The 115,343-nt window shown below is 62.7% G+C and carries 96 protein-coding genes (2 of these 96 cut by a window edge); 35 read left to right on the top strand and 61 right to left on the bottom strand.

The features are described 5' to 3' along the window. From tssK to FNA46_RS05110, 5 genes are all read left to right on the top strand, one after another. Nucleotides 1-553, top strand: partial view of a type VI secretion system baseplate subunit TssK gene (tssK, locus tag FNA46_RS05130; protein WP_142881261.1) — the 3' end only. It extends 788 nt beyond the left edge of the window; only the last 553 of its 1,341 coding nucleotides appear in the window; its start codon lies beyond the left edge, outside the window; its stop codon occupies nucleotides 551-553. Then, nucleotides 550-2,094, top strand: coding sequence for a type VI secretion system protein TssL, long form (gene tssL / locus FNA46_RS05125; RefSeq protein WP_142881260.1), 1,545 nt, complete (start codon nucleotides 550-552; stop codon nucleotides 2,092-2,094). Before tssK ends, tssL begins: the two co-directional genes overlap by 4 nt. After that, nucleotides 2,091-5,588: a type VI secretion system membrane subunit TssM gene (tssM, locus tag FNA46_RS05120; RefSeq protein WP_142881259.1), complete on the top strand. Its 3,498-nt coding sequence runs from the start codon at nucleotides 2,091-2,093 to the stop codon at nucleotides 5,586-5,588. The genes tssL and tssM overlap by 4 nt, the downstream gene beginning before the upstream one ends. Beyond that, nucleotides 5,588-6,985, top strand: coding sequence for a type VI secretion system-associated protein TagF (tagF, locus tag FNA46_RS05115; protein ID WP_185969735.1), 1,398 nt, complete (start codon nucleotides 5,588-5,590; stop codon nucleotides 6,983-6,985). The genes tssM and tagF overlap by 1 nt, the downstream gene beginning before the upstream one ends. A gap of 103 nt (nucleotides 6,986-7,088) precedes the next feature. After that, on the top strand, nucleotides 7,089-7,892 hold the full coding sequence (locus tag FNA46_RS05110) for a protein kinase domain-containing protein (protein ID WP_185969734.1): 804 nt from the start codon (nucleotides 7,089-7,091) through the stop codon (nucleotides 7,890-7,892). On the opposite strand, the gene FNA46_RS05105 is transcribed toward FNA46_RS05110, so the two are convergent. The 5 genes from FNA46_RS05105 to FNA46_RS05085 form a co-directional block, all read right to left on the bottom strand. After that, nucleotides 7,893-9,035 (bottom strand): polysaccharide biosynthesis/export family protein, encoded by a 1,143-nt coding sequence (locus FNA46_RS05105; RefSeq protein WP_142881256.1) that lies wholly within the window; start codon nucleotides 9,033-9,035, stop codon nucleotides 7,893-7,895. 219 nt (nucleotides 9,036-9,254) lie between these two features. After that, complete coding sequence (locus FNA46_RS05100; RefSeq protein WP_142881255.1) at nucleotides 9,255-10,016, bottom strand: sulfotransferase domain-containing protein; 762 nt, start codon at nucleotides 10,014-10,016, stop codon at nucleotides 9,255-9,257. A 265-nt stretch (nucleotides 10,017-10,281) separates the two neighbouring features. Next, on the bottom strand, nucleotides 10,282-12,741 hold the full coding sequence (locus FNA46_RS05095) for a TylF/MycF/NovP-related O-methyltransferase (RefSeq protein ID WP_142881254.1): 2,460 nt from the start codon (nucleotides 12,739-12,741) through the stop codon (nucleotides 10,282-10,284). 8 nt (nucleotides 12,742-12,749) lie between these two features. Beyond that, on the bottom strand, nucleotides 12,750-14,768 hold the full coding sequence (locus FNA46_RS05090; protein WP_142881253.1) for a hypothetical protein: 2,019 nt from the start codon (nucleotides 14,766-14,768) through the stop codon (nucleotides 12,750-12,752). A 74-nt stretch (nucleotides 14,769-14,842) separates the two neighbouring features. Next, a complete protein-coding gene (locus FNA46_RS05085) occupies nucleotides 14,843-15,787 on the bottom strand; it encodes a class I SAM-dependent methyltransferase (protein WP_142881252.1) in 945 nt (314 codons plus the stop codon). Between the two features lie 448 nt (nucleotides 15,788-16,235). Between FNA46_RS05085 and FNA46_RS05080 the strand changes: the two genes are divergently transcribed. From FNA46_RS05080 to FNA46_RS05040, 9 genes are all read left to right on the top strand, one after another. Further along, nucleotides 16,236-17,876, top strand: coding sequence for an ABC transporter ATP-binding protein (locus FNA46_RS05080; protein ID WP_142881251.1), 1,641 nt, complete (start codon nucleotides 16,236-16,238; stop codon nucleotides 17,874-17,876). A 294-nt stretch (nucleotides 17,877-18,170) separates the two neighbouring features. Next, nucleotides 18,171-18,656, top strand: a complete 486-nt coding sequence (locus tag FNA46_RS05075; RefSeq protein ID WP_142881250.1) for a MarR family winged helix-turn-helix transcriptional regulator — start codon at nucleotides 18,171-18,173, stop codon at nucleotides 18,654-18,656. Next, nucleotides 18,653-19,366 (top strand): SDR family NAD(P)-dependent oxidoreductase, encoded by a 714-nt coding sequence (locus FNA46_RS05070; protein ID WP_142881249.1) that lies wholly within the window; start codon nucleotides 18,653-18,655, stop codon nucleotides 19,364-19,366. The genes FNA46_RS05075 and FNA46_RS05070 overlap by 4 nt, the downstream gene beginning before the upstream one ends. Before the next feature lies 1 nt (nucleotide 19,367). Continuing rightward, nucleotides 19,368-20,699, top strand: coding sequence for an NAD(P)/FAD-dependent oxidoreductase (locus FNA46_RS05065; RefSeq protein ID WP_142881248.1), 1,332 nt, complete (start codon nucleotides 19,368-19,370; stop codon nucleotides 20,697-20,699). 141 nt (nucleotides 20,700-20,840) lie between these two features. Continuing rightward, on the top strand, nucleotides 20,841-22,505 hold the full coding sequence (locus tag FNA46_RS05060; protein WP_142881247.1) for a peptide ABC transporter substrate-binding protein: 1,665 nt from the start codon (nucleotides 20,841-20,843) through the stop codon (nucleotides 22,503-22,505). Between the two features lie 175 nt (nucleotides 22,506-22,680). Beyond that, entirely contained in the window at nucleotides 22,681-23,631 is a 951-nt protein-coding gene (locus tag FNA46_RS05055; RefSeq protein WP_142881246.1) for an ABC transporter permease, read from the top strand. A 41-nt stretch (nucleotides 23,632-23,672) separates the two neighbouring features. Beyond that, on the top strand, nucleotides 23,673-24,560 hold the full coding sequence (locus FNA46_RS05050) for an ABC transporter permease (protein ID WP_142881245.1): 888 nt from the start codon (nucleotides 23,673-23,675) through the stop codon (nucleotides 24,558-24,560). A gap of 12 nt (nucleotides 24,561-24,572) precedes the next feature. Continuing rightward, nucleotides 24,573-25,898 (top strand): NAD(P)/FAD-dependent oxidoreductase, encoded by a 1,326-nt coding sequence (locus tag FNA46_RS05045; RefSeq protein WP_142881244.1) that lies wholly within the window; start codon nucleotides 24,573-24,575, stop codon nucleotides 25,896-25,898. Between the two features lie 59 nt (nucleotides 25,899-25,957). After that, complete coding sequence (locus tag FNA46_RS05040) at nucleotides 25,958-26,305, top strand: cupin domain-containing protein (protein WP_142881243.1); 348 nt, start codon at nucleotides 25,958-25,960, stop codon at nucleotides 26,303-26,305. Between the two features lie 74 nt (nucleotides 26,306-26,379). Here the strand turns inward: FNA46_RS05040 and FNA46_RS05035 are convergent, their stop codons facing one another. Further along, on the bottom strand, nucleotides 26,380-27,033 hold the full coding sequence (locus FNA46_RS05035; protein WP_142881242.1) for a GntR family transcriptional regulator: 654 nt from the start codon (nucleotides 27,031-27,033) through the stop codon (nucleotides 26,380-26,382). Between the two features lie 267 nt (nucleotides 27,034-27,300). Between FNA46_RS05035 and FNA46_RS05030 the strand changes: the two genes are divergently transcribed. From FNA46_RS05030 to FNA46_RS05015, 5 genes are all read left to right on the top strand, one after another. Then, a complete protein-coding gene (locus tag FNA46_RS05030; RefSeq protein ID WP_142881241.1) occupies nucleotides 27,301-28,551 on the top strand; it encodes an NRAMP family divalent metal transporter in 1,251 nt (416 codons plus the stop codon). Nucleotides 28,552-28,724: 173 nt separating this feature from the next. Further along, complete coding sequence (locus FNA46_RS05025) at nucleotides 28,725-29,492, top strand: LamB/YcsF family protein (protein ID WP_142881240.1); 768 nt, start codon at nucleotides 28,725-28,727, stop codon at nucleotides 29,490-29,492. Between the two features lie 4 nt (nucleotides 29,493-29,496). Beyond that, a complete protein-coding gene (locus FNA46_RS25935; RefSeq protein WP_185969740.1) occupies nucleotides 29,497-29,670 on the top strand; it encodes a hypothetical protein in 174 nt (57 codons plus the stop codon). Nucleotides 29,671-29,677: 7 nt separating this feature from the next. Then, nucleotides 29,678-31,282: a 5-oxoprolinase subunit B/C family protein gene (locus FNA46_RS05020; RefSeq protein WP_142881239.1), complete on the top strand. Its 1,605-nt coding sequence runs from the start codon at nucleotides 29,678-29,680 to the stop codon at nucleotides 31,280-31,282. Nucleotides 31,283-31,293: 11 nt separating this feature from the next. Then, nucleotides 31,294-33,021 (top strand): acetyl/propionyl/methylcrotonyl-CoA carboxylase subunit alpha, encoded by a 1,728-nt coding sequence (locus tag FNA46_RS05015; protein WP_142881238.1) that lies wholly within the window; start codon nucleotides 31,294-31,296, stop codon nucleotides 33,019-33,021. A 144-nt stretch (nucleotides 33,022-33,165) separates the two neighbouring features. Here the strand turns inward: FNA46_RS05015 and FNA46_RS05010 are convergent, their stop codons facing one another. From FNA46_RS05010 to FNA46_RS04905, 22 genes are all read right to left on the bottom strand, one after another. Then, nucleotides 33,166-33,936 (bottom strand): iron ABC transporter ATP-binding protein, encoded by a 771-nt coding sequence (locus tag FNA46_RS05010; protein WP_142881237.1) that lies wholly within the window; start codon nucleotides 33,934-33,936, stop codon nucleotides 33,166-33,168. Continuing rightward, nucleotides 33,933-34,877 carry an iron chelate uptake ABC transporter family permease subunit gene (locus tag FNA46_RS05005; protein WP_142881236.1) on the bottom strand — a complete coding sequence of 315 codons (945 nt, stop codon included), beginning with the start codon at nucleotides 34,875-34,877 and terminating at the stop codon, nucleotides 33,933-33,935. The genes FNA46_RS05010 and FNA46_RS05005 overlap by 4 nt, the downstream gene beginning before the upstream one ends. Beyond that, nucleotides 34,870-35,808, bottom strand: coding sequence for an ABC transporter permease (locus FNA46_RS05000; RefSeq protein ID WP_246102862.1), 939 nt, complete (start codon nucleotides 35,806-35,808; stop codon nucleotides 34,870-34,872). Before FNA46_RS05000 ends, FNA46_RS05005 begins: the two co-directional genes overlap by 8 nt. A 38-nt stretch (nucleotides 35,809-35,846) precedes the next feature. Next, complete coding sequence (locus FNA46_RS04995; RefSeq protein WP_142881234.1) at nucleotides 35,847-36,758, bottom strand: siderophore ABC transporter substrate-binding protein; 912 nt, start codon at nucleotides 36,756-36,758, stop codon at nucleotides 35,847-35,849. A 32-nt stretch (nucleotides 36,759-36,790) separates the two neighbouring features. Continuing rightward, nucleotides 36,791-38,104, bottom strand: coding sequence for a DUF6005 family protein (locus FNA46_RS04990; RefSeq protein ID WP_142881233.1), 1,314 nt, complete (start codon nucleotides 38,102-38,104; stop codon nucleotides 36,791-36,793). Beyond that, on the bottom strand, nucleotides 38,101-39,369 hold the full coding sequence (locus FNA46_RS04985) for an AMP-binding protein (RefSeq protein WP_142881232.1): 1,269 nt from the start codon (nucleotides 39,367-39,369) through the stop codon (nucleotides 38,101-38,103). Before FNA46_RS04985 ends, FNA46_RS04990 begins: the two co-directional genes overlap by 4 nt. Continuing rightward, nucleotides 39,366-41,090 carry an IucA/IucC family protein gene (locus tag FNA46_RS04980; RefSeq protein ID WP_185969733.1) on the bottom strand — a complete coding sequence of 575 codons (1,725 nt, stop codon included), beginning with the start codon at nucleotides 41,088-41,090 and terminating at the stop codon, nucleotides 39,366-39,368. The genes FNA46_RS04985 and FNA46_RS04980 overlap by 4 nt, the downstream gene beginning before the upstream one ends. Beyond that, the gene (locus FNA46_RS04975) at nucleotides 41,074-42,870 is read right to left on the bottom strand and encodes an IucA/IucC family protein (RefSeq protein ID WP_185969732.1); all 1,797 of its coding nucleotides are present in this window, start codon (nucleotides 42,868-42,870) and stop codon (nucleotides 41,074-41,076) included. The genes FNA46_RS04980 and FNA46_RS04975 overlap by 17 nt, the downstream gene beginning before the upstream one ends. Before the next feature lie 147 nt (nucleotides 42,871-43,017). After that, complete coding sequence (locus FNA46_RS04970) at nucleotides 43,018-45,312, bottom strand: TonB-dependent receptor (RefSeq protein WP_142881229.1); 2,295 nt, start codon at nucleotides 45,310-45,312, stop codon at nucleotides 43,018-43,020. A 135-nt stretch (nucleotides 45,313-45,447) separates the two neighbouring features. Then, nucleotides 45,448-46,401 carry a FecR family protein gene (locus FNA46_RS04965; protein WP_281288918.1) on the bottom strand — a complete coding sequence of 318 codons (954 nt, stop codon included), beginning with the start codon at nucleotides 46,399-46,401 and terminating at the stop codon, nucleotides 45,448-45,450. 165 nt (nucleotides 46,402-46,566) lie between these two features. Further along, the gene (locus FNA46_RS04960; RefSeq protein WP_142881227.1) at nucleotides 46,567-47,082 is read right to left on the bottom strand and encodes a sigma-70 family RNA polymerase sigma factor; all 516 of its coding nucleotides are present in this window, start codon (nucleotides 47,080-47,082) and stop codon (nucleotides 46,567-46,569) included. Between the two features lie 434 nt (nucleotides 47,083-47,516). Then, entirely contained in the window at nucleotides 47,517-48,245 is a 729-nt protein-coding gene (locus FNA46_RS04955) for an ABC transporter ATP-binding protein (RefSeq protein WP_142881226.1), read from the bottom strand. 2 nt (nucleotides 48,246-48,247) lie between these two features. Next, entirely contained in the window at nucleotides 48,248-48,994 is a 747-nt protein-coding gene (locus FNA46_RS04950) for an ABC transporter ATP-binding protein (protein WP_142881225.1), read from the bottom strand. Then, entirely contained in the window at nucleotides 48,991-49,974 is a 984-nt protein-coding gene (locus FNA46_RS04945; RefSeq protein WP_142881224.1) for a branched-chain amino acid ABC transporter permease, read from the bottom strand. Before FNA46_RS04945 ends, FNA46_RS04950 begins: the two co-directional genes overlap by 4 nt. Then, nucleotides 49,971-50,849: a branched-chain amino acid ABC transporter permease gene (locus tag FNA46_RS04940; protein WP_142881223.1), complete on the bottom strand. Its 879-nt coding sequence runs from the start codon at nucleotides 50,847-50,849 to the stop codon at nucleotides 49,971-49,973. The genes FNA46_RS04945 and FNA46_RS04940 overlap by 4 nt, the downstream gene beginning before the upstream one ends. Before the next feature lie 64 nt (nucleotides 50,850-50,913). Continuing rightward, the gene (locus FNA46_RS04935) at nucleotides 50,914-52,050 is read right to left on the bottom strand and encodes an ABC transporter substrate-binding protein (protein WP_142881222.1); all 1,137 of its coding nucleotides are present in this window, start codon (nucleotides 52,048-52,050) and stop codon (nucleotides 50,914-50,916) included. Nucleotides 52,051-52,124: 74 nt separating this feature from the next. Then, nucleotides 52,125-53,168, bottom strand: a complete 1,044-nt coding sequence (locus FNA46_RS04930) for a shikimate dehydrogenase family protein (protein WP_246102851.1) — start codon at nucleotides 53,166-53,168, stop codon at nucleotides 52,125-52,127. Continuing rightward, a complete protein-coding gene (locus FNA46_RS04925) occupies nucleotides 53,087-54,025 on the bottom strand; it encodes a LysR family transcriptional regulator (RefSeq protein WP_142881221.1) in 939 nt (312 codons plus the stop codon). Before FNA46_RS04925 ends, FNA46_RS04930 begins: the two co-directional genes overlap by 82 nt. Nucleotides 54,026-54,580: 555 nt before the next feature. Further along, nucleotides 54,581-55,312, bottom strand: coding sequence for an amino acid ABC transporter ATP-binding protein (locus tag FNA46_RS04920; protein WP_142881220.1), 732 nt, complete (start codon nucleotides 55,310-55,312; stop codon nucleotides 54,581-54,583). Next, the gene (locus FNA46_RS04915) at nucleotides 55,293-55,952 is read right to left on the bottom strand and encodes an amino acid ABC transporter permease (RefSeq protein ID WP_142881219.1); all 660 of its coding nucleotides are present in this window, start codon (nucleotides 55,950-55,952) and stop codon (nucleotides 55,293-55,295) included. Before FNA46_RS04915 ends, FNA46_RS04920 begins: the two co-directional genes overlap by 20 nt. Then, nucleotides 55,949-56,653: an amino acid ABC transporter permease gene (locus tag FNA46_RS04910; RefSeq protein WP_142881218.1), complete on the bottom strand. Its 705-nt coding sequence runs from the start codon at nucleotides 56,651-56,653 to the stop codon at nucleotides 55,949-55,951. The genes FNA46_RS04915 and FNA46_RS04910 overlap by 4 nt, the downstream gene beginning before the upstream one ends. A 75-nt stretch (nucleotides 56,654-56,728) precedes the next feature. Then, the gene (locus FNA46_RS04905) at nucleotides 56,729-57,514 is read right to left on the bottom strand and encodes a transporter substrate-binding domain-containing protein (RefSeq protein ID WP_425468670.1); all 786 of its coding nucleotides are present in this window, start codon (nucleotides 57,512-57,514) and stop codon (nucleotides 56,729-56,731) included. 271 nt (nucleotides 57,515-57,785) lie between these two features. On the opposite strand from FNA46_RS04905, the gene FNA46_RS04900 reads away from it, so the two are divergent. After that, a complete protein-coding gene (locus FNA46_RS04900; protein WP_142881216.1) occupies nucleotides 57,786-58,814 on the top strand; it encodes a LacI family DNA-binding transcriptional regulator in 1,029 nt (342 codons plus the stop codon). Nucleotides 58,815-58,988: 174 nt separating this feature from the next. Here FNA46_RS04900 and FNA46_RS04895 read toward each other — a convergent pair whose 3' ends face one another. After that, nucleotides 58,989-60,734 carry a C2 family cysteine protease gene (locus FNA46_RS04895; RefSeq protein WP_142881215.1) on the bottom strand — a complete coding sequence of 582 codons (1,746 nt, stop codon included), beginning with the start codon at nucleotides 60,732-60,734 and terminating at the stop codon, nucleotides 58,989-58,991. A 311-nt stretch (nucleotides 60,735-61,045) separates the two neighbouring features. On the opposite strand from FNA46_RS04895, the gene FNA46_RS04890 reads away from it, so the two are divergent. Together FNA46_RS04890 and FNA46_RS04885 are read left to right on the top strand one after the other, a co-directional pair. Further along, nucleotides 61,046-63,163 (top strand): type I secretion system permease/ATPase, encoded by a 2,118-nt coding sequence (locus FNA46_RS04890; RefSeq protein WP_142881214.1) that lies wholly within the window; start codon nucleotides 61,046-61,048, stop codon nucleotides 63,161-63,163. Between the two features lie 15 nt (nucleotides 63,164-63,178). Next, nucleotides 63,179-64,573, top strand: a complete 1,395-nt coding sequence (locus FNA46_RS04885; protein WP_142881213.1) for an HlyD family type I secretion periplasmic adaptor subunit — start codon at nucleotides 63,179-63,181, stop codon at nucleotides 64,571-64,573. Between the two features lie 171 nt (nucleotides 64,574-64,744). On the opposite strand, the gene lldD is transcribed toward FNA46_RS04885, so the two are convergent. The 4 genes from lldD to FNA46_RS04865 form a co-directional block, all read right to left on the bottom strand. After that, nucleotides 64,745-65,884 carry an FMN-dependent L-lactate dehydrogenase LldD gene (lldD, locus tag FNA46_RS04880; RefSeq protein WP_142881212.1) on the bottom strand — a complete coding sequence of 380 codons (1,140 nt, stop codon included), beginning with the start codon at nucleotides 65,882-65,884 and terminating at the stop codon, nucleotides 64,745-64,747. Continuing rightward, entirely contained in the window at nucleotides 65,881-66,633 is a 753-nt protein-coding gene (locus FNA46_RS04875) for an FCD domain-containing protein (protein WP_142881211.1), read from the bottom strand. Before FNA46_RS04875 ends, lldD begins: the two co-directional genes overlap by 4 nt. A gap of 354 nt (nucleotides 66,634-66,987) precedes the next feature. Then, nucleotides 66,988-69,087: a two-component system sensor histidine kinase NtrB gene (locus FNA46_RS04870; protein WP_142881210.1), complete on the bottom strand. Its 2,100-nt coding sequence runs from the start codon at nucleotides 69,085-69,087 to the stop codon at nucleotides 66,988-66,990. Then, nucleotides 69,084-69,830: a response regulator transcription factor gene (locus tag FNA46_RS04865; protein WP_142881209.1), complete on the bottom strand. Its 747-nt coding sequence runs from the start codon at nucleotides 69,828-69,830 to the stop codon at nucleotides 69,084-69,086. Before FNA46_RS04865 ends, FNA46_RS04870 begins: the two co-directional genes overlap by 4 nt. A 248-nt stretch (nucleotides 69,831-70,078) precedes the next feature. On the opposite strand from FNA46_RS04865, the gene FNA46_RS04860 reads away from it, so the two are divergent. The 5 genes from FNA46_RS04860 to FNA46_RS04840 all read left to right on the top strand — a co-directional run bounded on the left by FNA46_RS04860 (nucleotide 70,079) and on the right by FNA46_RS04840 (nucleotide 76,420). Next, entirely contained in the window at nucleotides 70,079-71,074 is a 996-nt protein-coding gene (locus FNA46_RS04860; protein ID WP_185969739.1) for an ABC transporter substrate-binding protein, read from the top strand. 112 nt (nucleotides 71,075-71,186) lie between these two features. Continuing rightward, complete coding sequence (locus tag FNA46_RS04855; protein ID WP_142881207.1) at nucleotides 71,187-72,212, top strand: ABC transporter substrate-binding protein; 1,026 nt, start codon at nucleotides 71,187-71,189, stop codon at nucleotides 72,210-72,212. A 73-nt stretch (nucleotides 72,213-72,285) separates the two neighbouring features. Continuing rightward, entirely contained in the window at nucleotides 72,286-74,517 is a 2,232-nt protein-coding gene (locus FNA46_RS04850) for an ABC transporter permease (protein ID WP_142881206.1), read from the top strand. Beyond that, nucleotides 74,514-75,575, top strand: coding sequence for an ABC transporter ATP-binding protein (locus tag FNA46_RS04845; RefSeq protein WP_142881205.1), 1,062 nt, complete (start codon nucleotides 74,514-74,516; stop codon nucleotides 75,573-75,575). Before FNA46_RS04850 ends, FNA46_RS04845 begins: the two co-directional genes overlap by 4 nt. 32 nt (nucleotides 75,576-75,607) lie before the next feature. Next, on the top strand, nucleotides 75,608-76,420 hold the full coding sequence (locus tag FNA46_RS04840; protein WP_142881204.1) for an inositol monophosphatase family protein: 813 nt from the start codon (nucleotides 75,608-75,610) through the stop codon (nucleotides 76,418-76,420). Between the two features lie 68 nt (nucleotides 76,421-76,488). Here FNA46_RS04840 and FNA46_RS04835 read toward each other — a convergent pair whose 3' ends face one another. The 8 genes from FNA46_RS04835 to FNA46_RS04800 form a co-directional block, all read right to left on the bottom strand. After that, nucleotides 76,489-77,931 carry a M20 family metallopeptidase gene (locus FNA46_RS04835; protein WP_142881203.1) on the bottom strand — a complete coding sequence of 481 codons (1,443 nt, stop codon included), beginning with the start codon at nucleotides 77,929-77,931 and terminating at the stop codon, nucleotides 76,489-76,491. Between the two features lie 114 nt (nucleotides 77,932-78,045). Beyond that, entirely contained in the window at nucleotides 78,046-79,590 is a 1,545-nt protein-coding gene (locus FNA46_RS04830) for an ABC transporter substrate-binding protein (RefSeq protein ID WP_142881202.1), read from the bottom strand. Between the two features lie 38 nt (nucleotides 79,591-79,628). Beyond that, nucleotides 79,629-80,498 (bottom strand): serine hydrolase, encoded by an 870-nt coding sequence (locus tag FNA46_RS04825; RefSeq protein ID WP_142881201.1) that lies wholly within the window; start codon nucleotides 80,496-80,498, stop codon nucleotides 79,629-79,631. 2 nt (nucleotides 80,499-80,500) lie between these two features. After that, nucleotides 80,501-82,129 carry an ABC transporter ATP-binding protein gene (locus FNA46_RS04820; protein ID WP_142881200.1) on the bottom strand — a complete coding sequence of 543 codons (1,629 nt, stop codon included), beginning with the start codon at nucleotides 82,127-82,129 and terminating at the stop codon, nucleotides 80,501-80,503. Beyond that, nucleotides 82,126-82,944 (bottom strand): ABC transporter permease, encoded by an 819-nt coding sequence (locus tag FNA46_RS04815; protein ID WP_142881199.1) that lies wholly within the window; start codon nucleotides 82,942-82,944, stop codon nucleotides 82,126-82,128. The genes FNA46_RS04820 and FNA46_RS04815 overlap by 4 nt, the downstream gene beginning before the upstream one ends. Then, the gene (locus FNA46_RS04810; protein WP_142881198.1) at nucleotides 82,941-83,885 is read right to left on the bottom strand and encodes an ABC transporter permease; all 945 of its coding nucleotides are present in this window, start codon (nucleotides 83,883-83,885) and stop codon (nucleotides 82,941-82,943) included. The genes FNA46_RS04815 and FNA46_RS04810 overlap by 4 nt, the downstream gene beginning before the upstream one ends. Nucleotides 83,886-84,057: 172 nt before the next feature. Beyond that, a complete protein-coding gene (locus tag FNA46_RS04805) occupies nucleotides 84,058-84,972 on the bottom strand; it encodes a LysR family transcriptional regulator (protein WP_143124059.1) in 915 nt (304 codons plus the stop codon). 49 nt (nucleotides 84,973-85,021) lie between these two features. Continuing rightward, nucleotides 85,022-85,927 carry a LysR family transcriptional regulator gene (locus FNA46_RS04800; protein ID WP_425468666.1) on the bottom strand — a complete coding sequence of 302 codons (906 nt, stop codon included), beginning with the start codon at nucleotides 85,925-85,927 and terminating at the stop codon, nucleotides 85,022-85,024. A gap of 112 nt (nucleotides 85,928-86,039) precedes the next feature. On the opposite strand from FNA46_RS04800, the gene FNA46_RS04795 reads away from it, so the two are divergent. Next, nucleotides 86,040-87,389: an MmgE/PrpD family protein gene (locus tag FNA46_RS04795; RefSeq protein WP_142881196.1), complete on the top strand. Its 1,350-nt coding sequence runs from the start codon at nucleotides 86,040-86,042 to the stop codon at nucleotides 87,387-87,389. Between the two features lie 125 nt (nucleotides 87,390-87,514). On the opposite strand, the gene FNA46_RS04790 is transcribed toward FNA46_RS04795, so the two are convergent. From FNA46_RS04790 to FNA46_RS04760, 7 genes are read right to left on the bottom strand one after another with little or no spacing between them, the layout of a single operon-like run. Then, nucleotides 87,515-88,087: a hypothetical protein gene (locus FNA46_RS04790; protein ID WP_142881195.1), complete on the bottom strand. Its 573-nt coding sequence runs from the start codon at nucleotides 88,085-88,087 to the stop codon at nucleotides 87,515-87,517. Further along, nucleotides 88,080-88,790 (bottom strand): hypothetical protein, encoded by a 711-nt coding sequence (locus FNA46_RS04785; protein WP_142881194.1) that lies wholly within the window; start codon nucleotides 88,788-88,790, stop codon nucleotides 88,080-88,082. Before FNA46_RS04785 ends, FNA46_RS04790 begins: the two co-directional genes overlap by 8 nt. A gap of 28 nt (nucleotides 88,791-88,818) precedes the next feature. Next, nucleotides 88,819-89,808: a carbohydrate kinase family protein gene (locus FNA46_RS04780; protein ID WP_142881193.1), complete on the bottom strand. Its 990-nt coding sequence runs from the start codon at nucleotides 89,806-89,808 to the stop codon at nucleotides 88,819-88,821. Then, nucleotides 89,805-90,851 (bottom strand): ABC transporter ATP-binding protein, encoded by a 1,047-nt coding sequence (locus tag FNA46_RS04775; RefSeq protein ID WP_142881192.1) that lies wholly within the window; start codon nucleotides 90,849-90,851, stop codon nucleotides 89,805-89,807. Before FNA46_RS04775 ends, FNA46_RS04780 begins: the two co-directional genes overlap by 4 nt. Before the next feature lie 3 nt (nucleotides 90,852-90,854). Continuing rightward, nucleotides 90,855-91,697 (bottom strand): carbohydrate ABC transporter permease, encoded by an 843-nt coding sequence (locus tag FNA46_RS04770; RefSeq protein ID WP_142881191.1) that lies wholly within the window; start codon nucleotides 91,695-91,697, stop codon nucleotides 90,855-90,857. 1 nt (nucleotide 91,698) lies between these two features. Next, a complete protein-coding gene (locus tag FNA46_RS04765) occupies nucleotides 91,699-92,640 on the bottom strand; it encodes a carbohydrate ABC transporter permease (protein ID WP_142881190.1) in 942 nt (313 codons plus the stop codon). Nucleotides 92,641-92,644: 4 nt separating this feature from the next. Beyond that, nucleotides 92,645-94,198, bottom strand: a complete 1,554-nt coding sequence (locus tag FNA46_RS04760; protein ID WP_142881189.1) for an ABC transporter substrate-binding protein — start codon at nucleotides 94,196-94,198, stop codon at nucleotides 92,645-92,647. A gap of 219 nt (nucleotides 94,199-94,417) precedes the next feature. Between FNA46_RS04760 and FNA46_RS04755 the strand changes: the two genes are divergently transcribed. Genes FNA46_RS04755 through FNA46_RS04735 form a run of 5 tightly spaced genes read left to right on the top strand, consistent with a single transcriptional unit; the run spans nucleotide 94,418 to nucleotide 100,088 of the window. Next, nucleotides 94,418-95,743, top strand: a complete 1,326-nt coding sequence (locus FNA46_RS04755) for an NAD(P)H-dependent oxidoreductase (protein WP_142881188.1) — start codon at nucleotides 94,418-94,420, stop codon at nucleotides 95,741-95,743. Further along, the gene (locus FNA46_RS04750) at nucleotides 95,740-96,738 is read left to right on the top strand and encodes a thiamine pyrophosphate-dependent dehydrogenase E1 component subunit alpha (RefSeq protein WP_142881187.1); all 999 of its coding nucleotides are present in this window, start codon (nucleotides 95,740-95,742) and stop codon (nucleotides 96,736-96,738) included. Before FNA46_RS04755 ends, FNA46_RS04750 begins: the two co-directional genes overlap by 4 nt. A 1-nt stretch (nucleotide 96,739) precedes the next feature. Continuing rightward, nucleotides 96,740-97,753 carry an alpha-ketoacid dehydrogenase subunit beta gene (locus FNA46_RS04745; protein ID WP_142881186.1) on the top strand — a complete coding sequence of 338 codons (1,014 nt, stop codon included), beginning with the start codon at nucleotides 96,740-96,742 and terminating at the stop codon, nucleotides 97,751-97,753. Nucleotide 97,754: 1 nt separating this feature from the next. Further along, the gene (locus FNA46_RS04740) at nucleotides 97,755-99,104 is read left to right on the top strand and encodes an acetoin dehydrogenase dihydrolipoyllysine-residue acetyltransferase subunit (protein ID WP_142881185.1); all 1,350 of its coding nucleotides are present in this window, start codon (nucleotides 97,755-97,757) and stop codon (nucleotides 99,102-99,104) included. 24 nt (nucleotides 99,105-99,128) lie between these two features. After that, nucleotides 99,129-100,088, top strand: coding sequence for a sugar-binding transcriptional regulator (locus FNA46_RS04735; RefSeq protein WP_142881184.1), 960 nt, complete (start codon nucleotides 99,129-99,131; stop codon nucleotides 100,086-100,088). A 106-nt stretch (nucleotides 100,089-100,194) separates the two neighbouring features. On the opposite strand, the gene ptsP is transcribed toward FNA46_RS04735, so the two are convergent. From ptsP to FNA46_RS04715, 4 genes are read right to left on the bottom strand one after another with little or no spacing between them, the layout of a single operon-like run. Next, the gene (gene ptsP, locus FNA46_RS04730; protein WP_142881183.1) at nucleotides 100,195-102,159 is read right to left on the bottom strand and encodes a phosphoenolpyruvate--protein phosphotransferase; all 1,965 of its coding nucleotides are present in this window, start codon (nucleotides 102,157-102,159) and stop codon (nucleotides 100,195-100,197) included. A 15-nt stretch (nucleotides 102,160-102,174) separates the two neighbouring features. After that, complete coding sequence (locus tag FNA46_RS04725; protein WP_142881182.1) at nucleotides 102,175-102,459, bottom strand: PTS sugar transporter subunit IIB; 285 nt, start codon at nucleotides 102,457-102,459, stop codon at nucleotides 102,175-102,177. A gap of 7 nt (nucleotides 102,460-102,466) precedes the next feature. Further along, on the bottom strand, nucleotides 102,467-102,955 hold the full coding sequence (locus FNA46_RS04720) for a PTS sugar transporter subunit IIA (RefSeq protein ID WP_246102849.1): 489 nt from the start codon (nucleotides 102,953-102,955) through the stop codon (nucleotides 102,467-102,469). Beyond that, complete coding sequence (locus FNA46_RS04715) at nucleotides 102,952-104,376, bottom strand: PTS galactitol transporter subunit IIC (RefSeq protein WP_142881181.1); 1,425 nt, start codon at nucleotides 104,374-104,376, stop codon at nucleotides 102,952-102,954. The genes FNA46_RS04720 and FNA46_RS04715 overlap by 4 nt, the downstream gene beginning before the upstream one ends. Before the next feature lie 196 nt (nucleotides 104,377-104,572). Between FNA46_RS04715 and FNA46_RS04710 the strand changes: the two genes are divergently transcribed. Continuing rightward, entirely contained in the window at nucleotides 104,573-105,574 is a 1,002-nt protein-coding gene (locus FNA46_RS04710; protein ID WP_142881180.1) for a sugar-binding transcriptional regulator, read from the top strand. Nucleotides 105,575-106,007: 433 nt separating this feature from the next. Continuing rightward, complete coding sequence (locus FNA46_RS04705) at nucleotides 106,008-106,403, top strand: (R)-mandelonitrile lyase (RefSeq protein WP_142881179.1); 396 nt, start codon at nucleotides 106,008-106,010, stop codon at nucleotides 106,401-106,403. A gap of 31 nt (nucleotides 106,404-106,434) precedes the next feature. On the opposite strand, the gene FNA46_RS04700 is transcribed toward FNA46_RS04705, so the two are convergent. The 9 genes from FNA46_RS04700 to FNA46_RS04660 form a co-directional block, all read right to left on the bottom strand. Further along, entirely contained in the window at nucleotides 106,435-107,328 is an 894-nt protein-coding gene (locus FNA46_RS04700) for a LysR family transcriptional regulator (protein WP_142881178.1), read from the bottom strand. A gap of 418 nt (nucleotides 107,329-107,746) precedes the next feature. Then, complete coding sequence (locus FNA46_RS04695) at nucleotides 107,747-108,853, bottom strand: autoinducer 2 ABC transporter substrate-binding protein (protein ID WP_142881177.1); 1,107 nt, start codon at nucleotides 108,851-108,853, stop codon at nucleotides 107,747-107,749. 38 nt (nucleotides 108,854-108,891) lie between these two features. Beyond that, the gene (locus tag FNA46_RS04690; protein WP_425468669.1) at nucleotides 108,892-109,827 is read right to left on the bottom strand and encodes an ABC transporter permease; all 936 of its coding nucleotides are present in this window, start codon (nucleotides 109,825-109,827) and stop codon (nucleotides 108,892-108,894) included. A gap of 16 nt (nucleotides 109,828-109,843) precedes the next feature. Then, nucleotides 109,844-110,845 (bottom strand): ABC transporter permease, encoded by a 1,002-nt coding sequence (locus FNA46_RS04685; protein ID WP_142881175.1) that lies wholly within the window; start codon nucleotides 110,843-110,845, stop codon nucleotides 109,844-109,846. Beyond that, entirely contained in the window at nucleotides 110,845-112,386 is a 1,542-nt protein-coding gene (locus FNA46_RS04680; RefSeq protein WP_246102847.1) for a sugar ABC transporter ATP-binding protein, read from the bottom strand. Before FNA46_RS04680 ends, FNA46_RS04685 begins: the two co-directional genes overlap by 1 nt. A 42-nt stretch (nucleotides 112,387-112,428) precedes the next feature. After that, nucleotides 112,429-113,253: an amidohydrolase family protein gene (locus FNA46_RS04675; protein WP_142881173.1), complete on the bottom strand. Its 825-nt coding sequence runs from the start codon at nucleotides 113,251-113,253 to the stop codon at nucleotides 112,429-112,431. A gap of 24 nt (nucleotides 113,254-113,277) precedes the next feature. Further along, nucleotides 113,278-113,703 (bottom strand): RbsD/FucU family protein, encoded by a 426-nt coding sequence (locus FNA46_RS04670; protein WP_142881172.1) that lies wholly within the window; start codon nucleotides 113,701-113,703, stop codon nucleotides 113,278-113,280. A gap of 24 nt (nucleotides 113,704-113,727) precedes the next feature. Continuing rightward, complete coding sequence (locus FNA46_RS04665) at nucleotides 113,728-114,759, bottom strand: aldo/keto reductase (RefSeq protein WP_142881171.1); 1,032 nt, start codon at nucleotides 114,757-114,759, stop codon at nucleotides 113,728-113,730. A gap of 40 nt (nucleotides 114,760-114,799) precedes the next feature. Next, nucleotides 114,800-115,343, bottom strand: partial view of an iron-containing alcohol dehydrogenase gene (locus tag FNA46_RS04660; RefSeq protein ID WP_142881170.1) — the 3' portion only. Its footprint extends 569 nt past the window's final position; 544 of the gene's 1,113 nt are visible here — the last part of the coding sequence; the start codon falls outside the window, past its right edge; its stop codon occupies nucleotides 114,800-114,802.

The raw sequence follows: 115,343 nt of genomic DNA, 5'->3' as shown, positions 1-115,343 counted from the left end.
CTTTTATGAACTCTGCATCCAGCTGGCCGGTGAACTGGCGACCTTCACGACATCGCGAAAGCGAGCCACGGATTTTCCGCCTTATCGCCATGACGACCTGAAGGCGACCTTCGCGGCGGTCTTCGATGATCTGCGCACGTCCCTGTCAGCGGTTCTTGAACAATCCGCCGTTGCCATTGAGCTTGCGGAGCGTCGTCACGGCGTACGTGTCGGCACCATCCACGACCGCAGCCTGCTCAAAGATGCCGGTTTCGTGCTGGCCATCCGTGCCGACATGCCGGCCGAAGAGATCCGGCGCAAGCTTCCCGCACAGATCAAGGTCGGGCCGGTGGAGCGCATCGCCGAACTTGTCAACGTGGCGCTGCCCGGTATTCCCGTGCGCCCCCTGCCGGTTCTGCCGCGCCAGCTGCCATACCGGTCCGGTACGATCTATTTCGAACTCGATACACGCAACCCCCTGTGGAGACAGCTCGAGACCTCCGGTGCCATCGCCCTTCACCTGTCCGGCGATTTCCAGGGTCTTGAAATGGAATTGTGGGCCTTGAGAGAATGAGCAACGACAGCGGTTCATCCTGGCAAAATCTTCCGACCATCGTGGAGCTGAACGAAAAGGGCGTCAACAGGCGCCAGTCTTCAGCCAGGATGGCTGATTTCCTTGACGATATCATCGGCGCTCCCGCAGCCGGCGACACGAGACCCGTGCAACCGTCCGAGGCCGGCGGCTGGTCCACGGAGCGACTGGTGGCGGATTTCACGCTGGGCGGCGAGGAGGTGCCGACGCTCGTTCGGTCTGCCGCCCCGCTGCTGAACCTGTCGCACACCATCCGTCATACGAACGAACAGCCTGATATCGCGGAGCTTCGGCGTGTGGCCGTCGATGCTGTCAATCGCTATGAACGCGATCTGGCCGGCGCGCGCATTGCGCCGGACCGAGCCCGGGCTGCGCATTACATTGTCTGTGCCACGCTGGATGATGTGGTGCTCAGCAAGCCTTGGGGGGTGGCGGCGGGCTGGGCACGGTCCGGTCTCGTATCCACATTCCATATGGATGTGACAGGCGGGGAGCGGGTATTCGACCTGCTGGATCATTTCCATCAGTCGCCCGGTGCATCCAGGGATATCCTTCTTCTCATTTACCTCTGTCTTTCGCTCGCATTCGAAGGCCGGATGCGGGTTTCTCCACGCGGCAATCTGGAATTGGGTCGCGTCCGCGACAGTCTCTACAAGACATTGCTTGGCCAGTATGGGATCTTCGAGCGCGAGCTTTCACCCCACTGGAAAGGCGTCTCGGCTCGTCACAGGCCACTGAAGACGGTCACCGCGCTGTGGACGCTCCTTTCCATCCTCGCGCTGCTGTTCGGCCTGGGCTACCTCTTCTTCACGTTCTCCCTCAATTCCGTCTCGGACGGAACCCTTGGCCGGCTGGCATCCCTGCCGCCGACGGGTGCAGTCAGCGTTGCGATGACGACGCCACCGGCACCACGGCCTGTCCCCGAAAAGCCTGCCGAACCCGCTCCGCAGGTGGCTGTTGCGCCCATTGCGCCGAAGGTCGAGGCGCCGCCAAAACCAACACCACTGGAGAACTTCCGGGCGTTCCTTCAGCCGGAGGTCGAGAAGAATCTCGTGACGCTTGCCGATGTCAACGGCCGCCTGCGGATTCGGATCAACAACTCGGGCTTGTTCGAAGTCGGCAGCGCTGAGGTGAGCGATAACTTCCGGGGTCTGCTCGAGCGCATCGGCGGCGCACTTTCTGCCGAACAGTTTCGTGCGGTCGTCGTCGGCTACACCGACAACACCCCCATCCGCACGGTGCAGTTCCCGTCCAACTGGCACCTGTCGGAGGCACGGGCGAAGGCTGTCGGCGAAATCCTTGCGGCCTATACCGGACCGGAGGCCATCCTGACCGAAGGGCGTGCAGACAGCGATCCGATTGCGCCGAATACCACGGCTGAAGGCAGGGAAGTAAACCGAAGAACCGAGATCCTGGTTCTGACCAACCCGCAGCAGCGCCTGAACGAGGCCGGCCTCACGGCTCCTGCCGTCAGAACCCAGACCGAACCTGCCTCTCAGCAAAGACCGGGTGATGCGCAATGAACCCGTTGAGCATTTTCTATACGATCCGATCCTATGTCGATTCCTATGCCGGATTGATCGGCCGACGTTTTATCTCGGTCATCTGGCTTGTGGCGCTGTGCGTCATCATCTGGTTCTACGGTTCGCTGCTGGCGTTCGGGCAATGGAAGCCGCTCGTCAGCATCAATGCCCGGCTTGTTGTGATTGCCACGCTGGTCCTCGCCTGGGTTGTCTATATTGCCGTCACCATCATCCGAAGCCGCCGGCGTGATGCCGCTCTTGTCGATGGCATCGAGCAAAGCGCTGCGGCGGAGGCAGAGGCCAGCCAGCGCGCCGAGGTGGGCGAAATTCATCAGCGGCTGAAGGAGGCTCTGACGCTGCTGCGCCGCGTGACCCGCAAGCGCTTCGGCTACATCTACGAACTGCCCTGGTATGTGATTTTCGGCGCACCCGGGTCCGGCAAGACGACGGCGCTCACCCAGTCCGGCCTGAATTTCCCGCTCGGCGATGCCCTGGGCAGCAACTCGGTCCAGGGGATTGGCGGCACGCGGAACTGTAACTGGTGGTTTACGGACGAGGCCATCCTGATCGATACGGCCGGGCGCTATACGACGCAGGATGATCTGAACGGCACGGCCAAGGCCGGATGGGAGGGCTTTCTCGGCCTCTTGCGCCGGTATCGGCGGTCTCAACCCATCAATGGTGCCCTTGTCACGCTATCGGTCGGAGATCTGCTGGAACGCGATCCGCAGGCCCAGAAGGAGGAAATCCGTATCATTCGCCAGCGTCTCGCGGAGCTGGACGAACAGTTGCAGGTCCGGGTTCCCGTCTACATCGTCCTGACCAAGGCCGACCTTCTGACGGGCTTTGTCGAGTTCTTCGATGGCTTCGGCAAGTCGGACCGCGAACAGGTCTGGGGCATGACCTTCGCTCTGGATACGAGCGACAAGGCGAGCGAGTTGGCAAAGGCGTTCGGTGCCGAATTTGCGCTGTTGCAGGAGCGTGTCAGCGCGCTCCTTCTGGAGCGGCTGCAACAGGAGCCGAACGCGGAAATCCGCGGCCGTATCTTCCGTTTTCCGGCACAGCTCGCCTTGCTGCGCGAGAGACTGGACGACGTCATGACCGAACTTGCGGCCACCTCGAAGCTGATGGAGCCGCCTTTGATCCGTGGCATCTATCTGGCTTCCGGCACGCAGAACAGTCCGGAATCTGTCGATCTGGCACCGGTGCGGCCACGCCGGAGCTACTTCCTGAAGCGTCTCTTCCACGACGTGATCTTTGAGGAAGCAGCCCTCGTGGCACGCGACAGGCGCCTGAGCCGCCGGCAGCTCATCATCCGGCGTTCGATCTATGCGATGGCGACCGCCTTCGTTCTCGTCGTGCTGGCAAGCTGGATCGCGACCTACTGGCAAAACAGCGTGGCTCTTGCCGATGCGGATCGGCATCTCGATACCTATGAGCAATTGGCCAAGGGTATCCCGGTGGAGAACGTGAAGGATACCGATTTCCTGCGGATATTGCCGCCGCTCGACAGCCTTGCGGCTATTCCCGACAGCTTCGAACAGAGCCGGACCTGGCCGATGAGTTTCGGCCTGGATCAACAGGAAAAGGTCGAGAAACGTCACCGCGATGCCTATCAGAGAGCCTTGAACGCGCTTCTGTTGCCCCGTCTGATGGTTCAGTTGCAGCGGGATATGCTAAACGAAAAAGATCCGCAGAAGGTCTTCAACGCCCTGAAGCTGTATGGGATGCTGGGTGGTGTCGGCACCATGGACGGCGATTTCGCCACCCTGCAGATGCAGGACATGTTCCGCGCCCTGTTGCCTGGAGATGCAAGGGCGGCGGCACGCGCCGCCCTCTCGCGGCACTCGCATGCGCTGGTTCAGGGCGTGATTCCGCTCATCGAACTCGATAATCGTCTCATCGCGGAGGCGCGCGGGAAGATACGCGACATCAGCATTGCCTCTCGCGCCTACGAGATCCTGCGGAACGTCGAAGATGCACGGCGTTTGCCCGCCTGGACGCCGGCTGCTGCTCTTGGACCTCTGGGCGAGCAGGCCTTCGAAAGAGGATCCGGTGCCAGTCTGCGACAGGGTCTGCCCGGGCTTCTGACGGCACGTGGCTTCCAGTCGGTCGTTGGTCCTCGGCTGGATGAGGCAGCCCGTGATGCCATTGGTGAGGAGTGGGTGCGGGGAAGCTCCAATCCGCCGGATACGTCGGTTGACCAGATCGCCCAGGCCGTTTTTCAGCTTTATGTCTCGGATTTCGAGCTTCAGTGGCGAACGCTGCTCGGTGATCTCCGGGTCAAGACGCCGCAAACATTGGCGGATGCAGCCGAAGTCACCCGGCTGCTTTCCTCCGAGCCGAGTCCGATCGAGGCTCTCGTCCGATCGATCGCTGCTGCGACCGATCTCCGTTCGCCCGATGCTCTGGTCACCGGCTCGATCGGCGAGAGCGACCCTGGAAATGGCGCGAACGTTGTCGCCATCTCTTCTCTACCCGATCCCTATGCCGGGCTTCGCGATCTGCTCGGCGCTCCTGATACGAACAAGGCGACAGGCGAGGCGACGGGACTTTCCGATCAGAAGCAGCTTCCGCCTCTCAGACAACTGGTTTCAACGATACAGAAACTGCGCGAGCAGTTATCCCGGGCCTCCACTTCGACAGAGACACTTGCCAAGGTTTTCGATGTCGATGGGCAGCTGACGGCAGCCAATCAGGATCTTCTGCAACAGGCGCGGCAGATGCCTGCGCCGCTGGATGCGTGGATGGCCGGAATGGCGGCAGATATCGGTTCGCTTGCCGTGCGGTCCGCCCGCGCCCGCATTGCAGACATGTGGGCGAGCGAAGCGGCAAACTATTGTTCCAGCGCCATTGCCAACCGCTACCCATTCGATCGAAACGCAGTCTCCGATGTTGCCATGAGCGACTTCATCCGTCTCTTCGCACCCGACGGCTTGCTGAAGACCTTCTTCAAGCAAAATCTCGAGCCCTTCGTGGACACGAGTGCATCTCCCTGGGGCTGGAAGGGGACCTTCGGGTCAGCGAGCATTCCCAGCGAAGCGATTGCCGCATTCGATAAAGCCGACCAGATTACCCGCGCCTTCTTCCCGAACGGCAGCAAGCAACCGTCGATCACCATCAATGTCACCCCTGTTTCACTCAGCGATGCGGCCAATGCCGTCATGCTGGATGTGGCGGGAGAGAAGGTGGTCTACTTCCATGGACCGATCCTGTCGAAATCGATCACCTGGCCCGGGGGGCAGGCCGCCAACAGTTCCCGTCTGGCGTTTCAGCCGGGTGGCTGGCAAGAAGCGCTGACGGTAACGGGTGACTGGTCCGCCTTCCGCCTGTTCGACCGGGCGAAACTGAGCCAGGGGAGCCAGCCGAACCTGTTCCGGGCCGTCTTCCAGAAGGGAGAGCAGACGGCGCAGTTCGACGTCCAGTTCGGTTCCGTCCTGAACCCGTTCCGCCTGCCGGCACTCGATACGTTTTCATGTCCGGGGCGTTTCTGATGGCCATGCAGGACCGCTCAACCCGAGCCATACCCACGCGCGAGGCGGACCGGATTGGATTTTTCGGCAAGTTGCCAACGCATGGCGATTTCGTCGGGTGGGGGGTTCCGGTCGAGTTGCAGCGCCTGCTTCAGGACTGGCTTCAGCAAGGGCTTCAACTGCTTCACGACAGACTGGGTGACGCGTGGTCCAGTGCCTTCAAGGCGACCCCGCCATGGCGATTCATCGTGGAGGAGGGGCTTTGGAGCGACCCCGCACTGGCCGGTGTTTTCCTGCCGAGCACGGATCGCGTGGGGCGTGCCTTTCCCCTCGTCATCATCAGCCAGATCCATGCGGCGACGGATCATCCCTTCCAGCTTTACAAGGATGAAAGCTGGTTTACCGCAGTCGAGGCCATCGGCGAGAGTTCCCTGCGCCGCGATTTTCAGCTTGAGGACTTTACCGCCGCCCTGCAAAAGTTGAGGCGTCTGCGTCCCTTCGATCCGCCGGAGGAAGCCCTGAACGCGTCTCGGGGTCGAACCAGAGAAACACTCTGGTGGAGCGTGGCGACGGCGTCCGGCATAGCGGAGGGCTTTCGCCGCTCCGGTCCGCCCCAGGCGGAAGACGTTCTTCGGCTGGTTCCTCCCCACCATATGCCTGCGCAAGGCGCCGTGGCGCGGCGCCTGGAGCCGAAAGTGCACCACGACCCGACGAACGCCCCCTTGGAGACGAAGAAGGAGCGGCCGCTGGTGCAGTGGCGACATGCGTTCCATACCCATCCCGGCACGCGTCAGCGGCGCAATTGCGATGCCCTGCTTACCTCGGACACAGCCGGCTTGTTTGCTGTGGCCGATGGTCTCGGAGATACGGCTGGCGCGGCGGAGGCTGCGAGGCTTGCGCTTCACCTTGCCGGTCAGACCGTGCTGAACGGACCGGTCGAAGCCCGGCTCCAGGAGGTCAAGGGCAAGCTTGGGCAGGCGAATTCGCTGCTTCGTTCCCGCAAGGCGCCATCGTCCGAAACCTCGGCCGATGCGGCAAGTCTGGTTGCTCTTGTCGTCGACCAACATTCCTTTGCCGTCCTGTGGTCCGGCGACAGCCGCTGTTATCTTCTGCGGGACGGAATGCTGCGCTGTCTTACCCGCGATCACATCCAGATCGGAATGAAGAGAAGTCTGTCGCGCGCGGTCGGGTTACACCCCACATTCCACTGCGAAACCGCGATGGAGGACCTGCGGGAGAAGGATTGCTTTCTGCTGTGCAGCGCGCCCCTCAGCCGTGTCCTGCCGGAGCGGTTCATCGCTGGAATCATGGAGACGGAGACCCTGTCGGAAGTGCCGCGAAGCCTGATCGAGAACGCCCTGGTCGCTGGGTGTCCGGACAATCTGTCGAGCCTGGTCGTGCATGTCGAACCCTGCTGACGCCGATCATTGCAGGGAAAAGGAGATCGCCGCGCGCTTTCGCGCGCTTTGGGACGTGCTTCGGCCGACAGGGGAGGGGACGGTTGACGAATTTCGATCCCTGATGCGCGATCGGATCCGTGATGCACTGGATCGTGGAGCGGGTAAGGTGATCGACGGGCAGGAGGTCGAGTTCATCGCCAACACTTTCGTCATCGACCACCTGATTGCGGAGAATACCGCGACACAGGTCCACGCGGTCCGGCATCGCGACACCGGCAAGATCCATGCCCTGAAATGTGCAAAGCCGGAATGTCATTCTGACCCGATCATCCGGGATTTTCTGCTCAGGGAGGCCGAGATCGGCCTGACGCTTTGCCATCCCCACATCATCCGTACGCACATGCTTCTGCGGCTTCAGGATGGCCGGCCCGCGATCCTCATGGAGAAGGGTGGTTTGTCACTTTCGGCGCGAGCAGGGCAGGGGCTCCTGTCTGCCCGCATGATCCCGGAGGTTGTGCGTGGCGTTCTGCTGGCTCTTGATCACCTCAGCCGCGTCGATCGCGTGCACGCGGATATCAGCCCGGGCAATATCCTTGTCGCTGCAGAGGATCCGTCCATCTGGAAACTCTGCGATTTCGGCCTGTGTCGCCGGCAGGGCGAGAGGCTTCCGCTTGATGATCTGGCGCGGGCCGGAACAGATGCCTTCCAGGCGCCGGAACAGGCCTCCGGCGTCGGCCCGGACCAACGATCGGATCTCTACTCGCTGGGGCGAGTCTTGCAGTGGATGCTGGATAAGCATACGCAAGGCGAGCCGGTAGACGATGGTCTGCGCAGGCTTGCCGCTCACCTGACCATGGCCCGTCCCGATGATCGACCGGAGCATGCCCAAGCCTGCCTGGAACGCTATGGACTGTCGCCTCTCTGATCAGCGACTGGGTGCTACCGGCGGAGATGCCGCAGGCAGGTTCGGGCTTTTCTGGTAAACGTTGAAAAGCTTTGCGAAATCGACCAGTCCCGAGTTGCCGGCATAGAGAATGTCGCCGTTGGCCATCTGGAACTGTTGCATCAAGGCCAGAGTGGCGATGTCCTTCATGTCCGCGCGATAGATGACGGGCTTGTTGGTGACGGTCGTCGTTGCCGGCAAGAGTTTCCCGTTGCTGGAAGCCACCGGTGCATAGGTGACCTGATTGCGCAGAAGATAGACCTGGCTCGCGTCCGCCCTGTCGTCGAGCAGACCGCCGGCGCGTCCGATAGCCTGCGCCAAGGTCAGTTGTCCGGGCTCGAACTTGAACTCCCCGGTGCTTTTGAAGGCGCCCATGACCGTGAAGCTCGGAGCGCTGTCCTGAACAAAGATCTGGTCGTCCGGCAGGAGGTTCACGTTCTGCGGAGCCTCGGCCAGCACGCGCGACAAAGGTGCGCTCGCCTTGCGCGACCCGCGCATGAGCGTGACGATGGTGCTTGCCGGTGCCGAAAGCGCACCGCCTGCCATGGCAATCGCATCGGATACCCGCTCCTTGCGCGCCGAGAGCGGAACGCGGCCGGGGTTATGAACGCTGCCACCGACGGTAACAGCGTAGCCGGGGCGATCCACGACGTTCACAACGGCCTGGGGATTGACGGCGGAGCCTTTCAGGCCGCTGACGATGCGGCTCTGCAACGCTTCCGGCGACGAATTCAGAACCCTCTGCTTGCCCACGAAGGGAAGCACCACATTGCCCGTGGCATCGACGGTGAAGCGTCCCAGCGGCAGTGTCCTGCTGTTGGCGGACGAGAAAAGGCCCTCCTCGCCCGTGTCGATGATAGTGACTTCAATCACATCGCCCTGTCTAAGGCGTGTGTCATTGGCTCCGCTCGAACGGAAAATCGATAGACCGGGATCGGCTGGATTGTACGTGACCTGACCGGGGGCCGCTGACGAAAGGTTGGCCTGGGACAAGCGTACAACCGGAATGTCCCTGCCCGTTGCGGGGTCTTTTGCATCATAGAAGCTCGATGCGGAGGGGCCATCCGAGGGGCGCGCGCAAGCCACCAATATCAGGCAAAACAAGGCCGTGCCGATCTTACGCATCTGATTCCCCGATAAAATTCTGCAATGTCAGCGGAACCTAGCATTCAGATGTGCTGATACAATATCACCTTCACGGCCGTATCATACATTCTCCGCAAATGACCTAATTTGTGGCGAAATTATCACGTGTTTGCCCGGTCCTCATCGGGGATGATCGCGTGGGGTCGAAGTGGCGCGCGCGCATGCACGTTCCTCTGCGTCGCATTTTTTGGCCGCGGCCTACCGCGACCAGTCCAGCGAGCGTCCGGCAAGCGCATCTACACGCGCTGTAAGGTCACCAAAATGTCGTTCCATGGTGATGTCGCAGCCGTGATCGAAAGCCGCATAGGCAGGAGCGACATTCGCGACGGGAATCGCTCGATCAAAGCCTGCCGCGTCGAGATCAAGAAACCTGGCGATCTCTGCAATCGTTGCGGCAGGCTGGCGCTGCAGTTCGGCAAGTGTGATGATCATGAAATGATCACGCGGAAACAATGCCAGATATCGTGAAAGCTGTACATCGTAACAGGAAGAACGCATGTACATGAAATTCCAGAAATACTGGCGGCAGTGCGTTGCAAAGTCCGACGAGATGAAGCGTTCGTCTTCAGCGGCGAGCGCCTCGGAAAAGCTTTCGATCAGTTCCAGTGGTCGGCCATCGCTGTGCAATGCACGCCGCATGTGCTGGTAGAGAGAGTGGGCCCGCGCCTTTGGATGGCGCAGTATCAGCAAAAACCGGGCCTGCGGGAACAGATCACGCAAGAGGACGGCTGTCTCGGGATTCGAGAAGTAAACATGGGAAGCGTCGACCCGATATCTTCGGTTGGAACGGAACAGCTTGAAATAGACAATAGGGTTTTTAATCACCTGAAATGGCGAGCAGAAAAAACTTGGCTCCTTGGGATCGCAGACGTGGACATCCGGATGGCGCTGCAAAATGTGATAGAGCGTCGTTGTCCCGCATTTGCCTGCACCGAGAATGAACAGATTTGGTGTTCCCATGGTATGCGGGTCCTCTTTGATTGGCGGTACGGTGTGAGTGTCCATGCCCGGAAAGGGGATCTATTGCGATTTGCCGAGCCCGCCACTGAAGGTGCTCAGCGTTAAAAGTTGCTCTCTTCGCGAACTGCCGCTCTGCATCTGCGGTCATACGGATCACCATTTAGCGCGCAAAGAGCCGGAAACCGTCCTTGTCCTGTAATCCCGAGGATACCGCAACCACAAACCGTCCGCGCAAACCCGCAGCTGAATAAACCAGCGGAATAGGTCAATGGCCGCGGTGAGCGCGAACAACGCGCTTCGGTAAAAGCTCGCCGCCCGGGCGTACGATTCCGGAAAAGGGCGCGCTTATTTCAACATGCGTGAAACCCAAACGCTTCAGCATGTTGATGTACCATGACAGGTTCGGGCGCCACCATTCGGCGATATCGGAATTTGCTTCGGCACCGCCGATGTAGGTCAAAGACGGCGCATCATCAGGTTCACCGATGATATCGTCGGCGATGAAGAGCGTACCACTGCAAATGCCTGCCGCTGTTGCCAGTGCTTCCAGCGGATTGATGGTATGGACCAGGATATCGCCCAGCATGACCAGATCGAATTTGCGTCCCTGCAGGGCGTGATCAAGGTCGTAGATGGTGCTGTAGACGCGCTCCACCTTGGAGTTGAGCTTCTTTTTGCAAAACGCGAATGGGCCATCGAGCAGGATGCGGTGAAGGTCACGATCGCTGAGGGCAGAGAATGCTTCGGCAATCTCCTCGTGCGGTCGGACGCTATGAAAGGGCAGACGATCCCTGATCTTGGCAAGGATCCCGGCAACCGGCTCTCCCGGAAAATGATCCCAGTGCGAGAGGCTGGGCAGTTCGACCGAAACGACGGATGCGCCACGCTTTTCGAATTCGAAGGCGAAGAAGCCTGTCGCCGAACCGACATCAAGCACAGTCTTGCCCGACATATCGTCAGGGAACCCGAACGACGGAAGAGAACTGCGGTAGTCGAAGGAACCGGGGGTCACGAGCCCATCCCCCAGATCCACCGTATGGTACCAGAAATACAGGGGATCGGCCACCATGCCCAATTCCGCACAGCGCTGGTCGAACTGCCGAACAAGCCGCAGGTGTTCGTCCCGGATCTCTGAACCCGGCCGCACGGCATCGTCCTCCGAGCGTGCCGATGCGATATCGGCGGGTGGTTTCTGCCACCAGATCGCTGTCCAGTCTATCGCGTGCATGGTTTCTGTGATGTTGTTTGCGCGCCGATACTCTTCGACCGCCAGGCGGCATCCTTCGACCGCACCGAAGTCGTCGATGATGACAAAGCCACCGGGCGAGAGTTTCGGATACAAGGCTTCCAGGGCGACAATCGTGGATTCGTACATATCCCCGTCGAGCCGCAGCAAGGCGAAAGGTCCCGCCTGCAGGTTGGGGAGTGTTTCGTCGAAGTAGCCTTCGACAAAAACGACCTGGTCGTCGAGCAGGCCATATTTCCGGAAATTCTCTTCGACCTCTTTACGCGAGACGGCCAGTTCGGGAAACATGTGGTGTGGATCGCCGGCGTCGTGAGCATAAAGGTCCGGCTTTGGCGCAGGAAGGCCGGCAAAGGAGTCGGCAACATAGACACGGCGAGTCTGGTCGGATCTGGCTTCGAGGACGGCGCGCATCAGGATACAACATCCGCCGCGCCAGACACCCGTCTCGATATAGTCGCCTGGGACCTTTTCATCGATCGTGCGCTCCACCAGGGAAGCGAGGTTGCGAAGCCGCATGGCGCCCGCCATGGTATGGGCTGTCGTCGGCCAATCCGCTCCGGTCTCGCGTTTCGCTGCATCATAGACCCGTGGCAGGTCAGGGTGCATGGACGCATCGCCATAGATCGAGTTGGTGAGCGTCCGGATCATGAGATCGAGGTATCTGTCGGGATAGCGCGTCTCGTCTGGCGATGCCGTTGCGGGTTCGACGCGATCCTCTGCACCGAGTTCGATCCAGGGAAATGCCTCTTGCAATTGGCGGTGAAGGGCCGCGATCTTCGGCATGACGAGGGCCGTCTGCCCGGCGTTGTGCATGCGATAGGCGCCGAGGATTTCCGGGATGTGTGCACCTTCAAAGCCGTGGTCGATCAACCGCAGCCAGAACGCATAATCCTCAAGGCCCTCGATATCCGGAAAGCCCCCGACCTGTTCCCAGACGGAACGGCGAACCATGGAAAGAGTGTCGATGTAGTTTCCTTTCGCCAGTCGGTTGCGGTCGAACTGCTGGTAGCCATTGACTCTGTTCACGGTCCCCATGACGCGCAGCGTCGGATAGACGAAGGCGGCGGAAGAGGCGTCGAGCGCGTCGAGGCAGCGGCGAACACAGTGCGGATAAATGATGTTGTCCACATCTAGCAGGAGTGCTGCGTCTGTCTTGGCAAGGCGCATGCCATTGTCTCTCGCCGCCGGCGGGCCGGACTTGGCCCGATGCCTGATCACCATCACGCGCGCAAACATATCGCGATGCCTTGCTGCCATGTGGCTCGCAATCGCGCCGCTTGCATCCGTCGAAGCGTCATCGATGATGATAAGCTCGAGGCAGACTGCCTTCTGCGACACGACACAGTCAAAGCATTCGCTGAGGAAGCGGGCGCCATTCCAGACGGGAACGATGATGGTGGCATCCGGTAACGTATGCGTGTCGTGTTCGAACAGCACGTCATACGGGACTTTCGGAGAAGCCGGCAAACCTGTCTGCATCCGTGTTCTCACGCCTTTGTCGTGCCGTGGCAATCGTCAAGGAACAAAGTCTGCAACTCTCTGCCGAGACTTACCTGTTGCGTCAAATGATCGAAGGCGCGCATTCGGATCTTCTCTGCCGTCTGCATTCCAGCCTCGGTTTCAAGCAGCCAGTCGATGAGATCTGCCAGTTCATCGAGTGGTGCTTCGAGAAAATGCGTTCCCGACAGAAATTTGCTTTGAAGCGCAAGCGGCTCGGAAACGACAAGCGCGCGCTGCCAGATTCCTTGCAGCACGATCCTGTGCCACTCGAAAAAGGGCTCGTCGGACTGATGCAGATTGAGGACGATCTTGCTGCGCTGAACAAGGCCAATGGTCGCCTCGCTTTCCAGAATGGCATTGTCGCCGCTGACCAGCGGGCGGTCCCCGTCCGTCAACACGAAGTGGCAGCGCCATTTGGACAGTCTGGTGGCAAGGCGCTCGAAGATGCCGCTTCGGCGTTGCGAAAGATAGCCAATGAAAAACACGTCGATGGGGCGCGTGGACAGCGGCGCATCGAGAACCGGGGGCGTCTGCTTGATTGCCCTTTCGAGAGACCTCAATGCCGTCACATCCGGCAGGGTTTCCTGAACCGCCAGACGTGCGAAATCCTTCACGTATCCGAGCGGCAGGTAGGTGGATGGCAGTTTCAGGTGGGCCAGAACCGCGGCGGATTGCAGACTGATATCGAGGACCGCGGCAGCCGTGCGAATGGCTGGCAACCCGGCCTTGAACCAACCCGTGTGCAATTGCTCGACATTGAGAAGCACCGCCCCGGCGGCCCAGTGCATGGGCACTTTCCGCCCCTGAAACTCGATAACAAAAAACTCGTGCGGTGCGACGATGATCGCGACCGCGTCCGCAGAATGCCTCGACTCTGCCTTGACGCGAAAGAACTCGTCCTCATGGCAAAGGCGCGCCGCAAATCCGGCCTCGATCGCGCCAGCCGTCACAAGCTCCGCAATCTCGCGCATGAAGATGTTGCCGCGCGAGTGGACGAAAACATCCATTTTGGCGCCACGTGCAAAGCGGGGCCATTGATGGTGCTCAAGGTTTGCCCTGATGGTCTCTTCGGCTGCTGCAGGATCAAGCTGAAAACGTGCGAGCACCGATTGCAGGGCATGTGGTGCAAACGGATCCGGCAGGGCAAGTCTGCCTTCGGACATCCCATGGCTGACATAGTGAACCAGCGGATTGAACCCTGCTTCAGCAACATCGGGATAGGTTTCGAGGTAGAAGCTGCCGTTGAAGGACGGGCCGGGCTGGTGACCCTTCGTCCATCCGCTTGCGATATAGAAAACAAGCGGATCGCCGACAATGCTGTCGCCGTAGCGTTCGGTGTACCAGTCGGGATCGAAAAGCCCGCTGGCGCGAACAGCGTCCAGGTCCCCTGCAATCGAGGCGGCATCGACAGAGGCCGCCGGTGCCGCGGGCATGCGGTTCTCGATCCGGCCATGGCGTATGTAGTGGAGGACCGGGTTATCGCCTGCATCCGCAACATCCCGGTATCTCTCAAGATAGAAGTTCTGATCGAAACGTTGCGAGGGATTGTGCCCGAGACGCCATCCCGTCGACAGGTAATGAAGGAGCGCGTCGTCCCCGGTCGGCACGCCATACGTGCTTCGGTACCATGTCTCGTCAAACAGGCCCGACTGCCGCAGCACGACGGCATCTTGCAGGATTTCGGGGGAGTGGACCTGATGCTCCGAAATGCTCGCGTCTGCCTTCGGACCTCTGCCTGAAGCGCTTCCGGCATCCGGAAGACCAGGAAGGGCTCTGCCTTCCTCCCGTCCGTATCGGATGTAATGGATGACAGGGTTCATGCCGGCGCGGGCGACATCCACGTTCGCCATGAGATAGGCTGCGCAATCGAAGCGCGGCGATGGATTGAAACCGATGCGCCATCCGGTGTCCAGATAATGCAGGAGTTCGCCTCCCTGCGGCACGTCCGGATAAGACTGCCGGTACCAGCGTGCATCGAACAATCCCGATGCGCCCAACTCGATCACCTGCCGCTCCCGTTCTCGCTGGCGCGCCCGTAGACGCCGAAGAAGCTGCAAGCCGCGACGATACAGTGACGCCATCATTTCGGCCTCGCCACGAGTGTCGCGAAGTCGGATGCCAGTTCGCCGGTTGCCATCATGACATCCTCCATGGAAATGACGGCATTGAGAAAGGCCTCGGCAAACAGATCCCCCTCTCGAAAATTAAAGGCAATGTCGTGCAACATGGGATGCAGGAGCGTTCCGCCATAGGGCCTTTGCCAGATGATGTCGAAGCGCTGTTCCATGCAGGTGATCACCTCACCCGATCGTATGGATTCAGAAGGGTCCACTGCGTCAAAGAAAGACGGAGGCTGATGCTCTATCAGGGGTTTGATGATCCCGTCCGGTGTTGTGCGCATCGTTTCTGACAACATGGACAGAAAGCCGTTCGTTGTCCGCATCTGCGTCTCGGTCCACCGAAAGCGGGTTGGGCCGACATATTCGTCAGCGATCAGCAGACCGTTCGGCTTCAAGGCGCGCGCCACAACATCAAACAGCCGCTCAAGCTCGGTCGTATGATGCAGCGACATCTCGGCAACGATCAGATCGAAGCTCGACTCCGGCAACTCCAGCGCGTTGAGATCGCCAACCCGGTACTCAAACGCATCAATGCCCGCTGAAATTGCCAATCTTTGGGCAGCCTCGACAGAGTCTGGTGAAATGTCGTAACCGACAAGAGCATTGACGATTCCATGGCGGAAAAGACTGCGATCCTGGCGACCTCGACCGCATCCGAGAGATACGGTCCGCCCGACCGGTAACGACAGCCCGAGTTCAGGCAGCATGTCCTTCAAGACGTCGTGAAACGACCTGTCGACAAACCCGGAAATCCGACGATTTATTGTGCGTGATACCAGAGGCTGGGCATTCCAATGGCGCCAGGGCCAACTTTCCCGGACCGGATTGTTCTTGAAGAACTCCTGGACGCGCGCGATGGCAGCATTGTCATCCGAGCCTGGCAAAAACACATGCACTCCAATCATCAACGAAGCCTGGCTGTGTAAAGACGCCAACCACGTGACCGCGCCTGCCAATAAGCCCAGGATTGAAATATCTGTACTATTCACCGGGCGCTATAGCGGTTTTCCGGATCTGCCGCAAACGGTGAGATGCCGCCCGACGTCCCGTATCCGGGCCGCCTGGCAATCATGTGACGGCGCGTGGTGTGGCTGACGCGTGGCCATCCGTCTGTGTCTGGGCGGGTTGGTTGTTGAGCTCATGCCTGATGGAAAGAGCATCGATGACCGACAACAGGGTAAACTCTGCTCCCCCGGATAAAGGCCGCGATGGGGGGATCTCTGTCCCAATCCCACCGTCGCCTGCCTGCAACACATGATCACTGGACAAGATAGTGGACATCATCCACTATCTCCATCGGCGCAATATGTGCCGACCAATGCGAACATGGTGAACAAAAAACAAGGGGAACTGATGTCGCAAACCTCCACGTCGGCCGACGTGGTGCTGTCCGTTCGTCATCTCACGGTGGACCTTCCGCCGGCAATGGAGCGGGCCCACGCGGTCAAGGACATATCCTTCGATCTCCATGCAGGAGAAATTCTCTGCATCATCGGTGAATCCGGATCCGGAAAATCCGTGACCGCCAACACCATCATGGGCCTCCTGTCGCCGGCGATCAAAGTCAGCGCCGGCGAGATCCATTTCAAAGGCATCAACATTCTGGCCGCGCGGGAAGAGGAGATCCGGCCACTGCGCGGTCGCGCCGTCTCGATCATCTTTCAGGATCCGCTCTCGGCGCTCAATCCGCTGATGACTGTTGGCGACCAGATTGCCGAGGTTCTGGCCGCGCATGGGGTGGGAACTGCGGAAAGCCGAAGGGCGAAGGTCCTGGACTTGCTGGAAGAGGTGGGCCTGCCGGATCCTTCCCTGATGCGGCTGCAATATCCCTTCCGACTGTCCGGCGGCCAGCGCCAGCGCGTGATGATCGCCATGGCGCTGGCGCTCGATCCGGATGTGTTGATCGCTGACGAACCGACGACGGCGCTCGATGTCACCACCCAGGCGCAGATCCTCGATCTCATCCGCCGTATCCAGAAGCGCAAGGGCATGAGCGTGATGTTCATTACCCACGATTTCGGCGTGGTTGCCGAGATCGCCGACCGTGTGGTGGTCATGGAAAAGGGACATCTGGTGGAGCAGGGCAGGGCCGATCAGGTTCTCGTGCATCCCGCTCATCCCTATACGCGCCGGCTGGTGGCGGCCGTGCCGCGCATGCGTGCCAGCGCGGACGCTGTCAGCGATGAACCCCCGGTGGTGCTGGAGGTGGAAAACCTGGAGAAGGAATATCGCGGCAGCCGTTCGCTGTTTGCCGCGGCGCGGACGGTCAAGGCGGTCAACAGGGTCAGTTTCCGGCTGCGCAAGGGCCAGACGCTGGGTGTCGTCGGCGAAAGCGGGTCCGGCAAGTCCTCGCTGGGGAAGGTACTGCTGAAGCTTCTGGAGCCGGATGCTGGCCAGATCCGCTTCGACGGGCGCGATATTGCCGGCATGGCGGAGGAAAGCTTCCGCAAGATCCGTCCCTATATCCAGATGATCTTCCAGGATCCATTCGCCTCGCTCAATCCCCGTCACACGATCGGCCGGATCCTGACCGTCGGGCCGATCGCGCATGGCGTTTCAGCGCAGGAGGCGCGGGCCAAGGCGCTCCGGCTTCTGGCGCTGGTCGGTCTCGACGAGCAGGCCTATGACCGCTTCCCGCACGAGTTTTCCGGCGGCCAGCGTCAGCGGATCGGCATTGCCCGGGCGCTGATGTTCGATCCGGTCGTGCTGGTCGCGGATGAGGCGGTCTCGGCCCTCGACGTCTCGATCCAGGCGCAGATCCTCGAACTTCTGGCCCGGGTCCAGCGGGAGATGAAGATCGCGATGATTTTCATCACGCATGATTTGAGGGTCGCGAGCCAGATCTGCGATGAGGTGCTGGTCATGCACAAGGGCATCGTGGTGGAGGAGGGGCCGCCGACCCGCATCTTCCGACACCCGCAGCACGACTATACCCGCAAGCTTGTGGCCGCCATTCCCGGTGCAGACTGGGAACCGGTAGTTACAGCCGTCTGATCAGGAGCACAGCCGAACCGGGGCATCATGCCCGCGAGATGGCTCTCCTCAGGATATCCCGCCCTGTTTCGCTGGCATCCCGCGATGCCGGCGCTCTCCCTGTTTTTCCTATTAAGTAATTGAAATTGCGAAAAAATATCGGATTCCGGCGCGAAAATAGTTGCTATTATCCACCAATTGCCCTTTCATAGCGTCACGAAACTGCAATACGGCATGGATGGAAAACCGGACGGCGGCGCCCGCACAGGGCGTCGGCGAATGGAGCCTCTTTTTGTCCATAGGAACCGAACCTTCATGCGCAAGCCGCCTGCCAGACCGCCCATCGTGCCCGAGGATATCAACATCGATGTTCTCGAGGATACGCTGAGCTTTTACATCCGCACCATCAACCTTGCCGTTTCGCGCGATCTGGACGAGCGGCTGGAGGGGCTGGATGTCGCCAAGGGCACGGGAAAGATCACCACCCTGCTTCTGGTCGATGACTATCCGGGCATCCGCCCTTCGGTGATCGCCCACCTGATCCTGCGCGACCGCTCCGCGATGGGCCGGCTGATCGACCAGATGGAGGGCCACGGCCTCATCCGGCGCGAGGTTTCGCCCGACGACAGCCGGGCCCAGGAACTCTACATCACGGAGGCGGGGGCGGCACTTGCGGTGAAGATCCGAGAGATCGTGCCGAAACAGTCGCGCGATTTCTTCTCCTTCATTCCCGAAGACGAACAGAGGCTGGTCATGGATATCTTGAGACGTGCCTATCGGCGGATTGTGGGGTTGCCATGATCAAGGCTCCCGAAGGATCCGTAGCACTGATTTCCGGAGCAGGCCGCGGCATCGGCCGGCATGTGGCGCTGGAACTTCTGGACCAGGGATGGTCCGTGTCGCTCGGCATGCGCCAGCCCGTTCTGCCCGACTGGACGTCCGGCCGCGAGGAGCGCGTGCATCTGATGGCCTATGATGCCGCTGATGTCACCGGGGAGCTGCGTTGGGTGGACGCGGTGCTTTCGCGTTTCGGCCGCATCGATGCGCTGGTCGCCAATGCCGGCATCATGATCCCGAAGACGGTGATCGAGGCCGATGACGAGGATATCGATGCGATGATGGCGGTCAACGTCAAGGCGCCGCGCCGGCTGGCGAAGGCCGCCTGGGCCGCGCTCTGCGCCACGGGTCGTGGCAGGGTCATCATCCTCGCCTCGCTTTCCGGCAAGAGGGTGAAGTCGGCCGGTGCCGGCAGCTATTCGTTGTCGAAGTTCGCCGCCGTGGCCCTTGCCCATGCCATCCGCCAGACAGGCTTTGAACAGGGTGTGCGCGCCACAGCCGTCTGCCCCGGCTTTGTCGCCACCGACATGGCCGCGGCACTGACCGACCGGCCCGCCGACCGTCTGACGCAGCCGGAGGATCTCGCCCGTATCGTCGCCATGCTGCTTGCTCTGCCGAACGAGGCCTCCGTCGCCGAATTCGCTGTGAATTGCCAACTCGAGGAGTTCTTCTGACATGCCCGGTCCATTTGTCGTTCCCGTCCATGGCGATGCCGAACTGCCGAAACAGGTGGATGTCGTCGTCATCGGCGGCGGGATCATCGGAACCTCGACGGCGCTGGAACTTGCCGATGGCGGCCTGAAGGTTGCCCTGTGCGAAAAGGGCGGCATCGGCCACGAACAATCCAGCCGCAACTGGGGCTGGGTACGCATTTCCCGGCGAGATCCGCGCGAAGTGCCGCTGATGGCGGAATCGCTTCGCATCTGGGCCGATCTCAATCGGCGCACGGGGCGGGAAACAGGCTTCAAGCGCTCCGGCATCGTCTTCACCTGTGCCGACGAGAAGCAGTTCGACGAGCACGAGAGATGGAATCGCAATCTCGAAGGCTATCAGATCGAAAGCCGCATGCTGAGTGCCGCAGAATTCAACGAAAAGTATCCCGGCAACCGGATGAAGATTGCCGGGGCGCTCTATACCGCCGGCGATTGCCGCGCCGAACCGCAGAGGGCAGCGCCTGCGATTGCGGAAGCCGCGCGTGATCGCGGGGCGCATATCCTCACGGAATGTGCGGTGCGCGGCCTGCAATTGTCCGGTGGCCGTGTGTCCGGCGTCGTGACCGAGCGTGGCGAGATAGCCTGTCAGGCCGTGGTGCTGGCCGGAGGCGCCTGGTCCAGCCTGTTCATGGGCAATAATGGCCTCGACCTGCCGCAGCTGAGGGTGCTGAATTCCGTCTTGCGCACCAAGCCGCTCGAAGGCGGGCCGGAAGAAGCGATATGGGCCAGCGGCTTTGCGCTGCGCAAGCGCCAGGACGGCGGCTACACGATCGCTGACGGCACGCAGAACATCGTCGATCTCGTGCCGGCGTCCTTCCGTTACGCCATGAAGTTCATGCCGGCCTTTGCGCACGAATGGCGTTCCCTTCGGTTTCGGCTCGCGGGCCGCTTCTTCGACGAGGCGCGCATCCCGAGGCGCTGGGCACTCGATGAGGCCTCACCCTTCGAATACAACCGCGTGCTTGATCCCATCCCGTCCAAGGCCATGTCGGATGCGGCGTTGAAGCGCCTGTCGGAGGCTTTTCCGGTCTTCAGGAATGCCGAGATCGCCCAGCGCTGGGGCGGCATGATCGACGTGACGCCGGATGCGGTGCCGGTCATCGATGCCATCGACGCGATCCCCGGTTTCCATGTCGCTACCGGTTTTTCCGGCCATGGCTTCGGCATCGGCCCGGGTGCCGGTCGCCTGATGGCGGATATCGTCACCGGCCGCAGCCCGATCGTCGAGCGCCGCGATTTCCGGTTCAGCCGCTTTTCCGACGGTTCGAAGATCAAACTGATCAGCGGCTTCTGACGCGCCCCGCGACCGGCGGCTCTGCCGCCTGTCGCCCTTGCAGACCGGCAGGTGACTGCCGGCGGGAGGCTTACCGCCCGCAGAGGCGGATGCAACGACGTGACATCAAAGACAATCCATCGACAAAAAGGGGAACTGACCATGTCCGATCAATCCAAGCCGTTTACTGCCACCACACGCCGCCAGGCGCTCGGCCTTCTCGCGCTCGGCGCGTCCGGCGCCGTGCTGTGCGGTCTTCCCGGCCTCTCGCGTGCCTTCGCGAAGGAGGCCAAGACGCCCAAGGGGCAGTTGACCATCGGTTTCTCGCAGGAGCCGACCGTCTTCAATCCGCACATGCCGCATATCGAGGTGGATGAAGGCATCCATTTCAGCATCTTCGATCCGCTCTTCTATGTGGACGAGAAGGGCGCCTTCGTCGCAGCGCTTGCGGCCGAGGTGCCGACCGTCGAGAATGGTGGCATTTCCGCTGATGGTCTCTCCTGGAAGATCAGGCTGCGGGACGACGTGAAATGGCATGACGGAAAGCCCTTCACGGCCGAAGACGTCAAATTCACGCTCGAACTGCTGGTCGATCCGAACTTTCGGTCCTGGCGCAAGACTGGCCATGAATATGTGCGCGATCTCACCGTCGTGTCGCCCACCGAAATCACCTGGAAGATGGAAAAGCCCTTCGCGCCCTATCCATCCATCCTCGCCTCCACCTTCATCACCCCGAAGCATATCCTCGGCGCCGCCGCCGATAAAAATACCGCCCCCTACAACAATGCGCCGATCGGCACCGGTCCGTTCAAGTGGAAGGAGCGTGTGGCCGGCGATTACATCCTGCTTGAGGCCAATGCCGATTACTTCGGCGATGGGCCGCATCTGCAGCGGCTGATCTACAAATACGTGCCCGATCTCAACGTCATGTACACGCAGTTCAAGACTGGCGACATCGATGTTGTCGGCCTGCAGTGGATCACGCCTGATCATTATGACGAGGCAAAGGCGCTGCCGGGCAAGGTGGTCACGGTCGTGCCGGGCTCCACGGTCGAATCCTTTACCTTCAACATGGAGCGTCCGCAGTTCAAGGACCCGAAGGTGCGCGAGGCGCTTTACCACGCCATCGACAAGCAATCGATCATCGATGCGCTTTACTATGGTCTGCCGACGCCGACCGAAAGCTATGTGCCGCAGCAGTCCTTCTATTACAATCCGGATCTGCCGAAGCACGAATACTCGATGGAGAAGGCCAAGAAACTACTTGATGAGGCCGGCTGGAAGCCGGGAGCGGACGGCGTCCGTGCCAAGGATGGCGTGAAGCTTTCCTTCACCTGCTCCACCACGGCGGGCAACCACATCCGCGAGCAGGTGCAGCAGTACATGCAGCAGTCCTTCAAGGAACTGGGCGTGGAGATGACCATTTCCAACCTGCCGCCGGCCGTCATGTGGGGTGATTACTGGATGCTGTCGCAGTTCGACACCGTGATCGTCGGCCTCGATTTCCTGACCGGCCCGGATCCCGACACGTCGGATTTCTTCCGCTCTAACTCCAGTCCGGCCAAGGGCGGTTCCGGCCAGAACACCTGGCAGTTCGCCAACAAGGAGGTGGACGAGCTGCTGGCCAAGGGTGGCAGCCTGTTCGTGCCGGCCGAGCGCAAGACCGCCTATCTGAAGATCCAGGAGATCATGCGCAAGGAGCTGCCGTTCCTGCCGCTGTTCCAGTACGCAACGGTGCGCGGCCACAAGCAGGGCGTGGAGAATGTTGTCTTCAACATCAACACGCGCATCGACACCTGGAACGTCGGAAGCTGGAGCCTCAACTGATCGCAGCAAAGGCCGGGCTGGTTCAGTGCCCGGCCCGTCGCGTCGCGACGACCGGCGAGGAAGGCGGGCTCCGCAGGGGCGTGTCTGACGCCGGCCGTCGCCGACGATCCCGAAGGCCTGCCCGAGGTCCGCTCCTGCCGGAATGCGCCTCGGGTCGAACCGGAGCTGACCCCGCATGTTCGCCTATCTTCTCAATCGTCTCTGGCAGAGCCTTGTCCTGCTGGTGCTGGTGTCGATCATCGGCTTTGCCATCCTCAACCTCGCGCCCGGCGGCCCGTTGTCGCAGTTCGCCCTGACCCCCGGCATGACGCGCGAGGCGCTCGATCGCATTGCCCACCAGATGGGGCTCGATCGTCCCCTTCCGATCCAGTATCTCGACTGGGTCTGGCGCCTCGTGCAGGGAGACTGGGGGAAGTCCTACCGCGACCAGAGACCCGTGCTCGACATCATTTGCGGGCATCTGTTCGCAACGCTTCTGCTGATGGTTTCCTCCACCCTCGTCTCGATCCTGATCGGCACCTGGATCGGCATCAAGGGAGCAACGAAACGCTATTCGCTGTTCGACTATACCGCAACGGTGGGCGCCATGGTGGCCCTGTCCATCCCGACCTTCTGGTTCGGTCTCGTCGCCATCTATGTCTTTGCGCTGAAGCTCAAATGGCTGCCCGCCGGCAACATGTACACGATCGGCGATCAGTCTCTTTACGACTATGCGATCCATCTGGTCATGCCGAGCCTCGTTCTGGCGCTTGTCAACATCGCCGTGTGGAGCCGCTACATGCGCACCGCAACGCTTGATGTGATCAATCAGGATTTCGTGCGCACCGCCCGTGCAAAGGGGCTCACGCCACGCCGCGTTCTGGTGAAGCATGTGGTGGGCAATGCGCTGTTGCCGATGATTACGCTCGCCGGCCTGCAACTGCCGACCATTCTCGGTGGCGCACTGGTAACCGAGACGGTCTTTACCTGGCCCGGCATGGGGCGGCTCTTCCTCGATAGTCTCGGCTATCACGATTACCCGGTCGTGATGGGGCTTCTGATGTTTTCAGCCATCCTTGTGCTGCTCGGCAGCCTGATTGCCGACCTGCTGGTCGCTCTCGTTGATCCCCGCATCCGGCTCGGATGAGGCCATGTTCGCAACAGCCGTCATCCCCGAAAGGATAGACCATGTCTGCCACAATGCTCTCCCCTTCCGCCGTCGCTGGCGCGCACTGGTGGCGAAGCCGCACGATCCGGCGCTTCATGCGCCACAGGCTCGCCGTCCTCGGCTTCGTGATGATCTCGGTCATGATCTTCGCCTGTGTCGTCGGTCCGCATCTTCTGCCTTATGACGAGCTCTTCATCGATCTGCGCGCCCGCTTTGCGCCGCCACTCACCGGCGCGCATATCTTCGGCACTGATCCGCTGGGCCGGGATATCGCAGCGCGTCTGTTCAATGCCGGTCGCATTTCCCTGCTGGTCGGCTTCTTTGCAATGGTGCTCTCGACGCTGATCGGCACTGTCATCGGCGTGGTCGCCGGCTATTACGGCGGGCGCCTTGGTGCGGTGCTGATGCGCTTCGTTGATGCGTTTCTCTCCTTTCCCAGCATCTTCCTGCTGCTGGCGCTTGCGGCCTTCGTGAAGCCGAGCCCATTCATGATCACGGTGATCATCGCGGTCACCAGCTGGATGGAAATTGCCAGGCTGGTGGAGGCTGAGGTGCGCTCGCTGCGTGAGCGTGATTTCGTGCTGGCCGCGCGCATGCTGGGGCTGCCGAATGCCTGGATCATGTTCCGGGAAATCCTGCCGAACGCGGTCGGTCCGATCATCGTGGCAGCCACGCTGACGGTGGCGCGTGCCATCCTGCTGGAGGCCTATATCAGCTTCCTCGGCTATGGCATCCAGCCGCCGCTGCCGAGCTGGGGCAACATGCTGAACGGTGCCCAGCAATATCTCGACAAGGCGCCCTGGCTCGCCATCGTGCCGGGGGTGGCGATTACCCTTGCGGTGACCAGCTTCAACTTCATCGGCGACGGCCTGCGCGATGCGCTCGACGCCCGTAGCGACCTGAGTTGAGGGGAGGCCGTCATGACAGCGTTTTCCCCCTTCAATATCACCCTATGGTATGCGACTGCCGCACCGGCCCCGAAAACCGAAAGGCTTGAAGGTAGCGTCAGGGCTGATGTGTGCATCGTCGGTGCGGGCTATACGGGGCTCACGACGGCGCTGGAACTGGCCAAAGCCGGGGTCCGGGTCGTGCTCCTGGAGCGGGAGGAGGCGGGCTTCGGCGGTTCCGGCCGCAATGCCGGCCACTGCACGCCAACTTTCACCCATTACAGCCTGCCGGAGCTTCGGCGGATGTTGGGCGAACCTTGGGCGGAACGGCTGATCGAGCGGCAGACGCGCGCCAATGATCGCGTCGCGGCCATGATCCGCGACTACCAGATCGACTGCGAATGGGTGCAGAACGGCTATGTGATGGGCGCCCCGCATCCTCGCGCACTCGATACGATCCGCGAGAAGGTCAAGACCTATAATGCCGTCGGTGCCCGCACCCGCTTCATCGATCGCGACGAAGTGGCCGATCTCACCGGCAGCCCGCGCTTCCAGGGCGGCTGGCTGCATGAGGAGGCCGGGCATCTCAATCCGCTCGGCTATGCGCGGGGGTTGGCGCGTGCCGTTCTTCAGGAAGGTGCAAAACTGTTCACCGGCTCGGCCGCGACCTCCTGCGAGCGTGATGCGGCCGGCGGTTGGAAGGTGGCAACCCCCGCCGGCCACGTGATTACCGACAAGGTGATCTTCACGACGGGTGCCTATACCGTCGGCGGCTGGCCGAAACTCGACCGCACCTTCAAGATCCAGCGCGTCTTCGTGGCCGCCACGCAGGTGCTCTCGCCGGAAACGCGGGTTCGCGTGCTGCCGAACAACACCACGATCCACGACGGTCGCGGCGATATCTTTGTCTACAAGTACAATGCGGAGGGCCGCATCGTCGCCTCGATGTTCCCCATGGGACGGCGTGGACGTGAAATGGCCTATACGCGACAGGTGATGAGCGAGCGGCTGAAATGGCTGCATCCTCAGATTCGCGAGGAGATCCGCTGGGACTATATCTGGTTCGGCGAACTCGACATGCAGTATCGCACGGTGCCGCGTTTCTACGCTCTGGCGCCCGGTGTCGTGGCCTTGACCGGCCTGTCCGGACGCGGCGTGCCAACGGGCTCCATGCTGGGCTCCATCCTGTCCGAATGGGCGCTGGACAGACCGGAAGGCGAACTGGCGCTGAAGCTGGAGCCGCTGAAGGCTGCGCCCTTCTACATGACCTTCGGCCCGGCGCTGACGCTGCGTTACCACCGTCTGCGTGACAATCTCGCTACCCGCCTTTCCGGCACGCCTCTGCCGCCGCATGCCTGACCTTATGCCCCGCAGCGTGCCGCCGATGCGCATCATCATGAACCCCCTAGGAGACCGCCATGAGCATGCCGATCTACAACATTGCCGATGATATCGACCTCACGCCCGCCATGCCGGCGCAAGGGCGTGACAGCGGTTCCTACCGCCGCCTGATCTGGCAGGACCCGATGGAAAACGGCACAATCGTCGCCGTATGGAAGGCAGAGCCCGGCATCTACAACTATCCCGGCCGCGATCTTGAGGAAACATTCGTTGTCGTCGAAGGCGAGGCGATCTATTCGCAAGCGGGTGCCGCACCCGTGCAGATCGGTCCCGGCGCCATCGTCAGCATCGCCAGAGGCGTGCCCAGCCGCCTCGAAATTCTCTCGCCGTTCCGCAAGCTGGCTACCGTCGTTCCGAAGCCATAGGATCGACCTATCGGGAGCGCTGCCATGCAGGTCAGCGCCATCAGGGTAAACAGTCCTGCGCTGCCCGGATGCGTTCAGAGGGTCTTCTCGAAGGCCTTCAGGATGACCCGTTCCGAGAGCGTCAGATAGTCGCCCATGCGGCTTGCCGCCTCTGCGGACCTGTTGTTCTCGACGAGCGTGACGATCTCGTCATTCATGTCGATGAATGGAGAATGCAGGTCTTCGGGATCTCCGAGCAGCCCGAAGCCGAGCCGCAGTTCTGCGGCGATGCCCGCATAGAACGCATTCAGCCGGGCGCTATCGGATAGATCCACAACGGCTGCGTGAAAGGTCATGTTTGCGCTGCCGACGCCCTGCCAGTCGCTGCGCAGGCGGCAGGACTTGGCCGCCTCGACCGCCTGACGCATCGTTCTGACGGCAGGATGCAGGTGCCATGCCTTGAGCAGGGCGCCGCATTCGATGAGGCGTCTGACGCGATAGATATCGATGATCGAGGACATGCTCGGCACGCTGACGAAGACGCCGCGGTTTGCCTCGTGCTGGAGCAGGCCTTCTTTCGTGAGAAGCCGGAACGCTTCGCGCAGCGAATTGCGGGAAACGTTGAGGCGTTCGCTGAAGGCGGCTTCAGAAAGGCGCTGCCCCGGCTTCAACTCCCCCGAGATCAGCATCGCGCGAATGTCTCTGGCAAGCCTATCCGCAACCGGCAAGCTCTCCGCCATCTCCGTCATGCTGTTGCGTCCCCAATGCTTCCCGTCGGGCCTGTCATGGGTGGCCCGCTGCGTCTGTTCCCTCAACACTTGCCTCCATAGCACAAATGTTTGGCGGCACACACGGAGTCTTTGCCCAAAACTTCATCATATTGCACAGCAATGTATCTATATTGCTGTGCAATATTAAAAGATTGTTCAACGATATTGACATTTCTGAGGAGCATTCCATGATTGAGAGCATGAAAGCATCCGCGAGGGGCGGATGACGATAAACGGAGACATATCATGCAGAAGACCGAGCCTGTGCCGGGCCGCAAGGCTGCGGGAGGCGCGCAGTCCCAGCGCTATGCCCTGCTTTCCGCCATGTTCCTGATGTCGATGGCGGCCGTCGGGCCGGGGTTCATCACGCAGACCGCCACCTTCACCGTGAAACTGGGGGCAGCCTTCGCTTTCGCGATCGTGGTCTCGATCCTGATCGATTTCGTCGTGCAGGCGAATGTCTGGCGCATCGTCGCCGTCACCCGCATGCGTGCGCCGGCAATTGCCAATGCCGCCATTCCCGGCTCCGGCTATCTGCTGGCCATTCTCGTGATCATCGGCGGCCTGTTCTTCAATGTCGGCAATATCGGCGGCGCCGGGCTCGGCCTCAATGCAATGGTCGATCTCGATCCGAAGATCGGCGGGGCTGCGGCCGCTCTGGCCGCCATCGGCATCTTCCTGTCGCGCCGGGCCGGTGTTGCGATGGACCGCGTGGTCTTCGTCGCCGCCTTCGTCAAGCTGGCGCTGATCCTCTATGCGACGGTCGTGTCAGGCCCGCCGGTTGCCGACGCCTTCCATCAGACCTTCCTGCCTTCGACCATCGATTTTGCGACGATCACCACCATCGTCGGCGGCACGGTCGGCGGCTATATCACCTATGCCGGCGCGCACCGCCTGCTCGACAAGGGCACGGCCGGCGTGGAAAACATTTCTGCCATCAACCGCGCGGCGCTGAGCGGAATCGCGATCACCGGCGTGCTGCGCTACATCCTGTTCCTCGCCGTTCTCGGTGTCGTTGCAAGCGGTGTTGTCATCGACCTTTCGGGCAAGGGAGCCAATCCGGCCGGCCAGGCCTTTCATGCAGCAGCCGGTGATATCGGTTTCCGCCTGTTCGGTGCCGTCTTCCTTGCCTCCGCCATGACCAGCATCATCGGCGCGGCCTATACCTCGGTGTCGTTCCTGACGGCTTTCAGACCGGAAATCTCCGAGCGTCAGCGCAACCTGGCAACCGTCGCCTTCATCTGCATCTCGCTCGTCGCCTATGTCATCATCACCACGCCGCCGGCCGCCATGCTGGTCTTCGTCGGCGGCCTGAATGGCCTCGTGTTGCCGATCGGTCTGTCCATGCTGCTGTTTGCCGCCTGGAAGCGCGCCGACCTGATGAACGGCTATCAGTATCCGCGCTGGTTGCTGGTGCTCGGTGCGCTGGTCTGCTGCCTGACCTGGTACATGGCCTACAAGTCGATCGGCCCGATCTTCGCGCTGCTCGGCCTGTGACGGCGCATGTCGCAAGAGAGCGTGGCGACCTTGGCGCGCCACGCTCGCCCCGATGTCGCAAGGCCCGTTGTGATACGTCACGAACAGGCTGCGACGCACATTCCCTTGTCGATGCAATAGCGATAGCAAGATCATTGCGATGACCTTGCCAGGAGCTCAAGGAGAACTTCACGATGGCTGCAATCGATCTGAACAGTGATCTCGGCGAAAGCTACGGTGCCTGGCGCATGGGACAGGACGAGGCCATGCTGGCCATCGTCTCCAGCGCGAACATTGCCTGCGGATTTCATGCAGGCGACCCCGCCGGCATCTACAATACGGTCAAGGCGGCGGCCGCCAGAGGCGTGGCGATCGGTGCCCATGTGTCCTATCCGGACCGCGTCGGTTTCGGCCGTCGCGACATGGATATCGCGCCGGAACAGCTCTTTACTGACACAATCTACCAGATCGGCGCCCTGAAGGGCATTGCTGCCTCGCTTGGCACCACCGTCACCTACGTGAAGCCGCATGGCGCGCTTTATAACCGCATCGCCTGGGACGCCAGACAGGGACAGGCCGTGATCGATGCGATCCTCGCCATCGACGCCGGGCTTGTCCTGATGGGCCTTGCCAATGCTCCCATTCTTGATCTTGCCCGCAAGGCCGGTCTTGCCGTTGTGGCTGAAGCCTTTGCCGATCGCGCCTACACGCCGAAGGGTGAGCTTGTCTCCCGCCGCGAGCCGGGGGCGGTTCTGCATGACAAAGACGAGATCGCCGAGCGCATGCTGCGCCTTGCCCGCACCGGCACGCTTGTTGCCATCGACGGTTCCACCATCGAGATTTCCGCCCAGTCCATCTGCGTTCACGGCGACAGCCCCGGTGCGGTCGACATTGCCGAAACGATCCGCCAGCGTTTCGAACGCGAGGGCGTCGCCATCCGATCTTTTGTCACGGGAGCCTGAGACGATGGCCACTCCGATCGATTTTCGGGCACATGTCGATACGCCAGCTGCCCGAAAGGCCCGCGCCACCTATCGCCAAGACCGTGTCGAGCCGACATCCGGCGTTCCCTTCGCGATTACCCATGCGCCGGGCTGCATATCCATCACGGACATTCCCGATTCCGCCTATCACGCCTGAGAGCCCGATGCGTATCCTCCCCGTCAGCCTTACCGTTCTCCTTGTCGAACTCGCCAGTCTCCATGAAACGCTGGCGCTGTTTGCGTCTTTGTCGACTGAACCCGTCGACGGAATCGAGGAGATGGTGCCGGCCGCACGCACGCTGATGATCCGGTTCCGGCCGGACACGATCGATGCCGCTCGTATCGCGGAAGCGCTTGCAGCACGCGATCTCTCCGCCGCGCCGCCGGCTGCCGGACAGCTTGTGGAGATTCCCGTCCGCTACGACGGTGAAGACCTGAACGATGTGGCAGCGCTGACCGGCCTTGGCGTCGATGAGGTGATCCGCCGGCATACCGAAAGCGAATTTGCCGTAGCCTTTTGCGGCTTCGCGCCCGGTTTCGGCTATCTTGTCGGCGGCGATCCGGCACTTGCCGTCCCGCGCCGCCAGAGCCCGCGCACCCGCATTCCGGCGGGCTCGGTGGCGCTTGCCGGTGCGTTCAGCGGCGTCTACCCGCAAAACAGCCCGGGCGGCTGGCAGATCATCGGCACGACGCCGCTCAAGATGTGGGATATCGACCGGGAACCCGGCGCGCTGTTGCAGCCTGGCTATCGCGTTCGCTTCCTCGACATGGCCAGGACCGGCAGGACTGTTTCCCTTGCGCAGACGCCGCGCAAGGCAGAACGGCAGCCGGACCTCTCCGCTCCACATTTCGAGGTTCTGGCTGCGCCGATGCCCGCGCTGTTTCAGGATCTTGGCCGTTTCGGGCAGACGGGGCAGGGGGTGTCGTCGTCCGGAGCGCTCGACCGCAGCGCCTTCAATGCCGCGAACCGTCTTGCCGGAAATCCCGCCAACACGCCGTGTCTGGAACTGACGCTCGGCGGCTTCGCGTTCAGGAGCGCTGCCCGCGCCGTCATCGGCCTTGCCGGCGCGCCGTGCCCGATCACGATCGAGACCGCTGCCGGAGCCGTATACGGCGCTGAAGCCTATCGCCCGATCTCTCTGGAGCCCGGCGATACCGTGCGGCTCGGCCAGCCTGTGAAGGGCATGCGCAGCTATCTTTCCGTGCGCGGCGGCTTCGATGTCGAGCCGGTTCTTGGCAGTTTCGCGACCGATACGCTGGCTGTCGTCGGCCCGAAACCCGTGGTGACGGGCGCCGTTCTGACACTGAAGGGCAGGACCGCCGGTCTTGCCAGCGTCTCGCTCGACGAGGCTCCGGCCTTCGAGCCTCCCCTGGCCGGCGAGATCGTGACCCTCGATGTCGTGCTCGGTCCGCGCACCGACTGGTTCACGCAGAAGGGACTGGAAACCCTGAGTGCCCAGCTCTGGACGGTGACGCCCCAATCCAGCCGGGTCGGTATCAGGCTTGCCGGTGACCTGCCGGTCGAGCGCAGGGACACCGCCGAACTTCCGAGTGAGGGCACGGCGACCGGCGCCATCCAGATTCCGCATAGCGGCCAGCCGGTGCTCTTCCTCGCCGATCATCCGCTGACAGGCGGCTATCCGGTCATCGGCGCGGTTGCGGACTACCACCTCGACCTTGCGGGCCAGATCCCCGTCAACGCCAAAATCAGGTTCCGACCGATTGCCCCCTTCGCGGAGATTTCGGCGACCGGAACCAACGACATCTGAGGAGAGCAGCGATGAAAAAAGTTCTGATCGCCAATCGCGGCGAGATTGCCGTGCGCATCATCCGCGCCTGCCGCGACCATGGTATCGGATCGGTCGCCGTCTATGCCGATCCCGATTGTGATGCGCTCTTCGTAAGGCTGGCCGATGAGGCCTACGCACTGGAGGGCGTGCGCCCGGCCGAAACCTATCTCGACATTGCCAAGCTGATCGCCATCGCAAAGCGGGCCGGCGCTGACGCCGTCCACCCCGGCTATGGCTTCCTGTCGGAGCGTGCCGAGTTTGCGCAGGCCGTGCTCGATGCCGGCCTTATCTGGATCGGCCCCGACCCGCATGTGATCGAAACGCTCGGCGACAAGGTCAAGGCGCGTCATATCGCTACCAGTGTTGGCGCGCCGCTTGTGGCCGGCAGCGACGGTCCCGTCACCTCGGCTGCCGAGGTTGTCGCCTTTGCAAGAACGCATGGCCTGCCTGTTGCTATCAAGGCCGCCCATGGCGGCGGCGGGCGCGGGCTGAAGGTGGCCTGGAAGATGGAGGAGATCGCCGATCTCTACGAGTCCGCCGTGCGCGAAGCCACCGCTGCCTTCGGGCGTGGTGAATGTTTCCTCGAACGCTTCCTGGACCGGCCCCGCCACATCGAGGCGCAGGTTCTGGCCGACAAGCATGGCAACGTACTGGTGGTCGGCACGCGGGACTGTTCGCTGCAGCGCCGTAACCAGAAGCTCATCGAAGAGGCTCCGGCGCCGTTCCTGTCCGCCGAGCAGCGGCAGAAGATCCATGATGCGGCAAAGGCGATCTGCGCGGCTGCGGGATATTCGGGTGCGGGCACCGTCGAGTTCCTGCTTGGCGTCGACGGCACGATTTCCTTCCTCGAAGTCAATACGCGCCTTCAGGTTGAACATCCCGTGACCGAGGAAACGACGGGAATCGATCTCGTCATCGAGCAGTTCCGCATCGCGGAAGGCCGGACGCTGAGTATTCTGGAGACGCCGGAGCCGCGCGGGCACGCGATGGAGTTTCGCATCAATGCCGAGGATCCCGGTCGTGGTTTCCTGCCGACACCCGGTGACATTGCCGTCTTCGATCCGCCATCCGGACCGGGCGTTCGCCTCGACAGCGGTGTTGTCAGCGGTTCCTCGATCCCCGGTGTGTTCGATTCCCTCGTGGCGAAGCTTATTGTCACGGGCGCCGACCGCGATCAGGTGCTGCGCCGGGCCCGGCGGGCGCTTTCGGAGTTTCGCATCGAAGGGGTGGCGACCGTCCTGCCGTTCCACCGCGCCGCAGTTGAGGCGGATGACTTTACCGGTGCTGACGGCTTCAAGGTTCACACCCGCTGGATCGAGACGGACTTTGCCGCCATGCCCGACGCTATGGAGCGCCCTGTACCTGCCGACGATCCGTCGATGACGCGCACATGGCTGGAAATTGATGGTCGGCGGGTCTCGGTCGGCCTGCCGAGCATCCTGCTGTCCAGCCTGGGGGCGGCAGGACGCAGTCAGAATGGCATGACGGGTCAGTCTGCGCAGACCCCGTTGGATGGCGTAGCTGCCCCGGTTTCGGGAACCCTGCAGACCTTCAAGGTGGAGGACGGCGCCACGGTTGCCGAAGGCGATCTTCTGGCCGTGATGGAAGCGATGAAGATGGAAACGCAGATCACCGCGCCCAAGGCCGGAACGGTTCGGCTTCTGGTCCAGCAAGGCGCTTACCTCCAGGCCGGCAGTCTTCTTCTCAGGCTGGAATAAGCGCGGAGCCGGGGCATCCGCCGGAACCGCGCAGGCAGGGCAGTGACGGGTATGGTGGACCACATCTCCCGTGAGATCAGTCTGCCGAGGGGGACACGCGTTCCCTTTGCCTTCCCTCACGCCCTCTCCGACCGCAACGGCAGGTCAAGGCGCGCAGGAGGCGTATTGCAGCGCAAGCCGCATACCGTTCGTCTCGATAACGGGAACCCGAAACCCGTAGATTGCTTCCAGCACTTCGGTGCGCATCACCGTCTCTGGCGTGCCATCCGCGGCGATCATGCCGTTCTTCATCGCGATGATCCGGTCGGCACTCGCCGAGGCGTGGTTGATGTCGTGCAGCACGATGACGATGGTACGGCCGGTTTCGTCGACCAGTCGCCTGAGTTCCAGCATCAACTGGCGAGCGTGATACATGTCGAGATTGTTCAGGGGCTCGTCGAGCAGGATATAGTCGGTGTCCTGGCAATAGGTCATTGCCACCATCACCCGCTGCCGCTGTCCGCCGGAGAGGCGGTCGAGCGAACGGTTGGCAAGCGCCTCAAGCTCGAAGCGGGCGAGCGCCTCCTCGACCATCGTCCGATCCTGCGCCGTCATCCGTCCGCCGCTGTGCGGAAAGCGGCCAAAGCCCACCATGTCACGCACGCTCACGCGCGGCGGCGGGCCGGAATCCTGCCGGAGGATGGCGATCTTCTTCGCGAGCAGCTTGCCGGGTGTCGATTCCACCGGCAGTCCGTCGATCGTCACCGAGCCGTCTTGCAGCGGCAACAATCGGGCGGCGAGCGATAGAAGGGTCGACTTGCCGGCGCCGTTCGGGCCGACCAGCGCGGTGAGACCGCCTCTCGGGAGCAGGAGGTCGATGCTGTCCAGCACGCGCTGGCCCTCACGAACGAGGCTTACGGATTTGATTTCGATCATCGGATGCGCCTCGCAAACAGAAGCAGGATGAAGACGAGGCCGCCGATGAAATCGACAACGACCGAGAGCGTTGAAGCCTGGCCGAGGCCGTGTTGCAGGAGCGTTTGCCCGCCGACGAGAACGATCACGCCGAGCAGAATTGCGACGGCGAAGAGAGTGTCATGCCGTCGCGAGACCGTCAGCCGTTCGGCGAGGGCTGTGACCAGCAGACCTAAAAAGGTAACGGGGCCGACCAGCGCGGTGGAGACGGCTACCAGCAGCGAAACGACAAGGAGGTGGATCATCACCGTGCGGTTCCAGGTGACACCGAGCCCGATCGCCGTGTCGCGACCGAGCGCTGCGATATCGAGCAGATGTCGGCGGGACAGGAGGAAGCCGCCCGCAATGACCGTGACGAGCACCGCAATCAGCAGCAGGTCGATCATCGGCGAGGAGAAGTTTGCGACCATCGCCCTTTGCGCCACGGCAAACTCCTGCGGGTCGATCAATCGGGCGATGAGACTGGTCATGCTGCGAAAGAGCGCACCGATGATGACGCCCGCCAGCAGCATCCGCGTGAGGTCCATCTGGCTCTTCAGTGCCGGCCGCAGGATGATCATTGCGAGCAGCATCAGGGCTGCGGTTTCAGCGCCGAACTTCAGAAGCGGCGAGAGGGAGACATAACCCAGCCCGCCCAGTCCGAAGACGAGGGCGGCCTGTCCGAACTGGTAAAGCGCGTCGAGCCCCATGATCGAGGGCGTGAGAATGCGATTGCCGGTGATCGTCTGGAAGGTGACGGTCGAAAGTGCAATGGCGATGGCGACCGTCACCAGGGCTGCGAGCCTGATGCCTCTCAGTTCCAGCGCCAATGCGATGTTGCCGCGCAGGTTCACGCCCATGAAGGCGGCCATCGTCGTGAGCGCCAGGCCGAGGAGGAGGGCTATGACGATCCGATCACGCATCGCGTCGCTCCTGAAGGACGAACCAGAGGAAGACGGCCGGCCCGATCACCCCCATCACGGTGCCGACGGGGATCTCGTAGGGAAAGCGGATGATGCGCCCCGCGATGTCGGAGGCAAGCACCAGGATTGCCCCGCCCAGGGCCGTCAGGGGCAGCGTGCCACGCAGATTGTCACCCGAAAGGCGTGATACGAGGTTCGGTACCACCAGCCCGACAAAGGGAATGAGCCCGACAACGACGACTGACAGTGCCGACATGACGGACACCAGCACGAGTCCGATCTGGGTCATCCGGCGATAGTCGATGCCGAGACTGGTCGCCTGCGCCTCGCCGAGCGCCATGATCGTCAACCGCTCGGCAATCAGCATGGCAACGGCGACGATGACGACGGCGACGAAAAGCAGTTCGTAGCGCCCCCGCAGCACGCCGGAGAATTCGCCATTCGTCCAGATGTCGAGATATTGAAGGAGATCGTTTTGCCAGGCGACATAGGTGACGGCCGCTCCCACCACACCGCCATAGACCATGCCGAAGAGCGGCACGAGATGCGGTTGCTCCGGTGGCAGGCGGTGGGCCGTCGAAAGAAAGAGCGCGGTGCCTGCAAGCGCACAGATGCTCGCAACCAGCGCCTTCATGCCAAGGCCGGCGGCCGGCAGAAAGAGTGTGACGATCAGGATGCCAAGTGCGGCGCTTTGTGCCGTGCCGGCGGTCGACGGTTCAACGAAGCGGTTGCGGGTCAGCGTCTGTAGGATCTGCCCGGCGACGGCAAGGCCTGCACCGCAGAGCACGGCGGCCAGGGTGCGCGGCAGCCGGCTGATTGACAGCAGATCGGCGAGCGGTACGCTGCGGGCCGTTGATGAAAGCGAGATCTCTTCGACGCCGATTGCAAGGCTCGCAACGACGAGAAGCGCCAGGCAGAGCCCGGCGCTCATAACCACGCGGCGATGCAAGGGAATGGCGGGGACAAACATCACTGGCTGTCGGAAAAGGCGGTCTCGATCGCCCCCAGCACCCGGGTCGTCGCCTTCAGTCCTCCGGCCGCAATATAGAAGTCGGCCGAGGGCAGATAGACCACCTGGCCACGTTTCCAGGCTCTTGTGCCATGAACCAGCGCATTGTCGAGCGTTGCCTTCGCGTTCTGGTCCCTGGCGCCGATCGCGGCTGCCCGGTCAAGCACCAGCAGCCAGTCGGGATCGGCCCTGGCGATGAACTCGAAGGACACAGGCTCGCCATGTGTTGCGCCCTTTACATCCTCGACAGCTGCCGGCAGGTCGAGCGCCTTGTGCACCCAGCCGAAGCGGGACGTGGTGCCATAAGCGGTGATCTTCGGGCCGTTGGTCATCACGATCAGCGCCTTGCCCTTGCCCTGGACTGCTGACCTGGCACGGGCCAGTGCCGCGTCGAAATCGGCAAGAGCCTTGTCGGCCTGGACCTTTCTTCCGAAGATGGTGCCATAGGTGCGGGCGCGTTCGCGAGCCTGATCGACCACATCGATGCCGTCCATGGTCATGTCGAGCGACGGTGCGATCCTTGACGTTTCCTTCTCCTTGCCGGACGAGCGGCCGCCGACGATGACCAGATCCGGCTGCAGCGCGCTCAGCGCCTCGAGATCGGGTTCGAAGATGTCGCCCACGACGTCGGCCTTGCCTTTCAGATCCGACAGTTCGGGAAGATAGAGGTTGCCCGGAATGCCGGCCGGCATCACCCCGATTGCCAGCAGGGTGTCGAGGGCGGCGATGTCGTAGACGGCGACCTTTGACGGCGTCCCTGTCACGGTGACCGTGCCGGCATAGGTCTCGACATCAAGGGCACGGGCCGGCAAGGCGGCAAGGCAGAGACTGGCGGCCATCAGGACGCAACGTGTGAGGGGGCGAAATGTCATGCTCTTGTCTCCGAAGGTCGGATGGTCATCGTTCAGCCCGCTGCCGTCAGGCGCCGAGCGGGTGTCTCGCGGAAGCCGGCACTCCAGGCATCGAAAGCGGCTCCGAGTCGCGTCTTGATGGAAAACTCGATCCGGTCGGCGCGATCGAGCCTGCGCGTCACATCCTCGATCAGCCGCTGGTCGCAGGTCTGGGCCAGTTTCATCGCGGCAAAGTGGATGTTCTTCAGCTCCTGATGCAGTGCCTCGATCTCGGTGCACCAGTGCTCGAATTCGCTGTTGGGCAGCAGCGCCGCCCGCCAGATGAAGGCAAAGCCATGTTCATAGGCGTATTTCCGGATGGCGAGCACGGGCAGTTCGCGCAGCCCGGAGCTGAGGTCCGACAGCGTCAGCCCGTTCCGGCCTTCAACATGCGCAGAAAGGATATCCCGGAGCGCATCGATCAGCGGATTGCGGTTGCGGATCAGGCATTCGTTGAGATAGGCCGCGACGTCGGCATCTGCCGCCGGCCGGAACGCTGCCCGGTCGAAATGATAGCCGCCCGCAACCGTCGGCTGGGCAATGGCGTTCAGGACCTTCTCGCGCTCGATGACACCTTCCCAGCGATAGTCCGGATCACGGATGAACCACATGGCCGGGTCATCGGTCATTTCCGGCATCAGGTAGTGGGGGAAGGGGTTCTGGTTGAACTTGTTCTCCCGTTCCGGCAGGTGGAAGAGATCGAGCATGACCATCACGCCCTCGGTCTTGCGCCGACTCTCCAGCAGGCGGAGGAAGGTTGTGATGTTTTCGTCTTTCGAACGGGAAGGATCGTACCAAGGGGTGACCGGCGCCCGGTAGAGCCGCTCGAACCACAGCCGGAACGGTTCGTGGCTGACGGTCTCGTGGTGATAGAGCAGGTCATGGCGCGGACCGATGCCGAAGGGCGCGTCCCAGATGCCGAAGTAGAAGGGCCGGTGGTCGATGCCGCGGCGCTTCAGCCCGTCGCAGAGGCAACTGACGAAGCAGTGCACCTTGATGTCATAATACTCCTCGCCATGCACTCCGCCTTCGAATTCCGGCATCGGCGCGGCGGGGGTCTCCGGTGTGGCGGACAGCGTCTCCCTCTCCGGCAGGAAGAGATCGGCAAGATCCGCGACCGTCACCACGTCCTTGCGGCTGATCAGGTCGTCATCGACCATCAGCCCATGTTCCAGTTCGAGGTTGAGGAAGATCTGCAGGATCAGAACGGAATCGAGATAGAGATCCTCATTGAGGCGTGCTGTCGGCGAAAAATCCTGCATGTGGTGATGCTGCATGGGGCCGGCCAGCACCTGTGCGATGGCGTTGATGACGTCGCTTCGGGTCACGAGGCGCACTCCTTTCGAGGATCGAATTCTGCGTTCAGAAAGCGGCGCGCGACCTCGCGCCGGCTGATCTTGCCATTGGCCTGGCGTGGAACTTCGGGAACCTGGACGAGATGCATCGGCACCTGATGCGGCTGCAGCACGGCGATCAGCCGTTCACGCAGTTCCGCTGGCGACATGATCCGGTTGGCCGAATAGACGAGCGCGACCCGCTCGCCGGCAAAACTGTCGGGCACCCGGAAGGCGACGGCGTCCGTGACGTCCTCGACGGCAATTGCCTGGTCTTCGACATCCCGCGGATAGACGTTCAGGCCCGAGACATTCACGGTATCGTCAAGTCGGGAAACGAAGACCAGCATGCCATCGGTGCGGCGATAGCCGAGATCCCTGGTCTCGATCCGCGTTCGTCCGTCGAGCACGATTTCCGCCGGCTGTTCCGCCGTGCCGTTTTCGAGGAGCGAGAAGCGGGGCAGGATGCGCCCCATCTCGGCGGGATGGACAAGATCGGTATTGATGGCGACGCAGCCGGCTTCCGAGCAGCCATATTGCTGGTAGAAGCGCTCTGTGCGCTTGCGGATCGCAGAAAACCAGCTTTCCGGCAACAGCGTGCCGGAGGTCATGACGGCATGCAGCGTTTCGCCCTGTGGCAGAAGCCGCGCCAGGGTATGCAGCATGGCAGGCGAGGAATAGAGGATGGGCCGCTCGGTGTCGCCAAGCACCCTGATCAGATGCTTGGGATTGGCCGTGTTCACCACATGCGGAACGCGACCGCGCTTCAGGCCGACCAGCAGTCCGCAGATCAGCCCGTAGGAATGGGTGGTGGGGCAGGCGACGACGGGTGTCATGCCGTCCGGTTCGGGGAAGAAACGGACATAGTCCTCAAGCTCCCGCTCGATGTCGTCCCAGTCGCGTGCGACGCATTTCGCAGCGCCGGTGGTGCCCGAACTCATCTGCAGCAGCCGCCCGCAGAGGCTCTCGTCGGTGGGGTCGCCGAGCCATTCGGCCGTCGTCCCGCCGTGATAGAGCCGGTGGCAGCCTGCTTCCCTGGCAAGCTTGCGGGCGGTGGCAAGCGGCGTGCCCGGCAGAAGCGGCAGGATGCTGGCGCCGAGCCGCTGGACGGCGAAGAAGGCAGCCAGCCAGTCTGCGGTTTCAGCAAGGCAGATCGCGACGCTGAGCCGCCGATCGGTGATGCCGGCCGCGGTGAGGAAGGCCTCGCCCTTGCTTTCGATGTCGGCGCGGGTGTGGAAGGTTCCGTCGATGAGGATCATGGCTGGTCGCTCCTGTCTCTGAGCCCAAGCGGATTGGGCACCCGGTGGCGATAGAGGCTGCGGTCTCGGAAGAGCTTGCGGGAAAGCAGCGATTCCGTTGAAATGTCCGGCTGGTCGTGGGCAAAGAGGCAAAGCCGCTGCTGGTCGCGATAGTCGGCGGCATAGCCGTCGAGGAGCCTCGTCACGATATCCCAGAAGGCGCGTTCTGAGAGCCCGTAGGCGGTTTCGATCAGCAGCGAGATTTCCGTCAGGCAGTAGATGAACAGGCAGTCCATCACCAGTTCGCGCAGTTCGTTGGCATGGTCGGTCCAGTAATAGGCATCCGACGGCGCCCCATCGTAGACCGGGTCGATCGCGGCAAAATCCGGCAAGGCGTCCGGAACGCGCAGCAGCGCGGGGCAGAACTCGACGCTCTCGTGGAAATCGCGCAGGATCAGCCGCTCCGGCCAGCCGTTGCGCAGCACCAGGATCATGTTCTGGCCATGCGCTTCCAATCCTACGCCGTGATGCACCATCAGATGCCAAACAGGCAGGATCGTCACCTCCAGCATCCGGCTCAGCCAGGGGAGAAGCCCGTGCCGGGCGATCCACGGGGCGATGAAGGGTTTGCCGTCCGCCTCCATCATCATCAGCGCATTGACGGGGACCGCCTGTTCGTCCGGAGCCGTCTGCGGGCTTTCACGCAGCATCAGCCCCAGCCTGCCGTCGAGCGCTCCATGCGCATCGACACGGATGCCGGCATATTCCTGCAGGACCTCCAGCCGATACCGGCTGCGAAAATCCTGATCCCCCGCCACGAGCGCCGCCAGCCAACGGCTGAGATGCGGGGCCGTCACGATCGAGTGCGGCTCCAGTCCCCGCCGTGAGGAGGTGTTGACGATGTCGAGCGGCAGTTTCACGTGGGCACGGGCCGGATCGGCGTGGTTGACGAGCGTGCGGATCGATTGTGTCGCCCTGTAGGGATCGCCGTTTTCGCCGAGCGAGGCCACCCGTCCGTCGGCAATCCAGTCGGCCAGCAATCCATGCTTCAGGTGCCGCCACTGCCAGGGATGAACCGGCACGAGAGCGTGGCCGTCGAGCGAGATCCCCTTGCGCCTCATGCGCGAGAAGAGGCGTGCCGCATGGGCCTCGCCGAGTTCCTTGCGCCAGAAGATCTCCGGATCGGTCGGCAGCGCCTCGCGGACATGCCGGCGTGCGATTGCCAGCCAGTGCAGCCGGAAAGGCCGTGCGGCCTCCGGGCCGAACAGCGCGTTGTCCTTGAGCGTGAAGCCGGTGCGGGACTTGAAGCAGGGGTGGTAGGGATGTGCCTCCGCAAGCGCGCAATCGAGCCGGTCGAAGGGCAGTGAGCGCCTGTCGACCGGTTGCAGCAGGGCACTGTCCTGATGAAGGAATGTGACCGTTCGTTCGAGTTCGTCAAGCAGTGTCAGCCGCGCGGCCTCCTGTGCCGGCAGGAGATGGATCAGATGGTCGAGCGAGCCGCCGGTCCAGGCGCGGGTTTCAGGGCAGCGGAGTTGAAAGGACCCCGGTGCTATGCGCGGGCGGCCAAAGGGACCGTGGCGTAGCCGGGCGCGTGCCTCGCCTTTACCGATTTGAAGCAGTGTCATGCCGTCGTCTGAGCTGGGTTCATCCACCCGCGCCAGACCTTCGAACAGGAGGGCGGACACGAACTGCCGCAGCACGCGCTCGTCCGGCCGGCCGGGCAGGTCAAGAGGCAAGGGCATCGGTAATCCTTGTGTCCTGCATCTGGGCGGGATGCAGCGGGTTCGGCATGTCCCGGTAGAGCGCCGTGCCCGCCCCGCCTTCGAGCTCATCGATGCCGGCCACCCGCACACCCAGATTGGCCTTGGTGGTGATCGTTCTGTCGTCAAGCAGATGGCGGACGAAATCGAGCCCGCTGCCGCGCAGGCTCTTTGACAGGTGGGCGAGATGGTTCCGCAGGCGGGCCAGAAGGCAGGTCTCATCGGCGAGCCCCTCCATCTGCATGCGATGGATCACGGCAAAGACCTGGTTGACGACAAGATAATAGCCGAAGCGACGGCGGATCTCGGTCTCGGGATAAAAGAGATCGGCCACCATCGAGAGATCGGGCAGGGCAGCTGTCAGCGCCGGCCGGTGCCGCTCCGAGAGGTAGAAACCCTGGCTGTCCCTGTAGATGACCCTGGAAGGCCAACCCCGGGAGACATCGACCAGCATGTTCTGCTGGTGCGCTTCGAGCGCGATGCCGGTTTCGTCATAGAGGCGGACGAGCGCCGCCACACAATCGAGATAGCAGTCAAACCAGTGGAACGCTGCGTCAGTGCGCGCCATCCCGGCGTAGCCGGCCATCCTCTCAACGGATGCCGCGAGCCGCTGGTGGCGACCGGGAAGGGCGGGCGCCGTCAGTGCCGCCAGGCTGACGATGCCGTTGCCCTTCTCGCCGCGATAGGGGTTTTCCCGCAGGATCACCTCGAAGCCGCTTTCGCAGGCACCGGGCAGGTCGAGGGTCAGGTAGGCGGGATCTCTGAGGAAGCCGAGTTTCGGCAGTCGGGTCTGAAGGTCAAGCAGTTCGACGAGCCGCGCCATGGCGACGCCGGCGTCCAGTTCGTGCCGGCGGTTCAGCCGCAGCGAATTGGTGATCTTCACCGGCAGGGAGAATTTCAGCATCCAGTCGCAATCGTCGGAGGCGATGGTACGCACCGACGAGCTGGCGGTAAAGCGCAGCCCGCCGCTGCCGAGAAGACGAAGCCGTCCGGCCTCGATCAGCGCCTGGATACGCGGCTCGAGCAGTAGCGCTTCTGCCTGCAGCGGATGCATCGGCAGCAGCATCTCGCCGTCTCCGATCGGTCTGGTCTTGAGCAGATGCGCTGCCATCTCCCGCAGGATCGCGTCCAGGCTTCCGGCGACCGAGCGGCTGCGTACCATTTCACGCGGTGCGGCGAAATAGGTGAGGGCAAAACGTCCTGCACCCTCCGGTGCATAGACCGCAGATTGCCAGTCGCTCATCCCCGTCAGGCTCTTTGGCGTTGGATGCATCCAGTGGCCGAAGACAAGTGATTGTTCGCTTTCCAGAAAACCCTCCGGCCGGTTGTCCAGCCGTCCGGCGCTCTGTCCCGCGAGCGTTGCGATCCGGGCGCAGCTTTGCAGCGTCCGCAGCATCAGTTCCAGTCCTGCGCCGGGCCGGCTTTCTCCTGCCGTCTTTTCGGCGAGATCCTGTACGAGGCATTGCATGGCCCAGAGCGGATCCATCGGTTGCCAGTCCCGTTCGCCCGGATGGCGGCTGAACAGCGGTCCAAAGGCCTTCGGGCCGGTACGGCTGTCGGCGGCGACCACGGCGCGCAGATGCAGCCGCTGCGCCGAGAGATACCAGTCGAGGCAGTGCCGCTCGCAGCCATCGAGCGCCATGCACGTAGCGCAGCCGGGATCGATTTCGCGGATGTAGCAATTGGCAAAGCTCTGGAATGTCGCCGCCGCGGCGATCGCCTGCGGATCATGCGCGGCCGGCATGGGTGCGCGCGGCATCATGACCATCCTCCGGTCCGTTTCGACAGGGGACTGCAAAGCCCGAGGCGGAGGTTGCGCGCGGTGCGCCTGTCGCTCATCTGGGGTTTCCTCGTTGCTCGATGCGCTGGCGTGCTGCGCCGGTTTCCCGGCACAGCACGGTCTGATCAGTCAGAAGGTTGCCCTGACTGACAGCAGGAAGGTTCGACCCGGTTCGTAGAGCGGCGTCACATTGCCGAATTCCTGGCCATAGGTGGCGCGGCTCGCATAGGTCTCGTTGAAGAGGTTCTGCACCTCCGCGCGGAAGGTCATGTGCGGCAGCTGTTCCGGCTTCCATTCCGTGTAGAGGTTGACCACCTGATAGGAGGCATAGGTGGTTGCACCGTCCTTGTATTCGGGCGCGAACTCCATGTCGGTCCCGATCCTCAGGCCCCAGTCCGCGAAGAGGTGGGCGGCCGAGACGGTGATGATATTGCCAACCGGTGTGGTCAGATAGTTGCCGGTGTCGGAATCGGCCGGCTTGCCGTCGATCTCGGCCTCGATATGCGCATATTTGACCTTGATGAATCCATCGATCCAGTCGTACCCGGTGCTGATCTCGAAGCCGTGCGTTTCCACGTCATAGTTCAGATTGGCTGAGGCCGACGCCCACTTGGCGACGCGCGCATCACTGATGCGGTTGCGGAAGAGGTTTGCCCCTGCCGTGTAGCCGTCGTGATGGAATTCGAGGCCGGCCATGACATTGTTGGCGGTCGTTACCTCCGGCCCTGACGAACCGTAGTTCCAGGCCGGGTTCATGATGAAGGCTTCGGCGAGTGGAATGCCGGCCCACACATGCGAGGCACCGGCCTTGGCCGTCAGGAAGCTCGTCAGATCATATTCGACCGATGCATTGCCGCTGAGGCCCTGATGGTCCCATTCCTGTCCCGTTGTGCCTTCAAACCACTGCTTGTCGGCGCGCCCGCCAAAGGAGAGGCGCATCGCATCAAGAGGCTCCAGGCGCGCCTGGCTGTAGATCCCGACATTGCGTGCCCTTTCCCGGGCATCCTCGGTGTTGACGGCCGTATCCAGCTCGATCCGATCGCTGTAGAAGTCCAGACCCGCGACGACAGTACCATTTTCCAGCGTGAATTTGTTTTCGACCTTGCCGTTCAGGCTGCCGCTCTCCCCCTGTCCGGCATAGGAGGCGCCAACCCCACCGCCGGCATTGTAAAAGATCGGCGTTTTGACGGAGCTATGGCTGTAGGCAAGCCGTATCGTCGGATCCCACCAGCCTTCCGGCGTGGTGTCCGTATAGGTGAAGACGGTGTTGTCGCGGTCGAGCTTGTAGTTGCGGTAGAGCGGTTCCCAGGGGCGACCGGTGGTAACCGCGCTGGCATTTGCCCGATAGGGCCGTTCCGCATCGTCGCGGACGCGTTCATGGCTGATTTCGAAGCGGTCGCCACTGTCCGCCTCATAGGCGAACTTGCCGAGCCCGCTCAGAAGGTTGGTCTCGGTCCCGCGGACCTCGGCGCCATTGCCGGCCTCGTAATTGCTTCCCTTGCCATAGTTGAGGAAGCCCAGGAATTCGAAGCCGTCCTGCATCCCCCAGCCGCCGAGGCCGGTGGTGAAGGTTCTGCTGTTCGAATTGTAGGTTTCCGATACCATGCCGCCAAAACCGTCTTCGGACAGCAGGTCCTTCACGTCCTTGGTCTCGTAGGCGATCGAGCCCGCGAGCGCGCCCGGTCCGGCATCGGCCGGGGCAATGCCGGCATCAACGTCCACTGCCTTGAGGAGGGATGGATCGATGAGGTTGGTGGCATTGTGGTGGAAGACGCGGTTGTTCTGACGACTGCCGTCGATCGTGACGGCGAGCGTTGTTTCCTCCAGCCCGTTGACATAGACCTTCTGTGATGTCGGGATCGAACTGCCGACACTGACGCCCGCTTCGTCGCGAAAGACATCGGCAATGCTGGCAGGATTGCGGGCTTCGAGCTGTTCGGCCCCGATGTTGACGGAACTGACGCTGGTTGCTGTCCGCTCGCCGGTCACGTGGATCTTGTCGAGCACGGTCGCCCCATCGGCCGGTGCTGCGTCATTGGTGGCTGCCGGCGGCTGGGCGCCGACCACGACGACGCCATTGCTGATACGGTAGGATAATCCGGTGCCCGCAAGCAGTTGTGAAAGTGCTGCCTCAGCACTCAGCGTTCCGGAGACGCGTGCGGAACTGCCGCCCCGCGCGGCCTCTGCGGGTAGCGACACCTGCAGGCCCGACTGGCGACCGAATGTTCTCAGCGCATTGGCGAGCGGCTGTGCCGGAATGTCGTAGCTGCGCGACGCGGCCGCCTCTCCTGCCACCTGCGCCATGGCGGGCAGAGCTGTTGTCCCCGTCAGGAGCGTCAGGGCGCAGGCGGTGGTGGTCAGCAGTCGACGCGGCAAGGCGCGTTCCCGCGGGCCGCGTTCGGCAGAAAATCTCGTCAGTGTCATACTCGTCCCCATACAGAAACGGCCCAGGCCGTCTGCGGGTAAATACGAGTGAAGGAGGCAAGTTTTTCAGGCGCCTCGAATCTTTTTTGGAACTCGATGCTGCATGCATGCGCTCTCGCACGCTAAAACAAGTACTTAGCGGCTCGAAATCACCCGGAGATAGGGTGAAAAGGGGCGCAGATGCAGGTTGAACGGCGCAATCAGTGCCGCCAGGGCCTTGTCCGGATCATTCAGGTCGTAAAGGCCGGTCACCCGCAGCGCTGAAATGTCAGCCTCGGCCACGACGATCCAGGCGGGATGCTGACGCTGAATCAGGCCGACCACATCGCCGAGCGTCTGGTCGGTGACCGACAGACGTCCCTCACGCCAGAGCGCGATGTCGTGCGGATCGACACGGCTTCGGTCTGCCTTCCCGTTCGACCTGTCGACGGTTACCGCATCGCCCGGTGCCAGCGCCATGGCCGTATCTCCGGTGGCATCCGTCCACCGGAGTTCGACGGCTCCACGGGCCAGTTCGACACGCGTTCCGTGCCCGGTGTCGCGAACACTGAAGGCGGTGCCCAGCACGCGGACAGAGGCGTCCCTGGCCGTGACCACGAAAGGCCTCGTGGTGTCGTGGGTTACTTCGAAATAGGCTTCTCCCTCAAGGAGCCGCACTTTGCGATTGGTACCGTCAAAGGCGTCGGAGAGGGCGGATTCCGGTGCCAGTGTCACGCGCGATCCGTCTGCCAGTGTCGTCGTCAGGGTTTCGCCTGCACCGGTGCGGAAATCCGCTTCGAAGCGCAACAGCAGGTCGGTTCCAAAGAAGATGACGGCGAGGCTGAGGCAGAGCAGTGCTGCGCCCGTCAGGCCGAAGCGCCGCCGCGAGAAAGGCCGTTCCTTGCCTGCCCGCTGTACGAATGATGCCGTGGGTGCAAGGGGAGGCCGCGCGGAGGGGAGCGGTGCCGGTCGTTCGCCCAGTGCGACCCAGGTGCGACAGATCCGTGTCCAGGCTGCGGCATGCTTCTCGGATTCCCGAAGCCAGGCCTCCCATTGCCGGACAACGTCTTCCTCGCAGGGTGTATCCCGCAGGCGCATGAACCAATCCATCGCCTGCTCGAGAGCCAGTCCGCCTTCGTGTTCTGGGTGATCTGTGGTGCTCACCGGCCGGCGGTTCCCTCGTTGCGTGATTGTCTGGCCGTTTGCGCGCCTGCGTGTGCGGCTTCTTGATAAACGATCGGCACGGTCGGATTTTTCATCGGTTCACCGGTATTTTCAATGGCTGGCCTGATCCAGCGACAGGGCGATCCTCACCATACCGGTGCGGATCAACCGGTGCGCCGTTGCCACGGAGACCTTCAATTCGGAGGCGATTGCCTCCAGCGTCCACCCTTCGGTTCGGTAGAGTTCGATGGCCAGACGCATCTCCGGCGGCAAGCCCTCCAGTGTTTCCGCCGCGACGCGCGCCTGGTCGGACCATAGAACAGCGTCTTCCGGCGTGCCCGGATTCTGCGGCAGGATCCAGAATGGCGGATCCGTATCGCGGCCCCTGCTCTCGACGCTGCGGCGCTTCAACTGGTCAAGCGCAAGGTTGCGCACGATGCTATAGAGATAGGAAAGTATCTGGCGCGGAGCATAGTCTTCCGATTCCTTCGGCTTCAATCGGAGAAAGGCGTCCTGCACGATATCCTCCGCCTGATCGCGCGAGCCCATCAGCCGGGCGGCGTAATCCACCAAGGCCGGCCTGTGCTCCAGAAAAAGCGCCATCTGGCGCGGGGTCTTTACGCTCATCTCGGATGGGGGTCTAAAAGTTGATTGTTTGGGTAATCTTTTTTAGCGTGCAATCGAGGTGAAGGCAATCACGCAGGTTGCTGTTGCCTGTGGCGAACGACCGGAGGCATCAGAGCCTCTTTCTCGAACCGAAGGAACAGATGAACTGCGTCCGGTCATCGCTGTGGGGATCGGAAGACAGGAGACTGGCAGACCGGCGCTTTGCATCCCCCGGCTTTGCATCAGGTCTGTGCCGGGTGATCTTCCCTGAGGCGTGCCCGCCGGAAAAGATCCGTCAACGAGTGCGGATGTGTCTGCTCGTTTCCCACACGGACCTTGGGCGCATTCCGGCTGATGATCTCTGGCGGCAGACCAATTCTGCACTTTGAGGGCCAGCCAGGCATCCCGACTGGCCTTCCTTCATGGGGACCGCTGATGCCGCCCGACGATAGCGGTCAGTGGCTCTGCGCCGTCTCGATATGCCCGCCCAGGAAAAGCTGGCCGACGCGGGGATCCCGAAGCAGCGTCTCTGCCTTGTCATGCATGCGTGTCTGGCCAAGCTCCAGCACCAGTCCGTCATCGGACATGGCAAGCGCCGCCTTGGCATTCTGCTCCACCATCAGGATCGTCACACCCTGGTCCCGCAGCCGGATGAGGGTTCGGAACACTTCCTGCACGAGGTTGGGCGAAAGACCGATCGAGGGTTCGTCGATCAGGATCAGCTTGGGATCGAGCAGAAGGGCGCGTGCCACTTCGAGCTGCTTCTGCTGTCCGCCTGACAGTTCGATGGCCTTGCGATTGCGGAATTCACGCAGCATCGGAAACTGGTCCATCACCGTCTCGATGCGCGCGCGTACACGGTCCTGATCGCTTGCCGTGATGCCGCCGAGCTCCAGATTGTGATAGACCGAAAGCTGCGGCACGACATTGCGGCCCTGCGGCACGTAGGTGACGCCCTGCTCGATCATCTGCCGCGGGCTCTGGCGCGTCACATCCTTGCCATCCAGCAGGATCTGGCCGGAATGGATGTTGAGAAGGCCGAAGATCGCCTTGAACACGGTGGACTTGCCGGCCCCGTTCGGGCCGATGACGGTGGTGATGGAGGCCTTCGGGATCGTGAACGAGACGCCGTTCAGGATGGTCACCTTGCCATAGCCGCCATGGACATTCTTGAGTTCCAGCATGCTCAGCCTCCCAGATACGCGTCGATCACGGTCTGGTTCGCCCGGATCTCCGCCGGGCTCCCTTCCGCAATGACGGCGCCTTCCGCCAGCACGATGATGCGGGTGCAAAGGCTCATGACGAATTCCATGTTGTGCTCGATCACCACGAAGGTGGTGCCGTGCTCGGCATTGTAGGCGACGAGCCGGTCCTTCAGGTTGGCGAGCATGGTGAGGTTGACGCCACCCGCCGGCTCGTCGAGAAGCACGAGATCCGGCCCCGCCATGAAGGCCATGGCGGCATCGACAAGCTTCTGCTGGCCGTAGGAGAGCGAGCCTGCCGGCGTATCCCGGTAGGGTGTCAGCCGGAAGAACTCGATCATCTTCTCGGCCTCGGCGGTCAGCCCCGCATCGCCTGGCCCGAACAGCCGCGACAGCATGGTGCCGCGATGCTCCTGGCCGGCCAGGATCACATTGTCGAGAACCGTCATTTTCGGGAAGACCGAAAGCTGCTGGAAGGTGCGGCCGACGCCGAGCTTGTTGAGATCGGAGGGCCGTATGTTCGAAACAGGCTTGCCGTTGACCTCCACTTCGCCGGTATCGGCTGGCAACTGGCCGAGAATGCAGTTGAAGAGCGTGGACTTGCCGGACCCGTTCGGGCCGATGAGCCCGAGGATTTCGCCCCTTTGCACCTCGAAGGACACGCCACGCACGGCCTTGATGCCGCCGAAGCTCTTCTGGATATTGCGTACGGACAGAACCGGTTTGCTCATTTCAGACGCGCTCCTTCCGCCATGTCAGCCCGCTGCTGGCGTCCCGGCCAGAATTTCTCGCGCAATCTCTGGCCCATTCCCATCAGGCCTGCCGGCACGAAGATCAGCATGACGATGACGAGCGCGGAGTAGATGATGAGGTAATAACCCTGGGTGAAGCGCAGCATTTCGGGCAGCAGGATCACCACGGCTGCACCGAGGAAGGGACCACCGAAATAGCCGGCGCCACCAACGATGACCATCAGCAGGATGCGCAGCGAATGGGCAAGCCCGAAGGAACCCGGTTCGATGAACTGCACGAGCGGCGCAATGAGTGATCCGGCAAGCCCGCCATAGGCTGAGCCGATGGCAAAGGCGAGAAGCGTGATGCGCCGCGTATCGACGCCGAGGCTCTCGGCACGGATCGGGTTTTCCCGCAGCGCCGTGAACGCGCGGCCCCAGGGCGAGCGCACGATGCCCCACATCACCAGCGCGGCAAGGACGGTTACGGCGAGCGTGAAGTAGTAGAAATTGAACTGCTTCATGGTGGTAAACAGGCCAAAGCCCGGTCGCGGCATGCCCGTCAGGCCGTAACTGCCGCCAGTCAGCCACTCCTCGTTGCGCAGGACGAGAAAGACGAGCGTGTTGAAGGCAAGTGTCACGAAGGCAAGGAAATGGCCCTTCAGCCGCAGCGCCGGATAGCCGAGAAGAAGACCGACGATGAAGCAGGCGATCACGCCGAGCGGCATCGCCGCCATCCAGTGCCAGCCGGAAAGCGTCAGCAGCGCGGTGATATAGGCCCCGATCGCCATGAAGGAGGCCTGCGCAAGCGAGATCTGGCCGGCATAGCCAAGCGTCAGGTTGAGCCCCATGGCTGCAATGGAGAAGACCAGCCAGGAGGCCAGCGTATAGGTGATGTAGTTGCCCTGTCCGATCGGTGCCACGATGGCGACGGCGAGGAGAAGGGCTGCGACGATGAAACCCTTGTTTACCTTCGTCATACGGCTCTCCCTTCCTTGGTGCCGAGCAGGCCCTGCGGGCGCACGAGGATGACCGCGATCAGCAGCACCAGTGGCAGCGCCGCGCGATATTCGGCGGTCACATAGGTTGCAGTCAGGTTGTCGAGCACGCCGATCAGCAGCCCGCCGACGAGCGCGCCCCGGATCTGGTTGAAGCCGCCAACGATGGCGGCGATGAAGGCGATCAGGCCAAGGCTCTCGCCATTCGAGAATTTCGCAAGATAGACCGGCGTGATGAGGAAGGAGGCGATGGCCGCCAGTCCGGCATTGATCAGGAAGGTGTAGAGGATCATGCGCTTGACGTTGACGCCGAGGATTTCGGCAACAGCCGGGTTCTGGGCGGTCGCCTGCATGCAGCGTCCTGTGCGCGTGCGATTGAGAAAAAGCGTCAGAGACACCACGATCGCCAGGCAGAGGACGAGGTTGAAAATATCCTGCAGCGAAAGAACCGCCCCGTGGAAATCCAGATGCCGGGCAGGAAACAGCGAGGGAAAGGGCTGCGCTTCCGCCGAGTAGAATTCCTTGACGCTTTCCTTCAACAGGATGCCAAGCGCCATGGTGGCGATGATGAGCGTGATGCCGCCATGCGGCAGGATGGGCTCGACAATCAGTTTCTTGAACAGCAGGCCGAGCACCAGCAGAGAGATCGCGAGCCCCAGAAGCAGCGCGCTCCAGAACGGCATGCCGAGAAGTTTCATGGCCGCCAGAACGAAGAAGGCGGGCAGCATGACGAACTCGCCCTGGGCGAAATTGACGGTCTGGGCGGCCTGCCACACGAGGGTGAAGCCAATGGCGACCAGCGCATAGATCGAGCCCGTCGCCAGGCCTGAGAGCATGACTTGCAGGAATTGGGACATCGTTGTCTCTTTCGGGAAAGGCCGCGGCGACAGGCGCCGCGGCGAGACTGAACCGTGACGGGGATCAGTTGGCGGGCACCTGTCCGATCACGACAGGCGTGCCGTTCTTGACCTGAACCATGAAGCTCGGACGCGACATTTCGCCGGTATCGTCCCAGCAGGTGTCCATCAGGATCTTCGGATGGTCGGCCACCTTCAGGCACAGGCCGTGCATCCTGGTGGAGAAGGCCTCGCCATCGAACTTGCCGACCATCTCGGTGACATATTTCGTGGTCCAGGCGCCGATATAACCCTTGATCGCATCATGGGTCGGCTTGCGCTTGAAGGTTGCTTCGAACTTGGTGGCGAAGGCTGCGATACCCGGCACGTCGGTTGCCGTCGCGGTCAGGCCCACATGGGCGATGGCGCCTTCGGCCGAACCGGCGGCAAGCTCGATCACCTTGGCTTCCGTCAGCGTCACCTCGCCGACGAGCGGCATGGCGAGCGACTGCTTCTTGGCCTCGATGAGGAAGCGGGCGGATTCCTCCTGGTTCATGTAAACGAAGACGGCATCCGGAGCGGCCTGCTTCAGCTTGGCAACGTCGGCGGCATAATCGGTCTGCGCCTGTTCGGAGGGAACGTCGGCAATCACCTTGATGCCGGCCTTTTCCATCTCCTTCAGGAATACGGTGTGGCCTCCCTTGCCGAACTCGTTGTTGACCCAGGCAACGCCGACAGTCTTGGCCTTCAGCGTGTCCTTGAAATAGGCGGTGAGCGCCGGAACGCCCTTCTGCGCGCCGGAGGAGGTGCGGAACACGAAGGGATTGCCCTTCTGCACGACGGCAGGCGATTCCGAGCCGACGAATTGCGGCATGCTGTTCTGCTGGGCGACCAGCATGTTGACCATCGTGGAGCCGGAATAGATCGTACCGAGAATGACATAGGCGCCGCCGTCGATCGCCTTCTGTACGAGCGCGCGCGAAACCTGCGGATCGGTCTGCGTGTCGTATTCGTCGATCTGGACCTTCTTGCCGAGAATGCCGCCTTCGGCGTTGATTTCCTCGGCGGCGATCTTGATGCCGTCGCGCCAGTTCGTGCCGGCCGGCGCCCCGGCGCCGGACAGTTCGGCCACCATGCCGAGCTTTACCGTATCTGCGGCATGCGCGGTCCCCAATGCAGAAAGCAGCGCCGTTGTGGCAATCCATAAGGTCTTGCGAAGCATATGAAGTCCTCCCTCTGTTTCAGACCGGGCTTTCGGCGCCGTCTCCTCCACGCCACCCGGATCATTCCTTGCCGTCAGAGACGCATGATCTGACGCTCCCTCTCATCAAGGTTGCGTCGCTCCAGAAACCCGGCAAGCCTTGCGGCCTGCGCGTCGAACATGTCAATACCTGTTACGGTGTCACATCCCCGCCGTCTGGCTTCCAGTATCAGCGGTGATATTTCCGGCTTGGTGACGACGCAAGCCACAAACTGACCGGATCGGAAGCCTTCGACATCAAATGGATAGGGGTCATCTGGCCGCATTCCGAGCGGTGTGGCATTGGCCAGCAGATCGAAGCCGCGGGGGTCTGCACCGCCAGTCGCAACCCGGCCGGGAAAGCGTGCCTCAAGTCGATCGCAAAGGCTGTCGCGGCGGATCGTATCGATGTCGTGCAGGGCAAGCAGGCCGACGCCGCGGAGAAGAAACTCGAGAGCGATGGCCGCGCCGGCGCCGCCAAGGCCTGCCAGCAGCACCCGCTTGCGTGTCACGTCAAACCCCTTCGCCGCGATCGCGTCGAGAAAGCCGATGCCATCGGTATTGTCGCCATACCAGCCGTTTGCGGTGCGGCGCACGACATTGACGGAGGAGACAAAGCGCGCCCGGTCGCTGCAGTCGGCGCACAGGTCACGCGACGCCTGCTTGTGCGGAACGGTGATCAGCATGCCGCCGAGATTGCAAATCCGGAGAAAGGCCGAAAACACCGAAGCAAGGTCTGCGGGTTTCACATGCATGGGCACCACAATCGCGTTCGACCCGCGTTCGGCGAGAATGCGGCTCACCACCTCCGGCGAACGTACCTGATCAACGGGGTCGCCCAGCACCGGAAAGAGACGCGTCTCTCCGTTCACGGTGATGCCAGTCGATGTCTGGTCGGGGGCGGTCTGCGGTTGCATCGTGATCGGGCGCTTGGCGGGAAGAAACTGGATATTCGTCAAGCTAGCGTCTTTCGGTGCAAAGATCGCATACCAAATCTGCGCTGATCCATAACATGATGTTACGGTTTGCGCGTGTCTCCGCTCCGGCGTCGGCCGGGCTTTTTCAGGGAGCTGACGCTGTCCATCTCGTGTCGCAGGCAATCGCGAAAGAACTCGGCATAGACCGATAGCGGGAGGTCGCGGCGATAGGCGATATAGGTGTTGAAGATGGAATCGGCATCGATTCTCAGCGTCTTCAATCCCCTGACGACGTTATGTGCGACGGTGAACTCGTCGATGATGGCGATGCCGAGACCGGCGGCGACGAGGCTGCAGACGGTTGTGCCGAAACGGGCCTTCACCGTCATGCGATAATCTATGCCCGCCGTGGTGAACATGGCGGCCATGATCGCGCCATAGGGATCCCTGGGGTTGATGCCGATCAGCGGGTGATGCGCCATCTCCTGCGGCGTAATCGTCTCGCGGGCGGCGAGCGGGCTGTCTTCCGGCACGATGCACAAGAGCGTGCCGCTGGCCAGCGGCTCGAACTCGATGAGCGGATGGTCGAAGCGGGACGAGATCGCCACCAGTTCGCCGCGACCGAGCAGCAGATAATCGATGGCCTCCTCGATCTTGAGGATGTTCACGTCGAGCGCGACATCCGGATAGCGCCGGCGCACCTGCGCAATCGCGCGCGGCACCATGACATTGGCAATGCTGGGCACGGCGGCAATGCGCAATTCCTGGCTCTTCCCGGTTCCGAGATCGGCAATCGCCGACTGCAGGTCTTCCAGCTTGCGATGCACCGTATCCAGGAGATCGAAAATGTTGCGCGCTTCCGATGTTGGCACATAGCGACCGGATCGGCGATCGAACAGCCGCACGCCGAGCGAATCCTCCGAATACTTCATCAGCCGGCTGATGCCCGGGGCCGAAACATTGAGCAGCCGCGCCGCCCCGGCAATGCTGCCGGTAACCATGATTGCCCGGATGACCTCGATCTGCCGCAATGTCAGCATGCATCCTCCATCCTCTTGCCTCTCCGATCCGGCAACCGGGGTCTGCCCCGTCCTGCATGCCGTCGCTCGACCGCTCATCCGGCATCGCGCTCTCCGGCGATGCCGGGGCGGCACGCTGCCCTGACCTGGCAGACAATCCGGATAGCGGTTGGCCACCATATAGGTTGTTGCAACCGGCTTCACGCCGACCGCAAACGAAAGATCGGTCGCAAAGAAGGAGATCGACGCAGTGCGCTGCGGATGGGCGGGAACCTGAACCGCGACACCGCGCTCAATCTGTAAAGGTCCGGGCCTTGTCCTCCTCCGCACGTCCGGCCGTCGGACCCGCAAGGCACGGCGTGAGGGCAAGGCCAGAGGCCACTCGTCCAATTCCAGATGTGCACGGCGCTCCCTTGATGTTTGCTACACAATGATCAATCAAAAGAATGATTATTTAAGTCATGTTTTTGATTGAGGGATGGAACTGTTCCGGCACTGTTTGCGCCAAGGTTCTCGCGCAAAACGAAACCAAGCCAGGCGGATGTGAACAATCACACCCGCGCCAGAGAGCGAAGGCTACTTGACGTCCGCCTTGACGAACTGGCGAAGCTCGGGCGTGCGGGGATCGGCAAACAGCGGGCCGGATGGTCCGGCTTCCCAGATCGTTCCCTTGTGCATGAAGATGGTCTGTGTCGCCACCCGCCGGGCAAAGCCCATTTCGTGGGTGACGAGGATCATGGTCATGCCGTCGCGCGCCAGCCGCTCCATCACCAGCAGCACTTCCTCGGTCAGTTCCGGATCAAGCGCTGAGGTCACCTCGTCGAACAGCATCACCTTCGGACGCATCGCCAGCGAGCGGGCAATGGCGACACGCTGTTGCTGGCCGCCGGACAATTGGTCGGGATAGGCGTCGATCTTCTCCGAAAGCCCGACCAGTTGCAGCACTTCGCGGGCGATGCCCAGCGCTTCAGCCCGCGGCACGCCCTTCACGATGCGGGGCGCCAGCATGATGTTCTCCCCGACGCTCAGGTGAGGAAACAGATTGTAGCTCTGGAATACGATGCCGACATCGGTGCGCAGGCTGCGCAGGGCCTTCGCATCGCCGCCCAGAACATGGCCGGCGATCTCGATGCGGCCGGAATTGATCTTTTCCAGTCCGTTCATGCAGCGCAGCAGCGTGCTTTTGCCGGAACCGGAGCGACCGATCAGGGCAAAGACCTCTCCACGCCCGACCGTGAGCGATACACCCTTGAGAACTTCGAGCGCGCCGAAGCTCTTGTGGACATTTTCAACGACTACTTCCGACATGAAGCCTCTTCTCCAGCACGCGTGACAGCTGGGACAATGGATAGCAAACCACGAAATAAAGGATGGCGACGGCCACGAAGACCCGGAAAGGCTGGAACGTGGCGTTGTTGATCAGCGTGCCCGCCCGCGCCAGTTCGACAAATCCGATGATCGAGGTGACCGAGGTGTTCTTGACCACCTGCACGGCAAAGCCGACGGTGGGCGGCAGCGAGATGCGGATCGCCTGTGGCAGGATCACATACCGGTACTGCTGCAGCGGTGACAGGGCGAGGGATTCTGACGCCTCCCACTGCTGCTTCGGAACGGCCTGGATGCAGCCGCGCCAGATCTCGGCAAGATAGCCGGAGGCGTAGATCGCCATCGATGCGCCGGCGGCAAAAAGCGGCGGCAACTCGAAGCCGGCAAGGCTCAGCCCGTAATAGGACAGAAACAGGATCATCAGCACCGGAATGCCCTGGATCAGCTGGATATAGGTTGCTGCGGCCAGGCGAAGCGCATTCGACCGGGAGGTTCGTGCCAGCGCGACGACGAAACCCAGTGCTCCACCAAAGATGAGCGCAATCACGGTCAGAAGCACGGTCCATTGCAGGGCCTGCAGCAGAAATCCGAATTCACTGAAGCCGAATGTACGAAGGGTCATGCGGAAACCTCCGGCATGGCAGCGAGCGGGCGGCGGACGGCGCGGCGTCCGAACAGCCAGAGCCCCAGCAGCGCGAGTGCGCCGCGCAGGACGAGCGCCAGCGTCAAGTAGATGAGCGTGACGAGGATGTAGACCTCGAAGGAACGGTAGGTCTGCGATTCCACGAAGGCGGCGGCGGCTGCGAGTTCCGGCGTCGATATCGCCGAGCAGATGCTCGATGCGAGCATCATCAGCACGAACTGGCTGCAGAGTGCCGGATAGACCTTGCCGACTGCCGGCACGATGATCACGTGCCGCAGGATCTGGAAGCGGGTAAAGCCCAGCGCTTCGCCGGCTTCGATCTGCGATTTGTGAATGGCCTCGATGCCCGCGCGAATGATCTCGGTGGAGTAGGCGGTCAGATTGATCGTCATCCCGATGAGTGCCGCCGTATCAGCCCCGACGCGAAAGCCGAGACCGGGCAGGCCGAAGTAGACGATGAACAATTGGACGAGGAAGGGCGTGTTGCGGATGATCTCGACATAGGCGTCGATCACGAGCCGCACAGCGCGCCCCGAGGTCGAGCGCAGCGATGCCAGCACGGCGCCCGCCAGTCCGCCGAGGAGGATGGAAATGAAGGAGAGCTTCAGCGTCAGCCAGATGCCGGCCAGAATATCGGCCTTGTAGGGTAGCAGCGCGCCGAATTGAAACGTATAGGACATGTCACGGACCCCGCCGGATGGGCAGGCCTGCCGGCAACACTCGCGGTGTGCTCGGCCGGCCTGCGGTCATCATTGTCAGAATGTCGGCAGAACCGGCATCGGGCGGCCCGTCCATTTGGTGGCGATCCGGTCGAGATCGCCGGAGATCTTCATCAGGTAGATCGAGGTGTTGAGCCACTGGCGCAGTTCGAAGTCATCGAGCTTGGTGGCCATGGAATTGCCTTGCTGGAAGAAGGTGAAGCCCACATGCAGCTGTGCGTCCGGCCGCTGCTTGATGATGGCTTCGCCAACCGTGGAGGGCAGGGCGACGGCATCGGCCTGGCCTGCGATCACCGCCTGCGCACTGGTGGAATCGTCCTCGAAAACGACGATCTGAAGGCCCGGCACCGCCGCCTTGCGGAGAGCCGTTTCCTGGGAGGAGCCGCGATTGACGGCCACACGTTTGCCCTGCAGGTCGGCGAGCTTGGTGAAGGTGGCGCCCGGTCCCGAGATGATGTCCATGTTGAAGGCGCTGTAGGGTTGGGTGAACATCACGGTCTTGGCGCGCTCGCCGGTCGGGGCGAGGGTCGCGACCAGGAAATCCACCTTGCCGGTCTGCAGAGCAGGAATCCGGGCCGGCGGCGTCAGCGGCACCAGTTCCACGGGAAGCGACAGATAGCTGCCGAGCAGGTTTGCGACATCGACATCGTAACCTGTGGGATTGCCCTTTTCATCGACCATGCCCATCGGCGGCGCGCCGGTCAGAACACCGATGCGAACCTTGCCGCGCGAGATGATGTCGTTGAGCGTTACCGCCTCTGCCTGTCCTGCCGTTGCCAGCGCCGCAACACCCATGGCAACCGCGGCGATCGCCGCCCGCATGCATTTTCCGAGTCTCATCGCATTCCTCCACTTTGTCGTTTCGTTTGCTCCGGCGTTCCCGCCGGCCTGCATCGCAGGACAAGCTCCGGGTCTGTGTCTGGCAGGGGGGATCGGACAATGCGCGCCGATGGTGGCGCCGATGCTTGCCGCCCCTCCCAAGGCGTCTTCATCCCGAGCTTGCTGCCTCCCGCAGCATAGGTTATCGTTAACCTAATTGAATGGTATCGATAACAATTCATGCCGTCAAGAATGATTCAAGAGGATGTGCGCAATGGCTGAGCCCCCGTCGAAAAACGTCATCACGATCCGTGATGTCGCCGGCCTTGCCGGTGTCAGCCAGATGACGGTTTCGAAGGTAATGCGAAACGTCGGCAACATCTCGGCCACGACACGCAACAAGGTGCTGAACGCGGCGCGCGAGCTTGGCTACGTACCCAACAGCCTGGCTCAGTCGCTGAGTTCCCGCAGGAGCAGGCTGGTTGCCGTCATCATTCCCTCCATGGCGGATGTGGTGTTTTCGGAGGTGCTGAGCGGCGTCAACAGCGTGCTGAAGACGCAGGGATTACAGACCTTCATAGGCGAATCCCACTTCGAACCCGAGACTGAAATGGAGCTGATGCGTACCATGCTCTCCTTCCAGCCGGCGGGATTGCTGCTGAACGGAGGAATGGTGCGAAATCCCGAGGGCGGTGAACTGCTGCGAAAGCGTGCCTGTCCCGCCATCCAGCTCTGGGACTGCGAGGAGAACGATCTCGATTTTGCCGCCGGCCCCTCGCATGAGGAGGCTGGACGGATGGTGGCTGAACGTTTCCTCGCGCAAGGCGTTTCCCGCATCGCCTATATCGGCACGGAACTGGAAAAAGACCTTTGTGCAAAGCGCCGCTATCTGGCCTTGCGCGCCCGCCTCGCGGAGGAGGGCATAACGCTGGTCACCCGGAACTCGGAAAGCATGCCGCGGCAGGCTGTCAGCGGGCGCGTTCTGGCCGAACAGTTGCTGGCCGAGCACCCCGATATCCAGGCGATCCATTTCCTCAATGATGCAATGGCGCTGGGCGGACTATCCTATCTGCATGAGGTTGGCGTTCAGGTTCCCGAAGGCGTGTCGGTGATCGGATTCAACGGCACCTCGATAGCCAACACCGTGCGCACAAGGCTGACCACGGTCGATGTTCCACGCACGGCCATCGGGGAAATCGCGGCAAGGGCGCTCCTGGATCTTGTTGGCCGGAAAGCGTCACCTTCGTTCTGGCGTGCACCGCTCAGTCTCGTTGAAGGCAACACAACCCCAGCGATCCGGTAGAGCCCGCGCGCGTATCCGTGCGTCGCGCCCGGGAATGCTGGTTGGGGCAGGCCATCACGAACAGGCCCATCCGCTGGAACGGTTGCCTGAGGAGGGATGCCGACGACAGATGCCGACGACAAAAGAGCCGTTCGACATCTCTCACCATCGCTTTCGCCTGGGCCGGCCCGGACTTCATGCAGCCGTCGCGAGTTCGATCCTCGGGCTTGTGGAGGACAGGCTTGCGAGAACCGATGTCGCCGAATCCGACGAGGTAAGGCCGGCAATCGAGCTCGTCAGCTTCGTCGCAGCCGATGCAATAGACGAGGTTGCCGCGCTGACATTGTCCACGGTGATTACATCCTTTGCGGCCAGCAGTGTCGAAAGGCTGACCTCGAAGGTCGTCCGCCAGGACTGCGAGGCTCCGCCTGTGCCCCAGGGATTGTAGATCTTGAACATGTTGGTCGCGCTGTTGAAGCCATAGATGGTCATGGCATGGCTGGCGACCAGCGTGGTCTTGTTCTGGGCATCCTTGGCGTTCGTGTAGGACGACAGCACGACATCATAACCGGCATTGAGCGCGGCGATCAGAGAGGTCTGTATGCTTGCGGTCGAAAGCCCGGTCTTGACCCCCGTATAGGCCAGTGACGCATTGCGGGTGTAGGCCGCCCAGCTCGAGCCGTTGCCGTAATATTCGGTAATGGTGCTGGCACCGGTGAGGGCGGCAAGTGCATTGGCCACATAGCCGCCATTGCCGATGGTGGAATAGGAATTTCCGTAGTTCACCGAGGTGTTGCCGGTCGATACGCCGCCGGTCTGGAACTGTGCCCAGGCCTTTTCCGCCAGCTGGCCCCACAGGCTGGAGCTGGAATAGTCGAACTTGTAGCCGCCATTGGCCAGCTGCGTGTTCACCGTGACATATTGCGGCTTGCCGTTGGAATAGAAGCGAACGCCGTAGGTGCCGTTTCCGTTGTCGGTGAACATCGACTTCAAGAGGGCTGCATTCTGGTTGGCGATGGAAGCGCAACTGGACAGAAAGTAGCAGTCGCCCAACGCGCCCTGGTTGATGTCCGTCATGGCGGGACCAGAATCAGCAAACAGCGGCTTCGAGACGATCGAGTAGCTGATGGTCATCGTCGTGTTTGAGACCTTGACGGATGAACTCGGTGTGTCCGTGCCCAGCAGCCATTTGCCGGTCAGTCTCGATATCTGCGTCGCTGTTGAGCCGATGGCGAGATTTCCAAGCTTTACCGATGATGCCGCACCACCCGTCCAGGTCGCGTTCGCGCTGTGGCCGTTGACCAGAGCGCCGAACACATAGCTGAGGTAGGAGGACGTCGTGGCGGTTGCGGAGAGATTGGTTGCGATGGTCTTGAGATCGGCGAACTGCTGCGACGTCAGGTTGGATTTCGTGGTCGTCAGCGTGGACGCCAGATTGGTCAGCATGGTTGCCAGCCCGGTTCCGCTCACGGTCCCCGTCGAGAAGGCGGCGGTCAGGTCTCTTGCAATCGAGGAGGTTGTCACCTTCGACACCCAGGTCGGCAGGAAGCTGGCGGTCGTCGATGGCTTGCTCGGGGTTGTCGCTGCGACAACGGCAACAGGCGTCCTGGTGGCAACCGCCACGGTCGCCAGTGTCGGGATGGAAGAGACAAGCGCCGAGACCGGATGAGCGTAACCCTCAGGCGAGGAGCCCCGCGATCCGGTTGCGGACGACAATGCCGTGGACGCGCTGCTTGTGCCAGTCTGCCGCGGCGCAATTGCAGATGTCGATGGCTGGACCGATACGATCGCAGCCGCAAAGGCGTTGGCCTGCGCGGCAAAGAGATGCTCGGATCCGAACGGAAGCGAGGAGCTCGGATCGTCAGCCCAGGCGGTCGTGCCGCCGGCCTTCTTGCGAGCTGCCGACAATGCCAATGCCATGTCGTCCATCAGTTCCAGCATGCCACCCTCTTTCCTCGTCGGAGTTGCTCGTTGGGCGAGACCGTGACATGCAGCTCTTGATGCGCTTTTACAGAGAAGGCTAAAATTCTAGCGGCTACCCCAAAAATTGTAGCTGGCCTGTTTGTTGCGCAAGCGGGCGGGTGCCTGCCGGGTCCCTCGGGGCGTCAGTGCGGCCCCTTCCTCGCGCGGCAGTCGGCATCACCACTCCACATCCATAAAGCTTTAACTGAATTATCCGAAATTTCCGTTGTTTAACGGCTTCGCAAAGGCGCCGTCCTAAGCTCCCCGGCACAACGGGGCTTATACTGACGATGACGACTGAACTGCCCGATAGCGGTGCATGGGCTTTGGCGCTTGTTCTTCACCTGAACGGCATTGTCACGGACCCATTGCGGCTGTGGCGGGACGCCGGCAAGGCCGGCCCCTTCGATGTCACGGACGTCCTGCGCAGTGCGAAGGGGTTTCCCGTCAAGGCCAGGCGCGTCGTCATGACCGCAAGACGCCTGGAACGGGTGCCTTTTCCTGCCATCCTTTGCCTGATCGACGGCAGCTTTGCCGTAGCCGGCAAATATGTCGACGGACAGGTTCTCGTGCAGTTCATCGATTCTGCTGCCCCGCGGCTGGTCCCCGTTGCCGAGCTGATGGAACGGACGTCCGGTCAGTTCATCCTGCTGGCCAAGCGTGCGCCCGTGTCCGATCTGGCGCGGCAGTTCAACCTCGGCTGGTTCCTGTCGGCGGCTGCGAAGTACCGGTTTATTCTCGGAGAAGTCTTCTTTGCCTCCTTCGTGCTGCAGCTGTTCGCGCTCGCAACGCCTCTGATCTTCCAGACGGTCATCGACAAGGTCCTTGTCCACCGTGGATATGAAACCCTGACCGTGATGGTCTGTGGCCTGGCACTGATTGCCCTCTTCGATGCGGTGCTGTCCGGATTGCGGACCTGGCTCTTTGCCCATACCAGCAACAGGATGGATGTCGAGCTGGGCTCGCGTCTCTTCAAGCATCTGGTTCGACTGCCGCTTTCCTATTTCGAGGCGCGTCGCGTCGGCGACAGTGTTGCCCGGGTGCGTGAGCTCGAAACGATCCGCCAGTTCATGACGTCGACGTCGATGACGCTCGTGCTGGATCTGCTGTTCGGGACGATCTTCATCGGGGTGATGTTCCTCTATTCATCGACGCTTGCCTGGATCGTCACCGCAAGCCTGCCGCTCTATGCGCTTCTCTCCCTGTCGGCCACGCCGGCTTTCCGCAAGCGGCTGGACGAGAAGTTCAGGCGCGGCGCGGAAAACCAGGCTTTCCTCGTCGAAAGCATCACCGGCATCGAGACCATCAAGGCCATGGCGGTGGAACCGCATATCCAGAACCGGTGGGAAGAGCAGCTGTCTTCCTATGTCTCCGCCAGCTTCTCGGCGGCACAGCTGGGCAACGGCGCATCACAGGTTGCCAACCTGCTCAACAAGGGTCTGACGGCGCTCATCCTGTACATAGGGGCCGGCCTGGTCATCGCAAACAGGATGACCGTCGGCGAACTTGTGGCGTTCAACATGCTGGCCGGACAGGTCAGCGGTCCGATCCTGCGGCTTGTTCAGGTCTGGCAGGATTTCCATCAGGTTCGCCTGTCCGTCGATCGCCTCGGTGACATCCTCAATACGCCGGTGGAACCGCAGGGCGCAACCGCCGTCTCCATTCAGAGGATTGACGGCGATATCCGCTTCGAGGACGTGACGTTCCGCTATGCGCCGGGAGGGCGCGCCGTGGTCCGCGGGCTCGATCTCAGGGTCCGGGCTGGTCAGGTCGTCGGGATCGTCGGCCCCTCCGGATCGGGCAAGAGCACGCTCGCAAAGCTGGTCCAGCGTCTCTATCAGCCGGAGAGCGGCCGCATCCTGATCGATGACATTGACATCAGCCTGCTGGATCCGGCCGTGCTGCGCCGTCAGATCGGGGTGGTGCTGCAGGACAATATCCTCTTCAATCGCACGATCCGCGAGAACATCGCGCTGGCAGATCCGACGATGTCGCTGGAGCGCGTGATGGAGGCTGCCCGCATGGCCGGCGCGCACGACTTCATCGCCCAGATGCCGCTTGGCTATGACACCAAGGTCGGCGAGCGTGGCGTCTCGATGTCCGGCGGGCAGCGCCAGCGCATTGCTATTGCGCGGGCGCTCGCCGGAAACCCGCGCATCCTCATTTTCGACGAGGCGACCTCGGCGCTGGATTCGGAATCCGAGGCCGCCATCCAGGCCAATATGAGCGCGATCTGCAAGGGGCGCACGGTCCTCATCATCGCTCACCGTCTCTCCACCGTTCGCCGTGCCGACCGTATCCTCACCATTGAGGAGGGCTGTGTCGTCGAGGACGGAACCCATGAGACGCTGGTGGCGGGAGACGGGCGCTATTCGAGCCTGTTCCGCCTTCAGGCCGGCCTTCGATAATCGGGAGTATCGATCATGGCACTTTTTTCTCATGCCCCCGAGCGAAGCTTCCTTCCGGCAGCCCTGGAGGTGATGGAAACGCCGCCCAATCCACTGGGGCGCCTTCTCATCGTCGCGATTGGAGTGGCCACACTCTGTGCCATTGCCTGGGCCTATTTCGGTCGCGTCGATATCGTTGCGGTCGCGCCCGGAAAATTTGTGACACCCGTGCGCACACAGGTCGTGCAGGCCTTCGAGACGTCGACGGTTGCCGCCATTCGCGTCAAGCCTGGCGATGTGGTCCGCGCCGGCGCGCCGCTCATCGAACTCGACAAGACGACCGCAGTGGCCGAACTCGACAGGGCAAGGCGGGACGGGGCGCAGGCAAGGCTGGACATCGTGCGGCTTGATGCCTTTCTGGCAGGGAAGGAGACGGCTTCCTTCCAATCGGTTCCGGATGCGCCGATCGATGAGGTCAGACGCGCCGAGGAACAGCTGCGGACGCAGGTGGTGGCTCGCAATGCAAGGATCGCCGGCATCGAGCAGGCGATTGCCGAGAAGCTCGCCGAGCGCGAGTCGCTTCGCCAGACGATCCTGAAGCTGGATGCGACCCTGCCGCTGATCGAGAAGCGCAACGAAATCGTGTCCAAGACGGCGCAAGGCGGCTTCCTGCCGCAGTATCAGGCGCTGTCAAGCCTGCAGGCGGTGGTCGAGGCCCGGGGCGAACGACAGGCCGACGAAGCCCGGCTCGTGTCGGTGGATGCCGCCATCACGGGCTTGCGCCAGCAGTTGATCGCCGCCGGGGCCGAAATTGCCAATACGGCGAGCGCCGATCTCGCCAGCGCCCGGCAGCGTGCCGTTGCCGCTGATGAGGCGCTGGCCAAGGCCGAGCGCCGGATCGCGCTGCTCACGTTGCGTGCTCCCATCGACGGGCAGGTGCAGCAGATGCATGTCTTTGCGGTCGGGGGTGTTCTCACCCCGGCGGCGCAGCTGCTGTCGATTGCCCCGATCGATGCCTCCGTTGAAATCGAGGCTCAGGTCAGCAACCGCGATGTGGGTTTCGTTTCACCGGGACAGAAGGTCGAGATCAAGGTGGATGCCTATCCCTTCACCCGTTTCGGCCTGCTGAAAGGCACCGTTGTCTCCATCGATCGCGATGCCGAAGTGGGCAGCCCCTTGCCCGGCGCAACCCCGCAAGGAGCCGAGCGCGGTGCGGACAGCGCGGATGCCGTGGAGGCGGGCGAGCGCCTGCGCTACTCGGTCCGTGTCGTGCTTGACCCCGGCGCCTCCCTGACCGATGGCGATCACACCGCATCGATACAGCCCGGCATGTCCGTCAAGGCCGAAATCCTCACCGGCAAGCGGCGCCTCATGGATTTCCTTCTCGCCCCCCTGATGGAACATCTGCACGACGGCTTGCGTGAACGGTGATGTCGTCACTGCCGTATCGTGGCCTGATCCCTGCGTGTCCCGATCGATCCGGACGTGCGGGGAACGATGTGTCATGTTTTTCAAAGGGCTTCTGACAAGCCGCAACGCAAAGCGCGGGCGGCCGTGCCACCCGCGCGGGTCATGAGACGATCGAGAGCGTGCAGCGCTGCCTCAGGCGGCGCGCACCAGGCTGTCTGCGGAGATTTCCGATATGCTGCGGGCGCCGGTCAGCGTCATCGCCACCCGCATTTCCTTGGCAAACAGATCCAGCAGGTTTTCCACGCCGGCGCCGCCGGCTGCCGCAAGCGCATAGACGAAGGCGCGACCGATCAGCACGCCATCGGCACCCTGCGCCAGCATGCGAACGACATCGAGACCGGAGCGGATGCCGGAATCGGCGAAGATCGTCATGTCGCCCTTCACGACCTCGGCAATCGCCGGCAATGCTCTCGCCGAGGAGAGCACGCCGTCCAGCTGGCGTCCGCCGTGGTTGGAGACGACGATGCCATTGGCGCCGAAGCGGACCGCATCCCGCGCATCCTCGGGATCGAGAATGCCCTTGATGATCATCGGCCCCTTCCAGAAGTCACGGATCCATTCCAGATCCTTCCAGCCGATGGAAGGGTCGAAATTCTGGCCGAGCCAGCCGACATAGTCCGAGAGATTGGTCTTCTGCTTGCGATAGGCAGACACATTGCCGAGATCGTGCGGCTTGCCGAGCAGGCCGACATCCACCGCCCAGGCGGGATGCGTCACCGCCTGCAGGATGCGCCGCAGCGGCGCATTGGGCCCTGACATGCCGGAATGGGCATCGCGGTAGCGGGCACCTGGCACCGGCATGTCGACGGTGAAGACCAGCTTGCGGATTCCGGCTGCCCAGGCGCGCTCCAGCACGTTCTTCATGAAGCCGCGGTCGCGCAGCACGTAGAGCTGGAACCAGATCGGCCGGGCAACGCTCTGCTGCACTTCTTCAATGGGACAGACGGATACGGTGGAGAGGGTGAGCGGAATGCCCTTCTTGGCCGCCGCGCGTGCTGCCTGGACCTCGCCGCGACGCGCATACATGCCGGTCAGTCCCACCGGTGCCAGCGCGACCGGCATGGAGACCGCTTCATCAAAGAAGGTGGTCGAAATGTCCACCTCGCCAACACTTTTCAGAACCCGCTGGCGCAGCGCCAGATCGGAGAGGTCTTCCGAATTGCGGCGCATCGTATGCTCGGCATAGGCGCCGCCGTCAATATAGTGGAACAGGAATGGCGGCAATCGACGGCGGGCGGCTTCCCGGTAATCGGTCGACGACGAGATGATCATGGCGACGTGTCCTCCTGGGGGATCGTGTGGCGCAAGGCCGTGGCCCGTCGCAGGCGGGCCGCTTCTTCTTCGATGTGACGCAGCCTGTCCTCGACGAAGGAGAGATGCAGCGCTGCTGCATGGCGCGCCTCCTCCGCCCGTCCGGCAAGAATGGCCTCGACGATGGACCGATGCTGCGCGTTCAGCGCTTCCACCGTATCCGGCAGCTGATGCAGTTTCGTCAGGCTCTCGGCGATGCTGACCTTCAGCAGGTTGAACAGGCCGGACATCACCTGTCTGAGAACCAGATTGTGGGAGGCCTCGGCGATGGCCAGATGAAAGGCGGCGTCTGCCCGGGATTGCACGGCCGCGTCGTCTGAAGCCGCGCAGACGGCATCGAGGGCGGCCGTCAGCCTTTCCTTGTCCTGCTGGCCGGCACGCAGCGCCGCGTAATAGGCGGCATCGGTTTCCAGCGACTGGCGGATTTCCAGAATGTCGCGCCAGTAGCCGGCCTCGCTTTCGGCCAGAGGCTGCAGCGGTTTCAGTGCCTGGTCGAGAGCCAGATCGGCCGCCGGTTCCGCGATGAAATTGCCACCACCGCGGCGGCTGACGATCAGACCGCGGCTGACGAGCTGCTGGATTGTCTCACGCAGACGCGAGCGGGACACGCCCAGATCCGCGGCAAGTGTCCGCTCCGGCGGCAGTCGGGCTCCGGGGGCGAGATGGCTGCGGACAATGAAGGCTTCGAGCTGTTCTGCGAGCGTTGGCATGGTGGTCCTCTGTTTTGGTCGTACCAAATTTTAAAGTTCTGCACAACTGCACTGTATTGTTTTCAGCATTTTGTGATTGTTCCGTTTTATATTTCAAAATTGGTCGTACCAAAAATGGATGTTTTGGAGGTGTTCTGGGGGCATCGCCATGTCACATGGTCTTGCGGGGGCGACTGGGCGGTATTCTTCCGAAAAGGTTTTCGTTTCGTGTCTGACCACGGTGACGGCGGCGATCCGCGCGTTGGCTTGGATCAGGTTGGCCAGCGCCGGATGGCATAGATCACCACTGTTGGGTCTGAACTTGAGCGGGCAGACCGCCTCGACCGGCGATAGCCATCGAAACGAACGGCACCTCTATGACCCCAGTGGAAACTTCAATCTGACTGTCGTGCCCTTGTCTGGTTGCGAGCTGAGGTCCACGTCCCCGCCGCTCTGGCGCACGAATCCGTAGACCATGGCGAGGCCGAGCCCAGCGCCGCCCTCGTTGCCGCGGGTGGTGAAGTAGGGTTCGAAAGCCTTGTCGGCGATCTCCTGGCTCATGCCAGTGCCGGTATCGCTGACGGCAACGATCAGCACATGGTCCTGCTGGTTGGCCGACAGGGTGATAGAGCCGCCATCCGGCATGGCCGCTGCGGCGTTGAGGCAAAGGTTGAGGATGGACTGTTCGAAGAGCGAGGGATCAAGGGCGACGGGTGGCAGCGTGCCGGAGAGATCAAGCCGGATCGTGCTCTTTGCCCCCACGGCAATTTCCAGGATATCCACCATGCCGCGCAGCACGCTGCCAACGTCTATCAAGGTAGCGTGGATCGCCTGTTGGCTGCCGATCGACAGCATGCTGCCTGCGAGCGCGCTGCCCCTGTCTGCTGCCTTGCGGATGCGGGTGATGTGGCGTCTCTGACGTTCGGTAAAGCCGCCCTCGCGCTCGAGAAGGCCGAGACTGCCGGTGATGATGCCGATCATGTTGCCGACCTCGTGGCTTAGTTGATGGGTCATCCGCATGATGCCATCCAGACGCTGTGCCTTGGCGGCTTCAGCCTCCTGACGGTCAAGCGCTGTCACATCCCGCGCGAGAAGCACGATGCCGCCATCCGGCTGGCGCGACACGGAAACCTCGATGATCTCCTGATCCCGGGTACGGTGGCGGATGCTCACCCGCTCCGTCAGCGTTCCCGCATCATCGCCGGATGGCAGCAGATGAGGCTCGATCGCGGGTGCTGTTTCCACGAAGCGGCGCAGCGGCAGCTTGCGCGACGACCCTGTGCGCCCCATCAGTTCGATCATGCGCCGGTTCATGGTGATCGGTCTGCCTCTGGCGTCGAACAGGGCTATGCCCTCGTTCATGGTCCTGAAGGTGGACCGGATGGTGCGCGCCGCCGCCTCGGCTGTCCGCCGGAGCCGCGACACGCGATCGACGCTTTCCTTGAAGGCGCGAAACGCGTCGGACAGGTGAACGAGTTCCGTTTCGGTTCCGGCATAGACCGGCAGGCCGGCATTCTGCTCGCCTCTCGTCAGCGCATTCATGCCGTTCGACAAGGCGGTGATGCCGCGGGAGACGCGCATCACCGACCGGATCGAGATGATCGAGAGAACCAGCACCAGAAGCGAGGCAAGCGCCACCATGGCCAGAAGACGGCTGAGCGCATCGGAGGCAGAGGAAAGGCGGTCGTTCAGGCGCAGGGCTGCCGCCTCGCTCTGGGTTTCGGTGGCGTGGGACAGATCCCGGGATACCGAATGCAGCTGTGCGACGGCGCTGCGGATGGTAAACATCTCCAGGAGATACTGCGTCTGTGCCTGGAAAACCCGCTCGTAGGGATGAAGCTCGGCCTGTGACAGCGTGGGACCGGTCCTGTCGGATTGGCCAAAAGCTGCCGTTTCGGCCACGTAGCGTCGCTGCAGTTCCCCCAGCTGGAACAGGCTTGCCGCATTGGAGACCGATTGCACGATGACATTCAGGCGCTCGCGCAGCCGTGCATCGGCGACGCGGCTGCCCGTCGCGATCTCGCCGAGTGCCGCCGCTGCGGCGGCCTTGTGGCTCTGTGCGGCGTCGGCATGGGCTGCCAGCGTCAATGTCTGCCTGCGGATTGTCCTGAGCAGGCTGACGATCTCGTCCGTCGCGATGCCGCCGGCCGGCGCTTCCCCGCCGACCGGCATCATGGAGACGAGCAGACTGTCCACCTGGGCCACCACCGATCGGCTTTCGCTGGAGACGCGATAGGGGGAGGTGGCGTTCATCAGAAAGGGCGCGCTGGAGACGAGGTCGGAGACCTGCCGCGACACAAGCGAGGCCCGGGCCAGACTGGAAAGCGCTTCCACGCTGTAGGTTGCCATTTCCACCCGGGCTTTCTGCAGCCCGTAGATCGCCACCGCCGAAAGGATGACGACGCAGGTACAGATGAAGGCAAGGGCAAAGGGCAGGCGGAACGCGATCGATGACAGGAAATGCCGGCTGATCACGGCTGCATCTCGGCATCGTCGGTATGCAGGACATAGCCCTTGCCGCGCCGTGTCTGAATGTGCTGCGGCAGGTCGGGATTGCGCTCGATCTTGCGGCGCAGCCGCAGCACCAGCACATCGACGTTGCGATCGATGAACCTGTCCGTTTCGGCGCCGAGCCGGTCGAGGATGTGCGCGCGGCTGACGGGGCGGTTGGGCGTTTCCGCAAGGATTTCGAGAAGCGCAAATTCCGCAGAGGTCAGCGTCCGGCTGCGGTCGGCAAGGCAGATCGCGCGCCGCGCTGCCAGATCCACCGCCCAATCGCCGAGACGCAGCGCATTTGCCTCATGCTCCCGGTCGCTCTCCTTCTCCACCCGGAAGGAGGGGATTGTCCGGCGCAGCACGGCCTTGATGCGCGCGGTCAGTTCAATGGGCTCGAACGGCTTGACGACGTAATCATCCGCTGCCGTTTCCAGTCCCAGAACCCTCTCCGTTGCACTCCCTGCCGCGGTGACCATGACAATGCCGATGGACGCGTGGCTGCCTGCGCGCAGGCGCTGGGCAAAGGTGCGCCCGGAAATGCCGGGCAGATTGTGATCGACGAGAATGAGATGCACCCGTTCCCGCGCCAGCATCTGCTCGGCCTCCTCGGCAGAGGATGCACAGGACGGCATCCAGCCTTCCGCCTCCACGAGATCGGAGATCAACTCCGCCATGTCCGGATCGTCCTCGACGATCAGGATCCTGACCTTCTGATTCAACACGTTGCAGTCCTCCCGGGGGCGATCATAGGCAAGCGGAGTGCAAACTTCAAAACCTGGATGATGAAGCCAACTGTCACGATCGTAATATTCGTAACATTATTCGTTTGCATTCGCTTACCGTTGAAAGATCGGTAACCATTCCGGCGGTTGCGCAAACCGCGTGATCTGACATCCTTCAGCTCAGGAATGGAACGGGGAGGTTCCAGGTGGAGGTTGACGTGAGGGCTGGCGCCGCTTTGTGCGCAGGGATTGCCGTTTGGCTGCTTGGTGCAGCATCCTGCTTTGCCGGCGACAGGCTGAACATTCTGTGTGGCGTGGATGAGGCCTGGTGCATGACGATGCAGCAGGCTTATGAAGCGCGCACCGCCACCCGCATCAACATGGTGCGCAAGAGCACGGGCGAGATCCTCGACCAGATCCGCGCCGAAAAGGATGCCCCTGCGGTGGATGTCTGGTGGGGCGGCACCGGCGATACCCATCTTCAGGCAGCATCGGAAGATCTTCTTCAGGCCTACACCTCGACGCGTGAAACCGACCTGTTGCCCTGGGCGCAGAACTTCTTTGCCCTCTCAGGCGGCAGGGCTGCCGGCATCTATGCGGGAGCGCTGGGCTTCGCCTACAATTCGGAGCTTCTCGGCAAGCAGAATGTATCGGCTCCGAACTGCTGGAAGGATCTCACCAGCCCATCCTATCGCGGCCGGATCCTTGCCGGTAATCCGACCTCTTCCGGAACGGCCTTTACCATGCTTGCAACGCTGGTCCAGCTGTTCGGCGAGGATGAGGCCTTTGCCTACATGAAGGCACTTGACCGCAACGTCGCGGAATATACCAAGGCGGGCGCTGCTCCGGTGAAGGCTGCGGCACGGGGGGATGCGCTGATCGGCATTTCCTTCATGCATGACGCCGTGACCCAGAAACAGGCCGGCGCGCCGCTGGTGATCGTCGCGCCCTGCGAGGGGACCGGTTACGAGATCGGCGCCGTCAGCATCATTCGCGGCACGTCGCGGCTGCAGGAGGCGCAGCGTTTCGTCGACTTCGCACTCAGCCCTGAAGGTCAGGCGACGGGCTTCCAGGCAGGACAGAACCAGGTTCCGTCCAATGCCAGGGCGAGCCTGCCTGCTGGCGCACCGGACCTTTCTCTCATCAAGATGGTCGATTACGATTTTGCGACCTTCGGGTCGCCTGCCGAGCGAAGTCGCCTTCTTGCGCGCTTCGACGCGGACGTGCACCCACCCAGCCAATAGCGCTCCCATCATCCCCTCTCCTTGCAGCAAGGCGGCGGCCGGCAGGCCGGTCCCGCAGAGCGAGGAGTTTGCCTTTCATCTGTCTTCAGACGCATTCAAACGGAGGAAAATCATGCGACTGACACTACTTTCCACCCTGCTGTTCGCCGGAACGGCGCTTTCTGCCCTGCCGGCACATGCGGCCGGCGAACTCAACCTGATCTGCGCGGCGGATGTGGTCATCTGCGAACAGATGAAGGGCGACTTCGAAAAGACGCACGACATCAAGGTCAACATGGTGCGGATGTCGTCCGGCGAGGCCTATGCCAAGATCCGAGCCGAGGCCCGCAATCCGAAGACGGATGTGTGGTGGGCGGGAACGGGCGATCCGCATCTTCAGGCCGCCAGCGAAAATCTGACCCTCGAATACAAGTCGAAGATGCTGGACGAGCTGCAGGACTGGGCCAAGAGCCAGGCCGAAAGTGCCGGTTACAAGACGGTTGGCGTCTACGCCGGCGCGCTCGGCTGGGGCTACAATACCGAGATTTTCAAGAAGAAGGGCTACAAGGAACCGAAGTGCTGGGCCGATCTGCTGGCACCGGAACTCAAGGGCGAAATCCAGATCGCCAACCCCAATTCTTCCGGTACGGCCTATACCGCGCTTGCCTCGCTCATCCAGATCATGGGCGAAGACAAGGCTTTCGACTATCTGAAGCAGCTGAACGTCAACGTCTCCCAGTATACCAAATCCGGCTCGGCGCCGGTCAAGGCGGCTGCCCGCGGGGAAACGGCCCTCGGCATCGTCTTCATGCATGATGCCGTGGCCCAGACGGCAGAAGGCTTCCCGGTCAAGTCGATCGCGCCGTGCGAAGGCACCGGCTACGAGATCGGTTCCATGTCCATCGTCAAGGGAGCCCGCAATCTCGAGAATGCGAAGATCTGGTACGACTGGGCCCTGCAGGCGGATGTGCAGTCGCGCATGAAGGAGGCCAAGTCCTTCCAGCTGCCGTCCAACAAGAAGGCGGAAATCCCGAAGGAAGCGCCGCGCTTCGAGGACATCAAGCTGATCAACTATGATTTCAAGACCTATGGCGATCCGGACAAGCGCAAGGCGCTTTTGGAGCGCTGGGACAAGGAAATCGGCGCCAAGGCCAACTGATGCGCATCGGGCCGGACCACCCTGGCGACCGTGTCCGGCCCGCTTTTTCCTGATTTCGAACGTGAGGTTGACCATGAGACATGGCAATCGCAGGCTGGACATTGTCCTGGCGCTGGGCGCTGCGGCCCTGATCCTGCTGCCCTGGTACCGCATCGACAGCGGCTTCTTCGGCCTTGGCTGGCTTTCCGGCTTTCCCTTTTCGTCGCAGGCGGCACCGGCCGTTCTGCAGATCATGTTCCATGGCCACCCCTGGCTTCTGGGAGCCCTCGTCTTTTTCCTCGTCGGCCTGGCCGCCCGTCTGGTCGATCGGCCGAGGCAGCGGGGCACAATTCTTGTTGTCGCAGGCTCCCTCGGTCTCGGTTACCTCACGCTGCAGGGTCTTGCCATCGGCTTTACCGGCTGGACGTGGGGCATCACGGAACGGCTGTTCGGACAACTTTCGGACGGTCAGCCCTCGATGGGGGCAGGAGCGGTCACGCTTGCCACCGTCTTTGTGCTGATGCTTGCCTTCGGTCTTGCCGAGCGCGGCTTCATGAAGGGCGACGCCTTCATCGTCTCGTGCATCTCGCTGCTGATCTTCCTTGTCGGCGTTTTCGTCTTCTATCCGATCGGCAGCATGATGGTCGCGGCGGTGCAGGATATTGATGGCTCCTTCAATCCCACAGGCCTTTTGCGCAATCTGCGCGATCCCTCGATCTGGAGCCTCGACTGCGTGATCGGCGCCGGCCGATGCGGTGTCGCCTGGCGAACCTTTTTCCTCGCCCTCATGACGGCGAGCGGCTCCACGCTGCTTGGTCTTGCTTTCGCGCTCGTCGCCACGCGCACCCGTTTCCCCTTCAAGAAGGGGCTTCGCCTTCTGACGGTGCTGCCCATCATCACGCCGCCCTTCGTCATCGGGCTTGCACTGACGCTTCTGTTCGGGCGGGCGGGTGTCGTCACCGAAGTGATTTCCAACCTGTTCGGCGTCGAACCGGGCCGCTGGCTCTACGGCATGACGGGAATCTGGATTGCACAGGTGCTGTCCTTCACACCGATCTCCTTTCTGGTGCTGATCGGTGTCGTGGAAGGGGTCAGTCCCTCGATGGAGGAGGCGTCGCAGACGCTTCGCGCCGACCGCTGGCGCACCTTCTGGCGGGTGTCCCTGCCGCTGATGAAGCCCGGCCTTGCCAATGCCTTCCTCATCGGTTTCATCGAAAGCATGGCGGACTTCGGCAATCCTCTGGTGCTGGGGGGCAGCCATGGCGTCCTGTCGACCGAAATCTTCTTCTCCGTGGTCGGCTCGCAGAACGATCCGTCGCGGGCGGCAGTTCTGGCCATCGTGCTGCTCTGCTTCACCCTGACGGCCTTTCTCGCGCAGCGCTTCTGGCTGTCGGGCAAGAATTTTGCCACGGTGACGGGCAAGGGGGATAGCGGCGCCCACATAGCCCTGCCGCGTTCGCTTTCTGTCGCGGTGCATGCCATCGTGATCCCGTGGATGGCATTCACGGTCGTCATCTACGGCATGATCCTCGTCGGCGGCTTCGTGAAGACCTGGGGTCTCGACAATAGCCTGACCGTTGAGCATTACGTCCGCGCCTTTTCTGTCGGGATGCACAATGGCTCGATCGCCTGGACCGGCGTGGCCTGGAATTCCTTCTGGACGACCATGGAGATCGCCCTGATCTCCGCGCCGCTGACGGCCGCCGTCGGCCTGCTGACCGCCTACATCATCGTCCGGCAGAAGTTTGCGGGGCGCAACCTGTTCGAATTTGCCCTGATGATGAGCTTTGCCATTCCCGGCACGGTCATCGGCGTCAGCTACATCATGGCGTTCAACCTGCCGCCGCTGGAAATGACGGGCTCGGCGCTCATCCTCATTGCCTGCTTCGTCTTCCGCAACATGCCGGTCGGTGTGCGAGGCGGCATTGCAGCCATGAGCCAGCTTGACAAGAGTCTCGATGAGGCGTCGCTGACGCTGAGGGCCAACAGCTTCCGGACCATTCGCCTGATCGTCCTGCCGCTGCTGCGCCCGGCCATCCGCGCCGCGCTCGTCTATTCCTTCGTGCGGGCGATCACCTCCATCAGCGCCGTCATCTTCCTCGTCAGCGCCCAGTACAACATGGCAACGTCCTACATCGTCGGCCTCGTGGAGAACGGGGAATACGGTGTGGCGATCGCCTATTCCTCCATGCTCATCGTCGTCATGATGGCCGTGATCGGCGGCTTCCAGCTTCTCGTCGGCGAGCGTCGCCTGCGCCGCGAGAACCGCGTGGCGGGCCTGAAGGACACGCCTTCCATTCCCCTTGCTCAGGAGAAAACCGCATGATCAACGTCAAGCCGGGTTCCGTCGTCTTTGAAAATGTCAGCAAGACCTTCGGTGCCTTCACCGCCATCCCCGATCTCTCGCTCACCATCGAGCCCGGCACGCTGGTCACGCTGCTTGGCCCTTCCGGCTGCGGCAAGACGACCACGCTGCGCATGCTGGCCGGCCTGGAACATCCGACCTCCGGCCGGATTCTGATCGGCGGCAAGGACGTCACCATGCTGCCCGCCAATGAGCGTGATGTCTCGATGGTCTTCCAGTCCTACGCGCTGTTTCCGCACATGAGCGCGCTGGACAACGTGGCTTACGGGCTGCAGTCCTCCGGCCTTCGCAAGGCCGAGGCGCGCGAGAAGGCGGAGGAGGGGCTGAAACTTGTCGGCCTCGCCGGCATGGGACATCGCCTTCCGGCCGAACTGTCCGGTGGCCAGCAGCAGCGCGTGGCGGTTGCCCGGGCGCTGGTTCTGGAGCCGCAGGTTCTGCTGCTCGATGAACCGCTGTCGAATCTCGATGCGCGCCTGCGTCGGCGCGTGCGTACCGAAATCCGCGATCTCCAGCAGAGGCTGGGCTTCACGGCCGTCTATGTAACGCATGACCAGGATGAGGCGCTGGCCGTTTCCGACCGGATCATCGTGATGAAGGACGGTGCGATTGCCCAGGCCGGCGCGCCACGCGACCTGTACGAATTTCCCGCCTCCGCCTTCATTGCCGACTTCATGGGAGAGGCGAATGTCATCGCGTGCGAAGTCGTTGGTCAGGAGGGAGAGGAGGCGCTGGTGCGGGTCGCCGGTGTCGATCATCGGGTAGCAAGCCGTCATGCGCGTCCCGGCAGCGCCAAGCTCGCCGTCCGGCCGGGATCGATCCGCATCGGCGCGTCTGGCGGGCCGGGCATTCCCGGTCGCATTCTCCATTCGGCCTATCTCGGCGGGCATGTCGAATATGAGGTGGAAACGGCTGTCGGAACGCTTTTCATCGTCGATCACGACATGACGGAAGGGCTGCCCGCTGCCACGGATGTGACGCTCGACCTCAAGAAACGCGGCATCGCATTGATTGCTGCATGACATTTCCAGCAGTGAAGGACAGGAAAAGGGACATGACAGGACAGAATGACGGCCTCGAACAACGCTTCGAACGGGCAAGGGCGTTGGCGGTCGAGGCCGGGGCCATGGCGCTCGATTACTTCAACCGGCGCGACAGCCTGGTGATCGAGACGAAGCGCGACCCGCAGGATGTGGTGTCGATTGCCGACCGCAATGTCGAAACGCTTCTGCGTGAGCGTGTGGCTGCCGCCTTTCCGGATGACGGGTTCCTGGGCGAGGAACACGGTTTCAGGGAAGGCCGGTCCGGTTACACCTGGGTGGTGGATCCCATCGATGGAACGGCTCCCTTCGTCAACGGCATGCCGAGCTGGTGTGTCTCCATCGCGGTTCTCCGTGATGGCCTGCCGGTCATCGGCGTGATCCAGGTGCCCTGCATGGACGAACTCTATGCTGCGGCCGAAGGTAAGGGGACGACGCTCAATGGTCAGGTGCTGCGGCTCGATCCCGCGCGCAATCTCCAGAATGCGCTGACGGGGATCGGCTGCAACAACTATGTCACGGCCGAGCGGGTGGGCCGCATCGTGGCGGATCTGATGGAACAGGGCGGCAGCTTCATCCGCAACGGTTCCGGTGCACTGATGCTTGCCTATGTCGCGGCCGGGCGTCTCGTCGGCTACTACGAACCGCACATGCGCGCCTGGGATTGCATGGCGGGTTTCTGCCTGGTGAAGGAAGCCGGTGGCGCGTTCATGCCCTATCCGGCCGAGGGCGAGGAATTGTTTACCGGCAAGCCGGTGCTCGCCAGCAACACCTCCTGCTATGGTGACCTTCTGGCCCTGCACGAGCGGACGGCGGCAACGGTCTGAGGCCGGTGCCCGAAGGGCCGTGTGCTGCGATGCAAGGCCCGGACGCCCGCGACGTCCGGGCTTGTTTTTCAGGCGACATCCGGCTGGATATGGTCCGGGATCGGGCAGACATAGGGTTCCTGGCTGATCTTTTCGGACCATTCCGCCTGGACCTTTGCCAGCAGAGCCGGCGAGGTCAGCAGATCGAGGCCGGTGGTCGCCAGTGCCTTGGCGGCGTGGATCATGGCCTTGTGGGCGCCGGGGCTGCGTCCCTGCGCCACGACCTGCCAGGTATGCGGATTGGTGCCGATGGCCCAGGTCGGAGCCCAGCACTGTGCGGTCGGTGTCACCCGGCTGACGTCGCCGACATCGGTGGAGCCGGCGCGGAAATGCGAGCGACCCTCGAAGTCGCGCAGGCCGAGATGCAGCGGGGTTGATCCGTCGATCTTCTCGTTGGAGAAGACGTCGCGGTCGATCTGGTAGAGCCGGAGACTGCTCCTGATGGCTTCACGCGTGAAGGTTGCCTGGATCCTGCGGGCAAAATCGAGATCGGCCTCATCGAAGGGAACGGGACCAAGCGATACCAGATTGGCGTGGATCGCCGCTTCCAGCGCCAGATTCGGCAGCAGGTTGGTGGCGGCCGTGTCGAACACGATCTCGACTTCCGTTCCGGTCATCATGGCGGCACCCTGCGCCACCTGGTTGACCCGCTCGGCAAGCGCCAGCGCCTGCGACATTTCGGGAGCACGCACCAGATAGAGGACCTCGGCCCTGGCCTGCACGACATTGGCCGCCCGTCCGCCGGCATCGGTGATGGCATAGTGCACCCGGCAATCCTGCGGCATGTGCTCGCGCAGGAAGTTGACGCCGACATTCATCAGTTCGACGGCGTCGAGCGCCGAACGGCCGAGATGGGCTGCATTGGCGGCATGGGCGGCCGTGCCCTTGAACCGGTAGTAATATTCAAGCACGGCGAGATTGTTGGTCGAGCGCACCCCGTTGAAGGGCGCGGGATGCCAGGTGAGCGCGGCATCGACATCGGCGAAGGCGCCGGCGCGCACCATGAAGGTCTTGCCCGAGCCCCCTTCCTCGCCGGGGCAGCCGTAGTAGCGCACGGTTCCCGGCAGCTTGTGTTCGGCGAGATGCCGCGCCAGCGCAATGGCGGCGAGAAGCGATCCGCAGCCGAGAAGATTGTGGCCGCAGCCATGGCCGCTGGCGCCGGGTGTCTGCTCTGCCGGATAGTCCACATCCGGCTCCTGGCTCATGCCCGCCAGTGCATCATATTCACCGAGAAAGGCGATGACCGGCTTGCCCTCGCCGAATTCGCCGATGAAGGCGGTCTTCATGCCGGCAATGTCCTGGCGCACCGTAAAGCCGTTCTGTCTGAGCGCGCCGATCAGCAGGTCGGCGGAGCGGAATTCCTGGAACTTCAGTTCGGCAAAATCCCAGATCCGGTCGCTGAGTGTCACGATGTCGGGCGCCAGACTGTCGATGGATCGGGTCAGCGCGTCGAGGGCGGGCATGTCGGGCATGGTGTATCCTTGGGGAGACGGGATGGCGGGGAGCGTGGAAAGCAGGCTGTTGGCCATCCGGACAGGCGGATGGGTGCCGCCTGACGGTTGCGGCACCCTCATTTTTAGAGAGGCTTACTTGTCGAAGGAGACTTCCCAGAGCCGCGCATTGGACTGCCAGACGGGCTGTCCCTTCAGCGACTTGGCCGCACCCCAGACATCGACCATGTCGTAGAGGAAGATGCCCGGCATATCCTCAAGCATGAGTTCATGGAACTCGTCGAAGATCGCCTGCCGCTTCTTGCCGTCGATTTCCGTGTAGGCGGCCTTCATCAGCGCGATCGCCTTCGGATTGTCCCACATCAGGGAGGCGTTCTTGTCCTTGTCGCCGGTGTAGAAGCTGTACATCAGCGCGGGATCGAGACGCGGGGCCACCGATTGCGAGATGATCTGGTAGTTGCCCGAGCGGCGGCGGTCCACCTGCGTGGCATAGTCCAGCACCTCGATCTGCACGTTGAGGCCAATCTGCTGCAGCATCGCCTGGGCGATGACGGCGGCGGGGAAGCTCGGGACATTGCCGCGCTTGTTGGCGATGATGCTGATCGGTTCGCCCTTGTAGCCGGAGGCCGCCAGTTCCTTCTTGGCGGCTGCCAGATCATGCGGCAGGCGCTTCTTTTGGACATCGCTGAAATAGACCGAGTCCGACGAGACCATCGAGCCGTTCGGCTTGCCGGTTCCGTTTGAAGCGGCGGCCACCAGTTCGTCGAGGTCGAGCGCCATGGCCATGGCGCGGCGAACGCCCGGCTTGCCGAGCACCGGATCGCGGGTCTGAATATAGAACAGGTTCTTGCCGTTGTTCTGGGAGATGATGACCTTGGTCTTATCGCTCTTCTCGAATTCCGGGATGAGATCGGGAGAAATTTCCGCCGTGTCGAGCACGCCCGATTGCAGGCCGGCCTTCACCGTGGAGGCATCCGGAATGACCATGAACTTGATGCCATCCACGAGCGGCCGTTTGGAGCCCACCATGCCATCCGGCTTGCCGTCATTGGCCGGCGAGGCATAGCCGGCAAACTTGCTGAGGTGGATGTATTCGCCCTTCTTCCACGCGTCCCACTGGAAGGGGCCGGTGCCGATCGGCTTGTCGAACGAACCGTCGGCCGCCAGCGATTCCCGCGCAATGATGCCGGTATAGCCGCATTCCGGGCGGGACATCAGGCCGAGGAAGACGGCCGAGGGCTTTTCCAGCGTCATCACCACCGTCGTGGCATCGGTTGCCTGGATGCCGGTCACCTTCACGGTGCCGCTGCCATCGAAGTCCTTGATGCAGGTCCATTTGGTGGCCGGATCCATGTAGCGGTTCCAGTTCCAGACAACCTCGTCGGCGGTGAGGGCCTTGCCATTGTGGAATTTCACGTCCGGGCGCAGCTTGAAAGTGTAGGTCAGGCCATCGGCGGACATGGCAATGCTTTCAGCCAGCAGCGGCTTCACTTCGCCATTGTTGGCATAGCCCACCAGCCCCTCGACGATGTGAAGGATCACGCCGTCGGTATTGCCGTCACGGTTGACGCCGGGATTGTTGCTGCGCAGGTCCGAACTCTGGGCAATGACAATGTCGCGGGCGACGGAGGCCGAGGTCAGCGCCATCAGAATGGTGCCGGCCAGAAGTAAGCTTTTCATGTGTTCTACCCTCTCTGTTGTTCGTTGTTCCGGAAATGTCAGGCGTGAAAGCCGTCCCAGCAGATGCGGGACAGGCGGCCGATGGTTTCGAGCGACAGCGTGTAGCCCGGTGTTCCATCCGCCATTTCCTGGGGCACCGCGTCGGTGAAGGCGGCGATGATGTAGAAGGGCTTTCCGTCGCGGTAGACGATGCCGGCATTCATTCGTCCGCGCTTGCCGGTGCCGCCCTTGTGCGCGACCACGGTGCCGAAGGGCAGGCGCGACGGAATGGCGTAGCGCAGGATCTGGTTTTTCAGCGTCTGCAGGGCATAGGCCGCAAGCTCTGGCGTCACGCCGAGCCGTTCGGCTGCGGCAGCCGAGGTCTGCGCGTCGAGGATCCACTCAAGCAGCAGCATCTGGTCGCGCGCAGTGGTGGTGGTCACCGATTTCAGGGCGTGATCGGGCGACAGGGCAAGCGGCGGGATGAGAAAACGGTGATGCGTACCGCTCATTCCGATCGCCTGGCAGTAGGCGTTCACTTCCTCCAGCGTCAGGCGTTCGAACACCATCTTGGTGCAGACATTGTCGGAGAGCACCATCATGCCGGTGATGGCATCGCGCAGCGAAATCACGATGCCCGGCGTCAGGTAGCGGAACATGCCGCTTGCCACCTCTTCGGCGAAGCGCGCCTCATAGGTAATGCGCTCATCCAGATCGAGCCTGCCATCGCGGACGGCTTTCAGCGCCGCCATCATGATCGATGTCTTGCGGGTGCTGGCGGACGGGGTCTCTTCGTCCGCGCCACGCTCGAAGGTTTCGCCGGTGACAAGATTGCGGATGGCAAAGCGCGTGACGAAGGGGTGCGCGTCGCAGACCACATTCAGCCGTTCGGCCACGGCGGTGTTCTCGATGGTTGTGGTATCGGTCATGGTCAGGTCTCCAGGCGCCACTTCAGGCGGACGCCGCCGGTCTCGTTGAGATCGAGTGCGGGAATGGCCGAGAGCAGGCGACGGGTGTAAGCCTGTTTCGGGGTGTCGAAGATCGTGTCGCGGTCGCCTTCCTCGATGATGCGCCCGTCCTGCATCACCACCACCCGGTCCGCCACCTGTTCGACCACGCCGAGGTCATGACTGATGAACAGGCAGGAAAAGCCGTAGCGTTTCTGCAGGTCGGAAAAGAGCGTCAGCACCTGGGCGCGAACGGTGACGTCAAGCGCCGAGACCGGCTCGTCGGCGATGAGGAAGCGGGGACGACGGGCAATCGCGCGTGCAATCGCCACGCGCTGCCGCTGGCCACCGGACAGTTCGTGCGGATAGCGCAGCGCATAGTCGGCGCCGAGCCCGACTTCCTCCAGCGTCTCATAGGCCCGCTTCCTCTTGGCGGCCCTGTCGATGCCGGGCACCAGACGCAGGGCCTCCTCCACCAGCGAAAGGATCGTCATGCGCGGGTCGAGCGACGAATAGGGATCCTGAAACACCATCTGGCAGTTGAGGCGATAGTCCTGCCAGTCGATATCCCGCCGCCGGCCTTCGAACAGGATCTCGCCGCCGCTTTCCCGCACGAGGCCGGCGATGGTGCGTCCGAGTGTGGTCTTGCCGGAGCCCGAGCCGCCGACCAGCGCCACCACTTCGCCGGCATGAATGTCGATGGAGACCCCATGCAGGGCCCGCTTGGGCGCCCCCTTCTTGAGAAGCGACTTGCGGCCGGGATAGTCCACCACGATGTTGCGCGCCGAGACAACCGGCGCCGAGGCGGTCTCGATCGTTCGCGCCGCACCGCGGATCGGCAGAGAGGAGAGCAGCCTGCGGGTATAGGGGTGCTGCGGCCGCTCCAGGATGTCCTCGGTGCTGCCGGCTTCGACGATCCGGCCCTTTTCCATGACCACGATGCGGCTTGTGTAGCGGGCCACCATCGGCAGGTCATGGCTGATCAGAACCACCGCTGTTCCTTCCGCCTGCGTCAGTTCCACCATCAGTTCCATGACATCGCGCTGCACGACGGCATCGAGCGCCGTGGTCGGTTCGTCGGCGATCAGCAGGGCCGGCTTCAGGAGCATGACGGAAGCGAGCATGATGCGCTGGCGCATGCCGCCGGAAAACTCGTGTGGATAGGCGGTCAGCGCCCCTTCCGGATCGCGGATGCCGACACGGTGCAGCATGGCGAGGATCTTGGTGCGTCGCTCGTCCTGCGTCGCCCGGCTATGCAGGGCAAGACCTTCCTCCAGCTGCCGTCCAATGGTCATGGACGGATTGAGCGAGGTCATTGGTTCCTGGAAGACGAGACCGATTTCGGCGCCGCGCATGCTGCGCAGATCCTTTTCGCTCATGGCGGTCACGTCACGGCCCTTGAAGATGATCTCTCCCGCCGTCTGGCGGATCACCGGCGGCAGCAGCGAGACGAGTGCCCGTGTCGCCAGCGATTTGCCCGAGCCGCTTTCGCCGACGATGCCGAAGATCTCGCCGGGCGCCACGTCGAAGCTGACATCGTTGACGACGGTGGCGCTGCGGCGGGCGATCTCGAGCGAGAGGTTTTTGACGCTGAGAAGCTTTTCCTGTGTCATTTCAAACCTCTCATGCGGGGATCGAGCCTGTCGCGCAGCGCATCGCCGAGCAGATTGATGCCGAGCAGGGTGAGCGCGATGCAGAGGCCGGGAAACAGCCCGAGCCAGACCGCCTGTTCGAGGAAGGGCCGGCCGGCCGCCAGCATGTTGCCCCAGGTCGGTGCCGGCGGCGGTACGCCGAGGCCGAGGAAGCTGAGTGCGCTTTCCGACAGGATGGCCCAGCCGAACATGGAGGTGGCGAGGACGGTGATCGGCGCCAGGCAGTTGGGCAGGATATGCCGCAGCATGGTGTAGATCTCGCCGTTGCCCATCACCCGTGAGGCCTCGATGAACTCCCGTTCGCGCAGCGAAAGCACGGCGCCGCGCACCACACGCGCCATGGAGGGCGTATAGGCAATGCCGAGCGCGAAGATGATGCCGTACTGGTTGGCGCCGAACACGGCGAGCAGGCCAAGCGCCAGCAGGATGCCGGGAAAGGCGAGAAGCGCATTGTTGATGGCCATGATGACGCCATCGATGACGCCACGGGCATAGCCGCTGATCAGGCCGATCAGGGTGCCGGCGATGACCGCGAGGCCGACCGTCAGGCCGCCGATCCAGACACTGGCCTGGGCGCCGATCATCAGGCGGCTCAGCACATCACGCCCGAACTCGTCGGTGCCGAGGAGATGCTGGGCGCCGGGGGCTGCCAGACGCGCGGTGAAGCTGAGCTTCATCGGATCGAAGGGGGTCCAGAACAGGCTGGTGGCTGCGACGATCAGGAGAGCGGCAATCAGGACGCCGCCGATCAGGCCGTTGAGAGAAAAGAACTTCATTCGGCCACCACGCGCGGATCGAAGAGGGGATAAAGCAGGTCGACGATCAGGTTGACGACCACGTAGGACAGGGCGACCAGCAGCAGGCAGCCCTGGATGACCGGGTAGTCCCGCTGGAAGATGCTGTCCACCATCAGCCGGCCAAGGCCCGGGATGGTGAAGACCGTCTCGATGACGGCGATGCCGCCGAGCAGGTTGCCGAGGATCAGGCCGATCATCGTCCAGGTCGGGCCGAAGGCATTCTTGAAGGCGTGCTTCCATAGAACCGCCTGTTCCGAGAGGCCCTTGGCGCGGGCATGGGTAATGTAGTCCAGGCGCAGCACCTCCAGCGTGGAGGCGCGCGCCATGCGGATCAGCACGCCGGATTCGTGGATGACCAGCGTCATGATCGGCAGAACCAGATAGAGCAGTCCGCCCACGATGTTGTCGCCGATCGAGACATAGCCGAGCACCGGCAGCCAGCCCAGTTTCAGGCCGAAGAACAAGAGCAGCAGCAGGCCGAGCCAGAAGGTGGGGATGGACAACAGCACCGTTGCCGTGCCGACAAGGGCAAGGTCGGTGAGGCTGTTCTGCCGCCATGCGGCAATCACGCCGGCGGGAACCGCGATCAGGCTTGCCAGGATGACGGCGACCACCACGATTTCGGCCGACACCATGAAACGCGACAGGACGAGCGGCAGGACCGCTTCCTTGCTGACGATCGAATGGCCGAAATCGCCGCTCAGCACATTGCCGCTCCAGACGAGGAACTGCTGCGGCATGGACTTGTCGAGCCCGAGATCGCTGCGCATGGCGGCGATCTGGTCCGGTGTTGCCATGTCGCCCAGCATCAGGGCGGCCGGATCGCCCGGAATAAAGCGGATCAGCGCAAAGACCGTGACAGCGACGATCACAAGCGTAGGGACCGCCATCAGCAGGCGGTGAAGTATGAAACGTATCATCGGTTCCCCTGAACGCGATTGGCGGGGCCGGATCTGACAAAGTCACCGGCTGTTTATGCCGAGACTATGAAGGCTGATCAAAAATGGCGCAATATTATGCGCTTTTGTCATATGTTGATGCGGATTCCGGGCAGTCTGACCGCCCCTCGCGGCAATCCGCGCGGGCGGTGCTTCAGGTCGCGGAAGTCTGTTGCTGCGAAATGGCGATCTGGCGCTTCAGCGTTTCCATCAGCGCCTTGGCAGCCAGAGAGGAGGAGGTGCCGGAAGGCGTTGCCAGTGCGAAATCCTGGGTCGTGACCGGCACGAAGGGACGTTGCACGATGGGCAGATGGCGATAGAGGTTGGCGAAGAAACTGCTGAGGATCGCCACCCCAAGCCCGTGCGCCACATAGGCGCAGGCCGAACTGTTGGTATGCGTCTCGATCTTGACGTTCTGCTTCACGCCGGCGCGCTGGAAGGTCTGGTCGAGCAGCATGCGGGTCGGCCGCTGGCGTCCGATCAGGATCAGCGGCACACCGCGCAGATCCTTTGGCGTGATCTCCCGGAGGGCGGTGAGCGGATGATCCTCCGGTATCACGCAGACGCCGGTGCCCGTTGCCACGATCTCCATGTCGATGCCGGGCGGCACCTGGTCCTCATGACGGAGGAAGCCGAAATCGATGACCTTCTGCTCCACCAGACGGGCGATGTTCGAGGTCGTTTCGAAGAAGGTTTCGATGCGAACCGTGGGATAATCGCGGGCATAATCGACCAGCATGGCGGGTGCGAAATTTTCCCACATGCTGCTCGGCAGGCCAAGCCGTACGACTTCCGGCCCCTTGGCGCCGCTGCGCAGATCCTCCGCCAGTCCGGAAAACCGGTTCAGCCCGAGAAGAATGGTCTCGGCATCGCGGGCCAGAATATGCGCTTCCGGCGTCGGGATCAGCCGGCCTTTGTCGCGTTCGAACAGCCGGAGCGACAGATCCGTTTCCAGCTGCTGCAGAAGACGGCTGACGCCGGACTGGCTCAGTCCCATGCTTCTGGCGGTGGCAATCGTCGAGCCGGTAGCCAGCAGGGTTTTCAGCACTTCGAGCTGTCGGAAATTGATCATGGAGCGCGCGGACCTTCATGCCATGCCGTCAAGCGGCCTCTGCCTCTCATGCCCATTCGCGCAGATACTGCAACAGGGGCGCCGCAGATTTCGGCAGCGGCTGCCGGTCCGAACTGACGATGGCATAGTCGACGCCAAGCGCCGGCTCCAGCGGCACAAAGGCAAGCGGCAGCGTGGCATATTCCCGCGCCAGCAGCGCGCTGACGATGGCGATGCCCAGTCCCTCCGCCGCAAGCGCGCAGGCGCAGCCGACCGAATGGGCCTCGATTGCCGGCCGCTGGCGCAGCCCCTGCCGGTAGAACAACGCTTCCAGTTCGTGGCGCACGGGCCGCTCGCGGTTCAGCAGGATGAGATCATGCGATTTCAGTTCCGGCACCGTCAGGGCCTGCTGTGCGGCAAGCGGATGATCCCGGTGCATCACGCAGATGTTGCGCGACGGCATGACATGCTCCTCGCGCAGGCCGGCCGTGGGGGAGGGCAGCCGGGTGAAGCCCAGATCCGCCTGGCCATCGGCCACCATACGCTCGATCGCCAGATAGTTGCCGGAGGCGATCTCGATTCGCACCGGACCGTTGTCCGTGAGGAACCGCTTGATCAGGCGCGGCACCAGCGTCACCGAAAGGCTGGCGGGAAAGGCGAGCCGGAGCGGAATCTCCAGCGAACGCCCCTGTTCCAGTTCGCGGGCCGTCACCTTCAGCGCCGTCAGCCGGTCGGAGATCGCCCGGATTTCCGGGCCGAGCTGCAGGCCCTCGCGGGTCATCGACAGCCGGTTCTTGTCGCGCTCGAAGAGGCGCACGCCGAGATAGACTTCCAGCTGGTGCAGAAGACGGCTGGCATTGGATTGCGAAATGCCGAGGTCTGCCGCCGCCGCAATGGTTGAGCCGGTTGCGGCAATCGCATCATAGGTCTGGATGTGCTTCACGCTGATCGTTATGTCGTTGTTCTGCCGCATGCCTGCTTCCTCAAACTGAATAGCACCACCCGCAATCTGCATAAGATTGCGCTGTCGGGCATCGCTCCCCATCAATGCGGCCCGGAACGAAGACTTGCAGGGGTTGGATGGAATGGCAACGGTTCTCGAGTTGATCGCAGCGCAGGTGGTGTCACGCAACACGTTTTCTTCCGTCACGCTGGCGCGGGCACGCGATGCGATCACGGATACGGTGGGCTGCATGCTGGCCGGCGCCGTGGACGCCGCGCCGCAGGCGGTGGCAAGCGCCTTTGCCGGGGACATCGGCGCAGAGGGAGCATCGTCGCTCGTGACCGGCGGCCGCGCATCGCCACCGCTTGCCGCGCTGGTCAATGCCACGGCGGCGCATTGCCTTGATTTCGATGACAACTTCCATCCGGCCCGCGCCCATGCCTCCGCTGTGCTCGTGCCGGCGCTCCTGGCGGTCGCGACGGCCAATGCGTCGATCTCAGGTTATCAGCTCGTTGCGGCCTATCTTGCCGGCCTCGAGGCGCAGGCCTCGGTTGGCTTCGGGGTCAATCCCTCCCACTACAACAGGGGCTGGCACGGCACCTCGACGGTGGGCTGCATCGGGGCCGCGGCCGGGGTTGCCTGCCTGATGGGGCTCGGTGCGGATCGCGTCGCGCAGGCCATGAGCCTGGCAGCCAGCATGGCCGCCGGCCCCAAAGGGCAGTTCGGAACGGCCGCAAAACCCTTTCATGCCGGCATGGCTGCCCGCAATGCGATCGAGGCGGCACTCCTCAGCCGCGCCGGGCTGACCGGCCGGCTGGATATTCTGGAGCGACACCAGGGCTTTCTCGACCTGTTCGGTGGGGATCAGGCGGCCGGCTGGGCGGATTTGCCCCTGGATGGAGCGCATGTCATCGAAACCCGGGGGCTGGTGGCCAAGCTGCATCCCTGCTGCGCCTCCACCCATCGGGCGATCGATGCCGCCCTCGACCTTCAGGCAGAGCACGGCTTCTCGCTTGACGAGGTTATCCGCATCGAGACGAAAGTGGGCCGGTCCGCCCGCGATAATCTCGCCTATCCTGACCCGGCCGACGAGATGCAGGCGCGCTTTTCGATGCAGTACTGCCTCGCGGTTGCCCTGTTGCAGGGCCGATTGTCATTGTCCGACTTCACGCCGGAAGCGGTGTCGAGATCTGCAGTGCGCACGCACATGGCAAAGATTGCCATGGACGCCTATAGTCCCGAGGAAGAGCGCGGTGTCGAGCGTCTGCCACACAAGGTTTCCATCACGCTGCAGGACGGCCGCATTCTGCACGCCGAGAGGCTTCACGCGAAGGGATCGATCGCCTGCCCGCTGACGGATGAGGAAAAGCGGGCCAAGTTCACCGACTGCCTGCGCTGGGCCGGGATCGATGGCGACGACATGCACGGCGTGGTGGCCGGTCTCGGTGATGCTGCCTCCGTCAGAACGGCCATGGAGCAGGTGGCGCGGTAACTGCCGCGCTTCATCTTGCCGATGCAGGCATCATATCCGTCCGCGTGATGGAATTTCGTTCGGGAAAATGGGCACGGTGCCGCCTTGGCGGCGGACGCAATTTCCTCCCGGAGGACCGGCAGGGGCTACAATTGCGCACGAAAAACGTCGGGCATCGACCAGTTCGGTTCGTGGCCGAGAAGCTTTTGCAGGAAGCCGGCCGGGAAGCTGCGGTTCTCCGCCGAATTTTCCTTGAAAGACCACCAGCTTCGAAGATCGTCCACGCTCGGGCTGATATCGACGTCGAGGTTGAATTCCTGCTTCATGGCGGCAGCATGGATCGACAGGCAGAACATCGTGCAGGCATAGCCTTCGGGCCAGAAGGCGCCGGCCGATCCCGTTTCACGGCTCGGCTCCGAGGTTCTGGCAACCGGCAGATCGGAAATCAGTTCGCGCAGCATCAGGCAGGCGGCAAATTCGAAGAAGGCACGGCGCCTCGCCTTGTCGCGCGGGTTCTGCCGGTCGATGGCCTCCAGCCAGCGGACAAAGACATCCGCCAGCGTTTCGTCGTCCACCGCGAAGATGCAGCCGAGATGCCGGCCGGCTGCCTCCGTATGGGCGTGGAAGGCAAGCTTGAACCAGCGGAAACGGCGCACGGCCAGGCGCAGTGGCTGGTTGGTCGGCGGCAGCGCGACCCGGAGAAGGGGCAGGTCAGACATTGACGGCATACCGTTCGAACAGCCGGCGCAGTGCATCGACGTCGCGACTTGCGGAGGCCTGAAGAATGCCATCGGCCAGTGCCTGGGAAAGTTCGCAGGCCGAGAGCAGCGCCATGTCGTGATCTGCGTCCGAGCGATCTGCCAGCAGCCACAGAAGCACCGAAAAACTCGCGAGAACATCCACGTCCGCTGCCTTGAGACGGGTTTCTGCGGTCAGCGTCTCGGCGCGCACCACGCGCAGATCGAGCATGGCCAGAAGCAGAACGGCTGCGGAGGCCTCCGCCGGCTGTCCCGGCGCGGCCGACTGGCGCATGCGCTGGAAGGCCGCGCGTGCGGCGGCCTCGCTGATGAAGGCATTGCGGGCGTGAAGGTGGCGCACGGCCTTCTTCAGGGCCTCATAGGCCACGACGGCAAAAGGCGCATCGCCCTGCGGATGGGCGTTGAATTCGGCAAAGGGCGTGACGGGCGAACCGTTGGACGGAATTACCTTGCCGGCAATCCTGGAGGCCATGCCGTCCAGCCCGCGGGCGAGATCATCGACATCGCCGATCAGCGTTCTGGCAAGCCGTGCCGCCGGTTCCGGCAGGTTTTCCATCGCGCCCACATCCTGCAGGGACTTGCGGCCGCTGCGCAACACGTGGCGCACGCCGCGCAACACCTCCCGCAGCGTGGTCGGATCCGGACGGATGGGCATCAGATTCACAGCATTCACTCCCTTCCCGAGAGGCTTCTTATACCGTGGTGAGAGCCGGCACGAAAGCCTCCAGACCCTGATGCCGTCGTGTCGAACGGATGAACTCCAGGGTGTGTGCGTAATCCCTGACCCCTGCCTGACTGCCGAGCCCGGTGGCGTTCTGTGCCGACGAGGCCTGCGCCAGTTCCACGCACTGTTCCGCCGGCAGGCCCTTGATCAAGCCGGTCGCAAAGCCGCCATTGAAGCAGTCGCCGCAGCCGCAGGTGCATTTTACATCCACCTGGAAGGCCGGCGTATGAAATTCCTGTCCGTCGCGGCTGCAGTAATAGGCGCCGTTTGCCCCGAGCGTCAGGATGATGCAGCCTGCCCCCTGATCCAGCAGGAACCGGGCGAGATCCCGGTTGTCGCTGAGGCCCGAAAGAGCCTGAGCTTCCTCCTCCGAGGGCAGGAAGTAATCGGTATAGGGCAGCAGCTGTGCGACCTTGGGCAAATCGTCGGCCGTCGAGGCAAAGACGTCGAGCGTGGTGATGACGCCCCGCCGCTTTGCCTCCGCCATCACCTCGCGCGTGCGGCCCGTATCGTCCATCCGGTTCATCAGGCCGACGCCGCCGACATGCAGGATGCGGGTATCGAGCAGGCGTTCGAGCTGATCGTCATCGATGAAGAAGCCGTCAGTCGCGCCGCGCTTGTGGAGCGCTGGGCGTGCTCCGTCCGGTCGTGTGGTGACGATGGAGGAAGACGTGGAAAACGTGGGGCAGCGCGCCATCAGCCCGGTATCGATGCCGAAGGATTTCAGCTTCATCAGCACCCAGTCGCCCATGTCGTCTTCCCCGACGCCACCGGCCGCCTGAACGCGCAGCCCGTGCTTGGCCGCGACGATCGAGGCGGAGCCGGCGGCACCCGAGACCGCCATCGTGAAATCCTCGACGAAGTAGGTGCCGCCGCCCGGTGCGATCTGTGTGACGGGCCGGCAGAGCGCATCGAAGGTGTAAAAGCCCATGCAGGAATAATCGAAGCGGGTGGTCATGCAGGCCTCCGGATGCGCTCGCCGTTCTCGGAGAAGAAATAGAGGCGCGACAGATCGAAGCCAATCGAAATGGGCGTGTCGATCGGCGCTCGGAAATCGCGGGCCGCCTTGATCTCCACGGCGCGCTTGCCGGTCTGGACGGTCAGATAGGTGATGTCCCCGGTCGGCTCGACGCCATAGACCATGCCTTGCAGATGTCCGCCGCCGACCGTGCAGTCCTCTGGCCGGATGCCGAGCGTGACGCTGCCGGTGACGGTGCGGGGGCAGGGAACCTCGATGCCTTCGCTCCGGAAGATGCCGTCGCGCGCCTCGCCCGCCAGCAGGTTCATGGGAGGTGATCCGATGAAGCCGGCGACGAAGGTATTGGCCGGGTCGGAATAGATCTCGTCCGGTGTGCCGACCTGCTGGATGATGCCGCGATTCATGATGACGATCCGGTCCGCCAGCGTCATGGCCTCGATCTGATCGTGGGTGACGTAGACGGTGGTGACCTTCAGCTGCCGCTGCATGTGCTTGATCTGCACCCGCATGCTGGCGCGCAGCTTCGCATCGAGGTTGGACAGTGGCTCGTCCATCAGGAAGACCTGCGGCTCGCGCACCACCGCGCGCGCCAGCGCTGCACGCTGCCGCTGGCCGCCCGAAAGCGCGCCTGGTTTGCGATCCAGAAAGGCGCCAAGCTCCACCATCTCGGCCGCCCGGCGGATCAGCCGGTCGTGCTGGTCCGCCGGCACCTTGCGCATGCGCAAGGGGAAGCGGATGTTGTCGTAGATCGACATGTTCGGATAGAGCGCGTAGCCTTGGAAGACCATGGCCACGTCACGGTCGCGGGCGTCGATCTCATTGACCACTTCGCCACCGATGACGATCTGGCCACCGGTCGGATGTTCCAGACCGGCGATCATGCGCATCGTCGTGGTCTTGCCGCAGCCGGAGGGGCCGAGCAGCACGAGGAACTCCTCGTCGGCGATGTCGAGCGACATGTTCTCCACGCCGACAAAGGAGCCGAAGCGCTTGACGATATTGTTGAGCTGAATGGAAGCCATGGTTCAACCTTTCACCGCACCCATCGTCAACCCGCGCGACAGGTGCTTCTGGATCAGGATCACGACGATCAGGATCGGCACGAAGGCGAGGAAGGAGACGAGCGCAATTGCGTTGTAGATGATGCCGTCCGAACCGCCGGTGAAATTCGCCAGCGCAACGGACATGGTGTAGGCCTTCGAGGTGGAGGCGATCAGCAGCGTGAACAGGAATTCGTTGATCGCGAAGATCGCTGCGATGACGGCTGCGGTGATGATGCCGGGAAGGCAGGCGGGGATGATGATTTCCCGAAGGATCGTCAGGTCGCCGGCGCCGTCGGTGCGGGCTGCGTCTTCCAGCTCCTTCGGAATATCCAGCATGTAGCTGCGGATGATCCAGGTCACCAGGCTGAGATTGATGGCGGCATAGACCAGCATCAGCGCCCAGACCGTGTCGAGAAGACCAATGTTCTTGAACAGGAAGAAGATCGGCACGGCGACGATGGCGGGTGCCATCATACGGGTCGAGAGGATGTAGAACCCGATATCCTCGCGGCCCCTGAACTCGTAGCGCGACAGCGCATAGGCGGCGGGGATCGCGAGCACGAGATCGATGACGACCGAGCCGGCGACGGCCACGACGGAATTGCGCAGGTAGCTGGCAATCGGCCAGTCGCTCACCAGCAGACGCCAGGCGTCCAGACTCCAGCTTGGCCAGTAGATCGGGTGTGGCACGATGATTTCCGTGCGCGGACGAAAGCCGATGGTGAGAAACCACAGCATGGGCGCCAGACACACGATCGCCCAGGAGCCGAGGATCAGATAGCGAAGCCACAGGCGTTCGCTTCGGTCACGACGAACGGAGGCCATCTCAGCTCCTCCCCGAGCGGAAGGCCCGCTTCACGAGTGTCTGGGCAATCAGGATCGTCATCGCCAGCATCAGCACGGAGGCGGCGGAGGCATAGCCGAAATTGAACATGCGGAAGCCCTGGCGATAGATGAAGAAGCTCATGGTCTCCGTCGCGCCGCCGGGCGAGCCCTGCGTCATGATGTAGACATTGGTGAACATGGTGGTGATATCGATGCCGCGCAGCGTGACGGCCACCACGATGACCGGCCGCATCATCGGCAGCGAGATGTTCCAGAAGATTGCCGGCCAGGAGGCACCATCCAGCCGCGCAGCCTCTTCGATTTCCTGGTCCTGGCCCTGCAGGGCCGCGACGAAGATGATGAACAGGAACGGCGTCCACTGCCAGACATCGGCGACGATCAGCGTCAGCCGCGCCAGCCAGACCGAGGCCAGCCAGTCGACATTGCCGTGGGTGAGCCCGATCGTCATCAGGAGGTCGGAGATCACGCGCCCGTCGTTGAAGGCAAGCTTCCACATGAAGGCAACCGCCGAGGGCATGAACAGCATCGGCATCAGATAGATGATCCGCCAGCCACGGATGAGGGGATCGCGATAGGCAAAATAGGCGAGCGCCAGCGCAATCACCGTCTGCAGGCCGAGCGACAGGCCGCCGACAATGATCGTATTCCACAGCGCCGCCCAGAACTCGGCGTCCTGCAGGATGCGCTCGTAATTATCGAGGCCGGCCCAGGTCCATTTCACGAAGCGGACCACGAACAGGCTCTGGTAGATTGCAAAGATACCGGGATAGAGGGTGATGGCCAGCAGGTAGAGAACGGCTGGCGCGACCAGGAGGTAGGGGAAGGCGCTGCGCATCCGCGGCGAGCGGCGGCGCAACGTCCCGGTGGACGGACGGGCGGTGGCTGGTGCCACCGCCTTGATGCTGTGTGCGGAGCTTGCCATCGGCTTAGAACGGCAGAGCCTTGCCGGCGCCCACATACATGCCCGGAGCGACATCCGCATAGGCGACCGGTCCCTTGCCGCCCTTGAAGCCGTTCTTCTCCATGATGCGCTTCCAGGCAGCCTCGCCGTTTTCCAGCGCCTGCTTGGCGGAGATCTGACCCGTGGCGGCACGGTTGATCTCGTTGCCGAGTGCCTGCTCCATCTCGAACATGCCGGGCAGGCGCGGTGCGCACCAGGCGTGTTCGAGGCTGTCGGCCCACACCTTGGCCGGCTGGCTGACGGCGCGCAGGCGCGGATTGGCGAGAACGGAGCGGTAGCCCGGGGCGACGCCGTTGGCATTGGCTTCGTTCATGGCCATGATCGAGGCCGTCGTCAGGAAGGCCAGCATCAGGAAGGCGCCCTCCGGATTCTGCGAGGTCGCCGCCACGCAGGAGGTGGAACCGGCAATGTTCGGCGGCGCAAACACGCCGCCCTTGATGCGCGGCTCGTAGATGGTGACGAAGTCATCGACGATCTTGGACTGATCCGGACGCATGGCCTGCGTGCCGCTGTCCTGCCAGCTGATGTTGGCGGCCACCTGTCCGCCGAGCCAGGCGGCGCGGTTTTCGCCCCAGCCGGCACCGGCCACGCCTTCGATGGCATTCTTCTGGAGCGCCATGATGATGTCCATGGCCTTCATGCCTGCATCGCTGTTCAGCGTGGGGTTCCACTGCTCATCGAACAGTTTCAGGCCCGCCTGCGCGGCGATATGCTCCCAGGTATAGGTGGCCCAGAAACCACGTGCCAGCATGAGGCCGACGCCCGAAACGCCGCCGCCGAGCTTGTTGGCTTCGCCCGTGATGCGGATCAGTTCGTCGTAGGTCGGCACGGAGTTGGCGAGGTCGATCTTGCCGCCCAGGATCTTCTCCATCGATGATTTGCGCAGATGCACCATCTGCACGTCACAGTCGAAGGGGATGCCGACCAGCTTGCCGCCGAAATAACCGTAGTTCAGGCGATAGGTGTCGTAGAAATCATCCAGCGGCAGCTTCCACTTGGCGGCGTAGTCATCGAGTTCCGCCAGGAAGCCCGGGCCGGCGAAATCGCCAAGCCAGGGCGAGAAGAACTGCAGCGCATCGAAGGAGGCATTGCCGGAAATGAATTCGGCCACCGCCTTGTCGTAGAAGCTGTCATCCGGGATCGGAACGAGTTCCACCTTGATGCCGGAGAGCTGCTCGAACGGCTTCAGCCCTTCGGCCGCGGATTCCTGGTCGGCCGCGCCGATGGCAAAGCGGACCGTCTTGCCCGCCTGTTCGGAACGAACCTTCTCCCAGTCCACGGCGCGGATCCAGTCCTTGGCCGGATCCCACAGCGGATCATTGGTCATGTTGTAGAGCTTGCGGTAATCGGCCCGCACATAGCCTTCGACGGAGATGCCGTCCAGAATGGACTTGACGTCCGGCAGCGCTGTCTTTGCCAGCGCTGGCATGGCGAGCCCCCCAAAGCCGGCGGTGACGCCTGCCGCCGCCGTTGCACGCAAAAAGCCGCGGCGCGAGACCGCTGCGAATTCCTTACCCATGTCGTCCTCCCGGTGTGATTTCCTGTGCAGGAACATCGCTGCGCCACTCCTCTGGTCAGCGATTGATATGAACATAAATTTCACTTTCAGAACATGTGTTCATTATGTTTGCGTGTCAATCGAGAAAAAGTGCTGCGCTGCAGCATCAAAGATTGAGAACTTTGTGTTGACATAAATAACAAATGTACGCAATCAATGGCGCACCGAGGAGGATATGCCATGCCAACGAATGTTGCCCTAACCGGGCTTGCCCGCGACCTGTCGGCGCGGGCCCATACTGGAAAACCCGTCCGGATCGGCCTTGTCGGGGCCGGGGAAATGGGAACCGATATTGTCAGCCGCGTCGCGCATATGCAGGGCATTGCGGTCGGCGCGATCAGCGAGGTGCGCCCGGGTGCTGCGGAACGGTCGGTCCAGATCGCCTATGGAACGGATGATCGTTCGCGGAAGGTGACGAGCGTTGACGCTGCCAATGCCGCCATGGAGGCGGGGCTGGTCGCGGTGACCGAAGACGTGAATGTGCTGCTGAATACCGGCTTGATCGACGTGGTTGTCGATGCCACCGGCATCCCCGCCGTCGGCGCCAAGGTGGGTCTTGCCGCCATGCAGGCGGGCAAGCATCTGGTGATGATGAATGTCGAGGCCGACGTGACGATCGGCGCCTATCTGCGCGCAGAAGCCGAAAAGCTCGGTGTCGTCTATTCGCTCGGCGCAGGCGACGAGCCGTCGAGCTGCATGGAGCTGATCGAATTCGTCAGTGCCATGGGCCACCGCATCATTTCTGCCGGCAAGGGCAAGAACAATCCACTGAACGTTGATGCCACGCCAGACCTCTATGCCGACGAGGCGCGCCGTCGCAACATGAACCCGCGCATGCTGGTGGAGTTCGTCGACGGATCGAAGACGATGGTGGAAATGGCGGCGATTGCCAATGCCACCGGTCTTCTGCCGGACAAGCCCGGCATGCATGGTCCCGCATGCTCGCGTGAAGAACTGAACAAGGTTCTGGTGCCGCAGTCGGCCGGCGGTGTCCTGTCCTCCAGCGAAGGCTGCGTCGATTTCTCGATCGGCAAGGGTGTCGCGCCCGGTGTTTTCGTCGTTGCGGAAATGGAACATCCCCGTATTCGCGAGCGCATGGAAGATCTGAAAATGGGGCAGGGGCCCTACTTCACCTTCTTCCGGCCCTATCATCTCACATCGCTCGAAGTGCCGCTCACCTGCGCGCGTGCCGTGCTCTACGGCAAGGCTGATATGGTGCCGCTCTCGCGCCCGGTCGCGGAAGTCTGCGCGGTCGCAAAGCGCGATCTCCTGCCGGGTGAAACGCTCGACCAGATCGGCGAGTATTGCTACCGCGCCTGGATCATGACTGCGACAGATGCCCGCCTGGCCAATGCCGTGCCCTGCGGTCTGCTGGCCGGTGCGCGCACGACGGCGCCGGTGCGCAAGGGCGAACTGCTGACCTCCCTCAATACGGCCGTTCCCGCCGACAGTCCGATTGCGATCCTGCGCGCACGGCAGGATGCGATGCTGGAGAGCCTGCAATGAGCACCACAGACAATCGACCCTTCGCCATTCGCACCTATTCACCGGCGCAGTTGAAGCAGGCGCTGAAGCGCATGTATCTCGTCCGGCGTTTCGAGGAAGGGGCCGAGCAAAGCTACATGCGCGGCCTCATCCACGGCACGATGCATCTTTCGATCGGGCAGGAGGCGAGCGCCGTTGCAAGCTGCATCGAACTGACCGATGCCGACAAGATCACCTCCAACCATCGCGGTCACGGCCACTGCATTGCCAAGGGTGCGGATGTGGCACGCATGTTCGCGGAGTTCTTCGGCAAGGAAACCGGCTATTGCCACGGCCGCGGCGGCTCCATGCACATTGCCGATGTTCAAACCGGCAATCTCGGAGCGAACGGCATCGTCGGCGGCGGGCTCCCCATCGCCGTGGGGGCGGCCCTTTCCGCCAAGCGGCTGGGCCGCAAGGATGTGACGCTGTGCTTCTTCGGAGATGGTGCCAATAATGAAGGCGCCTTCCATGAGGCCCTCAACATGGCGGCGATCTGGACGCTGCCGGTCGTTTTCATTTGCGAAAACAACAAATATGGCATGTCGACCTCCGTCGAGAGATCAACGGCGGTGCGCCGCATTTCCGAGCGCGCCGCCGCCTATTCAATGCCGGGCGTCACGGTGGACGGCAATGATTTTTCGGCCGTGGCGGAGGCCGTGCATCATGCCATTGCCCGCGCGCGGGCCGGCGAAGGCCCAAGCCTTGTCGAGAACCTCACCTATCGCTGGCGCGGCCATTCGAAATCGGATCGCAACCGCTATCGCACCAAGGAAGAGATCGAGGCCTGGATGGCGCGCGACCCGATCGCCCGTTTCCAGGCGGAACTGATCGCCCACGGCGTGCTTGATGAGGCCGAAGCGATTGCCATTGCCGAGGCCGCCGTCAGCGACGTCGAGCAGGGCATTGAATTTGCAAGGGGCAGTGCTGCCCCGGCAATCGGCGAAGTGACCCGCTATGTATATGCAGAGGCCTGACATGGACGTGACGGCACAGGAAACCTCCACCCGGACCTTGTCCTATTCCGAAGCGATCCGCGAGGCCATGGCGCTTGCCATGGAAGCGGACCCCACCGTCATCCTGATGGGTGAGGATATCGGCGTCTATGGCGGCGCCTTCCAGGTGACACTGGATCTGGTCGATCGCTTCGGCCCGGACCGGGTGATGGATACGCCGATCTCCGAACTCGGCGGCGCAGGTGTTGCCGTCGGTGCGGCGCTGACGGGATTGAAGCCCATCTTCGAGTTCCAGTTTTCCGATTTCGCGACGCTGGCGATGGAGCAGATCGTCAATCAGGCAGCCAAGCTGCGCTACATGCTGGGCGGCGAGGCGTCGGTGCCGGTGGTGTTTCGCATGCCGGCCGGCTCCGGGACGGGCGCTGCTGCCCAGCACAGCCAGAGCCTCGAAGCCTGGTTCGGCCACGTGCCGGGCCTGAAGGTCATCCAGCCTTCGACGCCCGAGGATGCCAAGGGCATGCTTCTGGCAGCGCTTGCCGATCCCGATCCCGTGCTCGTGTTCGAGCACAAGCTTCTCTACAAGATGAAGGGCGAGGTGCCGGCGGGATACTACACCACCCCGATCGGCAAGGCGGCCGTTCGCCGTGCCGGCAGCGACCTGACGATCGTGGCCGCCTCGATCATGGTGCATCGTGCTCTCGAAGCCGCCGAGCAGTTGGCAGGTGAGGGCGTGAGCGCCGAGGTGATCGACCTGCGCTCGATCCGTCCGATCGATCACGAGACGATCGTCGCCTCCGTGCGCAAGACCGGGCGTCTGCTGATCGTCTATGAAGGCGTGAAAAGCTACGGCATCGGTGCGGAAATAAGCGCCATGGTAGCCGAAAGCGATGCCTTCGATTTCCTGGATGCCCCGATCCTGCGTCTCGGCGGCGCCGAGGCACCCATTCCCTACAATCCCGATCTGGAGCGGGCTGCGGTGCCGCAGGTCGATACGATCCTTGCTGCCGCGCGGCGCCTGGCGCGCCGGGAGGTCTGACATGCCGGTGGAAGTGATCCTGCCCAAGGTCGACATGGACATGACCCATGGCACGCTGGCCACCTGGCATGTGAAGCCGGGTGACATGGTCCAGAAGGGAGCAGCCCTTTTCGACATCGAGACCGACAAGGCCGCGATGGAAGTCGAGGCTCCGGCGACCGGACGCCTTCAGCATGTGCTGGCCGAGCCAGGCACGAAGGTGCCGGTCGGCTCCGTCATTGCCTGGCTTTATGCGGAAGGTGAGACCGTCGATACGCTCCCGCCTGTTCCTGCACCGGGCGACGTGCCGGCAGAGGCTGCCGTTCCCGATGCCCCGGCACTCGGAGGAACCGAACAGGCCCCCTATGCTGTGCCTCCGCAAGGCATGGCGGGTCACGCCAGCCCCATGCCCGGAGGGTCTCTCCTGCGGGCAACGCCTGCTGCCCGCCACGCGGCGCGGACGGCTGGCCTTGATCTTTCGGATGTGGCCGGCAGCGGTCCGCGCGGCCGTATCCAGAAGCAGGATGTGGACGATCTGCTGGCTCGCGAGCGCGACGTGGCCCCACCGCGACCGGTTTCCGGCTGGGTGGCGGATAGCGGTCCGCTGGCGGTGACCCGACGCCCGGGCCGCGATGCGCCGCTGGTCCTGATCCATGGTTTTGCGGCCGACAGCACCGGCTGGCTGCCACTGGAAAAGGCGCTTCTGCCCGGCCGGGCCCTGATCCGCATCGATCTTCCCGGACATGGCCGGTCGCCAAAGCGGAAGATCCGGGACTTCGCGCATCTGGCGCGCATGGTGCTTGAGGCCTTTGATGAGGCAACGCGCGGTCTCGACGGGGTGCATCTTCTGGGGCACTCGCTTGGCGGCGCCGTTGCTGCGGCGATTGCCGATATCCGTTCATCGCGTGTCCTGAGCCTCACTGCCATGGCACCTGCCGGGCTCGGACCCGATATCAACGGGGAAATGCTCGCGGGAATTGCGCGTGCCACCCGCGTCGAAAGCCTGTCTCCCTGGCTGCGCCAGCTTGCCGGCAATGCCGAGCTGATCGGCGATGACTATGCAAAGGCCGCCATGCGGGGCCGTGCCGATCCGGGCCTGCGAAGCTGCCAGATGGAGATGGCCGAGGTGCTTTTCCCGGATGGCGTGCAGGCATTTGATCTCAGACCTGCCTTTGCACGGCTTTCCATGCCGGCCAGCATCGTCTGGGGTCGTCGCGACCAGGTGACGCCTTTCCGTCATGCCTTGAGCATCGAGGCTGATTTTGCGCTTCATTTCCTGCACGGCATCGGGCATATCCCTCACTTCGAATGCCCGGAACGCGTGGCAAGGATCGTCGAAAGACAATTTGCAGCTGTCGAAGCTCCGGGTTGAGACAGATCACCAGGAGTGTTGCGGATGCAGGAGGCGACGAGGCCGGCTGGGGTGCAAAGCGAAGCCGACCGCCTGCGGGCCAAGGCCGTCTGGCTCTACCATGTGGAGGGCAAGACCCAGAACGAGGTTGCCGCCATTCTCGGCATCAATCGCATCATGGTGGTGCGGGCACTCGCCGAGGCGCGGCGGCGAAATGAGGTGCGTGTCACCATCTCTTCGCCGCTGGCCGAACTGACCGAACTCGAGCGCAAGCTCGAATGCGCCTTTGAGATCAACCGCGTGATCGTAGCGCCCTTTGACGATCCGCAGGCCGATCCGGTCAAGGTGATTGCCGCTGCCGCCGGCGGCTTCATTTCCAGCCTGATGAAATCGGGCATGTCCGTCGGCGTCGGCTGGGGCCAGACACTTTACAACACGCTGCCCTTCATCCTTGGCAGCGCGCTCGATGATTTCCGCGTCGTCTCTCTGCTGGGCGGGATTGCCGCCGCCCGCCGATTCAACCCTGCCGAATTCGCCTGGCAGTTCGCCGAGTTGTTCCAGGGCGAAGGCTTTCTGATACCGGCGCCGGCGGTGGTGGACAGTCCCGAGACGAAGCATGCCCTTCTCGAACGCTGCGGCCTCGCTGCGATTTTCGAGATGGCGGACAAGCTGGATGTCGCCCTGTTGTCGGTTGGTGGCATCTCGACGCTGACGACAAGCTATCGGGCGGGCTACATTTCCGAATCCGACCGGCGCTCCCTGATGGAGGCCGGTGCTGTCGGGGACGTGCTCTACAATTTCATCAACGAAAAGGGCGAAATCGTTGATCATGATGTGAATTCGCGCGTCGTCTCGGCAAATCTTTCCCGTCTGCGGCGGACCCCGGAACGGGTCCTCATCTCAGGTGGCAAGGAAAAGATTCTTGCGCTGCGCGGCGCCATCCGTATCGTCTGCCCGACCACCTTCATCACCGACGAACAGACCGCACGATCACTGATCGCCTGAGGTACCCTTCGATCAGCAGCGTGTGGGCAGTAACGGCATGGATGCGAAAGAAAAGCCAGCCAGCCGCGCGGATGCGACGGCTGGCTGGCCTTGTTACCTGCGTCGTTTATCCCCTGATATAGCCGGAGACGGCGCTTTTCATCTTGAGGATCGAAGCCGGCGCCATGCTGAGTTCGGTCACGCCGGCGGCGATGAAGTGTTGGGCAACCGCCGCATCGCCTGCGGCTTCCCCGCAGACCCCGACCCAGATCCCGGCCTTCTCCGCTGCCGTGCACACCATGCGGATGGCGGACAGGACGGCCGGCTGATCGACGCGGCACAACTCGGCAACGCCGGGGTTCAGCCGGTCTGCCGCCATGACATATTGCGTCAGGTCATTCGTTCCGATCGAGAAGAACCGCACCTTGCGGGCAAGCGTTTCCGCCGCAAAGACTGCGGCCGGCGTCTCCACCATGATCCCGAGCACGAAGTCCGCCGCCGTCTTGCCTTCCTGGATCAGCTCGCTGCGGCACTGGTCGATCAGAGCCCGGGTTGCGTCGATCTCGCCGGTGTCCGCCACCATCGGCAGCATCACATGCAGCCTGCCGAAGGGGGCAGCTCTCAGCAGGGCGCGCAGTTGCGGCTTGAAGAGGTCCGGGCGCGCAAGACACAGGCGAATGCCGCGCACCCCGAGGAAGGGATTGTCCTCGCGGGACAGGGCAAGGCTGCGCACCGGCTTGTCGGCGCCGATATCCAGCGTGCGGATGATGACAGGATGGTCGGGAAAGGCGAGCAGAAGGCTTTTGTAGACGTCCAGTTGTTCGTCTTCCGTTGGCAGATCATTCCTGTTCATGAACAGGAACTCGGTGCGGAACAGGCCGACGCCCATGGCTCCCGCCGCCTGCGCCTGGGCAATTTCGTCCACCGAACCGAGATTGGCGGCAATGGTGATGGCAACGCCATCGGTCGTCGTTGGCGCCACATCAATCCATGTCCGCAGAGCCTGCGCTTCGGCCTTCGCCATTTCGCATCTGCGAACAATATCGTCGCGTGCGCGTGCATCCGGATCGGGAAAGACTAGTCCACCATCGCCATCGAGCGCGATCTCGCGGGCGCGATCCAGGCGTCTGTCCGGATCCTGCACGCCGAAGACGGCAGGAACGCCCGCGGCCCTCGCGAGGATGGCGGCATGGCTGGAGGCAGAGCCCTGGCGGGTCACGATGCCGGAAAGCCGCGACAGATCAGCACCGCCCGCTTCGGCGGCGCTGATTTCATCGGCGACCAGCACGCTGCCTGCGGGCACGTCGGCAAGGCTCAAGGCATGCTTGCCCTGCAGGTGCAGGGCCGTCAGCCGCGTGAGGCTGGCAATGTCTTCCGAACGGGCGCGGGCATAACTGTCTTCGAGCGCGGAGAGTTCGTCCGCAAGCTCCGCTCCGACGGCAAGAACCGCAGCGCCGGCGCTTCGCCCGCCCCGGATCAATGCCTCGACGCGGGCGCTCCATTCGGCATCGTCCGACAGTTCGGCAATGGCGTTCAGCACGTCGGCCGTGCCGCGGCTGGCCGCGGCGGCCTGGCGGCGCAGCGCAAGACCCACATGCTGCATGGCCTCCCGTGCCGCGCGGATGTCCGCATCCACGTCTGCAACGAGAGCGGCAAACGGTTCCAGAACCGGCTGGCGGAAGGCAAAGGCGGGGCCGATGGCCGCGCCTGAGCCGCCGGCGACGCCCTTCAGTGCATTGCCACTGAGCGCCCCGGCCGGGGCCGTGCCATCGCCAGACCCTGTGGGGTCGGGTTTAGCCTCGGGGGATGCCGCCGCGCCTTGCGCATGGTCGCCCTGCCGCGCCTCCAGATAGCCGGCAATGTCTTCCACGGCGCGATCGGCATCCTCGCCGATCGCGCGGATGGTCACGTCCGCTCCTTCCTTGAGGCTGAGCAGGATGAGCTTGAACGAAGAGCGCGTCGTGGCCGACTTGCCCTGGTGTTCCAGAAAAAGCTCGCTGTTATATCCCTTTGAAAGCCTGACGATCTCGGCCGCGGGTCTGGCATGGATGCCGCCCGGAACCGCAACGCGGACGGCGCGCTGGATTTCCATCGATACACCTCTGTCTCAGGCACGCAGGATATCGGCGATCCTGTTGATTTCGGCATCGCGGCCGATGCCGGTCAGGAAAGCGAGCGTGACGATGGCCGGCTTCGGAAGATTCGGCGGCAGCGGCGTTGTCGAGACGATGAGGTCCACGCCATCGAGCATGCTCGGCACCTCGGTCGCCTTGCACTGGCGGGTCTCGACGTCGATGCCGCGATCCCCCATGGCCTCGACGATGGCGGTGGCAACGACGGTGGATGTGGCAACGGCGGTGCCGCAGGCGACGAGGACTGTCTTCTTGGTCATTTTGGTCTCAACCTCCCAGTTTGAGATATCGATCGATGTCAGCGTAGATCTGACCACTGTCTTGCGCTTCGCACAGAGATTGAAGCGTTTTATTGTCCTGAATGAGCCCGCCGATGGCAGACAGCATTTCGAGCTGTTCTTCCTTGCTGTGAAGCGCGAGCATGAAGACAAGGCGAACCGGCAGTTCCTTATCCGGATCGTCCATGCTGCGGAAGGTCACGGGCTCTTTCAGCGTGGCCACGGCAGCCCCGGAGGCGATCACATGCTCCGGATCGGTATGGGGCACGGCGACGGCCAGCCCGTCTTCCAGCGGCAGACCCGTCGGCATGGTCCGTTCGCGTTCCTCGACTGCGCCGCGATAGCTCGAGCGCACCTTGCCGCGGCTGAGAAGATGATCGGCCAGCTGGCCGATCACCTCGTTTGCATTGCGGGCCGTGAGCCCGGTAAAGATGTCCTCCCTGGAGAGGAAACTCGTCGTGTTCATGCTGTCTGTCATGCCGATACCCTGCGGCCGTTGGATTGAGTGGCTTTCTCCGGGCTGGCCGAGGCGAGCGCCTCCATCGCTGCGGCGCGTACCTTCAGCAGCCACATGCAGATTGCGATCAGTGCGGCGACGATGAGGGCGCCCAGCCAGCCGAGGCCGCTGAACAGCTTCACCACGACGAAGCCGATCCAGACGAAGCCATCGCCGATGGCAGTGATCTGGCTGGCATTGGCCGGCATCTTGAAACCGGCACTGCCGGCGGCCGAGGTGAAGAGCGGCGCGAGCGCACCGGCGATGTAGAAGCCGATGGTCAGCGTGATCGTGCCGATGATCACCATGCGCAGCACATTGCCCCGCACGATGGGCGCAGCCAGGGCCACCACGAACGGAATGACTGCCAGATCGGCAAACAGGATGACGCGGTTGCCGGGCAGGATGATCGAGAGAATGATCGCGATCGGAACGAGCAGCAGGGCTGACGAGATGGCCGCCGGATGGCCGATCAGGATTGCCGAATCAAGCCCGATATTGATTTGCCGGTCGCCGGCCCGCTTCTGCACGAACTCGCGCGCTGCCTCGGAGACGGGGATCAGGCCTTCCATCAGGATTTTGACCATGCGGGGCAGAAGCAGCATCACCGCTGCCAGATTGATGCCCGCCTTCAGCACCTTGGCCGTCATGCCGGGAATGTCTGCCGGGTTCCAGAAGCCGACGAGACCGAGAACAAGGCCGATGATGAGGCCCAGAATGACCGGTTCCCCGGCAACACCCAGCCGCTTCTGGATGTGATCGGTGGACAGATCGATGTCGCGAAGGCCAGGAATGCGCTCGATCAACCAATTGGTCAGGATCGCGATGGGCAGGATCTGTGCCGACAGCAGATGCGGTACCGAAACGCCCGGCAGCCCGTAGAAGGCCTGCACCGGCTTTGCGCTCCAGTCGGCAAAGAACAGCGAGAGTGCGGCCATGAGGGCGGCGGCGGCCAGCCCGTAGGGCAGGGAACCGGTTGCGGCGGTGACGAGCGAGCCGACGAAGGCGAAGTGCCAGAAATTCCAGACATCGACGTTCAGCGTGCGCGTCCAGCCTGCCAGAAGCAGGACGACATTGACGGCAATGCCGATCGGGATGACCCAGAGGCCGACCTGCGAGCCGAAGGCGATGGCCGCCGACGACGGCCAGCCGACATCCACGACATCGCGCTTGACGCCGGTATTGGTTGCAATCGCCTGCGCCACGTCGCTGAGGTTCGTCCACATCAGCCCGATGACCAGATTGATGCCGATGAAGGCAACGCCGATGGTGACACCGGCGCGAAACGCCTTGCCGGGCTTTGCACCCAGAACCACGCCGATGATGAAAATCATGATGGGCAGGAGCACGGTGGCTCCCAGATCGTCGATGACGGCCTTCAGGCCGCTTAAAAGTGCGTCCACGTTATCCTCCCTTACGTGAATGAACGGCAAACCATGCATTCACTCCCCTGAATGCACTTTTGTTCGTCGGCGATCATATTGTTCGCGTCGATCGGTCGTGTCAAGTGTGCGGTTTGCGCGCAAATGTGCAAAACACTGGTGTCTCCGCAAAGTTGCGGCATACTGCAACCCGGTGAATCGATGAGGAACGAAAGCGATGTCGCGCATACGCTCTGACGATCATGACCTGCAGGTGATGGCGGCCTGGCTCTACTACGTGCACGGCCTCGGCCAGGAGGAGGTGGCCCGTCGCCTCGAGGTGTCGCGGACGAAGGTGGTCCGCATGCTGTCTGGCGCGCGCGAGAGCGGTCTCGTCAAGATCAGCCTCGAGCACCAGATGGCCGAGACGCTTGCCTTGGCCGACTGGATTGCCGCCAGTTACGGCCTTGCCCGCTGCATTCTCACGCCGCCCGCCGATGCCGCCAATCCGGACGATCCGCTGCTCGATCCGCAGCGCAAGGATGCGGTCGGCATCGCAGCCGCCAACTATGTCAGTCGGCGCATCCTCAACACGCGCAACGTCTCGGTGGGTGTCGGTGGTGGTACGACGGTTCGGCGCACGATCGAGGCCATGCGCATGCTCTCGAAGCCTGATTCCCGCATCGTGGCGCTGATGGGCGCCTCGCACAATGATGATGGAACAAGCGCCTATTCGCTGAGCCTGGAGATGGCGCAGATCGTGGGCGGTAGTGCCCGAACGCTGCCTGTACCCTTCGTTCTCGGGCTTGCGGAAACCTGTGCCGCGCTGAAGGCAGACCCCTCAATCCGCCCCATCCTCTCCGAGATGGCCGCGACGGACTTCAACGTGATTTCCTGCGGCGCCTGCGAGGAAACCGGCAGCTTCTTTCTGGCTTCGGGCATGTCCGCGGCAGACCTGGACGATGCGCGTGAGGCCGGCGCGGTCTGCGAAGTGGCCGGACATTTTCTGAAGGCGGATGGTTCACGCGCCGAGACCGGCCTGAATGATCGCCATACCGGCATCGAATTCGAGGATCTGCGCAAGGCAGACAATGTCGTCGTGGCCGCCGGCATGGCCAAGACGAAGCCGCTGCTGGCGCTGCTGAAGGCCGGCATCGCCAACACACTGGTCATCGATCACAGTCTTGTCGCTGGTCTGGTGGCGGCGCGACCGAAAGGCGCCCAGCCTCCCCCAGGCTAGAGCCGGGGGTATCGGCCGGAGCCGCCGGAAAATGCAGTCGTCCTGCAGCCGTTTCCGGCTTTCCTCAGATGCGCTTCGATGCCGCCGTCGAAGCGGCTGAGGCGGATGAGACCATCCCATTTGTAATCGTCGTCGGACAGGGCAAGATTGCCTCGATGCGTTGGTTGGTCCGCTTGAAATGACATGCGGGTTGGTCTGATTGCGTGCCGTAATGCGTCGGCACGCAGGCGCCGAGGATGCAGGCGCAAAATGCGGCGCCGCCCGGTAGCCTATCTGCCATCCTTGATGGATCGTGTCCTGAACCGCATCTATCAATCCGGGCCGCGTCTTCGATCTGGAGGTGCCGTGCGAGGATGTGGGACAAGGCTGCGAGGCGAAGAACGGACGGCGCGCTGCCGGAACCTTTCTGAGACTGCAATGAAGGAGAATGACCATGCAGATTCGACGCGCAGGCAGCCAGCCTTCCGGCAGGGGGCCCGCCGATTGGTTCACCGGTACGGTGCGAATCGATCCGCTGTTTCCGGTGACGCCCCCGGCCAGAGCGGCCGGTAATGCGGTGACGTTCGAGCCTGGGGCCCGGACCGCCTGGCATACCCATCCGCTCGGGCAGGTGCTGATCGTCACCGCAGGCTTCGGCCGCGTCCAGCGCGAAGGCGGCCCGGTGGAAGAAATCCGACCGGGCGATGTCGTCTGGTTCGATCCGGGTGAAAAGCATTGGCATGGCGCCGGTCCTGCGACCGCCATGACCCATATCGCCATTCAGGAATCGCTGGATGGGAAGGCCGTAGACTGGCTGGAAAAGGTGACGGACGCCGAATACGAGGCGTGAAGCCGCGCGGTCTTCAGCCGCCGCGGCGTGCTCAGTCGCGGTGGCGCAGCGCATTGACCAAGGCCGTGAAGGCGGGCGATGACTGGCGGCGGCTCGGATAATAGAGGTGATAGCCGTCCCAGGGCGGCGTCCAGTCTTCCAAGACGCGGAGCAGACGTCCGTCGGTCAGATAGGGTTGGGCCACATCCTCCGGCACGAAGGCGAGGCCGAAACCATCGGTGGCGGCCAGAATCGATTGATAAGAGGTATTGAAGGCAAGCTGCCCCTCCACCCGGATGCGGGTTTCCTGACCATCCTTCTCGAAATCCCAGATCCAGAAGCCGCCGAAGGTCGGCAGTCTCTCGTTGATGCAGGTGTGGCGAACCAGATCCTGCGGGTGCAGCGGGGGCGGGTTCTGCGCAAAATAGGACGGGGCACCCACCACTGCAAAGCGAAAATCGGGACTGATCCGGGCCGAGATCATGTCTTTCGCCAGTTGCTCGCCCATCCGAACGCCGGCATCGAAGCGCTCCGTGACGATGTCGGTCAGGCCGTTTTCGCGGATGATCTCTACCTTGATGTCGGGGTAGTCCTTCAGGAAGGTGCGCAGCTTTGGCCACAGGATCCAGTTGATGGCATGATCGGAGGCGGTGATACGGATGTTGCCGGCGGGGCGCTCCCGCCAGGCGCTGAGAGCGTCAAGCTCGGCCTCGATCTCGTCGAAATGCGGACTGATACCGTCCAGCAGGCGCTGACCCGCCTCGGTAGCGGAGACGGCGCGGGTGGTGCGCGTCAGCAACCGGACGCCAAGCCGCGCTTCCAACTGGCGAAGCGTATGACTGAGGGCTGATTGTGAAACACCCATCTTGGCCGCCGCCTTGGTAAAGCTGCGTTCGCGCGCAACCGCGATGAAGGCCAGCAGATCGTTGACGTTTTCGCGGGCCATTTATGAATCCTCTTCATCTCGCTACGACGATTATAGCTGGTCCTCGCATCAAGGGTGAAGTGTTTATGCAATGGCTGCCCGTCCCCCGCAGACGGTCGATCGATGGCGTTCCTTCTGGCGAGGGCTTGCCCGACAAATCCGAAGCCGGCGGGGGCTTATGGTTGCCGTCTTCCGGATGCCGATTGCAGCGGTTCATCGGTAGGCGGACCATCGTCACGTCCATGGCGTGGTTGCGATTTTCGGGGCGGCGGCTCTACTTCTCTTGCGGCCATTGCTGTCATGCTGAGGCCTGCGACGGGGCGCTGACGTGGCATGCGAACCACGGGAAGGTGGCTAGAAGCCGCGGTGATCGAGACGATGGCCTGAGCGCCAGGCGCCCCTTCCGGATCCACGGGACCCGGAAGGGGATGCGAAAGGATCAGAAGTCGAACTTGTCGACATTGTCCTTGGTGAAGACGGCCGGGCTGCCGAGCAGGATCTGGCTGCCATTGATGATCTGCAGTTCACCGAGACGACCGGCCTTGAAGGTCTTGTCGCCCGGCTTCAGCGTACCGTCGGCGGAGGCGCGCAGGGCCTGCATCGCGGCATAGCCGAGATCGACCGTGCTCCACAGCACGGCGGATTTCACGCAGCCGGCCTTGATATAGGGCTTCATCGGATTCGGCGTCGCAAGACCGACGACCGAAACCTTGCCGCACTGGCCAGCCTGCGTGACGGCGTCGGCAGCGGCGGGCGTGGCAACGCTGGTCATGCCGATGATGCCCTTCAGATCGGAGCCGTACTTGTTGAGCAGCGTATTGGCCTGATTGAACGAGAGGATATTGTCCTCCTGCGCTTCAACCGTCTCCAGCCATTTCATTTTCGGATAGCATTTGGCCTGATAGGCGGACATCTCGGCAATCCAGCGCGCCTGGTTGGGCGTGGTGAAGGTGGAGGTCACGATGGCGAAGGATCCCTCCTGACCGATTTCCTTGGCCAGCGTATCAATGAGAGACTTGGCGACGCCGGTCGGCGTTGCCGGATTGACGAACCACTGCCGTGCATCGGGCTGCGCGTCGGCATCATAGCCCACCACATTGATGCCTGCGGCGAGCGCCTTCTTCAGCACGGGCGCGATGGCCACCGGGTCGTTGGCGGAAAACAGGATGCCGTCGACGCCCGAGGTGATGTAGTTGTCGATCAGGGTGATCTGGTCATCAATATTGGCCTTGGTGGAACCGTCTGTCTTGGCATCGACAGTGCCCAGTTCCTTGGCGGCGTCCTTCACGCCCTGGGATGTCGAGTTGAAGTAGCCGATGCCGACGAGTTTCGGCACGTCCACCACCTTGATCGTCTTGCCCTTGCGGTCCGGGGCCTTGGTCGGCGTGCCGCCATTATAAGCAACGGGCGTCGCTGCCGCCGGTGCGCCATCGCAGGCCAGCGGACTGGTGGGCTGGTCGTCCGCCCCGGTCCAGACCGGGGCGGCGTGTGATGTGCCCGCCGACAGTGCGAGAGTGAGCAGGGTGGTCATCATTGATCTGCGCATGGGTTCCTCCTCCATTATTGCGAGATACGTGATTGATGTCAGGCCCGGCGCCTGTTGAGCGCCGTGGTCATGAGAATGGCGCCGATCAGCATGAGGCCGATCAGCACGGCGGTGCCTTCCGCCTTGATGCCCGCCAGCGATAGCCCGTTCTTCAGACTCTGGATGACGACGAGGCCGATCAGCGTGCCGATGACACTCCCCCGACCGCCATAGATCGAGGTTCCGCCCAGCACGACGGCGGTGATGGCGTCGAGTTCCAGGCCGGTGCCCATGTCGGAACGGGTTGTCGACACGCGGGAGACGAAGATCACCCCGGCAAGCGCCGCCGCAAATCCGGATGCGGTGTAGACGGCAATCTTGGTGCGGTTGACGGGCAGGCCCGAGAAGAAGGCGGCGACTTCATTGGCGCCAATCGCATAGATGCTGCGGCCAATGCGTGTTGTGGCGAGAAGCACGCTGGCAAGAATGGCAAAGACGATCAGGATCCAGAGCTGTGTCGGCACGCCGAAAAGATTGCCCTGGCCCAGCACATAGAACCAGTCCGGGTAGCCGCGCACCGAGCGCGCCTGGCTGATGCCTTCGGCAAGCCCGCGATAAAGCGCCAGCGTTGCCAGGGTGGCAATCAGCGGCGGCACCCCGAAGCGGGTGATGACGAAGCCGTTGACGAAGCCGCAGAATGTGCCCACGGCAATGGCAAGACCGGCGGCGGCCGCAAGGGGCAGGCCGAGATTTTGCCAGAACACGCCGGTCAGGATGGCGGTGAGCCCGAGGATCGAACCGACGGAAAGATCAATGCCGCCGGTGATGATGACGAAGGTCATGATGATGGCGACGAGCCCCACTTCCGTCATCAGTCGACCCTGGTTGAGCAGGTTCGCGCCAGTGAAGAACTGGCTGGACTGGAAGGCGAGCGCCACAAGCAGCACCACGGCCACGAGAGCGAGAATGGTTTCGTGCCGGAGCAGCATACGCATGGACACGGGAGCCTCCTTACGTCTTCGGACGGCGGCGGATCATGTCCGCAAGCACGGTGATGAGGATCAGCCCGCCGATCACGGCACGAAGCCAGTAGGCCGAGACATTCACAAAGATCAGCGCCGATCCGATGGCGGCAAACAGGATGGCAGCCAGCGTCGAGCCGATGACGGTGCCGGACCCGCCAAGGATCGAGACGCCGCCGATGACGGCCGCGGTGATGACGGTGAGCTCCAGGTTCGGCGGCACGGTGGACTGGATGACCTGTAACTGGGTGGCAAACAGGATGGTGGCGATTCCGGCGAAGGCCCCGTGAATGACGAAGACTGCCAGCACGCGCCGCTCGCTGGAAAGGCCTGTGGCCTTGGCCGCTTCGGGATTGCCGCCGACGGCGTAGAGCGACCGGCCGAAGGGGAAGTTGCGCATCCACCAGGCGGCAATCAGCGTCAGGACCACCATGGCAATGATCGGGAAGGGCAGGCCGAACGGCTTCCACTGTGCGATCATGAACGCCTTCGGAAGGCCTGAAATCCAGGTGCCGCCGGTGACGGAAATCAGGCCGCCGCGCAGGATCGACATCATGCCGAGCGTGACGACGATGGACGGAATGCGGGCATAGGCCACAAGCCAGCCGACGACGAAGTTCGCTGCCATGCCGAGAAGGATCGGGGCTCCCCAGGCCATCCAGACCGGATAGCCGGATACCGCCAGGGTGCCGGAGATCGTTGCCAGTACCCCGATGAGTGCCCCTATCGACACATCGATATGGCCGGTGATGATCACCATGGACATGCCGATGGCCGCGACCGCGATATAGGCATTGCCCGCGAAGATGGTGTTGAGGTTCGAGGCGCTGAGGAAGCGTGGATTGTAAAGCCCGACAGCCACGAAAAGCAGCAGGATGGCGGCGATGATCACGCATTCCTGTCCATAGTCGCTCATCAGCCTTGCGAACAGGGGACGGGGTCGTTGCACCTTGTGGGCGCTCACGGAGATGCTCGTCTGAACGGCGGCCATCACGCGGCCTCCTTCGACTTCGTCTGTGCCGTCATGGCCGCGCCGACGGTTTCCGGTGTGGCGTCCGCCCGGTCGATCATGCCGGTGACCTGACCATTGTTCATCACCAGAATCCGGTCACTCATGCCGATCACTTCCGGCAGTTCACTGGAGATCATGATGATGGCGAGGCCCTTGGCGGCAAGATCACTCATCATGGCGTGAATTTCCGCCTTGGCCCCGACGTCGACCCCGCGCGTGGGCTCATCGAGAATGAGGATGTCCGGCCGGGTTTCCAGCCATTTGGCAATGACCACCTTCTGTTGGTTGCCGCCGGAAAGCTCGCCGACCGGCTGGTGGATGCCGGCGCGCGCCCGAACACCCAGCCGCCTGACGGCATCGACGGCCCGCCTGGCTTCTTCCGCAAAATTCAGGAAGAGGCCGGGCGCGATGCGATCGAGCGCTGCCATGGAGAGGTTTTCATTGATGGTCATGGACTTCACGAGACCCTGCAGGCCGCGGTCCTCCGGCACATAGGCGAGCCCGAGATCGCGGGCCTGGCGCGGCGTACGGATCGAGACCGGCTTGCCCATGACCCGGATCTCCCCCGATGTGGCGGGCGTGATGCCGAACAGTGTCAGCGCCAGCTCCGTGCGGCCCGAGCCGACGAGCCCGGCAATGCCCAGCACCTCGCCACGCTTCAGGGTGAAGGAAATGTCGCGCACCAGACGGCCATGGTTGAGCCGGGATACGTCCAGCACCGGTTCGCCGATCTTTGCCTCGCCCTTGGGGAAAAGCTGCTCGATCGAGCGCCCCACCATCAGCGAGACCAGGGTGGCTTCGTCTGCATCCGCGATCGCACGCGTGTCGATCATCATGCCGTCGCGCAGCACCGAAACGCGGTCCGCCAGTGCGAAGATTTCCGGCATGCGATGGCTGACATAGACAATACCGACGCCGCGCGCCTTCAGGCTGCGCACCACCTCCATCAACCGGGTCACGTCCTTTTCGGTGAGCGAGGCTGTCGGCTCGTCCATGATCAGAATGCGGGCCTTGTGCGAGAGCGCCTTGGCGATCTCGACGCGCTGGCGCTGTGCCACCGAAAGCGTGGCGATGCGGGTATCGACATCGAGATCATGACAGTCGAGGCTATCCAGCAGCGCGCGGGCCCCGGCCCGGGCCGCGGTCCAGTCGATGCGGCCCATGGCCTTTCGCGGATAGTGACCAAGGAAGATGTTTTCGGCGACCGTCAGCTCGGGAAACAGCAGCAGCTCCTGGTAGACGGTTGCGATGCCGGCCGCATTGGCATCCCTGGCGGAGGCAAACCGCATCGGCTGGCCCTCGATCTCCATCCGGCCGCCATCCGGCTGGTGAAGGCCGGAGAGGATCTTGATCATCGTCGATTTGCCCGCGCCGTTTTCACCGAGCAGTGCGTGGATTTCGCCGGGCCGAACGTCGAAGGAAATGTCCTTCAACACCTTCACCTGGCCGAAGGATTTGGAAATCCCGGCAAGCCGGACGAAGGGCGGCGTGCGGCTCTGCTCCTCAAGATTGGACGACAACTCATTCCTCCTCATGATAACCGGTTTCCCGACCGGCCGATGTCAGACGCCATAAAAGCGGGCGGCGTTATCCTCGAAAATCTGGCGTAACGCCTGCGGTCCGAAATGCCTGGAGAGCAGGGTTCGGGCGAGATTGGCGACTTCCGAATAATGCGCTGCGAGCGTGCAGACCGGCCAGTCGCTGCCGAACATCAGCCGGTCGGCCCCGAAGCAGCGGGCGACGTGATCAACGTAAGGGGCAAAGTCCGCCAGCCCCCAGTCGGCGCGCGCCTCCGTGACCATGCCCGAGACCTTGCAGGAGACATTCGGGAAGGTTGCGATCTCCTCGATATGCGCCCGCCAGGGATCGAGAATGCTGTTTGCGATGTCGGGCTTGGAGATGTGGTCCACAACGGCTCTGAGTGTCGGAACCTCTTTCAGCGCGGCAATTACATGCGGCAGATGCCGGGTAAAGGTCAGGATGTCGAAGGGTAGACCATGCTCTGCAACGGTCTTCAGGCTGTCGAGCACGCTTGGCCGCAAGATGTAGGCGTCATCGTCAAGCCCCTGCAGCATGGGCCGGATGCCGACGAATTTCGGGTGCTGCCGGTAGCGGCCGAGACGTGCGGCAAAGTCGGTCGCCTCCATGTCGATCCATCCGACGACACCGGCGACGAAATCCGTTTTCTCCGCGACCTCCAGCAGGAAATCGGTTTCGGCTTCCGTCTCCGCTGCCTGAACGAGAATGGTGCGGGTGATGCCCGCCCGCCGCATGTCCTGCGCCAGATCGCTTGGCAGGAAATCCCGGTAGATGGGGCCGAGTTCGGGTGTCAGCCAGCCGTAATCGCCGCGCTCCACCTTCCAGAAGTGTTGGTGACTGTCGAGCATAAGGGTCTCCTCCCCGGTGGCGCGTCAGGCGGGACGCACTACGCCCTTCTTGAGGATGATGTTTCCGTAGAGCCGCCGCTCGCCCGTGGACACCACGGCAAAGGCGGTCTTCGAGCGGTCGTAGAAGGCAAAGCGATCGATGGGCTGGAGGTCGATGCGGCGATGCTCGGCACGTTCGATCAGGGTTTCGAACTCGGCATAGATGGCGGGGCGCTCCCCGGGCGCATCCATGACGGCAGCGGGAAAATCGACAAAGTCATCGAGCGGCAGCAGGGAGAGGATCGCTTCCAGCACCGCGCAGGCATCGATACCCGGCATCTGGACGAGACGTTCCGCCACCGCCACGGCGGGGAAATTGGCGTCCGTGATCACGATTTCGTCGCCATGGCCCATGTCTGCCAGAATGGCCAGAAGATCGCCGGTCAGAAGGGGATGGATGGTCTTCAGCATGCTATGTCTCCCGGACTGTATCGATCAGCGGTTGGTCAGGCCCCTGGACTTCAGCGTCGCCCAAAGCTCCTCGGGAATGTCCTGTTCGAACCATTCGATGTTGGCGGCGATCTGCGCCGCCGTCTTCGCGCCGATTGCGACGCAGGTGGTCGCCGGATGGCGCAAGGGAAACTGGATGGCGGCGGCAGGAAGCGGCACGCTGAAGCTGTCGCAGACAGCGCGCAGCTGTTCGGCGCGCTCGATCATATCGGCGGGCGCGTCGGCATAGTTGAACTTTCGCCGGCCGGAGGTTGAAGCCAGAATCCCGGAGTTGAAGACGCCGGCCACCACCAGCGCCATGCCGTGCCGTTCGGCCAGCGGCAGGAATTCCTCCTCGGCATCCTGATCGAGAAGCGTATAGCGACCGGCCAGCATGGAACAGTCGAGATCGGCCTCCTCCAGCGCATCGCGGATGATCTGCCACTCGTTGACCCCAAGGCCGAAGCCCCTGATGTCGCCGGCATCGCGCAGTTCGGAGAGCGCCTTGAAGCCGCCGCCCCTGGTCAATGCGGTCCAGTGATGCTCATGCAGATCGGCATGGGTGACGCGACCGATGTCGTGCACAAAGAGAAGGTCGGGACGGGGAAAACCGAGACGCTGCTGGCTATCATCGAAGCTGCGCATCACGCCGTCGTAGCTGTAGTCGAACACCTCGCGGAAATCGAGCCCGTTCCACCAGCCGGGATCGAGGGGGTTCTTCGGGGGTGCGGGGGGCAGCGTGCGGCCGGCCCGCTCGGTGGTCATCAGGCGACCGACCTTGGTGGAAATCACCCAGTCGCGGCTTTCCGGGCTCTTTTCCCTCAGCAATTCCCCGACGAGATGTTCGGCGCGGGTGTTGCCGTACATCGGCGCCGTGTCGAAATAGCGAAGTCCTGCATTCCAGGCTTCGGTCAGCATGGCCGTGGCATCCTCTTTCGCCACGGGGGCGTAAAGGCCACCCAGCGGCGCGCTGCCCACGCCGAGGGCGGTGACGCTGATGCCGGTTTTGCCAACGGGACGTTTGTCAGTCGCTTTCATGGTTCTTCAATTCCTGGATTGGGGATGCGCCGTAATGGCCTCAGGCCGATTCCTGCAGAAGCATCCGGTAGTCTTCCCGGCTCGCGCGCCGCGGATTGGTGGCATGGCAATGATCCATCAGCGCTTCGCCGGAAACCTTGTCCATCATTGCGTCCGTCACGCCCATTGCGGTGAGGCCGGAGGGCATGCCGATATCGCGGTTCAACGCGGCGATGACCTCATCCGGCTGACCACCGAGGATTTCGGTCATCACATCCCACTTTTCGCCGATCACCGGGCGGTTGAAGCGCAGCACGGCCGGCATCAGCACGGCATTCAGCGTGCCGTGATGCAGGTTGAGTTCGCGAATGGCGCCGAGTGGATGGGTCAGCGCATGCACGGCGCCGAGACCTTTCTGGAAGGCCATGGCCCCCTCGAGCGCTGCCATCATCATGTCCCAGCGGGCGTTACGGTCCTGGCCATCGGCCACCGCCTTGCGGATCGCGGGAAAGCCGCGCTTCAACCCGTCGAGCGCAATCGCATCGGCGGGCGGGTTGATCGATGGCCCCATATAGGTTTCGAGACAGTGCGAGAGCGCATCCATG

Origin of the sequence: Affinirhizobium straminoryzae (assembly GCF_007004135.1) — a bacterium.
GTDB lineage: Bacteria > Pseudomonadota > Alphaproteobacteria > Rhizobiales > Rhizobiaceae > Neorhizobium > Neorhizobium straminoryzae.
Note: the sequence above shows the minus strand (reverse complement) of the source record. Positions and strands in the feature narration are given on the sequence as shown.

Coding starts and splice junctions, on each gene's coding strand:
- FNA46_RS04725 (WP_142881182.1), bottom strand. CDS start 102,459: ATGACCAAGAAGACAGTCCTCGTCGCCTGCGGCACCGCCGTTGCCACA.
- FNA46_RS04795 (WP_142881196.1), top strand. CDS start 86,040: ATGGCAACGGTTCTCGAGTTGATCGCAGCGCAGGTGGTGTCACGCAAC.
- FNA46_RS05095 (WP_142881254.1), bottom strand. CDS start 12,741: ATGCAGACAGGTTTGCCGGCTTCTCCGAAAGTCCCGTATGACGTGCTG.
- FNA46_RS05040 (WP_142881243.1), top strand. CDS start 25,958: ATGAGCATGCCGATCTACAACATTGCCGATGATATCGACCTCACGCCC.
- FNA46_RS05065 (WP_142881248.1), top strand. CDS start 19,368: ATGCCCGGTCCATTTGTCGTTCCCGTCCATGGCGATGCCGAACTGCCG.
- FNA46_RS05045 (WP_142881244.1), top strand. CDS start 24,573: ATGACAGCGTTTTCCCCCTTCAATATCACCCTATGGTATGCGACTGCC.
- FNA46_RS05035 (WP_142881242.1), bottom strand. CDS start 27,033: ATGACGGAGATGGCGGAGAGCTTGCCGGTTGCGGATAGGCTTGCCAGA.
- FNA46_RS04920 (WP_142881220.1), bottom strand. CDS start 55,312: ATGTCGGAAGTAGTCGTTGAAAATGTCCACAAGAGCTTCGGCGCGCTC.
- FNA46_RS04685 (WP_142881175.1), bottom strand. CDS start 110,845: ATGGCCGCCGTTCAGACGAGCATCTCCGTGAGCGCCCACAAGGTGCAA.
- FNA46_RS04695 (WP_142881177.1), bottom strand. CDS start 108,853: ATGCGCAGATCAATGATGACCACCCTGCTCACTCTCGCACTGTCGGCG.
- FNA46_RS04890 (WP_142881214.1), top strand. CDS start 61,046: ATGACGACTGAACTGCCCGATAGCGGTGCATGGGCTTTGGCGCTTGTT.
- FNA46_RS04770 (WP_142881191.1), bottom strand. CDS start 91,697: ATGGCCTCCGTTCGTCGTGACCGAAGCGAACGCCTGTGGCTTCGCTAT.
- FNA46_RS04900 (WP_142881216.1), top strand. CDS start 57,786: ATGGCTGAGCCCCCGTCGAAAAACGTCATCACGATCCGTGATGTCGCC.
- FNA46_RS04845 (WP_142881205.1), top strand. CDS start 74,514: ATGATCAACGTCAAGCCGGGTTCCGTCGTCTTTGAAAATGTCAGCAAG.
- FNA46_RS05100 (WP_142881255.1), bottom strand. CDS start 10,016: ATGGGAACACCAAATCTGTTCATTCTCGGTGCAGGCAAATGCGGGACA.
- FNA46_RS04810 (WP_142881198.1), bottom strand. CDS start 83,885: ATGATACGTTTCATACTTCACCGCCTGCTGATGGCGGTCCCTACGCTT.
- FNA46_RS04940 (WP_142881223.1), bottom strand. CDS start 50,849: ATGTCCCAATTCCTGCAAGTCATGCTCTCAGGCCTGGCGACGGGCTCG.
- FNA46_RS04760 (WP_142881189.1), bottom strand. CDS start 94,198: ATGGGTAAGGAATTCGCAGCGGTCTCGCGCCGCGGCTTTTTGCGTGCA.
- FNA46_RS05085 (WP_142881252.1), bottom strand. CDS start 15,787: ATGATTGGAGTGCATGTGTTTTTGCCAGGCTCGGATGACAATGCTGCC.
- FNA46_RS04670 (WP_142881172.1), bottom strand. CDS start 113,703: ATGCTGAAGACCATCCATCCCCTTCTGACCGGCGATCTTCTGGCCATT.
- FNA46_RS04950 (WP_142881225.1), bottom strand. CDS start 48,994: ATGAGCAAACCGGTTCTGTCCGTACGCAATATCCAGAAGAGCTTCGGC.
- FNA46_RS05015 (WP_142881238.1), top strand. CDS start 31,294: ATGAAAAAAGTTCTGATCGCCAATCGCGGCGAGATTGCCGTGCGCATC.
- FNA46_RS05080 (WP_142881251.1), top strand. CDS start 16,236: ATGTCGCAAACCTCCACGTCGGCCGACGTGGTGCTGTCCGTTCGTCAT.
- FNA46_RS04985 (WP_142881232.1), bottom strand. CDS start 39,369: ATGATCCTCATCGACGGAACCTTCCACACCCGCGCCGACATCGAAAGC.
- FNA46_RS04700 (WP_142881178.1), bottom strand. CDS start 107,328: ATGGCCCGCGAAAACGTCAACGATCTGCTGGCCTTCATCGCGGTTGCG.
- FNA46_RS05005 (WP_142881236.1), bottom strand. CDS start 34,877: ATGCGTGATCGGATCGTCATAGCCCTCCTCCTCGGCCTGGCGCTCACG.
- FNA46_RS04830 (WP_142881202.1), bottom strand. CDS start 79,590: ATGAAAAGCTTACTTCTGGCCGGCACCATTCTGATGGCGCTGACCTCG.
- ptsP (WP_142881183.1), bottom strand. CDS start 102,159: ATGGAAATCCAGCGCGCCGTCCGCGTTGCGGTTCCGGGCGGCATCCAT.
- FNA46_RS04825 (WP_142881201.1), bottom strand. CDS start 80,498: ATGACCGATACCACAACCATCGAGAACACCGCCGTGGCCGAACGGCTG.
- FNA46_RS05075 (WP_142881250.1), top strand. CDS start 18,171: ATGCGCAAGCCGCCTGCCAGACCGCCCATCGTGCCCGAGGATATCAAC.
- FNA46_RS05110 (WP_185969734.1), top strand. CDS start 7,089: ATGCGCGATCGGATCCGTGATGCACTGGATCGTGGAGCGGGTAAGGTG.
- FNA46_RS04910 (WP_142881218.1), bottom strand. CDS start 56,653: ATGTCCTATACGTTTCAATTCGGCGCGCTGCTACCCTACAAGGCCGAT.
- FNA46_RS04855 (WP_142881207.1), top strand. CDS start 71,187: ATGCGACTGACACTACTTTCCACCCTGCTGTTCGCCGGAACGGCGCTT.
- tssM (WP_142881259.1), top strand. CDS start 2,091: ATGAACCCGTTGAGCATTTTCTATACGATCCGATCCTATGTCGATTCC.
- FNA46_RS04850 (WP_142881206.1), top strand. CDS start 72,286: ATGAGACATGGCAATCGCAGGCTGGACATTGTCCTGGCGCTGGGCGCT.
- FNA46_RS04965 (WP_281288918.1), bottom strand. CDS start 46,401: ATGGATTGGTTCATGCGCCTGCGGGATACACCCTGCGAGGAAGACGTT.
- FNA46_RS05055 (WP_142881246.1), top strand. CDS start 22,681: ATGTTCGCCTATCTTCTCAATCGTCTCTGGCAGAGCCTTGTCCTGCTG.
- tagF (WP_185969735.1), top strand. CDS start 5,588: ATGGCCATGCAGGACCGCTCAACCCGAGCCATACCCACGCGCGAGGCG.
- FNA46_RS05025 (WP_142881240.1), top strand. CDS start 28,725: ATGGCTGCAATCGATCTGAACAGTGATCTCGGCGAAAGCTACGGTGCC.
- FNA46_RS04945 (WP_142881224.1), bottom strand. CDS start 49,974: ATGACGAAGGTAAACAAGGGTTTCATCGTCGCAGCCCTTCTCCTCGCC.
- FNA46_RS05050 (WP_142881245.1), top strand. CDS start 23,673: ATGTCTGCCACAATGCTCTCCCCTTCCGCCGTCGCTGGCGCGCACTGG.
- FNA46_RS04800 (WP_425468666.1), bottom strand. CDS start 85,927: ATGCGGCAGAACAACGACATAACGATCAGCGTGAAGCACATCCAGACC.
- FNA46_RS04675 (WP_142881173.1), bottom strand. CDS start 113,253: ATGCTCGACAGTCACCAACACTTCTGGAAGGTGGAGCGCGGCGATTAC.
- FNA46_RS05020 (WP_142881239.1), top strand. CDS start 29,678: ATGCGTATCCTCCCCGTCAGCCTTACCGTTCTCCTTGTCGAACTCGCC.
- FNA46_RS04995 (WP_142881234.1), bottom strand. CDS start 36,758: ATGACATTTCGCCCCCTCACACGTTGCGTCCTGATGGCCGCCAGTCTC.
- FNA46_RS04980 (WP_185969733.1), bottom strand. CDS start 41,090: ATGCCCTTGCCTCTTGACCTGCCCGGCCGGCCGGACGAGCGCGTGCTG.
- FNA46_RS04835 (WP_142881203.1), bottom strand. CDS start 77,931: ATGCCCGACATGCCCGCCCTCGACGCGCTGACCCGATCCATCGACAGT.
- FNA46_RS04970 (WP_142881229.1), bottom strand. CDS start 45,312: ATGACACTGACGAGATTTTCTGCCGAACGCGGCCCGCGGGAACGCGCC.
- FNA46_RS04925 (WP_142881221.1), bottom strand. CDS start 54,025: ATGCTGACATTGCGGCAGATCGAGGTCATCCGGGCAATCATGGTTACC.
- FNA46_RS04885 (WP_142881213.1), top strand. CDS start 63,179: ATGGCACTTTTTTCTCATGCCCCCGAGCGAAGCTTCCTTCCGGCAGCC.
- FNA46_RS04875 (WP_142881211.1), bottom strand. CDS start 66,633: ATGCCAACGCTCGCAGAACAGCTCGAAGCCTTCATTGTCCGCAGCCAT.
- FNA46_RS04740 (WP_142881185.1), top strand. CDS start 97,755: ATGCCGGTGGAAGTGATCCTGCCCAAGGTCGACATGGACATGACCCAT.
- FNA46_RS04775 (WP_142881192.1), bottom strand. CDS start 90,851: ATGGCTTCCATTCAGCTCAACAATATCGTCAAGCGCTTCGGCTCCTTT.
- FNA46_RS04720 (WP_246102849.1), bottom strand. CDS start 102,955: ATGACAGACAGCATGAACACGACGAGTTTCCTCTCCAGGGAGGACATC.
- FNA46_RS04840 (WP_142881204.1), top strand. CDS start 75,608: ATGACAGGACAGAATGACGGCCTCGAACAACGCTTCGAACGGGCAAGG.
- FNA46_RS05105 (WP_142881256.1), bottom strand. CDS start 9,035: ATGCGTAAGATCGGCACGGCCTTGTTTTGCCTGATATTGGTGGCTTGC.
- tssL (WP_142881260.1), top strand. CDS start 550: ATGAGCAACGACAGCGGTTCATCCTGGCAAAATCTTCCGACCATCGTG.
- FNA46_RS05030 (WP_142881241.1), top strand. CDS start 27,301: ATGCAGAAGACCGAGCCTGTGCCGGGCCGCAAGGCTGCGGGAGGCGCG.
- FNA46_RS04790 (WP_142881195.1), bottom strand. CDS start 88,087: ATGTCTGACCTGCCCCTTCTCCGGGTCGCGCTGCCGCCGACCAACCAG.
- FNA46_RS04955 (WP_142881226.1), bottom strand. CDS start 48,245: ATGCTGGAACTCAAGAATGTCCATGGCGGCTATGGCAAGGTGACCATC.
- FNA46_RS04690 (WP_425468669.1), bottom strand. CDS start 109,827: ATGCGTATGCTGCTCCGGCACGAAACCATTCTCGCTCTCGTGGCCGTG.
- FNA46_RS04765 (WP_142881190.1), bottom strand. CDS start 92,640: ATGGCAAGCTCCGCACACAGCATCAAGGCGGTGGCACCAGCCACCGCC.
- FNA46_RS04935 (WP_142881222.1), bottom strand. CDS start 52,050: ATGCTTCGCAAGACCTTATGGATTGCCACAACGGCGCTGCTTTCTGCA.
- FNA46_RS05070 (WP_142881249.1), top strand. CDS start 18,653: ATGATCAAGGCTCCCGAAGGATCCGTAGCACTGATTTCCGGAGCAGGC.
- FNA46_RS05060 (WP_142881247.1), top strand. CDS start 20,841: ATGTCCGATCAATCCAAGCCGTTTACTGCCACCACACGCCGCCAGGCG.
- FNA46_RS04750 (WP_142881187.1), top strand. CDS start 95,740: ATGAGCACCACAGACAATCGACCCTTCGCCATTCGCACCTATTCACCG.
- FNA46_RS04755 (WP_142881188.1), top strand. CDS start 94,418: ATGCCAACGAATGTTGCCCTAACCGGGCTTGCCCGCGACCTGTCGGCG.
- FNA46_RS04780 (WP_142881193.1), bottom strand. CDS start 89,808: ATGACCACCCGCTTCGATTATTCCTGCATGGGCTTTTACACCTTCGAT.
- FNA46_RS04735 (WP_142881184.1), top strand. CDS start 99,129: ATGCAGGAGGCGACGAGGCCGGCTGGGGTGCAAAGCGAAGCCGACCGC.
- FNA46_RS05010 (WP_142881237.1), bottom strand. CDS start 33,936: ATGATCGAAATCAAATCCGTAAGCCTCGTTCGTGAGGGCCAGCGCGTG.
- FNA46_RS04820 (WP_142881200.1), bottom strand. CDS start 82,129: ATGACACAGGAAAAGCTTCTCAGCGTCAAAAACCTCTCGCTCGAGATC.
- FNA46_RS04815 (WP_142881199.1), bottom strand. CDS start 82,944: ATGAAGTTCTTTTCTCTCAACGGCCTGATCGGCGGCGTCCTGATTGCC.
- FNA46_RS25935 (WP_185969740.1), top strand. CDS start 29,497: ATGGCCACTCCGATCGATTTTCGGGCACATGTCGATACGCCAGCTGCC.
- FNA46_RS04975 (WP_185969732.1), bottom strand. CDS start 42,870: ATGATGCCGCGCGCACCCATGCCGGCCGCGCATGATCCGCAGGCGATC.
- FNA46_RS04705 (WP_142881179.1), top strand. CDS start 106,008: ATGCAGATTCGACGCGCAGGCAGCCAGCCTTCCGGCAGGGGGCCCGCC.
- FNA46_RS04745 (WP_142881186.1), top strand. CDS start 96,740: ATGGACGTGACGGCACAGGAAACCTCCACCCGGACCTTGTCCTATTCC.
- FNA46_RS05000 (WP_246102862.1), bottom strand. CDS start 35,808: ATGAGCGCCGGGCTCTGCCTGGCGCTTCTCGTCGTTGCGAGCCTTGCA.
- FNA46_RS04915 (WP_142881219.1), bottom strand. CDS start 55,952: ATGACCCTTCGTACATTCGGCTTCAGTGAATTCGGATTTCTGCTGCAG.
- FNA46_RS04710 (WP_142881180.1), top strand. CDS start 104,573: ATGTCGCGCATACGCTCTGACGATCATGACCTGCAGGTGATGGCGGCC.
- FNA46_RS04960 (WP_142881227.1), bottom strand. CDS start 47,082: ATGAGCGTAAAGACCCCGCGCCAGATGGCGCTTTTTCTGGAGCACAGG.
- FNA46_RS04895 (WP_142881215.1), bottom strand. CDS start 60,734: ATGCTGGAACTGATGGACGACATGGCATTGGCATTGTCGGCAGCTCGC.
- lldD (WP_142881212.1), bottom strand. CDS start 65,884: ATGATCATCTCGTCGTCGACCGATTACCGGGAAGCCGCCCGCCGTCGA.
- FNA46_RS04665 (WP_142881171.1), bottom strand. CDS start 114,759: ATGAAAGCGACTGACAAACGTCCCGTTGGCAAAACCGGCATCAGCGTC.
- FNA46_RS04905 (WP_425468670.1), bottom strand. CDS start 57,514: ATGCGGGCGGCGATCGCCGCGGTTGCCATGGGTGTTGCGGCGCTGGCA.